The following is a 115,343-nucleotide window of genomic DNA, read 5'->3' on the forward strand; positions in this document are numbered from 1 at the left end:
TGATTATTGTGGTATCCGGCGATATTCAAATCAAAGCTCACGAGCGGGTTAAAGCCTTGGGTGCGTTAGATTTTATTCAAAAACCGGTGAGCGCCGATGCCATCAGCAACATTTTGCAAGATTACGGCATCTTAACGCTGACGCAGAAAGATCTCACCGACGAAGTCCCGATGATCAAAGTCGACATGCGCGACGCTTGCCAAGAAATAGCCAACGTTGCCATGGGACGCGCCGCCGATCTGTTAGCTAAATTACTCGATGTATTCGTGTTACTACCTATCCCTAATGTGAACGTGCTTGAAGTCAGTGAGTTAACCATGGCGCTCAAAGCCACGGAAGAAAGCTCAACGGTATCCGCGCTCTGCCAAGGTTTTATCGGTGCAGGTATTGCGGGAGAGGCCCTGCTTTTGTTCCATGATTCCAGCTTTAAAGACATGGCCAAGCTGATGGGATTAGCTAATCCAGAAGACAAAAATACTGAGATAGAAGTCCTAATTGATACTGGAAACGTACTGATAGGCGCTTTCCTTAACGGCATTTCTGAACAGCTCGACATGAAATTTAGTCAGGCTCACCCTGTCGTGCTGGGACGGCACTGCACGGTTAACGATCTGATCCATGATAATTCAGAGAAATGGCACCGAACTTTGGCAATGGAGATCAACTATCGGATTGAAGATCATAATATTCAATGCGATTTGCTACTGCTCTTCACCGAGGATTCTATCCCCACACTTAGCTATAAACTCGGCTATTTACTCGATTAACCAGTTGGATTTTATCCTATGTCAAATGACCAAAGCGCAATGAACGAACTACACTGGCTCATCGATATGGTACAAACCATAGAGGTGGGATTAGTGGTATTAGATCGCCATTACAATATCCAGCTGTGGAACGGTTTTATGGAGAATCACAGCGGTGTTTCCCCTAATTCGATCAAAGGTCAAAACCTGTTTACCCGCTTCCCCGATCTGCCTGCCACTTGGTTAAAGCAGAAAATGGAATCGGTTTTCATGCTTAAAAACCGTGCTTTTATCAGCTGGGAACAACGTCCGTACGTTTTCCAATTTAAAAACTATCGCCCGATTACAGGCCGTGCAGACTATATGTACCAGAACGTGACCCTGCTGCCGCTGGCATCGCTCACGGGACAAGTGACCCATATCAGTGTGATTATTTATGACGTGACAGATATCGCCATCAACAAATTGCAACTTAAAGCTGCCAACGAGCAACTCGAACGCCTTAGCCAAACCGATGGTCTAACTCAGCTGCATAACCGTCGCCATTGGCAAGAATGTTTAGACCACGAGTACGACTTGTATGCCCGCTACTCAGGTATGGCAAGTTTAGTCATGATAGATATCGATAACTTTAAACATATCAACGACAACTATGGTCATGTAGCGGGTGATAAAGTCATTCAGCATATCGCCCACTTACTCAGCCAATCCTTACGTGATACCGACTGTGCAGGGCGTTATGGCGGCGAAGAATTTGCGGTTGTATTGCCTAAAACCAGCGGCGCAGATGCGATGAACTTTACCGAGCGACTCAGGGAGAAAATTGCTGCATCCGTCATAGTGTATGAAAGCCTTAAGATTACTGTGACTGTGAGTTTAGGTGTGTGCGAAATTGGCTCCCATATCACCAGCAGCTCTAGCTGGATCTCCTGCTCCGATAAAGCCCTGTACGAAGCGAAACAAAAAGGCCGTAACTGCAGTGTTTTACATACGAGTAAAACAAGTAAATCCTAAGTATACCCAATAAAAATGCCCATCAATGATGGGCATTTTTATTTAAAACAAGTGAAGATTAAACTCGAGATCCGCCAACGAATTAATGAGGAAAACCATCATCTTCTTCGTCTTCATCTTCTTCGTCATCCATTTCATCGCCGACGAAATAGGTACCCCAACCGTCATATTCCACTTTTTGCTTTACCGCTAATTGCAGCAATTGCTCGGCCGCTTTGTCCAGTAATTCAACATCCAGTTTGTGGTGTGCGACAGCATCGAAACAGAAGATTATTGAACCATCCTCCAGTTCCATTTCTTCGGCATCATTCACCTCAAAACCTAATTTGAAGGCATCCACAGCCGCTTTTTCAAGACGATCGAAATTGGTCGATGAAAAGTGATGCTCAATAACATATTCCGCATCAGGCTCTGAGCCATCGTCAAGCAGGGCTTGCACTATGTCACGATTCTCTGCAAGTTGGGCTTTTAACTGACTTTCAATAGACATGGATTTGTCTCCGTTAAGGTAAATCTGGCTCAAATTGGCATTATACCCAAACAACCTGAAGATGCAGGATTCAGCGGGAATTTAACGCACTTTAGGCAAGGCGGTTATTTGCAGACCTAGCGGGCTAAGTTAAAAATAACCAACTCAGCATAAAGTGCTTTAAAACCCGCCGGGACGGAGCGCCTAGGGCACTCCATTTCCGTGTTGCATCAATTCAAAAGGTGACCGACATTCTTTCATTGATGCGCCTTGAATTGAAGCACCCTAGGCGCTCTGAAACTCGTATCTTCAGGTAGCTTGGGTATATTATACGTCATCACTCGCGAGAGTTTTACCCATAAGTGCTGCCGCTTCTTGATTTATCTCAGCAAATCTCGCCGACATGCTGGCATGAATTTGCGCAGAGAAGTTTTTCACATCGGCTTTATCTAAACCTGCGGTCGGCACAGGTGCCATCATATCGATGATGACGACACCATTATTCCAGCGATTTAACTTAATATGGCTCTGACACGAAGCAACCACTGGCACCACTGGCACTCCCGCCGCGATTGCAGTATGGAAAGCTCCCGCTTTAAAAGGTAACAGACCACGACCACGCGAACGTGTACCTTCAGGAAAAATCCATACGGATAGATTCTTCTGCTTAATTTTTTCAACCGTTTTAGCCATAGTATCAAAGGCACTGTGACGGTTTTTACGGTCGATAAGAATATTACCTGACAACCAATAGATTTGACCGAATAGCGGCATCCACGCCAAACTCTTCTTGCCTAAACTCACTGTACCTTTAGGAACTGCTGTCGTGTGAGTAAAGAGATCAAAGTTATTCTGATGATTTGCTAAGAAAATATACGGGCCGTCCTGCACATCTTCGTGCCGGCGAACAATCACTTTAATCCCAAGGATTGGCGCAACCGATGAGAAGATCTTGGCGAACATATGTACATTGTCGCGATGGCGAGGCCTTAATAAACACACTAAGCCACCAAAAATAAAGGCAAGCAACAAGGATACCGCCAACAACATTGATCTGACGATTAAAAGCACGATTTACTCCGACTGTAAAAGTGGCGACAGTATAGCCACCATGGCTTTGGGACTCAATATATTGTTTACATCTGTAAGCTGACTTGCTAACAAACAAGCAAAAAAAGCCCATTGATATACTGAACCTCCAGTGTATCGATGGGCTTTAAGATTAATATCGAACTAAGCGTGGTGCTTGGGTAGGTTTTCAGACTCAGTTGCCTGAGGTGAGACTTTACTTAACACAAAGCGGATCACTAAGGCACTCACGGCCAAAGTCGCGACAATTGCCGCACCACTAGGGAGGTCTAAGGTCGCCGACAGAACTAAGCCCAAAACATAGCCCAGTAAACCGACGAGGTAAGCGTAAAATAGCCGACCTTTACCACGGTACTTGTTCAACGCTAAAGCTGGCAATATCAAGGTACTGAACACCAGATAAACGCCTACTAATTCAACCGATAAGGTAATCACTAGCGCAAATAGCAGATAAAATCCTGCCCCGTCCAACATCTGGGGGCGCAGGAATATCGCTAATAACACCAGTGAATACACTACGGCCGGCAAAATCAGTTGTGACCAACTTACCCACAGGATCTGACCTGACATCAATTGCTTTAACAACTCGGCGCCATGTGGGTCGTTTGCCAGCAACAGCATTGCGGCCACCGCAGACAAGACGTAAAAGCAGCCAATCATAGCCTCCAACTCACCCGCCATACGCTTAGCTAACCAAGCGATAAACCCTGCACCCGCAAGGGCAAACAGCGCTGGCATCCACACATTAGCAAACGGCATATCTTCTAATCTGTGGTCCATGTGAGCGACAATCGCGCCTAAAGCGGCAACTTGCGCTATCGCTAAATCAATAAAAATGATGCCACGCTTAAGCACTTGTCTCCCAAGTACAATATGCGTCGACAACACTAAGATCCCCGCTGCCAATGCAGGTAACAGAATCGACATCAGCTCAAGATCAAACATAGGTTTATTTCACTCCATTTAAGAGGGAAATCACGCTGTCATACAGGCTAAATAAATCTTGGCTCTTATCATTACCACCCACAGACATAGGCAGCATTACCACGGGCAAGTTCGCTTTTTCACCCAGCCATTTTGCACCGCGTTCATCCTGATAAGATGCCACAACTACGGCCAGAATATCCCCCTGCTCGGCGCGCGTCAGCAGACTCGCTAAGTGGCCGCTAGTGGGAGCTAAACCCGGTTTTGGCTCTAAATCTGCCACTTGCTCGATACCAATCCAGTTGAATAAGTATCTGAAGCTTGAGTGGTAAGCGATCACTTTTTTACCTTGTAATCCCTTAGCTTGCGCTTCCCAACGCGGGACTGCGGCTTGCCAGCGAGTGGTAAAATCTGCCAGTGACTGTTGATAATCTGCCGCACCAGCAGGATCTAACTGAGTCAGCTTAGCACTCAATGCCGTGGCGACTTTTAACAGTCGCGTCGGGTCAAAATGAATATGTGGATTACCTTGAGCATGCACATCCCCCATGCTGCGATCGACACTGGCCAGTTTATCTAAGGTCTCGATTTGATCGGCAGCGAAAAATAAGCCTTGCTCGGTCGAGCGCACTTTTGCGTTTGCCGACTTCATCTGAAGCATAGGCAACCAACCCACTTCAAGATCGGCACCTGCGCACACCACAAGATCCGCCTGACGCATTTTAGCGATCAAACTCGGACGCGCCTGCACTTGGTGAGGGTCTTGTAATGCCGTCGTTGCCGAATAGATGCTAGCCGTTGGAGCAAGCTCCTTGGTCAATGCCGCGTATTCAGGTTCACAGGCAAACACATTCAGCTCGGCATGGGCCAAACCAGTATAAGTGACAGATAAGGCCACAGCGGCCAATTTAGCTAAATTAGAATTGATGCGCACCGTGAGCCCCCAGAGACATAATATATTGAATAGTGAAGATGTTATCGTCTTCTATTCCGTCGAAGTTAGTACCCTTTTGATTGGTATACTGGAAACGAACCGTCGAGAAGTGGCTAGAATGCCAAGCCAAACTCACCTCAGATTCCTTCAACTTTTGCCCATGAAAATGATCGCCATGGAGCTCTTGGGTATCAGCTTCACCATAACGCACCCCCGCTGACCAGCTCGGCGTGAATTGGTACACACTGCTCAGATACCAACCTTGGTGGTAATCTTGGCTCGGTGCATCCTCAGGATGTAAATCGATAGGTGTAAAATCGCTCACGCGATAGTACTCACCGCTCACAGTGAGATTTTGATATTTGTAGTTACCGTTAGGCGCCCACTTATAAACAAAATCAGCACCATAGGTATTTTTACCTGTGTAAGATGCGGCATGGCTATGACCTTCGTGCTCATCACCATGGGCATGCTCATCTTCATGTTCCCCTTCTTCATGGGCAATCACTTGGCCATTTTCGTTGCGCAAGTAACTCAACCCCGCTTGCCATGAGCTGTTATCGCCTATGTCGCCACCAATTTTTGAGTACAAGGTATAAACGCCGACCTTCTTAAACTCACGCTCACCATGCTCATCGGCAGCACGTAAACTATCGCCTTTAAAGGCTTCAACACCCATGGTCCAATACAAGTCCGTCGGCGCTACGTAGTTAAAACGTATACCGTCATCAAAATAATGTCCCCCTAAGAATGCACGGTAAACCACAGGACGGTCGGTGAAGGAATCAGTATGTAAATGTTGGTTATTGAGGTAACCAATGTCCGATAAGAAACGGCCACCACGGATAGAAAACCCCGCTGGCATCGCCATGGTTTGAATAAAGGCTTCTTCCAGATTCAGTTCAGTCTCACCGTCATGCATTTCAACTACTGCGGTGATTTTACCGTAAAACATATCATCGATATTGGCACTCATCGCCAGTTCAGTTTCACCTAAACCAAAGCCATCTGGACTCTCGGCTAATGGGCGCTCTCCCGTCTGATAATATCCATTTAGCACACCACTGATATTAGGGTTGGTCAAGCTCGAGTCTTCTGCAAATAAGCTAGGCGAAACGAGCGCACACGCCAAAGCCACCAAAGAAATTCGGGTATTTAAAACAGTCATGATATCTCCAAAATACAACTAGCACTCGACGACTGATATAAAGTCATCAAGAAATACAATAAGTTAAAATTTTAAGTTGATTTAGAGAGCGAAGGGAGGCGCACGACTGCGATAAACACTGACATGTTCAAAAATAGAGGAAGGTAAAATAAATTCGACCACATCGAAATGCTGTATAGCTAAATTCAGCGTCAGCGGATGGGTCAATAAAATCTTGTTGAGTTGGTGCTGATGGAAGCACAGAGTACAGTGAGTCTTAGCGCCATCATCAAGATGGGTCACACTATGGGCTGAGGCAGCAAGAGACAGCAATATCAGTACGGCAGCAAGCCATATCGAAATTGTGCGTCTAATGTGACTTTTAAGTCTCACTCAGTCGTCCCCATAGTTAAAAAGTTGCATAAGTCTATGTCAGTGCCATAGCAAGTTGCAATAAGGTAATCGCTTTGCAAAAGGTTACAAGATATTTGAGGTACCCAGTCTTACCAATAACTTCTTGTTTCAATAGCGGTAGGATCTTGCCAGGACACAGGTAAAAAAACGCATTTAAGATTAGCTTAAGTGAGTGTAACTATAGTGTATTTAGTTTTTATGTCTGCGAGCACAATGACGAAATCAAGCTCGATATGGCTCCGTTTTATCCACCTAAAGGCAACTATTATGCTAGCATTTTTTCGTGAAAACTTAGGGCTTATCTTAGGGATAGTCATCTTCAGCGCGGTGATATTTGGTGGTATTTATTACGTTGAGCACTCCTTAACGAGTCAAGAACAGGTCGTGCAGTAAACAAAGACTCATTAACCGCGGCTGCAGTTCGCCCCTTAAACCTTCTTAGTTGCATTTTGAGCGTCTACTAAAGGCGCTCAAATTATGTTCGTCTCTGGAAAATTGTACCGCTGATTTTCCGATCCATGACGAATCCACTTATTAGCCTAACGATACTTCTGTCTTTGATCGCTATCATCGACTTGCTCGGGCGCTTCAATGGTGATGACTTGATCCATAAAATGGCTCACAAACAACAACATCAACGAAAAAATCATTACAGGGATCGCAAAATACCGCACAGAGGCATCAAAGTAACTGTATCCCGCCGTAAACACACTCAAATAAAATCCTAATAACTTGAGTTTAGCCAATGTTGGACTGCGGCCTAACCAAGCCGCACAATGGGGGCAACGCACTTGAGCGTCGAAACCTTTGCCTCTTTGCTGGCTAATGTCACTGACCTTGATGTACTGATTACAATGGGAACACAACATGAAAACACGATTCCTAAATAACGATGCGCAAGTTTACCAGATACCGACTAGAGTTCGGCCTGTAAATACCCAAAATGTCGGAAAAAGCAGATAAAGCACCGCACTCAAGGTTAAGCTCAAATCAACCCTTCCCAAAAAGTTTAATTCCAAGGGCTATTTTACTCGCAGATATTTTACAGTAGATCCGGCAACATCTATCATACTCAGACATATTTCTACTTAAGATCACTCCTATGCACCGCTACCTCGCTCTCGTGTTTGCCCTGCTAATACCACTACTCAGCCTTTCATCCCAAGCGCAAACTGAACCTGTCGCTGCAACCGAAAGCCCATCCAGCACTCCTGTAACGCTCAAGACAGAACTGGTAATGCTGCAACAGGCTATCGATACGGATATACGTAAACTAAAAAATGCCAAAGGCGAATTGAAGACAATTGTTGAATATCGAATTCAAAACAAAACCTTACAGTTACGTAATAAGATTAAAGATCTGCTCGAAGCAACGCCAATCGACAAAACTTTTCTGCAGCCATTAATCCAAGGACAACTTAACTACATCCAACAAATTGATGCTTATATCGATGACAACATTAGTAAATTGGAACAGCAATTAGGTTCAAGCACAGATGATGCGACTCTGCTGGAAATATCAAAGCGCGAATTAGAAAAAGACACCTATTACAAGCAACAACTCGAGACGCTCACTTGGCTCGAACAAGTTGGCCAAGATATTAGCGAAGCACAAAAATCACTGATGCAAATTTTAGTAGCTCGTGCCGATACGCTAGAAAGTTTAGTGACTTATACCCAGCAGCAACTACAAGCAGCAATCGATACCGCAACCAATGCAGGTAAAGATGTCACTTCGGCGCAAACCAGCCACGTAATGATGCTAAAGGAACGCTTAGCACAAAATAGTCAGAGCTTAAATATCGACATCAGCCTACTCGACGCCTTAGGCCATGATACCTCCGCGCTGAAAAAGACACTCTTTAGTGTTTCAGGTGATATAACTCAAGATGTGTTGAACTTTGATGTGGCATCAAGTCTCGTTGAGCAGTGGCTAAATACGGCACAAGAACAAGCGATTAATCACGGCCCAACCGTCGTGTTTAAGTTATTTGTTTTCTGTTTGATCTTGTTTATTGCGGGTCTCGCCGGCAAGTTAGCCAAACAGATAGTGAAAAATACTGTTAGCAATTCTAAGTTGAATTTAAGTAAGTTATTACAAGACTTCTTCACCTCGCTATCAGGTAAAGTCGTCTTTACTATCGGGCTGTTAATCGCCCTTTCACAGCTTGGGATCGAACTTGGTCCCTTGCTCGCAGGCTTTGGTATCGCGGGTGTTATTATTGGTTTTGCCCTGCAAGATACCCTGTCGAATTTTGCCTCAGGCATGATGATCTTAATTTATCGTCCCTATGATGTGGGCGATTTGATCAACGCCGCTGGCGTCACCGGACGCGTCAGTCACATGAGCCTTGTCTCCACCACGATTAAAACCATGGATAACCAACGTCTTATTATTCCTAATAATAAGATTTGGGGTGACACAATTAACAACATCACAGCTGAGCATCAACGTCGAGTCGATATGACCTTTGGGATCAGTTATAGCGACAGCATCGAACAGGCTGAAGCGATTCTCAAGTCCATCGTCAAAGCGCATCCTAAGGTACAACCATTGCCAGAACCGACGATTAAACTACATCTATTGAGCGAATCTTCGGTCGACTTTATCGTTCGCCCTTGGGCAAAACCGGAAGATTACTGGGAAGTGTATTGGGACATTACCCGCGAAGTGAAAATGCGCTTTGACGCCGAAGGGATCAGTATTCCCTTCCCACAGCGTGATGTACATATCTATCAAACCACGAAATCACCGCTTTAAACCAGCGTTAAACGAGAGAATAAGGGCGTTGCAATGAGCTCGCCCTTATTTTTATCTCTTCCCTATCAATCTCTGCATCAAGTGTTAGCCTAAGCCGACTATCTCACCTTGCGCATCAATATCAATTTTTAAGTAACCCGGTTTCAGCCCAAGTCCTGGCATAGTCATCACATTCCCCACCAAGGCGGTGATAAACCCCGCACCAGCATGCAAGACTAAACCCCGCACTGGGATCTCAAAGTTCTGAGGAACGCCCTTTAAGCTAGGATCGTGACTAATTGATAACGGCGTTTTGGCCATACACAGGGGCAAATGTCCATAACCTAATACGGTCAGCTGCTGCGCCTGTTGTTTGGCCTCGATAGAAAGGCTAACACCAGCTGCGCCATACCCCACCTCGGCTAAGGTCGATAACTTAGCCTCCAATGAGGCTTCATCTGAATATAACAGCTTGAACTGACTCTCGGTTTCAGCGGCGCGAACCACAGTCTGCGCTAAGGCGATAGCGCCCGCCTCCCCTTGGCTAAAAGCATCGCTGACCTCACAGCCAAAGGCGCTGCTCGCGTTGACGGCTTCAGTTAGCCATTGCAACTCGGCATCAGTATCAGTGGCGAAACGGTTAATGGCAACCACCACAGGAATACCATAGCGAGCCACATTATTGATATGCCAGTTTAAATTTGCAAAGCCCGCTTCAAGTCGAGCCTGATCTGGTAGATTGATATCTGACTCAGACACTAAACCACTATTGGCCTTCAGTGCTTTTAAGGTAGTGACCAGCACAGCGGCAGCGGGCACCTGACCCGATTGACGTACCTTGATATTACAGAACTTTTCAAAGCCCATATCTGAGCCAAAACCAGCTTCAGTCACCACAAAATCCGCCAATCGGAGGGCGATATCATCAGCAATAATGGATGAATTACCGTGGGCAATATTGGCAAAGGGTCCCGCATGGATCAGGCAAGGTGAACCATTTAAGGTCTGCATTAACGTCGGCTTTATCGCATCCACCATGATGGCCGTCATCGCACCAGCGACACCTAAGTCTTCGGCTGTGATCACTTGCCCTTGGGTATTTAAGGCCAGCACTAAACGACCGATCCGCGCCCGCATATCCGCCAAATCATGGCTTAAGGCTAAAATCGCCATCAACTCAGAGGCGGCGGTAATATCAAAACTGGATTCGTACTCTGGGCCGTTATTATCACCTAAGCCCACATGAATTTGTCTAAGGCAGCGATCATTATGATCGACTACTCGGTGCCAACGGATCTCACTGGGATCGATATCCAAAAACGCTTGCCCAGATTGCGCCTCAAATTCCGCCTTACCTAAGCGCGCTTCATGAAATAGCCGCGCCGCAATCGCCGCAGCCCCTAAATTGTGGGCACTGCTGACGGCATGAATATCACCCGTGAGATGCAAATTCATCTCCTGCATGGGTACCACTTGCGCATAACCGCCACCCGCAGCGCCACCTTTCACCCCAAATACAGGCCCCATGCTAGGCTGGCGAATACAGGCACAGGCTTTTTTGCCTATGGCATTTAACGATTGCGTTAAGCCAATGCTAGTCACCGTTTTACCTTCACCGTGGGGCGTAGGCGTGACTGCGGTGACGATAATCAATTTGCCTTTGCGCTGCCCAGCCAAACGCTGCAATACACTGAGCTCGACCTTGGCTTTAGTGTGACCAAATTGCATCATCTCTTCGGGTAATAGACCTAAGTCGGCGCCCAGTTCATTAATGTCTTTTAGGCTAGCGCAATTCGAAATATCCATATCTGTCAGCATGCGTCGGTTTCTCCCTTTCAGATACGCTCTGGTTTAGTATGAGAGTTCAACTAACAACACTCATTGAATAGGGCGGATATTAGGCGATTGGCTTAAAGTTATATAGCCATCGAAAGGGTTAATGAGCAATTCCTTAATCTGCATCAAATAATCGGCCCTGCATCCGAGCGGATAAAGAGTGCCGTTGCCTCAAATGAGATCAAGCTCGACGCCAGCAATGGTTCAGTATCTGGTAGGCATCTATGGGTCACAGCGTACCTTGATTTTTGTTTCTCAAAAGCAACAGCCATAAACAACAACGGCGCCAGAAGGCGCCGTGGTTGTATGTATTATTGAGTGCGGCTTAAAACTGCACATCGCCACTTAAATGAGGTCGACGGCCTTTGCTGTCACGTAATTCAAATACCATATTATTAGCATTCTGCTCATAACCAAATCCAACATCGGCAGGCATCAAAAGTGGCAGTTTAAAGGTCACATCCACAGTGAATGGACGATCGCCAATACTTGGCATCAACTCTGCTAAACAACGGGCCTTAGACCACATGCCATGGGCGAGCACTCGATCAAAGCCAAAACGCTTTGAAAGCACTGGATGCAGATGGATCAAGTTATAGTCGCCAGATGCCTTAGCATAACGACGACCTAAATCTTCACTCAAACTCCAGCTTTGTGGTGTTTCCCATGCCATATCAATGGCTTTAGGTGGACGAACGCGACGTCCAGCAACATCGATACGATATAAATAGGTGGATAGTGATTCCCAGACGAGTTCTTCACCGACAAACGCCTTAGACACAAATTCAAACTCTAAGCCAGAATCCGTCTCGCGGCTCGTGGTCAAAGCGCACTCAAGGGAGAAAGTCTCGTCAACCGTCACAGGCCGATACACTTGAATACGATTCTTAAGGTGGATCATGCCAAGCAGTGGGAAAGTGATCCCATCGTGGGTAAAGATCACCGCATGCAGGCGAAATGCCATCACGTAGAGATAGGTTGGCGGTAGAACTTTACCGTCAAATTGAAAACCACACACCTGCGCATATTGGCTTACTTTAGCTTCAGACACAGTCACATGCGGCGCGGTCACCTTGATGTGGGGCAACGGCTGTTGATCCCAACCAGGCTTACGGCCAAAGAAGATCTTGCGATAAAGAGAAAACAGCGACGGCATCGCGTTCAATTCAACACAATATGCATTATTCAAGTCTGAGTACCTTTTAATTAACTATCCCTTGGCACAAAAATACATTGCCATAAATTACCCCGCACAGACGAGTAACGTCTGATCAATCAAGCTGATAACGAGTGTAAAACAGGCAGTGCTGCGTCTTAATAAGGGCTGATGCTGACTCTCCGAATGGACAACTATAGAGTCAGGTTTGGCGAAAACGGCGTGATTATAACCCAGAGCACAGAGTTCTGTGTATCCCTAAGTTTAGTAGGAATAATTACCACTAATAAAATCAATGCATTAAAAATTAACGATGCAAATTTATCCATCTCAACTCGGCAATAACATCTCCAGAGTGCGAAAAATTTACGACTGTGCCACACTATCGTTCCACTCTCTTTAACCTAGTTATCACGTGCAAGATAAGAATTTTGACAAGCTCGCGCAAAAATTTGCGAAAAACATCTATGGTACGCCCAAGGGCGAAATACGTGCTGCAGTGCTATGGCGCGACCTCGTCCCCGCGCTGGCAAAACTGGGGGATAAAAAACTCAGAGTATTAGATGCGGGCGGTGGTTTTGGTTATTTTAGCCAAAGATTAGCGCGCCTCGGCCACGAAGTTGTACTCTGCGATATCTCTGCTGAGATGCTGGCTCAAGCCAAAGAACAAATTGATGCCTCACCAGAACCATTAGCTATCCAGCTTATCCATGCGCCTATCCAAGCATTATCGGTCAATAACCATGGCTATTTCGATATCATACTGTGTCATGCGGTCGTTGAATGGTTAACGGATGCTAAGCCCACTGTAGCGGGTTTACTTACTATGCTAAAACCCGGCGGATTATTCTCTTTGATGTTTTACAACAAAGAAGCCATGCGCTTTCATGCTTTAGTGTCGGGCAATTTCGATTACGTCGCCGCTGATTTAAAAGTGAAGAAGAAAGTGCGACTAACTCCCACTCATCCGCTTTATATTCAAGAAGTTAAAGATTGGTTTAGCGAGTGGCGAATGTCGCTCATCAGCCAGTCTGGCGTGCGTGTAATCCACGACTATTTGAAAAAGAGTCAGCCCGCGGATTTCGACTATCACAAGCTGCTACAAATGGAGCTGGAGTACTCGCAACGCGAACCCTATATTTCCCTCGGCCGATATGTGCACTTTTTAGGGCAAAGCTCTGCAGTGTGAGCGCGCGTCGTTACAAACGCGCTGCCTAAACGATTACTGACAAGTCTGTTTCCAGCAGGCGCTAACTTTGGCGCCTGCTTGTTCTAGCAATTGCACCACGCTTTTATCCCCCACCACATGGCCAGCGCCAACCACCACAAACAAAGGTGAAGTCACGTCAGTCGAGCCCATTAATTTTATAATGCCATCGGCCATCACATGGTTTCGCTGCCAGAGGATTTTCTCTAGCATTTTAGTGTCGCCCTCGCCGCCCATTTGCTCCTGCATTATGGAATCAAGCTCAGTTTCATTACCTGAACGCCAAGCCGTTATTAACGATAAAAGCTCCGCATCCGATGCGCTAATCGCCTCACGCACCATAGACCACTGCTCTTGACTATTAAAAGACGCTAACAATTGAAATTGTGACTCGGCGGTTTCCAACGGATACACAGGCAAAGTCGCATATCGAGCCATCAACTGCATATCAACGCCATAATCCGTGCTGTAACCTAAGTCGTTATAACGCAATAAGTTAACTTGAGTAGCCTGCAGCCAAGGTGCGAAAGATTGAATCGACTGGCAAACATTTGCCGTGGCCGCGCAATAGGGCGTCATGCTCTCGACCGTTTGCTTATCTCGGCTCTGCCAATCTAAACCCTTAGTTTTATCGGCGCGGCCGTATTGTTGCAGTAAAGCGGTGCTATCGACTTTATTGATATCGACTTCTACGACTAAGCCCTTAGCTTTACCCAACGCGGTTTCAATTTGGGTGGGTAAAGGATAAAAGTCGGCACGTCCAATATGAATCGAACCCAGCAAATACGCGCTCTTGCCTTGCCATTGCACTTGATAAAATGGTGGTTTATCGGTTTCTGCACCCACCACTTTTGCGCTCAAACCCGCTAACGCCATAAAACAGATTGATGCAATTAGTCGCCATTGGCTTGTTGCCATATCCTTTGCCCCTTATAATTCCTGCAAATTTTGCAATGAGACGCTGTTATGCCACATACCAAGGTTATAGAGCAACTGAAAGAAAATCTTCAAATCGCCTATCGCCAAGCCATAGACGCCGACGCTAAGTTAGATGAGCTAAAGAAAGCTGGCCATGGAAACTTCACCAGCATATTCACGGCAGAACAAGGTTTTATCGCTTCGAGTAATCGCTTTCTGCCCTATGTGCAAGAGTTGGTCGATGACTTAACTCGCATGGAAGAACATCAAACGCTCGATCCTAAAGAACTCGAAACCTATGTGCGTCAGTTAGGCGCATTACTGCAAACGTTGCAGGCCTTTAAGAAGCAAAGCTAAACCGAGATTAGGAGCTGGAACTCACCTTAGATTTCAGCTCTTTCCATGGCATATCCAATCAAGCCCACCAACACAGATAGATAGCACTAAGCTTCCCCAAAACTGTCATCATTTTGTCATTTCTAAGTCATAGACTCCGCTCACATAGACGAAGGGGCTGACGTAATGACAAGTTTAGATCTGGCTAAAGAGCTCGATAAAATAATCTCTAAAGCTGCAATCAGTCCCTTATTTCAGCCAATTTTCAATATATTAGAACATAAAATTCATGGTTTTGAGGCGTTAAGCCGTGGCCCTGAACACAGCCCGTTATACTCCCCAGTCCCGCTATTTCAGACCGCCGAACATCAAGGTAAATTAAGCGAGCTAGAAACCCTTTGTCGCCGTATTTCACTCGAGCAATTTAAGTTGCGCCAGTTTCAAGGCAAGCTGTTTATCAATATCTCGCCCAAGGCATTATTAGATCCCGCCCACCCTAAGGGCATGACCTTACAACTGCTGCAACAACTCGGCATAGCGCCATCACAGGTTGTGATTGAACTGTCAGAGCAATATCCCGCCGATGATATCGATTTACTCAAATCCTGCTTGAATCACTATCGTAGCCAAGGTTTTTTAACGGCGATCGATGACTTAGGTGCAGGTTATTCGGGTCTGAGACTCTGGTCAGAATTGTCACCTGACTATGTCAAAATCGACCGTCACTTTATCCATCAGATTGATTCGACTCCCGTCAAACAGGAATTTGTCCGCTCGATTGTGGAGTTATGCCAAAGTTTAACCTGCAAAGTGATAGCCGAAGGAATTGAAACGCAAGAGGAATTAGCCGTACTCAAACAACTGGGTATCGTCTATTGCCAAGGCTACTTACTCGGTCGTCCAGAAGTGCTCCCCTGCCGCGCGATGAAAGCGACCTTAGTGCCAAGCAATACTCAAATTCAACCTAGATACAGCGAATCGGCCGAGAGCCTGTGCACGAGCGCCATAACCGTAGTGCCTACACTTAAACTCAAATTTTTAAGTGACACCTTTATCTCGCAACCTGCATTACAGGCGGTTGTAGTGGTCGATAACCAGTTGCCACTCGGTATTATCAGCCGCGCGACCTTACTTGAACTCTTCAGCACACCCTATGGTCGCGCCTTACATGAAAATCATGCTGTGAGTGAAGTGATGGACCCGCAAGTCATCCAGATTGAGGCCAACGAACCATTATCCATCGTAAGTCAATTACTGACCTCAGAGAGTGCTAATACGGTAGCGCAACAGTTCATTATCCTTCGCCGTGGTAAACTACTCGGCATAGGCCATACCAAGGATCTGCTACAAAGGATCACAGAGCACAGAATTAAGATGGCGCGCCATGCAAATCCTCTTACAGACTTGCCGGGTAATGTGCCCATTCAAGAGGAATTAAAACGCCTTAAGATCCAAAAGAAACATTTTTATCTAGCCTATTTTGATCTGTGTAACTTTAAGCCCTATAACGATATTTATGGATTTTGCCGTGGCGATGAAGTGATTTGTGAAGTGGCGAATCTGTTACTGAAGTATAAAAGCGACAATTGCTTTGTTGGCCATGTCGGCGGCGATGACTTTGTCATTATCAGCACCTGTGAGCATATGATCAGCCGTTGCCAGCGAATTCTAGCGGATTTTGAAACCCATAAGCATTTATTTTATAGCGCAGATCACTGGCTGGCCCAGGAAATGCTCGCCGACGATAGAAAAGGTGAAGCCTGTTACCATCAATTGATCAGTCTATGTGTAGGCATTTTACCACCCGCACTCACCTTTAACGCCCATGAACACAGTCTATCGACCTTAAGCGCTAGGGCAAAAAAACAGGCAAAATCCGCAAATAACGGATTTTACCTGTTAGAAAATCATCTGATTATCGACACTCAGGCACTAACGGCATAGCTAAACAGCTTAAATCCTCAGCATTACCGCCCGATATGAGTCATTAAAGTTGTGGTGCAATCGTCTTCTTTAACCACTCGGTTAACATTTTGGTTTCATACATAAAAGGTTTATCATTTAAAGATTGGATCCCACCCATAAACCCCATATCCGACAGTTTTTCATCGCCCGCGATAATCACTTTATCGTTTTCCATGACTTGATAAGAAAAAGTCATACGTGGCGGATAAATGTCTTTGATAATGCGTAAATCATTGGCGGTCGCACCAAATGTTGGACGCATATCACCCGCAAGATCAACATCGGTAATGGTCATTTCAAGCTTTTGATTTGGTTTTAAAATCTTCGCGGCTTCTTTATTGATGTTTTCAGTTAAGGTCTCAAATAAGCGCTTCTCATAACGGGATTGGAGCTCCCCTGATGATTTTATATCGCGATAATCTTTAGGACTTTGCCAAACAATTTTAACCACACCATCTTCGGTGACGGGATCCACAGGCGCTTCATCGGCCGCCCAAGCCGCACTGCAACTTAATACACCTGCGAGTAAAAGGGACTGAATTTTCATGTTTGCCTCCAAGGCCTAGATAACTTTCTTGAGAACTACAGTACAAAATCTAACCTGAACTAGAGCTTAACGCAAAACTGATATAAGTACAGCAAATGTGTCGTAAGCTTTTGTATAATTGAGTAAATATTATTTAACCATCACAACCGATACGTATCTTTTTGTATCGAAATTGCACCAAGTAAGTGCATGGTTATCAATTTGTGAACATTTCACGCGCATAACGACAAAAAAAGCGTTATCCTTCCGCTATTGTTTACATTGCCCACTTAATAAAAAATGAAATTCCCTGTTGTACCTGTGTTCATTCTTATCCTGTTTACCTGCGTCGTAAGTGCGATTTGGTTTATCTCCCCGAGTGACAAAAATACTGGCCCTAAAACTTGGTCAGCCTTTATCTACAACCATGGCTATGATTCAGGAAAGTATAAAAAAACCGATAACTTTGACAGCTATAATACTTGCCGCGATTTTGCACGCGAACAATCTGCCTTCTACGACAATGTGCCTTGGGAATGTGGATCTATGTGCCAGTTCGATACTCGTAAGCAAGGATTTCAATGCGAAGAAATGAAGAATGAGCACTAACTAACCATTCAGCATAGGTTCAATATTTATACAATAAACTCAGCTCCTCACAGTAAAACTCGTTTTCTTTACCGTCTAAGGATGCACGATTTAGAACTAACGTGTTAAACGTAATTTTTAACTTGGAGCTTACCTATGAACCTAAAAACGGCTTATCTATTCAACCCATATTCACGAAAACTCGCTTTATTGGCACTGCTGACAATCGGAACAAGTATCAGCCTTTCAAGCCATGCCGCACCATTGACCATCAGCCAGCAACAAGCTGTTACTGTTCATTTGAACAAATTGGCCCAGGCGCAAAATGCGGTTGAACATCAAATGACAGAGCAGCTTAAGCAAGATTTTAGTCAACAATTAACCGCGCAAGAACATGAGTTTATGAGCGACATCTGCCCTAAATACGGCATGACCTTCGATGTCACTACCAACGCTTGCTTACGCTCATAAGGTATTGCCAAGATTAAAATGGAAAACGGGCACTCAGTTCAGGATATTGCCGCTTTAAATCCTTGGGCTTAGTGCTAAATTTTTTCCCCACGGGCGTCGCCTTGCCCGATGGCATAAAGGGCAGTTCCTCACCAGTTCTATCTTCGTATAATTGCCCTGCGATAAGGTCGTATTCATCTACAAAAGGGTAAGCATAGGCATCTCGCTCTGGCCAAGCGACTAAACGTGCTAGGGTGTCAGGCTGATTAACCACACCTTCGAAAATTTCTTTACCAAGTGAAATCAAAAAACACCTAAACTCGGCAAAAGCATATTCAGAATCACAGCCCGTAATAATGTAAGCCGCCCCCCAAACAGACCACAAATAACTACGGCGCATCTGCTGACCAAAGATTTTATCGAAAGCTTTTAACTCTTCATTACTCAATTCGGCAAGTTTCTGCTTCAGTGCTTGAGTCAAAGACTCCTGTGATTGCGCCGCTTCCGTTCGCGTGACTAACCCCCAAAACTCAACTTCTGTCATAAACGTCACCTATTAGAGCCTCTAACAAAAAGGCATATTCTACACGATATTACGGTTATACTGGACTCGGATTAGGGCATTTCCTACACTTGCTCATCTTCTTTGCTACTGGTGTGCACTTCAATCTATGCCTAAACGTCTTATACTACTGATCACGTTATATTGCCTCTTCAGCATTGCTGCACTTTGGCGTACTGTGATGACTCAATCCCTTGATGTATTCACCCTAGGTGTCCTCCCCGTGCTCGTTGGCATACTCATACGAGCGCCGTGGTCTAGCTTAGTGTTGAAGATTTATATTGGCATGCAAACCTTAGGATTCTCGGCTCTGGGGATTACAGCAATTATTGCCTATCGCATTACCCCTGAAGATGTAAAAGTGATTGTTTCTGGTCACAATATTCCTATGTTGCCACTCACAGTGAGCATTATTGTTATTTTACTCGTGCAGTATTGGATCGCATTTTCTAAGGTCACGAGACACTATTTGACCCGCCAAACTCAGTAATGGACTTTGTTGCTAAGCTGTTATCAATAGCGTAGCTTAGCGACCCAGTAAAATACTTACGACTCTTAACTTGAAGTAAACTATGAGCCATTTATCGCCCAGCGAACTTTCCATTCTTTTGGTAGAACCTTCAGAGACACAGCGTCGAATTATTATTCAGCGCTTACAACAAGAAGGCATTCTCAGCATTCAAACCGCAGAAAACATAGAAGCGGCTAAAGATATTATTGCTCGCTATAAACCTGACCTTATTGCGAGCGCCATGCATTTCGATGATGGCACTGCCATCGATCTCTTGGGCTACTTAAGGGCCAACGCTGACTGCAAAGATATCCAATTTATGCTGGTCTCGAGTGAGTGCCGCCGTGAGCAACTTGAAATATTCCGCCAATCGGGTGTAGTAGCGATTCTACCTAAACCCTTCAGTGCCGACCATTTAGGTACAGCATTGAATGCCACGATTGATTTACTCAGCCACGATGAACTCGACCTCAGTAATTTCGATGTACAAGATGTGCGTGTATTAGTGGTCGATGATAGCCGTATGGCAAGAAACGTCATTAAACGTACGATTGGTAACTTAGGGATGAAGCTGATTACCGAGGCCGAGGATGGCGCGCAAGCCATAGCGTTAATGAAACACAATATGTTCGACTTAGTGATCACTGATTACAATATGCCGAGTGTAGATGGGCTAGCTTTGACACAATTTATCCGCAATGAAAGCCAACAATCGCACATTCCCATCTTGATGGTGTCTTCCGAAGCCAACGATACCCACCTCAGCAATGTGTCCCAAGCGGGTGTAAATGCCTTATGTGACAAACCCTTTGAACCCAAACTTGTTAAAAAATTACTCTATCAACTGTTAGAAGAATAAAACCAGAATAAAACTTAAGTCACGAACTGAGTAAATATTCTGCGCTTTACTGAACATCCTGCTGCACGCTAGACGCAAAAGGCTTTCCAAGTGCTAAACCTTATGGCATGTTAGGCACGCTTATTTCAAATAAATCTACGGAAAGAAGAGACAATAAAAATGAACAAAACTGAACTAATCGCCAAAATTGCAGAAAATGCCGATCTAACGAAAGTAGAAGCAGCACGCGCATTGAAGTCTTTTGAAGCAGCTATTACCGAATCAATGAAAAATGGTGACAAAATCTCCATCGTAGGTTTCGGTTCTTTTGAAACAGCGACTCGTGCCGCTCGCACTGGCCGTAACCCACAAACGGGTAAAGAAATTCAAATTGCTGAAGCGACAGTGCCTAAGTTTAAAGCGGGTAAAACCCTACGTGACAGCGTAAACTAAGTTATAAAATTCAATACAACGCCTCCATTGTGAGGCGTTTTTTTTGCCCAATTCCAGTGAAGCACTGAATATTTTTTGCACAACAAAAGTGCGCCTCTGCCCCACAAACTGGCAAATAAAAACATTTCATTAACATTGTGAATTCTAATACCTTGTTTTACATGGCATTGTAATAGTGGCATGTGATTAGCAAATCCTTCCTTAGAAAAAACCAAGATGCACTAATGAACACAGCTGACTTTGAGTGTGCCAATGGTGAATCGATAAATAAGTCAATCGAGGGGATGAGCATGAAGAAATCACTGTACAGCGTTTTGGCCTTATCGACGGGAATGTTACTGGCAGGCAACGCCTTTGCAGCCGTATCAGGCAACATTGGCGGTACCTCTAATTACCTATGGCGCGGTGCGACCCAAACTAAAGATGCGGTCGCAATCCAAGGTGGCCTTGACTACAGCCACGATTCTGGATTTTATGCGGGAACTTGGGCATCGAATGTGGATTTTGGTGATGATACTAGCTACGAGCTTGATCTATATGCGGGTTATGGCGGCAGTATTACCGAAGACATCAGCTACGACTTTGGCTATCTCTACTACGCCTATCCAGACGCACCGGGCAGTATTGATTTTGGTGAGCTCCATGCTGCTGTCACGTGGAAATGGCTCGAACTGGCTTACTCCCAAGTCATCAATGCCGGTGACGATCTGGCCGCCGATCCTTTAGATAATAAAGATCTCAGTTATCTTGCCGCGACGGTATCCGTTCCTCTCACTGAAAAGCTGAATTTATCAGTGCACTATGGTTACTCAAACGGTGATGTCGTCCAATCTTGGTTTGGCGAAGATAATTATGCCGACTATAACGTGACTCTCAGCGCAGATACCAGTATAGGCACAGTGTCATTTATGGTCTCTGATACCGATCTCACCGATGATGATGCCAAACTAGTACTCGGATATTCCTACAGTTTTGATCTATAAATTCTAAGCATAACAAAACGCCACCTTAAAAAGTGGCGTCGTTTTATCACCATCACCTATTAGGCAATAATTGACCGGTTTGTTTTACGGGCCGCAACCATTTTCTCGATATATTCAACAATGGGCTCAGTCACTGAAATCCCTGTTGTTTGCTCAATCCCTTCAATACCTGGCGCCGAATTAACCTCAAGGATCAGTGGACCACGGTTAGAACGTAAAATATCTACTCCCGCGACAACCAATCCCATCGCCTTCACTGCGGCAATAGCCATTTTACGCTCAACAGAGGTGATTTTTACCACCTCACCACAACCACCTAAATGCAGATTTGAGCGGAAATCTCCCTCGGGACCTTGACGCTTCATCGAAGCAACAATCTTGTCACCGACAACAAAACAACGAATATCACTACCATTGGATTCTTTAATGTATTCCTGTACTAAGATATTCGCTTTGAGCCCCAAAAATGCTTCAATCACGCTCTCAGCAGCAGTTTTAGTTTCAGCGAGTACGACGCCAATCCCTTGAGTGCCTTCGAGTAATTTAATGACTAACGGAGCGCCGCCCACCATATTGATGAGATCTGGGATATCATTTGGCTTATTGGCAAAACCCGTCACTGGCATGCCAATCCCTTTGCGGGAAAGTAGTTGCAGTGCCCGCAATTTGTCCCGCGAACGCGCAATGGAGATTGAATCATTCGCGGCATATACGCCCATCATTTCAAACTGACGTACAACGGCACAACCATAAAAAGTCACGCTAGCATGAATACGCGGAATGATGGCATCAAACCCAACTAATTCAGTACCTTCATAATGAATGCTAGGTTTAATAGAATTAATATTCATGTAGCAATTCAGCGTATTGATCACGACCGCTTCATGTCCACGACTTTGGCAAGCCGCGACTAAGCGTTGTGTTGAATACAACTGGGGGAATTGGGATAAAATACCTATTTTCATTGCTGAGTGACCAACTTAAGCATGAGTGAATAAACCGTTCTGCGGCACCAAAAGCACAGCGACAGAAAAAGGGGCTGATATTTGTCTATTGCTCAGTGTAAAGCAAGAAAATAATCCTCACCAGACGAAATCATTATGCTAATGAAATACTTCAAGACCTATCACACTCGGAACTCGGTTTAAGTTAACAGCGGCAGAATATACTTAGCCTCAAACTCCGTTGCATCTAAGGGACGAGAAAACAAATAACCTTGTAATACAGTACAATGGCGAGAAGTGCAAAACTCAGCCTGCTCAATTGTTTCAACGCCCTCAGCTACTGATATGACATTAAACCCATGGGCGAAGTTAAGTAATGCAGCGAGCAAACGAGTGTCTTTATCATCCTTATCATAGGAAGCGACAAAGCTTTTATCGATTTTCAGCACGCTAATGGGAAATAATTTGATATGTTCTAAGGACGAAAAACCCGTCCCAAAATCATCGAGGGCAAAACGCCCCCCTAACTCGGCGATTCTATCAAGCATTTTGGCATGTTCATGGGGATCTTCAATAAGGCAATTTTCAGTAATTTCAAGCTCTAATGCTACAGCAGGAAGTCCTGTCTTAGTCAGCGTACTCGCGATTTTATCAAACAGGTTCTCATTTCCAATTTGCGATGCAGACAGGTTAACGGCAATGGTGAATTCTCTCCCTGTCGGCTGTAATTGGGTTAGCCACACCTGTGCCTGAGTACAAGCTTGTTCAAGCACCCAATCATCAATGTCCTCCATTAATCCAATTTCTTCGGCTATGGGTAAAAATTGATCTGGGGCGATAATGCCATCTACAGGATGCTGCCATCGGATAAGGGCTTCCATCCCCACCAACTGATGGGTTTTCGCATTCACTTGCGCTTGATAATGAACCTTAAATTCATTTCTTTTTAAGGCAATACGCAAACTCGACTCGATATGATTACGGTAACGCACCTCTTTATCTAAAGCTTCTGAGTAAAACTGAATCTGGTTTCGGCCCATTTTTTTAGCGCGATACATAGCAATATCGGCACATTTCATCAGTTCAGAACTATTCGAAGCCGCTTCATTATAAAAAGCCACACCGATACTGGCACCAATAAGCACATCGTTATCACCGAGACAAAATACGTCCTCAAACACTTTGAGCAATCGATTAGCCACAATCATAGGGAAATATTTATAATCATTATCAGTGACTAGCACGACAAATTCGTCCCCACCTAAACGTGCAATAATGTCACCATCTCTTAGTACTTCACTTAATCGAGCGGCTACTTTAACTAAAAGAATATCCCCCGTCTGATGGCCTAGAGTGTCATTGATCGCTTTAAAATCATCTAAATCGAGTAAGATAACGGCTAAATAGTCGTGACAACGTTTGGCCCTTGCTATCGCTCGATTAAGACAAAGTTCAAAACCATAGCGATTAACCAGCTTAGTCAACGAATCGTGTTCAGCTAGCTCTTTTAGTTTTTGGTGACTATTACGTAACGCCAACGCCATTGAAGATCTTTGTTTCGCATAACGAATTGCACGGGTTAGTATCCGCGAGTTGACCTCATCTTTAAGCAAGAAGTCCTGTGCCCCTAGTTCAATACAGCGCTGAGCCAGTTTCTCATCTTCATAGCGACTCAGCATAACGACTACGGTCTGATCTTGCGTCATGGCATTGAGCTTGATCAACACTTCTAAACCATTAGCATCGGGTAATAAATAATCCAATAGAATACCGTCAAAATGACGTTCTAATGCGAGATTTAAACCATCAAATGCACAATTTGCTTCGACCACATTAAAAGTCAACTTTGACTGTCTGAGTGCTCGGATGATCGCAGTTCTATCCACTTCATCATCATCGATCAGTAGTAAATCCATATACTCACCTTATGCGGATGGGAGCTCCACTATTCGCCAGTAACCTTCAAGCATATTAAAAATATTGTTAAAACCGTCTTTCATATCAGTTTTAACCATGTAACCAGCCACATGATGGCTATAGGCTTTCATCCTATCTTCATCGGTACTCGACGTGGTGAGCATAAAAACGACAGACGAAGAAAGAGAAGGATCTGAACGTATTCGCTCAAGGAACTCAAACCCATTCATTCTTGGCATATTAAGATCGAGCAAAATAAGATACGGGCCTTTGATCGTGTCTAAACTCGTTAGAATAGTTAATGCTTCGATCCCATCCCGAGCACGCACTAAGGGATTGAGTAACCTCAATTGTCTCATCGCCCGCTGCACGGCCATGTAATCCACGTCATCATCATCAACCAATAAAATGGTGACCTGTTGATAGTGATTTGCTGCGCTCATAGAAGCTCCTTTTTCACTATTTTCTTAGGCCAACTAAAGCAAAAACAACAACCTCGGCCCTGCGATTTAAGCTGAATCTCTCCACCTAAACTTTCAACCGTTTTCCTCACAAGTGATAAGCCTAAACCACTGCCTTCAACTTCATCCCTTGGTTTAAGTGTTTGAAACATCTCGAAGACTTTTTCATGATATGAGCTTGATATCCCCGGACCATCATCTATCACACTGAATCGATACTGCTGATCAACCGCCTCACATGAAACCGTAATCACACCTGTACCTAAGTCATGATGCTTTATGGCGTTACTGATCAAATTTCGTATAACTAATTCCAACAATGGTCTTACGGTATAAAAATTCGGAAATTCACCTTTTAGTACTAATTCAAATCCCTGTGGCGGCGCGACGAGCGCAAACATGTCTTCAGCCAGTTGCCGACTGTTGACCTCTGTGGTTTCAGTATCGACACGGCCAATACGGGAAAACATCAATAGCCCATCGAGCAGTAACACCATGCGATGAATACGACTTTGGATAAGCCCGAGATATTTCTGCACGTTTTCATTGGCGTTATCGGATAAATCCTCTGCTAACCAAGAAGTTAACTGCTCGATACCCCGTAGTGGGGATTTCAAATCATGGGAGGCGATATAGGCAAAGCGGTCGAGTTCTTGATTAATCCGCTCAAGCTCTTGCATGTGTTCTGCACGCTGAACTTCAATGCGCTTACGTTCAGACACATTGTTAATCGTCGCGAGAATGAAAATGCCATTACTGAAATGAATAGGCGTCAGCCCCACCTCTATCGCGAGTCGACTGCCATCTTTACAACAGCCAAATAAGTCATCCCGCATCGACATATTTTTCGCGATCGGCTGCACTAAGTAATTATTCATGTGCTGCTGGTGCACATCCCTCAGCGCGTCTGGCAATAACATATTGATAGAGCGGCCGAGTAACTCGTCTCTGGCATAACCAAATAAACGTTCCGCATGGGTGTTCACTAACGTAATAATCCCAGCCTTATCGACCATAAACAGTGCGCTTGGTGAGGCTTCAATGACGAGTCTAAAGCGTTTTTCATTCGCGATTAGCTCAGAGGTAAGCAATGACTCTTTATATCGATTACGCGCCATGATTAGCACAGAATAAAACAGCGCCAAAATGAATGCACAACCGATAAATTGCAGCCAGATACCTTGGGTCTCTTCCGATCTTGAGATAAAACGCGATTGTGATGAAATGTCCAAGCGCCACTGCCTACCGCCAATCAAGTCGGTCTGTGACTGATAAAACACATCTTTTTGATTTGGCAGAACTTTACTACTAGTAAACATTAAACTGTCGGCATTTGCCTGCGGGCTTTCATAAATGGCGAGCTTCAAACCTGAGAATCGATCCCCCATAATTCCTTGCATGAGGTCGTCCATCCTAAACGCCGCATACACGAGTCCAATCGCCTGCTGTTTCCGCTCTGCCTCCGTTGCCACAATCCATTGATAAATTGGCAAATACATCAAAAAACCCGCTTTAGCATCTTCGGGCGTATCTTGCACTAAGGCGACCTTGCCAGAAATAGTTGGCTGACCAGTGCTAATGGCGTGCTCTATGGCTTTGCGCCGATTAGCCTCGGAGCACATGTCATAACCAAAAGCTCTTTGATTGCGCCAATCAAAAGGTTCTAAATACAAGATCACACAATACTGATCACGAACTCCTTCTGGGTACACTTTATAGTCTTTAAAGCCTTCGGCCTGAACTTGTTGGACGTGGGCATCTAATGTGTCAGGCTTAAGTAACTGAGCATAGCCAAAGCCTTGGAAACCCGGGTAATACTCGGATAAATGTGCATTGACAACATAGGTTTGCCATTCCTTGCGGGTTACACTATTGGAGGACAATAACAAGCCGACACCACCGCGTAAGACCTGCTCGTAGGCAAGCATTCTGCGATTCACCGCTTCGGTTAACTCTTGAACACTGTTCTCGAAACGCTCTTCACCACGATCTCTAAGATATTGCTCCAGCACATACCAAGAGATGCCCATAAAAAGTAAAGCAGCGACAATCATCAGCCAGCTAGAACTCAGCACGCTAAAGTAGATACTATTTGATGGGCTATGCGATTTAGAAAACTCATCCTTGTCCATATGAGCCAATTCCCTAGCAAAAGATTAGCAATAAACACAGCTACAAGTGTTGTTGCAATTATGCCTAAATTCAAGTTTATCCTACTATTTAACTCGGAATTAACCCGAATATATCGATGACACTGTTGTGCTCTCAATCACAAAATAAGCAAGAACTAAATTAATCCAATAGGCAATCCCAGTCTTGGCTTGACGCTAAACCGCAGCGGGCACAATTATCCGGCACACGGGAAGAATTTTTCACCCTGACTCACAAAATTATTTGCTTTTCTACCATACTCTTTTTAGTTAGAAAGTCGTTAGGAACAACAAGAGGAATTCGTTATGGCTCATATTACTGAAGTCGTGCCCAACGATACTGAACTTGAGGCAATGACCACACCAAGAAACAGCAAAGCCGCCGAGGCAATGCAGCATAGACGCGAAGTCAAAAAGCGTTTAGAAGACTACCTCGAGCGGGCGGAGTTAAAACGTGCATTAGGAGATGACGATTTTTTCTAGCCAATTCTATCTCGCTATCTAGTGGTCAAAATGATGGGATGATGATCTCAGTCGGTGATCATTTGTTTCGAACTCACTGAGTTTTGGCCCACTAAAATCGAATATCTCACCCTGCCAACAGTGCTGGGTGTGACTCTGCTCTAGCTCACTAACCTCCAGATTTAATATCGCGTCATCACGGTCATTTTTACCACTCTTGTCAGCTTGAGTTTTGATTAACAAGCATTCAGCCTTAACACACTCAAATAACTCATCGCTGTCATGTTTTGCTCCAATAAATCTATTTCTATATCAAGAACAAAGCAGCTTTAATGTCATATCAATAAAATATTATTAAACAGATGGTTACTTATTTATGTCCCATAGACATAGCGCTAGAATTGTAACAAGTGCACCAAAATGATTCACAAAATCGATAACAGCTAATTTATTTAATCGGTATATTTTCTCAGCTAGCCTGCGAATCAATATGAATAAATGAGGTTTAAGGCTATGATTAGCCACATCTCTCTCGCTGAAATTACCTGCAGGATATACGGGAATGTCTGAGTCGTTAGCCCAATATCAACAAGATCTACGCCGTTTTTCCGATGAATTAATTCGCATTCAAACGCCAATAAAAATCTTAGATGCCATTAAATGGCCGCGGGAAATGGAAGAGCGTTTTCTATCCAATAAGGGCACGGTACTTCCGGCTATCAAGCAAGAGTTCTATCAAAACATTGCTTTACCTTTTGATCCTGTTAAAACCCAAGCTGAGCTAGCCTCCCTAAAGCAGGACATCCATAGACGTTTGGGTAAACGAGACAAACTCGGCAAAATATTAGTGGCAAACGTCGATCAGTATCGCCTTGTCATCGATATGTTGGGGAACAGAGGCACGCCAACCTTTGGTAAGCTCAGCCAAGAATTGTACGGCAGTGCTAGCCATAAACTGCATGGCGATCGCCATACCTTGCGCCAGTTAGGTGATAAACTCAGCTACATTTTCTCGCTGCCCGCGGCGAGGCACATGAATAAACATCACCCTAAAATTATTAGCGCGCCAGAAGCAGTTAACGTGCTCAGCCAACGTTTAGAAAAGTACTTCCATAGCGATGATATGCGTGTACGCCTAAGTGACGGTATCGTCTCTGACGCTGCAGTCGGTGGCGACACTGTTAAGCTCAATAGCAAAGCAATGTTCAGCGAATCGGATCTTAATGTATATGAAGTTCACGAAGGTTGGGTGCATGTTGGCACGACGCTAAACGGCCGAGCACAACCCCACGCCACTTGGCTCAGTGTCGGTTCTCCGCGCGTAGCAGCAACCCAAGAAGGTCTAGCCGTTTTACTGGAAATGCTGACGCTAAGCTCAAATCCAGGACGGGCTCGGCGAATTAGTGACCGTGTTGCCGCGGTCGATATGGCTGAAAATGGTGCTGACTTTATAGAGGTATTCAATTATTTCAGAGGATTGAATCTAAGTGCGACAGACAGTTACCGTGTCACCCAAAGGGTTTTCCGTGGTGGTATGGTGGAAGGCGGCAGTTTCTTCACTAAGGATATTTCCTATGTGCGTGGCTATGTGGAAAACATTAACTTTATCCGCAGCGCCATCACCTCAGGCCTTCCTGAACTCATTCCTATGCTATTCCTCGGTAAATTGGCGATCGAAGATATCCCCGTGTTATACCAAGCTTGCCAAGAGGGCATTCTAACTACGCCTAAATATCTACCGCCCATGTTTGATAACTTTAGTGGCCTTTATGCTTGGTTTGGTTTTGCATCAGGTTTAGCAGGAATCGATTTGAAAGGTGTACAGCGCCATTTCACTCGCTTATTTAAAGACGTACCGAATGTCGTCCCGACCTTTGAGTTACTCGATGATACTGAATTTGACAACAACTCGGACTAATACAGTAACTAGTTTGATTTAAAATAAAAAAAGCTCACAACTATGTGAGCTTTTTTATAAAACTAAACGCTAATCTTCGATAGAAAAACCTTCACCATTACATTCAAAATACAACTCACAGGCAGGATAACTCACTTTGCCACACGTGTAGAAGATAATGGCATTTCCACCCAACTTTTGAACTTGTACTTTCAAATCTTTTAAGGCTTCCACACTAACTGCGGCAGTGCATTTAAATCCAATCGATCACCCTGGGTCGCAATTGCTATAGCCTTTGGTTTAGTCTGAGGATCTTGGTTAATCACATCGACTAATCCATGCTGCGCCTCGGGTTCTCCATGGACTAAAATTAACGGCGGCTGGCCTTCAAAATGGTGATACCAACGTAATAACTCTGCTTGATCCGCATGGGCTGAAAGTCCACCCACTGTGTGTAACTTAGCCGCGACTTTAATGCTGTTACCATGAATAGACAGTTCCTCAGCGCCATCGACGAGGGCACGCCCCGGTGTTCCAAGCGCTTGATAACCACAAATAATCACATCACATTCTGGGCGCCATAAATTATGCTCTAAGTGGCTACGAATACGTCCACCGTTACACATGCCGCTCCCTGCGATAATGATCAATCCCTTATGCACATCGTTCAGCGCTATCGACTCTTCGGTCGTTTGGATAAATTCGACATTCGACAACAGCGGATGCTGCCCAGGATGTTGGCGGGTAAAGCGTTTAAAGTCCTCATCCATCAGCGGATAATTATTAACGTAAACGCGGGTCGCCTCAATTGCCATCGGGCTGTCTAGGCAGATTTTCCAACGGCCGAGATCCCATTCTTTAGCATATAAATGAAATAGATATAATAACTCCTGTGCTCGTCCAACCGAAAAAGCGGGCAGCAATATATTGCCTTGGCTCTCGTTGACGGTCTTAGCAAAAATGGCTTTCAATTCGGCTAAGGTATCCGTCCAGCTACGGTGAAAACGATTGCCATAGGTGCTTTCCATTAAGACTAAATCTGCCGTATCCACTAAGGTAGGATTACGTAAAATCGGCATACCTGCACGGCCAAGATCGCCACTGAAGACGATTTTCTTCTGTGATTTACCCTCACCTAACCACAACTCGACTAAGGCGGAGCCTAAAATATGCCCTGCATCTGAGAGGCAAATATCCACATGGGGAATAACCCGAGTCACTTGACCATATTCCAATGGTACAAATTGGGTTATCGCGAGTTCAGCATCTTCAACGGTGAATAGCGGTTCTAGGGGTTCAAGATCATGTTTAGCACGCTTTTTATTGACTCTTTCGGTATCGCGGGTCTGCAGCATAGCCGCATCTTTGAGCATGATGGCGCACAGCTCTGCCGTGGCTTTATGGGTGTAGATAGGCCCATCAAAACCCGCTTTGACTAAGAGTGGTAAACGCCCAGAATGATCAATATGGGCATGGCTAAGCACGACAGCAGAAATAGACTCAGGATCAAATGCGAAGAGATCATGATTACGCAACTCATCAGATTTACCGCCTTGGATCAAACCACAGTCGAGCAATAAGTGTTCATGATCAACCGAGAGTAAATGACACGAACCCGTCACTTCCTCTGTCGCCCCTAAAAACTGCAATGTCATTCGCATGGTGTCCCTCCAAGGTGTTTATCTCATATAAAGATAGACTATGCCCTTATTCCTAAAACAAAAAGGATTAATTAGTCACGTGCGAGCAATGTCAACTTTAGCTGTAATGCTTAGTCATCAATAACCTAACAATGGGTACAACTGACCTTGACGTACCGTTTTGCCAGCGTTAGCAATAGTGCCATCGCGCAGCCATTGTTCGAGCAAGATCTGCAAAGGCTGCTTGACCTCTGCGGCCGTCATTCCAGCGCTAATACTTGGGCTATAGAGTAATTTAAGCAAAATGAAATCGAGTCCGGTAAGTAAGTCCTGCGGGGTTTTGTCGTTAAAGATGGAGGGAAATACTTTCTCTGAATCATTGGGTAAACCAAGCACTTGAGTAATCTCTTCCACTACGCAAGCCACTAACTTACCGTGCATTTTGGCTTGATCTACAGGAATAATAATCCAAGCACGTTCAATCTCTTGCCGTGAATTGAGAGCAAACTTTGCCATACACACAGAGCCATGGACATTTTTCGCCGAGCTCGGTCCCATTAAGCGCATCACCTCACTTGCCCATAGGGATTGACGGGTAAAAACTAAGTGCAGATTCGCCTCAGAGAGCGTATCTATCCGTTGAATATCGAGGCCGGTGATCTGGCCTAAGTGTGTTAAGTGCATCAACACTAATTGAGTGTGCAGCGCCTTATCACCCACTTGATGCTCAATAAACACTCGTACCGGTATGCGCCACTTACGCACGCTATGTTTAGCAAGGTCATACTCATTTTGTAGGGCGACTTCACTAAATGCTTGGGTGATATAAGCGGAGTTTTTCCAATCCGTAGCGGGCGTTAATACTTGGGTTAATCTGGGAGATGTTTGAGCAGCAAACAAAGGCAAAGCGAATAAACTTAGCGTTAGAAAAAGCCCTAAACGAAACAAACGTGCAGTAAAAAATAACCAACTGTAGAAACGTGTTAATACCCTAAGCCACTTTTGCATTGCACTCATCCCGCAACTTGACGAGGTCACTGAATCAAAATCATAGCAGTGATACTGATAAAAGAAGTCGAAATCTGCAAACAATCTCCTACGACATAGACTTAATAAACTCGCCCAGATAATGCAATGCCGACTAAACCGTAGCCAATAAAACCCCATAATAAAATGACTACACAAAGAATCAATACATTGTTTTTAAACACATTATATTTAATATCATTAATCGTATACTGATGATATTACACCACCATTGCCAAGGATTCAGGATGACAATGGTGTGCATTTTTAGCTTAAGCGCTTTCTAACGAGCATAATCCGTGCAACTATTCAGCGAGTCAGCGAGCTCTAGTCCCTTAACCACCCCTCAACTTCATCGCGCGTCGGTACTGAGCCGCTATGTATGAGCTCACCATCGATCACTACCGCTGGAGTTTTCATCACTTTAAATTTCAATAGGCTTTGAGGATCTGTGTCCTTTTTTACAATCACATCCACACCCATTTCTTCTGATATGTCCGCAATCATCTCAGCGGTTTTGCTACATTTAGCGCAACCACTGCCTAATACTTTGACTTGTTTCATGTTACTTCCTTAACGAACTGTGCTGCAAAATTAAAAATTTCAACCTACTGTCATACTCGCAGCCACATATAGCAAGGTAAATTTCCAGCCAAGCAAACTCATAGACAAGAGTATGGCAACATCTATAGCTCAATTCATGCCACAATAAAATAACTGCATTATTAGTTGCATTGCATTGATTGCTATTAATTTCCATCTCTAAAGATAAACAAATATTTATAAAAACTCTGTTACAAACACTACAAAAAAACTAAAAAAGTACAGCCTAGTTTTTCATAAAATCACAATACTCTAGTTAATTTCACGACTCACAAAAAATAATCTTGATAACACAATAAATATTAATACAACCTAAATTAGATGCTTGGTGAATATAGCTAAAACAGGCAATATTTTACTTGATTATTATTTAGGTATTTACCCGTCATCATTTATCCATACATCTAGTGACCCATATCACTTATTACAACATTTAAGATTGATCCTACATCACTAAACACTAGTATCTGCCATGTTGCGGATGCGACACGATTTATCAACATATTATAACAATTACGGAAACCTCCCTATGACCTGGACCCAAACATACACGCCACTCGGTAGCTTGTGGCTAACCGCAATGGTTGCTTTACTGCCTATTGTGTTTTTCTTCCTAGCCTTAACTGTGTTAAAACTTAAAGGCTATATCGCTGGGGCATTAACCTTATTAATTGCCTTAGCAGTCGCGATACTCGCCTACAAAATGCCTATTAGTATCGCGCTTGCTTCTGCTATATATGGTTTTAGTTATGGGCTATGGCCAATTGCTTGGATTATTATTACCGCAGTATTTTTATATAAAATCACCGTTAAAACAGGTCAATTTGAGGTTATTCGCTCGTCAGTCATCTCAGTCACGGAAGATCAACGATTACAAATGCTATTGGTTGGCTTTTCATTTGGAGCCTTCCTCGAAGGTGCTGCGGGTTTTGGGGCACCTGTTGCTATTACAGCTGCGTTACTTGTCGGGCTTGGATTCAATCCATTGTATGCAGCAGGACTTTGCTTAATCGCAAATACGGCACCCGTCGCCTTTGGAGCTATGGGTATCCCAATTATCGTAGCGGGCCAGGTTTCATCACTAGACCCATTCCATATTGGACAACTCGCTGGCCGTCAGTTGCCAATATTATCGATTATTGTCCCCTTCTGGCTCATCGCAATGATGGATGGCATCAGGGGAATACGTCAAACTTGGCCCGCAACATTAGTAGCAGGCGTTTCATTTGCGATCACCCAATTTTTGACCTCAAACTTTATCGGCCCCGAATTACCCGATATTACTTCGGCGTTAGTCAGTCTAATTTGTTTAACGTTATTTTTAAAAGTCTGGCAACCAAAAGAAATATTCACTTTCTCAGGCATGAAAAAAAGAATTACTACCCATAAATCTACTTTTTCTAATAGCCAGATATTTAAAGCATGGTCTCCCTTTATTATTCTCACGGCAATTGTAACCCTGTGGAGTCTTAAAGATGTACAACTGGCATTAAGTTTTGCCACTATCAGTATTGAAGTACCTTACTTGCATAATCTCGTTATCAAAAGTGCACCTATTGTCGCTAAGGAAACCCCTTATGCAGCAATATATAAACTTAATTTATTAGGCGCTGTTGGAACAGCCATTTTAATCGCAGCAATGATCTCAATTGTGGTCCTTAAAATGTCAGTAAGTAATGCACTGACATCCTTTAAAGACACTTTAATTGAATTAAAATTCCCGATATTGTCAATTGGATTAGTATTAGCATTTGCCTTTGTTGCAAACTATTCAGGTCTATCTTCAACCTTAGCACTCGTGCTCGCAGGCACTGGCGTGGCATTCCCCTTCTTCTCACCATTCTTAGGTTGGTTAGGTGTGTTTTTAACAGGTTCAGACACCTCGTCAAATGCCCTATTTGGCGCGCTGCAAGCCAATACAGCAAACCAAATCGGTGTAACACCGGAGTTATTAGTCGCCGCAAACACTACGGGAGGAGTAACGGGCAAAATGATTTCGCCACAATCTATTGCCGTTGCTTGCGCTGCAACGGGATTGGCGGGTAAAGAATCAGATCTTTTCCGCTTTACGCTAAAGCACAGTCTATTTTTCTGTACTTTCATTGGCGTGATCACAGTACTCCAAGCATACGTAGTCCCTTGGACATTAGTGTTTTTCACTAAATAAAGCGATATCTAAGATATATTAAAAGCCGAGTGATAAACCACTCGGCTTTTTAGATTGGAATGGATATAAAACTCACTCTGCGATGAAATTCGAATGGGTTCAATTAAGCAAAGTAGCAAGGCAGCTTTATTAATCCCAGTGAAGTTATACAATCAAAGTCTAGGTTGTCATTCTTGCCGTAGATAACTACTCGGTACATTGATGGCAAATGCAACTTAAGCCAGCAACTTCACCTTGTCCTTACTAATACACCCTTTAGCACTAAAGAGTTAAAGTGCAATAGTTCCAGCTGCGGCCATTAGTCACTTGCAGTATCAATGAGCTCCATTCGGATAGAGATCTAAATACTGGCTCGATAGCGTTAATCAACACTGCAAGCTCCTAATCGTTTATCTCATGGTTAAACAATGATTTGGTGATAGGTTTCCACATGGTATGACTCGACTAATTCGGGCATAACTTGGTGGAAATAGTGTTGAATCGCATCCTTAGCGCAGTGCTCATCAAAGGCGGCAATATCGACAAACTTCTCTACAAACGTCACGCGGCGTGGTTCATCACGGCTCACATTGAGTTCGTAACGAATACAACCCGCTTCGCGGCGCGTATCAGGAATAAGGCTCGCGAGCGCAGCTATTAGTGCTTCGGTTTTGCCCTCTTTAGCCAGAAAACTCGCCACGCAGGCAATTTGCTGTTGATTGATTCTATAGTCCGTTGAAGTCGACATCTCAGTTCCTTATTGGCTTAATGTTGAATACTTATGTGCCTAGCTTTTGTTGATCGCTTATGTTGATAATTGATGTAGATAACTCATATTGATAGCCGCTTATGCTGATTGGTAGCGCATATCTAAATGGGGAATACCATCTTCTAAGTACATCTCAGAGCAGGCGACAAAGCCGAGTTTTTGATAGAAAGCTTTGAGGTAATCTTGGGCGCCAATTTGGATCCCCGCTTCGGGCCATGTTGTCAGTGCAGATTCAATGGCGTGCTGCATTAAAGGCATGGCCAGTCCTTTGCCTCGTCCCGCTGGCGATACCACCACACGGCCGATACTCGCCTCTGGATAACTCAATCCCGGCGGCAAAATACGCGCGTAGGCAAGCAGTTCCCCGTCTGACGATAAGCCGAATAAATGCTGGGTTTCTGGGTGCCTATCCTTATCGTCAAGCTCTGGATACGCACAGGCCTGCTCTACCACAAACACATCGACTCTTAGCTTCAATATGTCGTATAGCCTATTGGCATTTAATTGATTAAATGTAAGATTTTGCCACTGCAAACGATATTCCTCTGCAAATCATCGAAAAAGAGCTTTGAGTCTACCACAGCATAAAGACCATAAAAAAGCGCCTTAATCCGTGAGGACTAAGGCGCAAACCAATAGATCTGGGGAAATCTATGGCAACAACAGGATAACGAAAAACGTTATGACTCAACCATGGCATCGTGGGCCACAGGCCCTGTCGGTTTACGGATCAGCAGCACAGCGAATACGGCGATGAGTAGCAGAGCGCCCATGATGTAAAACACATCGTTATAGGCCTGAATATAAGCTTGCTGACTCATGGTTTTGCCAAGTAAAACTTTCGCCTGCGCGGCCGCGGTATAGGGATCTGAACCTCCTGCCTGCAACAGACTTGTGCTTTGGGTTAAATAATCCTGTGCTTGCGTGCTCACTGCGGGTAAAGATTCCTTAATATGAGCCAAATGCCCGCGCGACAAAGTATCAGTCAGGGTCGCCACCAGCGCGATACCAAAAGCACCACCTAAATTACGCATCACGTTTAATACCGTCGATGCCGAGGCATTTTCATGAGGTTTTAAATGCATGGTCGCAAGCATTCCAATTGGCACCAGAATAAAAGGCTGACCTAATGCCCGCACCACTTGCGAGGCGATCATCTGCGGTCCGGCATAATCTGCGGTCATCTGGCTATTCATGTAATAGCTAATGGCGAACATTAAAAAGCCAAAAGCAGCGAGATAACGACTATCGAAGCGCTCCATCAATTTCGGCACTAAGGGCAAGACCAATAGCTGCGGAAATCCCATCCACATAATCACACCACCAATTTCTAACGGTGTGTAATCATGGACTTGTGATAGATAAAGTGGGATCAAATAAATAGCGCCGAATAATGCCATGCCCAGTAAAAAGTACGCCACAGTAGATAGCACAAAATCACGCTTACCGAGCAAGCGCAAATTCACTAACGGTTCTTTGCGCCTTAGCTGGATCCAAACAAACAACACCAGATTCACGACGGCAATAATGGCCAGATTACGAATGAGTTCTGAACCAAACCAGTCCTTGCGGTTACCTTCTTCGAGCACCACTTCAAGGCAACCCATCCCCAGCGCCATAGTGATTATGCCCGCCAGATCGACATTCTTCAGCTTATCCCAAACGACCGACTGCTTCTCTAAACCGTAGGCCAACATGGCCATGACTAACAAACCCGGTGGCACATTGATATAAAACAGATAATGCCAGCTAAATTGCTCGGTCAACCAACCGCCTAAGGTCGGGCCGATTGAAGGTGCAAAAGTCGCCGTCACGCCAAATAACGCCATGCCGACGGCACGTTTGTTATCGGGTAAAAACTCAAGAATAAGCCTAAAGGCTAACGGAATAAGCGCACCACCAAAAAAGCCCTGTAGCGCCCGAAAGGCGATCATGGCCTCTAAGTTCCACGCGATTGAGCAAAGCACAGAAGCAAAGATAAAAGCAGCCGTGGTCCATAACAGATAACGCCTTACCGACAATCCTGTGCTGAGCCAGCCAGAGAGCGGGATCGCGATCATCTCAGCCACCAGATACGCGGTTGAAATCCAGCTGCCTTCTTCGAGCGTTGCCCCAAGGCTGCCTTGAATCTCCTTCATCGATGCATTAGTGATTTGAATATCGAGAATCGCCATAAAGGCGCCAATCAAACCACCAAATACCGCAATCCATGAACGGCGACTGCCACGCTCATAATCGGTAGGCTTTTTAGGTACACTGATGCCCTGCGCCTCCATATCGGCAGACGCAGTGATAGAGCCAGTTGCGCTCATACTAACGACCTGTATTTGCAGCGATTGCCGATGTTGATGGCTCAGATGCCGTATCCACTTTCACGACCGCACTTAAGCCCGGTAGCATGTGTGCTTCTTCCTCAGATAAATCTAAGCGAATACGCACGGGAATACGTTGGACGATTTTAGTGAAGTTACCTGTGGCGTTTTCCGCCGGCAGTAGACTGAATTTGGCTCCGGACGCCGGTGACAGACTATCGATAACACCTATAAAGGTTTTGTCGGGAAACGCATCGAGACTGACCTGCACTGACTGTCCTGGTTGCATATGTTGGATCTGGGTCTCTTTAAAGTTCGCCGTGATCCACACTGCCCCATCCGGAACCAAACTGTAGAGTGCTTGGCCGGGTTGCACGTACTGCCCCACCATAGCACCACGTTTACCAATCACCCCAGAAAAAGGTGCGGTCACACGGGTATCATTTAATTGAATTTTCGCCAGTTCTAAAGTCGCATCGGCCTGCTCTACTACTGAGCCCGCCTGATCTAATTGGGCATTAAAAACTGCTAACTCCCGTTGCTTTGCCACTAACACGGCTTGAGCTTCATCGAGACGGGCGGCGGCAGAATCGAATCCCGCTTGTAGTTGGTCGACATCATCTTGGGAACTGTAATTACTGACTTTAAGCTTTTTCGAGCGGCTCAATTGTTGCTGTGCACGTATTTTATCGGCCTTTGCCGCCACCACGCCTGCGCTGGCTTGAGTGATTAACGCCCGTTGCAACTCCACCTTTGCGGCTAAAGTTTGCAAGTCCGCCTTCGAACTTGCCAATGAGGCTTCAGCTTGACTCACTTTGGCACTAAACTGGTTATCTTCCAGCTGAGCTAATAACTCACCCTTTTGCACATGCTGGTTATCGGTTACATCGCTTAACACAACGTAGCCAGGCACTTTAACGCTGATATGGGAAATATCGGCCTCAACATAAGCGTTATCCGTGGTTTCGATAAAACGTACCTGTGTCCACCAGTAATAACCGCCTCCCGCAACTGCAGCGAGTAACAGTGGAACGGCGATAATGAGTTTACTTTTGGACATGAATGACTCCTTGATTAGTGATATCTAGTGTACTACTGTCTCACTAAGTTTATTAGTCAGCAAAAAATCAACCCACTGTTTCACAGGTGTAACAATGATGGATCTCAATCGCGTGCAAATTTTCGCTCAAGTGGTCGAGCAAGGTAGCTTTACTGGCGCAGCTAAAGCCCTTGGGCTCACTAAGGCAACCGTCAGTCGCAAGATAGCCGAGCTCGAAGCCGATACCGGCACACAACTGCTGTTTCGCACCACAAGAGCCCTAAAACTCACCGAAGCAGGATCAAGTTATTACAACAGGATCAATAAGATCCTCAGCGATCTGCAGAGCGCCGAAAATCAGCTCAGCGCCCAACAACAATTGATTAAAGGCAATCTAAAAATTGTCTGCCCAATTGAATTAGGCCAATTGTTTTTAGGGCCGATTTTCGCGCAGTTTTTAACGCTTTATCCCGAAATCACCATAGAGGCTGAACTCACCAATCGAAAGGTTGATGTGATAGAAGAAGGCATAGATCTGTTATTTCAAATTGCCGATTCTGGCGACACTCGTCTGCAAAGCTATGCCTTAGTCAACGCCCATAAATCACTCATGGCAAGCCCAGCTTATTTAGCTGCCCATGGAACACCCAAGGTGCCACAGGACTTAGCCAAACATAAAGCGATTCGCTTGCAGTCGGCGCATATTGAAGGTGCTTGGAAATTATTCGATGGTAAAACTTGGATTGTCGCCGAGCCCAAGACTCAACTGACGGTAAACAATGTCACCCTCGCTCGCGAGGCCGCCATTGCGGGGCTTGGGATCACTGCGGTGCCGTCCATCATAGCCCAAGTCGCATTAGAAAAAGGCGATTTAATCCCGCTACTAGATGACTATCCAATGGTGCAAACTAAGGTAGTGCTTAGCTATCCACAGCGGGCGTATCTACCGCGAAAATACCGCGTCTTTATCGAATTCATCTATAGCTCCCTATTTAAACGTTGGGGATCGCAAGTCTTAGAAGTCCCTGATTTTATCGGCCATGCCGATCTAGATGAATAAATCGAATGCCCAAAAAAGTAACAATTGTTACTTTGTAAAGTGAAAATCATTGCCTTGAGGATAAATCCTCTATGTCAGAATTGCCTTAATCCATAAGCCCCTATAAGCTTGGCAAGGTAACAGGCTGCAAAAGACCTTAGGTTTTCCTGATACAGTTTGCACAATAAAATTTAACATTTAATCTCAATTTTGGAGGAAACCTAATGAGCTTAATTAAAGAGTTCAAGGCTTTTGCGTCCCGTGGCAATGTGATCGACATGGCCGTTGGTATCATCATAGGTGCCGCATTCGGCAAAATCGTCTCGTCCTTCGTGGCCGATGTCATCATGCCACCAATTGGCATCATCCTAGGTGGTGTGAATTTTAGTGATTTGAGCATAGTGCTACAGGCAGCTCAAGGCGATGCGCCTTCTGTGGTCATTGCCTATGGCAAATTCATTCAAACTATTATCGACTTTACGATTATCGCCTTCGCCATTTTTATGGGTTTAAAAGCCATTAACACCCTAAAACGCAAGGAAGAAGATGCGCCTAAAGCGCCACCAGCACCGACCAAAGAAGAAGAGTTGCTGTCTGAAATCCGCGATCTATTGAAAGCTCAACAAGAAAAATAATCTCAAACTTAAGTGTCACGCATAAAAAACCCATCTCTAGAGATGGGTTTTGTTTTTACATCAGCGAGATAAGTGATTACTCAGCTTCAACATGCACAGTTTCACTGTAATCTTGCACTACTTCTGCCACCCGAATGCGATAAGAGTTAAACAAACAGGGCACTATACCCGTTTGCTCGGCAATGCTGTGGGCCATCTGATTGCGCCATTGGGTAATAGAGGCTTGGTCCTCCCAGAACGACAGGCTCAGTACTTTGCCATCGTCGGTTAAGCTCTGAAAACGTTCGATCGAGATCAGCCCCGTACGACCTTCTAAATATTGGCGCATTTCAGCCGCCACGTGCAGATACTCTTCCTTTCCTTCCTTTGTCGGGATGACTTCAAAAATTACCGCAATCATAATGTTCTCCAGAAATGAATGTCCTTAATGTCGACTCTAAGACTAGCCCATCTATCACTCTTTAGCTCACTGATTTTTAGAGTTTTAGTCAATGTGATAACCCTGTCTACAACGAAGGCAATAACCCGAAACATAACAAGTTATTGCCCACGATGACGGCTTACTTGTGATTAACCGAGCTCATCAATGCGCTTATCGCCGCGATATAACCAGCGATACAAGGTCGGCAAGACGAGTAAGGTCAGCGCCGTCGAGCTAAACAAGCCACCGATAATCACCACTGCCAAGGGCTTTTGGATCTCACTGCCAACACCCGATGACAATAAAATCGGGATCAAACCTAAGGCCGAGGTCAGTGCCGTCATCAATACCGGGCGCAAACGCCCAACCGTGCCCTCATAAACACAATCATAGAGTGCTTCGCCGCTTTGCCTGCGCTGATTAATCGAATCCACCAGCACCACACCGTTGAGCACCGCTACCCCAAATAGAGTGATAAAGCCAATAGAGCTAGGCACAGATAAATAAGTACCACTGACATACAGGGCCACTATGCCGCCAATCAAAGCTAAGGGCACGTTCGCCATGATGAGCAACACTTGCTTGAATGAACCAAAGGAGAAGTACAACAACAAGGCAATCAAAGCGATAGAAATCGGTACCACTAGCATCAACCTTTGCTGCGCTCGCTGCTGATTTTCATACTGGCCGCCAATGATCACTGTATATCCCGCTGGCAAATCCGCCTTTGGCACTAGGGCATAAATATCTTTTACAACCGAGCCCATATCGCGTCCCGCCACGTTGGCCTGCACCACAACACGGCGCTGCACATCGTCACGGCGAATATTCGGCGGCGCCATTTCCACTTCGACGCTGGCGACTTCCCCTAAGCGCACTGTGGCGCCATTTGTACCGCTGAGTAACAAGTCTTTAATCGCATCCGGGCTTTGGCGAAACTCGGCCGCGAGTCGCACATTGATGTCGTATCTGGCATTGCCATCGATCACTTGTCCTGCACTCGCGCCGCCAATACCTTGGCTGACGAGGCTCATCACTTGATCGACACTGATGCCGTAACGCGCCAATAGCTCGCGTTTGGGGCGCACGACTAATTGCGCCTCGCCGCTCACTTGCTCAAGCGACACATCCACGGCGCCGGGGATTTTCGCGACGAGATCGGTAAGCGCTTGGCCTTTCTGTGATAATACCGCTAAATCAGGGCCGAAGATTTTAATCGCTAGCTGGGCTTTTACCCCCGAAAGTAATTCATCTACCCGAGTCGCAATCGGCTGCGAAAAGGTCAACAAGAGTCCAGGGAATACGCTGAGCTTTTCCTCCATCAAGCGTTGCAGTTCCAAGCGCGAGCTTGCCGACTGCCACTCTGCTATCGGTTTCAAGCCAATATAGACTTCAATATTACTCACTGGCTCGGGATCGCCGCCCAGTTCAGGCGCACCAATGCGGCTCAGGGCATATTCCACCTCGGGAAATGCTAGCAAAATAGCCTCAAGCTTAGGTGCGACTTGGAGCGAAGTGCCTAAACTCGCCGTTGGTGCCAGCGTCACCCTCAAGTTAATCGTGCCTTCCTCCAGTTCAGGCACAAATTCGGTACCCAGCCTTGGTAGCAATAATAGACTCAAGCCGAACATCACCAAGGCGCTGAGCATCACCACCTTTGGCCTAGCAAGCGTTGCCGTCAGTAACTTGCGATAAGCGGCATCCAGCGGCGCTAAAATCACACTTTGTTTAAGCAGTACACCGCGCTTAAACAGATACACGGCAAGGGCTGGCACGGCAATCAGCGCCACCAGCAGCGCCGACATCATAGCCAAAATGATACTGACCGCCATCGGCTGGAACAGCTTGCCTTCAACGCCTTCGAGGGCAAATAACGGTGCAAATACGACGATAATAATGGCGGTGGCGAAGAAGATTGGACTACACACCTCTTTTGCCGCGAGCATTATCCGAATAACCATATTCGATTCGCTGACATCACCACTGGCTTTAGCGCCATCCTCCTCGCTGTGATAGGGATCGTCCTCACCATCGGCACGCGCCCTCGCCTCGGGTAAATGGCGGCGATCCGGTTGGGTTAAGTGTTTGAAAATATTCTCCACCATCACCACAGAGCCATCGACTAACATACCAATCGCCACAGCTAAACCGCCGAGCGACATCAGGTTTGCCGACAAGCCATAATAGGACATCACCATAAGTGCGAGCCCGATAGACACAGGAATCGACAGCAGCACCAGCAAGGTCGCGCGGATATTGACGAGGAACAACGCCAAGATCACCACGATAAACACAAAGGCCATTAGCAGCGCATCGCGCACTGTGGTCACAGCCTTATCGACCAGATCCGCTTGGTCGTAAAACACCTCAAAGGACACGCCATCGGGCAAGGCCTGCTCGATAAGGCTCACCCGCGCACCAATATCGTCAATCGTCGCCTTAGTGTTTGCCCCCATGCGTTTGAGCACAACACCAGCCACCACTTCACCGAGATTTTGCACTTGGCCAGATTCATCGCGGCGCGTCATAGTCACAGCCCCGACACGGATCTCGCTGCCAAAATCCACCTGAGCGATATCGCCAATACGCACTGGCGTACCGCTGGCTTCGGTCAGAGGGATCTGCGCGATCGCCGCCAATCCAGCGTCTCCTGCGGGCAACATACCATAACCGCGCACCACAAGTTGCTCTTGGCCTTGGTCCATAAACCAACCGCCAGCGTTGCGGTTATTGCTCTCTAGCGCTTCGGTCACCTGCGCCATAGACAAGCCATAGGCACGCAGTTTATTCGGGTCGACCTGCACTTGGTATTGGCGCACATCGCCACCAAAAGACAAGACTTCAGTCACGCCGCCCACGGGCATCAATATCAACTTCACCAGATAATCATTTAAGCTACGCAGCTCGGCGGCATTAATGCCAGAGTTAGGTTCTGCGCGCAGAATATACTGATAAATCTGCCCTAATCCCGAGGTATTCGGGCCGATTTCAGGCACTCCGACGCCGCTTGGGATCATCTCCCGCGCCGCCTGCAACTGTTCAAACACTTGCTGACGGGCGAAGTAAATATCCGTCCCCTCGGCAAATACCACAGTCACAATCGACAAGCCAGTGCGCGATAACGAGCGCACCTCAGTCACGGCTGGCAAGGCGTACATGGCCGATTCCACCGGATAACTGATAAGTTTTTCCACCTCTTCTGCAGCTAAGCCTTCGGCCGCTGTATTGATGGTCACTTGCACGTTAGTCACATCAGGAAAGGCATCGAGATTCAACTTAGGTAACATGGCCACACAGCCCACAATCACGGCGAGCAGAGCCAATACCACTAACAGCCGATTTTTAATCGCGGCTTCGATTAACTTTTGCAACATAGAAAATCTCCAAAATAAGGGCGCTCATATTAGTGGGCGTGAATATCAAAGCCCGCTTTCGCCTGCTCGGATGCCAAGAAGAACGCGCCAGCCACCACAACCTTGAGCTGTGCCTGTTGGGCTTTTTCAAGCTCAGGTCCACGCACTAGACTCAGACCACGTTGACGCTGCACCACTTCTACCTCAATGGACTCGAAGCCATCCTCATCTTGAATAAAAATCTGCCAATCGCCATCGCCGCCACGGGTCAACGCCGTATCGGGCAGCACTATGCCACTGCCGTTTGGATCGGTAGTAGAGCCAGCAAAGTAGAGTTCAGCAAATTGCCCCGCATGCAACACATGATCAGGATTGGGCATACTCACCAGCACTTGCTCGGTGCGCGTTACGCTGTCGAGTTCATGGGAGCGACCGATGATCTTACCTGCCAACGTCTTATCCCCTACTTGCACTAAAGCTGAACTGCCAACCTGGATATACGTAGTTTGAGTTGGGGTTAACTGCGCCTCAACCCATAAATAGGATTCATCGGTCAGTTGCATTAAGGGTGTGCCCGCGCTAAAAACTTGACCTAGCATGGCGATATCCTGCTGCACTCTGCCGTCAATTGGTGCTAAGAGTTGATAACTGCCTATGGCTTCGGGCGTCGATTCCAGTGCACGAATTTGCGCGGGCGTCATCTTAATTGCCTCTAAAATCGCCCGTTTAAGTTCGGCATCCACCTGCGCCTGCATCCGCCGACTGACGCTAACCGCACCTTCACTCATGCGTTTGACTCGGCTCCATTCGGCAGCGGCATTAATGTAGTCCGCCTGTGCCTGCGCAACGGCTGCGCCACCCAAGGTAAGTAAAGGCTCACCTTTTTTCACTTCTTGTCCCGGCACCACATGGCGCGCCAACACACGCACATCGAGCTGCGGCGCAAGGGTCGCTGTTCGATCGCGATCCACCACTAAGGTCGCCGTCGCCCTAATATCGAGATTCAAATTGGCGAGGTTCAAGCTATCGCTCGACAAAGGTAACAAGCTAATCCCCGCCAAGGCTTGCTGCGCTTCGGTCAATTTCAACGCCTGTTCGCCGTGTTCATCCGTCGGCGCCGTTTGCGTTACCGAATCGCCGCTTGCCTTAGCGACGGGAGCGTGATCACCGCCAGCCAATACAGGCTGAGCGAGAAATGCCAGCGTGCTCAGCACGAATAATGCGAGCGCAATTTTTGATAGGTTAAACCGACGCTTTTTAGGCGTCATTACAGCATCCAGTTGAAGGACATTTTCGTGGTGAGTATTTGAATTCATTATTGTGACCTCATGGGTTTACTGTGCGTGCGGCGGCATTAGATGTTATCGAAGGGACTGCATTTAGCTTTTCGATAATGAGCTTTTCGATAATGAGCTTTTCGATAAAAGGCATAAGCTGGCCGCTTTCGCCCATCCAAGTTAACCAACTTTGATAGATAGCCGTTTCTAGGTTTAAGCCCACCAAATAACTGGCGGCTAACTGACGACGGCTCTGTAAGTACTCGCTAGTACTCACATCCCCCGCCTGCCATTGTTGGCTTAAGGATTTAGCGGCTTTAGCACCTGACACTTGCACTAACTCACGCCAGTCTTGGTAACGTTCGAGTAAACGCGGTAACGCATAGAGGAATTGTTTCTGCTTAGCGGTAAGCACTCGCTCACGGGCAAGATAGCCTTGCTCCGCGATAGCGATGCCCTTATCGGCTACGGCTTGCAACTCACTGTAGTTATTGCGAACTTGTAGAGGAATCGACACGCCGACACCGAGCTTATTGTCCGTGCCCTCCTTTTCAGCGCCTAGGCTAATAGTTGGGTCAGCTGAAGCTTCCGCTTTGACTTGCATAACATTAACTCTGGCGAGCAGCACTTGCTGATAAGCACTCGCCAGGGCTGGCAAGGCTGATGTAGAGGTGCCCAACTCGGCCGCTGGCGCTTGCTTAGCCTGAGTCACAAAGAAATGGATCTCTTTGATAAACTCACTAAAAGCAAAATTATTATCCCCAAGTAATTCAATTACTTTGCCATCGGCCACTAAGGCCACCTGCTCGGCTAAGGCGTAGTCGGCAGTATTAGAGGCGACTTCGAGTTGTATCAATTGCAGCTCGACGTTGGATAAATCCCCCGCCGCCAATCGCTGCTCAGCAATATTGAGCTGCGCCTTGGTGAACCTTAATTGCTGCTCAGCAAAGGTCAGCGCCTTACGGCTTTGCGCCTGTTCTGCCAACGCCAGTAAGCGTTCGGCCAACATTTGGCTACGCTCTAACCCTATATCTGCTAACAGGATTTGCGCTTCAAGCTCGGCACGCTTTGTCGCCACGCCGCGTTTGTCGCCCCAATCGAGGGTTTGGCTCAGCCCTAAGCTGTAGGCATCTGTATCGGCATTTTGATAATTAAGCCCAAGTTCTGGGTTATACACAGCGCGATCTGCCGCCTGAATGGCCAGTTTGGCCTGTTGCTGCCTTACAAGTTGCGCCTGAACCTCAGGTAACTGATTGAACTGTGTGAGTAACTCAGGCAACCATTGGCCAAAGTTGACATGTGCCGTGTCGGTTTCTTTGGCGGGTAAGCCCAGTGATTGCGCCTTAAATGCCTCAACTTCAGAGGCTTTGGTTTCAAGGACCTTGACTTCAAGGACATTGACTTCAAGAGAGTCATTTTCTGCCGCGAGGGCAAAGGCTAGCAATCCGGCGGCCAATACTAATCCGCAGCTAAACAAGCCCGATCTAAACAGACAAACTAAAGTACGGGCGAGAATCGTTTTTTTCATCGCAAATCCTAACAATATCGAATGTGGATCGGCTGACTTTTGCGCCCAAAGCGAAACGGCTAGATGTGAGCTTCATTTAAATAGCTCAATGCAAAGCAATCATATCGTTCTGGACATGGCAAATAAGCGCCGATCGAATCATCCCGCCAAGCAATACAGTAACGGCTAAAAAGCCAATGACGGCTCCAACAGTTAACGCTGCGAGCATCAGTTCAAGCGTATCTTTTGGGGGATGAACATAACGGGCTTATCACACGGCAAAATAGAATGAGATCCAATCAGATGAATCAATCGTCCTAGGCCGAGAAATAAGCCGAATATTGGAGAATTAAGCGATAGGAGGGCGGTATTTAGGTAAATTTTCAGGCGGGAAATAGGATACATCGGTAGGCAGATAGACACTTTCTAACGCCTGTACAGGCTGACTCACTGCCTGAGATAACAGTGCCACATGACCGCCATGGCATTGGCAGTCGAGGCATAGGTCAAAATCTTGTATTTCAGTGGTTTTAACTAAGTGGGAATGAAATCCGCTGCTTTGGTTTTCACCCGCGTGATTACTAGTGACACCCGTGGAGTCCGCAAAACCTAAGGCTTGCTCGCTTGGACAAACGCAATCGACACATTGGGCCAAAGTGGTCACTTGAGCACTAAATTGCAGATGGGGATGATTCTCAGCTTCTTCCGCGCCATTGCCCGCATGTAACTGATGCGCACCCAAATTCGCGCCGGCAAATTGCAGCACGATAATGGCTATCAGTAGGGTCACCATTCGAGTAAAAAATGGCTTAGCGGTAGAATTCAAATATCACCTATAGCAAACAACGGATAACAGATAACGGAACATCTGACCCGTATGATAAACATAAGTTCACAGCTCGCAAGCAAAGTCTTTCAAGCTGTGATCTCTAAAGGCTAACGCTGACTTAAACACTCAGTGCTTATTTAAATACACAGTGCTTAGCATAATCAGCGGCTTCGTTAGCAGTCCAATCGCCAGACGGCTTATTTTTCATCTGTTTACACCAAGCATCACTGCCCACTTCTGGCGCGCAGGCACTCAGTCCAGCGGTAAATGCCAACACTAACGCAATCGCACTGACCTTAGAAACTGTCAGCGAAGAAACAGAGCCCGATTTCAATAATGACATACTTAATTCCTTGTAAATATGGCCTAAATTAGACCATTAAATATTCGAACGCTTAGTGATCCAAGCAATCGCTTTGGCTTTCTGTTCGAGTGGAAACCAAGCCACTTCGCCCTGCATAAAAGGCCCGAGTAAGCGTACCGCATTTCCTACCCAATCAGGGCCGCCCACAAACACTAAGGCTTCAAAATTCGGTAACTGGACTTCACCACTACCGGTCAGCGACTCAAATTCCCAGCCTTCGAGTAACACATCTGCCTCAATATACAGGCAAACTTGGCCCCAATCCTTACGATAACTTTTAATCGCAGGCTGTAAACGGGTCCGATAATCGGTGGAGGATAGTCGGCCACTGGCAAAAAGACTGATAACACCCTTAGCAATATCGGGGATTTGGCATAACATAGAGGCACTCCGAATCGAGAACACTTTTGCAGGCAATGGCTTTAGCCAATGCAGCGGCAAAGAATGCGCCCGATGATAACAAATCTATTGGAAAGCCATAAGTCATTATTGATGGCTTCTCAATCCATGCTGAAAAATGCCTAAGTTTGCCATGATAAAAATCTCAAACCGTGTGGAACTTCAGGAAAATGAAATCGAGTGGCAATTTATCCGTTCGAGTGGTGCAGGCGGCCAGCACTTAAATAAAGTGTCCACCGCTGCGCAGCTGATTTTCGATATTAAAAGCTCATCATTACCCGAGTTTTACCAAGAACGCCTGCTCAACAAGGCGGATCACCGCATCACTAAAAGCGGCAAAATCATCATCAAATGTCAAGCGAGCCGCAGCCAAGATGCTAACCGCCAAACGGCGTTGGAGCAATTTATCGCCTTGGTTGCCAGTATCGGTGAAGTGCAGAAAAAACGCATCCCCACCCGCGCCACTAAAGGCAGCCAAACTCGGCGATTAGAAACCAAGAAACAAAAAGGTGCCACTAAGGCCATGCGTCAACAGAAGAGTGACTATTAACTTAGGTGACAGTTAACTTAGATGACAATTAACTCAACTGACAGCCAACTTAGGCAATTGCTAACTCGGTACCAGAGAAATAACCGCAATTGAACCCAGCCAACAATGGCACAAGATGTCAAAGGTATAATCGGCTCACACATGATCAGCTCGCACACAATTGACTAACCGATAATGCAAAATCGATTTGAACAGGTTAAGTTAGTGGCCTATGTAGAAAACTGAATTAAATTTATTCCAACTTTAATCCCTGCATTAATCCCAAGGCATGTCGTAAAGGAAAGCGCAATGAGTCACAAAATTTTGCTCGTCAATGGCCCCAATCTCAACCTCTTAGGCCGCCGCGAGCCCAGCGTTTACGGTCATCAAACCTTAGCCGACATAGTGGCGGAGTTAAACCAGCAGGCAAAGTTGGCGGGAGTTGAGCTCGAACATATTCAGTCCAACGCCGAATTTGAGCTAATCAATGCGATTCATGCGACTGATGCCCAGATGATTATTATCAATCCCGCCGCCTTTACTCACACCAGCGTCGCCCTGCGTGATGCCTTGCTTGGCGTGGCAATTCCTTTTTTTGAAGTACATTTATCCAATGTGCACGCCCGTGAAGCTTTTCGCCACCATTCCTATTTTTCCGATAAGGCGATAGGCGTGATTTGCGGTTTCGGTTCACAGGGTTATGAGTTTGCGCTGGCGGCGGCCATTAAGCGGCTCAACCAGCCACAGTAAATTCTATTCAATAGCGTGCTTTGCAAGGGCAGATAAATGGCAATGGATCTTCGTAAAATTAAAAAACTCATTGAGTTAGTACAAGAATCTGACATAGCAGAACTGGCGATCACAGAAGGTGAAGAATCAATTCGCATCACCCGCTACAGCCCTATGCCAGCCAATATGCAATCACAGCAAGCTATCCCCAGAGCACGAGTCGAGTCTTTGAGTGAACAGGCAAAGCAAACAGGCATTTCGCCGAGTACAGAAGGTTTTGTACAAGTCTCACCTATGGTCGGCACTTTTTACGCGGCGGCAGAACTCGATGAGGTGCCGCTGGTTAAAGTCGGTCAACGAGTGAGCCAAGGTGAAGTGATCTGCATTATCGAAGCGATGAGAATGATGAATCCCATCCAAGCCGAGCGCGATGGCGTGTTCAGCGCTATTTGGGCCAAAGACGGCGATGAAGTGGCATTCGATCAACCGCTATTTACCTTAATCTGACCGCTCGCCTTCCCATGAATTGAAGCGCACTTAAATTTAAAATGCGGTTTTCAAGCCAAGACAGCATTAACCGAGGTCACTATGATATTAATTACCGGCGCCAGCAGTGGTTTAGGCGCGGCACTCGCATCGCTCTACGCCAAAGAGAATGAAGCACTGACACTCACAGGCCGCCATGCCGAGCGCCTGCAAACCGTCGCCAATGCATTAACGCCCTTCTCCAACAAAACTATCACTGCTATCACCGCCGATCTCGCCAGTGAATCGAGTCTCGAAGCCCTGTTCGATGGCCTAACGCAAGCCCCTAAAACCGTGATCCACTGTGCGGGCAGCGGCTACTTTGGTGCGATTGAAACCCAAAGGGCGAGCGATATCCAAAGCCTGCTCAATAACAATGTCACCTCGACGATTTTGTTAGTGCGGGAATTAGTGAAACGCTATAAAGATCAAGCGGTCACTGCGGTTGTGGTCATGTCTACCGCAGCACTGGCCGCCAAGGCGGGCGAATCCACTTACTGCGCGGCAAAATGGGCGGTGCGGGGATTTATCGAGTCGGTGCGATTAGAGCTTAAACAAAGCCCAATGAAGTTGATTGCCGTGTATCCCGGCGGCATGGACACAGGCTTTTGGCCCAGTAGCGGTAAGGCTTTAGATACCTCAAGCTTTATGTCCGCCGATGAAGCGGCTGGCATGCTCAAACAAGCCTTAGTTGCCACAGAGCATGGTTATATCGCCGATATCACCATACAAAGGGGCTAAATGTGCGGATTCGAGACGCAGAATATGACCACTGCGTCTCTTCCTTAGCACTCGCTAGTCGGCGCAGTTCGCTGTGTTTAGGGTAACGACGCGACGGCTTTCTCTGTGGGTCAGCCACCACATCAGCAGTCCCCCCAATGACAACAAAGATGCCGCATAACCTGTCGCGGCAATGCCTTGTCCAGACAGTATCACTAAACTGCCCACCCAAGGCCCAATTGCATTGGCAAGATTAAAGGCGCATTGCACTAAAGCGCCTGTCATGGCTTGCCCATCGGGTGCCACATCCATCAATCTGGCTTGCACAATAGTGGCAAGCCCTAACCCACAACCGACAAAAAATACCACGGGCATCAGCGCCCAGTAATGTCCAGTCAAACTCGGGTAAATCGCCAACACCACAGTGCTTAACACTAACGACCAAAACGCCGCCGCTAAGGCCGACTTATCCGCCGCCCAGCCACACACTAAGGTCCCAAGTGTTGCGCCAATACCAAATACCGCCATCATGATTGGGATCTTAAACGGCTCGACTTGTGTCACTTGGATTAAGGTTTCGGCCAGATAGGTATACACGCAGAAGATACCGCCAAAGCCAATGGCCGCGATGCCGAGCGTCAGCCAGACTTCACGATTTTTAAGGGTTTGTAGCTCTTTTTTGGGACTCGCATCAGCGGGCACGGCTTGATTAGGTGCTAAAAAATACACCATTATCGCGGTAATGGTCGCCAGAATAGCCACTATGCCAATGCCCGAGCGCCAGCCCACAGTTTGCCCCATCCAAGTCGCAAACGGCACACCGATAATCGTCGCCAGCGTAAGGCCAATAATCACCCGCGATACGGCGCGGGCCTTCATTTCTGGCGGCACTAAAGAGGCGGCGAGCAACATAGCCACGCCGAAATAAGCGCCGTGGGGCAAGCCGCTGAGAAAACGAAAAAAGATTAACCAATTCAACGATGGCGCTAACGCACTTAAGCCATTGGCCACCGCCATTAACGCGGCTAAGGCAATCAAGAGTGTTCGCCGTCTGACCCTAACGGCTAGCACCATGATAATTGGCGAACCGACCACAACCCCCAGCGCATAGGCACTAATGGCATAACTCACATGGGCAACCTCTACCCCTAAATCACTCGCGATATAAGGCACTAAGGTCATGGAAGCAAATTCTGTGGTGCCTAAAGCGAATGTTCCGAGTGCTAAGGCAAGTAACACCCATAATGTACTGGCGCCCTTATGCTGATTTTGGACAGATGGATTTTGAACCTGATGTTGAACGGTTTTCAAACGTTTTCTCCGCTATGCTATAAAACGACAACTAGCTGATAACTAAATAATAAAAGATGATAAATAAATTGGAGCCCACTAAGGGGCTCCAATTTCTCAGCCATTTACCTAATGTAAATCTATCTGACTAACTGTTCTTGATAGGTTTGACTGTTCCAGTCGTAGGCGTAAAGCGTGCCTTGCCACTCGTAAAGTGTACGACCATCCTGCTGCACAACCCTAGCATTGCTCGGCAAGCTAGACACACTGTGCGGTGCGCGTGGACGCGGAGTCGCAGCTGTTTTGCCTGTGCCGTTACTAGTTTGCGACACCAGTTGCCCAGTCGTTTGTCCGGCCATATTTACAGGCATACTCGACACCATACGGCCTTCACTCGCAGAATACTGCATACTGGTTGTTACCCGTACAGGTGCAGAAATGGCCACAGGTTCATCGTCGTAGCGCATAGGAATCGACAAACCTATGCCCGAATAGGGCGAGTTCCAGTAATTTCGAGCGTAGGCGTCACGCGATGTATTCCAACCCCAATCATTGTTCCAATGGGTGTTCACACCATAACCGACATTCCAACCCGATCCCCACCCCGTAGCGAGCCCTAAACCCAGTCCTAAACCCCAAGGGTAATAAGGTCGATAATAGGGACGATAATGGCGGTTATCTTTGCGCACATGGCGGTTGTCATAATAATTGTCATGACGATTGTTGTAATGACTGTCGCCACGACTGTGGCTATCACGATGACCGTGGCGTTCGTCTTGATCCGAATAGCCTCTATTTCCGGCCACCGCCACAATCGGCACACTGAGCGCCCCCAAAAGTGAGATCCCCACGGCAAGCGATAAAACCAAGCACTTTAGCGACCGCTTATGCGCGCCATGTGATTGACTTTGAACACACTTTTCTTGAGCAAACCATACAGGAATATTCATATAAACCTCGAAATAAAGGGCGTAAGCGAGATCTATCGCGACTTACTGGTAACCATTTTACGCTTCCTAAGCTTGAAGATCACTGAATTGGTTAACCCTAAAACAGAAAAATGCTATAGTGCGCGCCACACGGATTTTCACCGCAGAGGCTATTTCCACATGAGTTTTAAGGATTTACGCAGCTTTATTGATCACTTAGAAGCCAATGGCGAACTCAAACGCATTAGCTACCCAGTTGATCCTCATTTAGAAATGACAGAGATCGCCGATCGCGTATTACGCGCTCAAGGCCCTGCGCTATTATTTGAAAATCCCAAAAATCATCACATGCCCGTGTTGGTAAACCTGTTCGGTACACCAAAACGTGTGGCCATGGCACTCGGCAAAGACGACCCATTAGCCCTGCGCGAAGTGGGTGAACTGTTAGCCTTTTTAAAAGAACCCGAACCACCTCGGGGTTTTAAAGACGCGATCGCTAAGATCCCTATGTTCAAGCAAGCCTTGAATATGCCGCCAAAGACAGTGCGTAATCCGCCTTGCCAACAAATCATCAAAACCGGCGATGAGGTCGATTTAACTCAATTGCCTATTCAGCATTGCTGGCCGGGCGATGTCGCGCCACTGGTGACCTGGGGCTTAACCATCACCAAAGGCCCGCGCAAGAGTCGTCAGAATTTAGGCATTTATCGCCAACAATTACTGGGTAAAAACAAGCTGATTATGCGCTGGTTATCCCACCGTGGTGGCGCGTTAGATTTTGCTGATTTTAAACAACAATTCCCCGGTGAGCGTTATCCGGTTGTGGTCGCACTCGGCGCCGATCCTGTGACCATTCTAGGTGCCGTCACCCCAGTCCCCGATTCCATGAGCGAATACGCTTTTGCCGGTTTACTGCGCGGTGAACGTACCGAAGTCTGTAAGGCATTAAGCTGCGACTTAGAAGTGCCCGCCACCAGTGAAATCATCCTCGAAGGTTATATCGATCCTGAGGAACTGGCGGAAGAAGGCCCCTACGGCGATCACACGGGTTACTACAACGAAACCGATAAGTTTCCAGTATTTACCGTTACTCACATCACTCACCGTAAAGATGCCATCTACCACAGCACTTACACTGGCCGTCCACCGGATGAACCCGCCATGCTGGGGGTTGCATTAAACGAAGTGTTTGTGCCGATTTTGCGTAAGCAATATCCTGAGATCGTTGATTTTTATCTGCCACCAGAGGGATGTTCGTACCGCATGGCAGTGATCTCAATTCGCAAACAATATCCGGGACATGCCAAACGAGTGATGATGGGCGCTTGGTCTTTCCTGCGCCAATTTATGTACACTAAGTTTATTGTCATAGTGGATGAAGATGTGAACTGCCGTGACTGGCAGGATGTGATCTGGGCGATCACCACCCGCATGGACCCTAAACGCGATACTGTGATGATCGAAAACACCCCGATCGACTACCTCGATTTTGCTTCACCCGTTGCGGGCTTAGGCTCAAAAATGGGACTCGATGCCACCAATAAGTGGGAAGGTGAAACCAACCGCGAATGGGGTACGCCAATCGTGATGGATCCAAAAGTAAAACAAAAGATCGACTCAATCTGGGATGAGTTAGGCATAGACGACAGCCCAACCCTATAATTCAGCTTAAGCCATTACTCAAGTATCGGCTTTAGCCAAGAGAATAGGCCAATAACAGGCCTCTAAAGCGACACCTAGACACATACTGTTGAAGAAAGGTGCAAAGGAAGTTTGATGAAAACCATACGTTGTAAGATAGAGAAAGTTAACCCATTTAACGATGCCGTATATCAAGTATTGTTAAGGCCTGAAACCGCCTTCGATTTCCAAGCGGGGCAATACTTATGTGTTGTCATGGGTGAAAAAGATAAACGCCCCTTCTCTATCGCATCAGCGCCAAACGCCGAGCTGATCGAATTACACATTGGCGCCGCTGTGAGTGAAAGCTACCCAATGCAAGTGGTCGAGCGCCTGAAAGCCTGCGCCCTTGATGGCAGCACTATCGACATCGAAGCCCCAGGCGGCGAAGCCCACCTGCGTCACGAAAGCATTCGCCCTCGCCTGTTAATCGCCGGCGGCACAGGTTTCTCTTACATTAAAAGTATCATTGAACACCAAATCGCCCTCGGCCAACAGGTTGAAACTATGCTGTATTGGGGTTGTCGCACCCAAGATGCCATGTATTTTGAAACCATCGCCCGCCAATGGCACGACGCTCACCCTTGGTTACACTTTGTGCCAGTCATCGAAGAAGCTCCCGCTAATTGGCAAGGCAAAACCGCTAATCTGTTAGCGCAAATCAAACAAGATTTTGTCAGCTTAAATGGCTACGACATCTATATCGCTGGCCGTTTCGACATGGTGGGTGCAGCACGGGAAATTTTCCGTGAGATTGGTGTAGAAGAAGCACATCTCTACGGTGATGCGTTCGCGTTTATCAAATAACGCGATAATTTGTATGCTTGGCTGGCTAACGTTTGCCAGCATAGGCTTAAATAATAAACCCCAGTTTTTACTGGGGTTTTGTTTTATACGTCATGCCGTATCTCACTTTTTGTGGATACACCCACTAAGTAAATTTGCTTATCCAAAGGTTATTTGTTGCTTAAGCAAAAGATTAAAGTCCCTTGCCACCCCTAGCGAAGTTACATGCATTAGTTAGTGGCTTCGTGCTTATTCGAAAATAGCTAACGCTTCCGATGGGGTGTCCCTTCCCCCCGAAAGCTACGCAGACGTCCTGTCTGCGTCACGCTATTTTCTTCAACGCCCTTCAGCAACTTCACAGGGAAGGTGAACTTCTGTGATCTCGGTGTCGACTGTTTATCCCAAAAGAGTTTTGCCTGTCCTATCTTTTTACTTTCGCAGGGAAATTGGCGTAACCTTTAACATAAAATGTATGCCTGTCCGCTCTTTCTTTTTCACAAAAAACCATAGTAATCAGTCACATTGTACCAACAAAAATATGGCTTATCAGTCTTTTCCCATGGGTATCTCATTTTCTTGATAGTCACTAACTTTCACTATTGTGGAATTATCCCATAATGAGTCAATAGCTGACGCAATATGGGATTCAAGTACAAATGAAACAGACTAAGACGCCACACAAACTCGTTAAATGCTTAGCCTTAACGGGATTATTCACCCTATCTGCCTGTGCAAACGACGAACTTGCAGATACTTTACTCACCAATACCCACGTCTATGGCCATGATCAAGCGACTAGTTTAGCCATTAAGGATGGCAAAATTGTCTACATTGGGAATAGCGTTAACGCCATGGATCACGTGAGCAATCAAACCAAAGTCATCGATTTAAAAGGTCATTACTTATTACCTGGTTTTATTGATAACCATAATCATGTGTTTGAAGCCGCGAGTGAAATAGGTAGCGACTGTTTACTGGATGATGAAACTAATCTCAAAGGCTATATCCGCACATTAACCGCCTGTAAAAATCAGTTGGAAACGGGAGAGTGGTTACTCGGATATGGCCATCAACTCAGTGTAGTAATGCAAGAGAGTGGCCCCACTCCTTTGGCAATATTAGACAAAATCTTCCCCGATAATCCTGTCGTTATTATGGAGCAAACATCCCATTCTATGTGGGTCAACTCCCTCGCATTAGCCAAAGCTAAGATAAGCGCTCATACAGCCGATCCGCAAGGCGGCAAGATCCTCAAAGATGAAGAGAGCGGTAAACTTCTCGGTATTTTATTCGATAATGCTGGCGATCTTGTGATGGAACAAGCATGGAAATCACAACCCAATCTACAACAAGCCAATTATCAAGGTTTATTAAATGGTCTGGCAGCTGCTGCCGAGCACGGGATAACGACTATCGGTGATGGACGACTCTATTGGAAACGTGACTGGTTAGAAACATGGCTAGCCGTCGAAAGTCATGATGAATTAACCGCCAGAGTCAGTCTACGCCCTTGGATTTATCCTGCCGATGAACCCCAAGCACAGCTTGATTTCTTTAAAAAAATTCATTCTGATGATAAACAACGTCTGCTGCTCATCAATCAGGTCAAAATCTACAGTGATGGCATCATCATAAACGGTACTGCCAGTACATTAGCCCCCTATGATTGGAGCTACACCCCCGAACTTCCTAGGGGACTCGAGTATGTTCCTGCCAGTAAAATGGCGTGGTGGCTTACTGAACTCAACAAAATTGGATACGGGGCACATATTCATGCCATAGGTGATGCAGGGGTACGCAACACCTTAGATGCTATTGAAACTTTACGATCTCAGGGAGCTACTCGCCCTTATGCCATGACGCATTTAGAAATGGTATCTCCCCAAGATATCAAACGCTTTGCCTCACTAAAAGTCGATGCCGATTTCCAATTGGGTAGCGATTACATTGCTGCGCAAGATCATGAGTGGGCGATCCCTTTTATCGGTAAGCAACGAGCTCATGCTTTATTACCTATTAACCCTATTTTCAAGACTGGCGCGAATGTAACTTTAAGTAGTGACTGGAATGTGAATGATATCAATCCACTCGTTGGTATTGCTAACGCAGTCTATCTGCAAAATGCAGGTATCGCTGATATTCACAGTGCTATTGCAGCCTATACAATAAATCCCGCTAACGCCTTGGGCATAAGTGACATTACTGGTTCTATCGCGCTAGGGAAATCTGCCGATTTTGTTGTATTAGAGCGAGACATTACCCAAGCCACAGCAAAACAAATTGCTGACACTCAAATTTTAATGACGTGGTTAGAGGGGGAGCTAGTGTTCGATCTCAATGATCAATAGCAATCCCGTATCAATCTAATTATTTGCTGAGTTGCTCTTTTATTAACGTCAGCAAAGAAGACCCTAAGGTGCTGGCCTCAAATCCATGATGCCAGCGCATTTCGAGCCGCCGCTTCATAGGCGCAAATTCACTACTCAATTGGACAACTTTTAATCTTCCACTGTCGATTTCTGTCTGCGCTAAAGATAACGGCAAAAAACTATATCCATCCCCTTCGGCAAGTAAGGACTTTAACAAAGCAAGATCGGGGATTTGGCAATAATGGCCACTAAAGCCGACTTCGAGATCATCACTTTCAGTCTGCCCTCCTGCCCAAATATATTCACGATAGGGCGCTAATTGTGCGGGGTCGATTACCTGCTGTGAAGCTAATGTATGCTGTCCAGATATCAACATTACCTCTTGATATTCGCCAAGGCGGCAGTAACCCGATTGAGATTGATGTAATTCAACCGTCTCATGTAACAGTAAAAGGTCGATATCATCAGATAGAAATGCACTGTGTAATGCATCGAAAGTATCCACTTTTAAGACAAAATCCAGCGTTGGAAACTGCATTAAATAGCGCTGAATTGTCGAACGTAAGACTTCTAAAGGAATATAATTTTCAACCCCTAACACTAACCGACCTTTACCAAGCTCGGCATAATGGGTCGCCGATTGAGTAAATTGTTCCCATTGGGCCAAGGCTAAAATAGCCTTAGGTAGTAAATGCTCGCCTCCCGCAGTGAGTGCCACTTGATTTGCACTACGCTCAAATAAATCCACACCTATGTCGACTTCTAGCTCGGCAATCCACTGACTCACTTGCGGCTGACGTTTGCCCAGTGCGCGAGCGGCGGCTGAGACAGAGCCTAGTTGAGTCGTCAATACAAATGCTTTAACTCGTTGAATATTCAAATGTGCTCTACTATTTTATAAACGCGTTGTGCGCTTGACTTTAATACCCGTCAGACGGAATCACAATGTTAACTTACCTATGCAAGACACTTTGTTAAAAATCAGATGTGAAACCCCACGACTTAGATTTAGATTTGGATTTAAATAAAAGATAGGACAGGCAGAATTCTTTTGAGATAAGCAGCTTACTCCGAAATAGCAGGAGTTCACCGTCCCCTGCGAAGTTGTCGAAATACGTAGATAGCTCTTAGTTGTTTGAGTGGGGCCGTGGCGACATCATGGATGATGGCGCAGGCTCGGGGGCACATGGATGTGCCATCTGAGCCGTTAGGCAATTTTTATTGGAGTATGAGACCAGTAACCAATGCATGTAACTTCGCTAGGGGCGTCATGGAGAATCCAAGGGCGAAGGCCTACGGCCGCTTTGAGCGCGAGATAGGGATATCGAGCTGGCTATTTAACATGGACGTTTTTGATAGGACGAGCAATCCTCCTTGGTCGGGTGTGGGGTGAAGCCCCACGACTTTGACTTAGATTTTGATTTAAAAAGTTAAAAGTTAAACTAATTCCTAAAACTCAAACGAAGTTTGAACACCCACAGCCCTGCGGCGAATGAGCAGCCCCTTACACTAGTGGTCTATGTAGATCAAAACGCAGATCTTCACAGATCCCATAATAGGTCGATGGGCCGCCGGCACGTAATACGGGCTCGGCAAGTGCGGTTTGATAAATCCCCTCGGCATTGAGTAAATGCTTGGCGATATGCACGGCCACCACTTCTCCTAACACTAACCAAGTATCGATCTTGTCGCCATTGGCGGCGGTTAACTGGATACATTGGGACAATTTGCATTCGAAGTTTACTGGACTTTCAGCCACTAAATCGGCCTTAACAATGGTGCCTGCTTTAGCCGTGAGTCCGGCAAAGCTAAACTCATCTTGACCGCGTGGCAGCATGGCGGAGGTTTGATTCATCTGCTCAGCTAAGCCACGGGTGGTGAGGTTCCACACAAACTCCCCAGTCTCGACAATATTGGCGACACTGTCTTTCCAGCCTGTGCTGGCAAAGCCGATGATGGGCGGTTTGTAGTTGAAACAATTGAAAAAGCTGTAAGGTGCGAGATTACGTTGCCCCTGAGTATTTCGCGATGAAATCCAGCCGATCGGTCGAGGCCCCACAATCGCATTTAAAGGATCGTGTGCAAGGCCATGGCCTTTGCTCGGTTCGTAAAAATAGCGGTTATCAGCAGTCATACTTCATCCTTTTGTTATTGCCACAACAATACTGGTGCAATTAATACAGCCATCACAGGCACGCTTTTATAGCCACTATCTTACCCAAGTTTCGAGCAGCGACCAAAAGTCTGTAGGGCTACTTAAGTCAGCTCCTTCAACAACATCTGGCTGCAAATTTTAAATCCAACACACTCTTCTGCTAAAGTGATACTTATCAGTGGGCTAAAAAGCCTAATTCTGCTAAATAGCATGTGGCAAATGAAGGAGCGGTGAATGGACGCGATAAAAGGGGGATGGAAGAGGTTGTTGTTGGTCGCAGTGCTGTTAGCGACAGGTTGTGCCAGCGTAGCGCAAATCGATTTCAATGCTCTGTTTGGCACTAGCTCACCGCAAAAACGCGTCGAAAATGCACAGCTTAACGACCAATTTATTCAACAGGCCGAGTTTGTGCACACACAAGTTGAGCCTATTCTCAATAGCCGCTGCGTGGTATGTCATGCCTGTTACGATGCCCCCTGTCAGTTAAAAATGACCTCGAGCGAAGGTATAGAACGCGGGGCGAGTAAGGAAAAGGTCTACCAAGGCACACGCTTAGTCGCTGCCACACCTAATCGCTTATTTGTCGATGCCTTTACCCCAGAAGCTTGGCGTCAACGCGGGTTTTACCCCATGCTAAACGAGCGCGATCAAACCCCAGAAGCTAATACCCAAGCCTCGGTATTAGCCAGAATGCTCACGCTTAAGCAAATGCATCCCCTGCCTGAAGACAAGATTTTAGATAAGCGTTTTGATTTCAGCCTAGACAGAGTTCAGCAATGCGCCAGCCTAGAGGAAATGGACAAATACGAGCAAAGCCAGCCCCTTGCAGGTATGCCTTATGGCTTGCCAGCACTGAATGCGAATGAACATCAAGTGTTGATGCACTGGCTCGAGCAAGGTGCGCCACTGCCGTTTGCACAAGCGCTTACACCTGAATTTATTGCAGAAATAACCCTCTGGGAGAAGTTTTTAAACGGCGACAGTTTAAAAAGCCAATTAAGTGCACGCTACATCTACGAGCATTTGTTTGCCTTCCATTTATATTTTGAGTCTTTGAATCAGCCGAACACCCAGCCTTTATTCTTCGAGTTAGTGCGTTCTCGGACGCCGCCGGGGCAAGCGCTGGATATTATCGCCTCCCGTCGTCCCTTCGACGATCCTAAGGTGGAGCGAGTCTATTACCGCTTTCGGCCTTATCGGGCAACCATAGTCGATAAAACCCACATCCCCTACGCTTTGAATACCGGCTTGCTCAATAACTGGCAACAATGGTTTATCGATGCGGATTACTCAGTCACTCAACTGCCGAGCTACCAGCCGAGCGTTGCGGCTAATCCCTTTGAAGCTTTTATTCAAATTCCTGCCAGTGCGCGCTATCGATTTATGCTGACCCGCGCCCAAGATACCATTATGGGCTTTATCAAAGGCCCAGTGTGCCGTGGTCAGGTGGCGCTCAATGTCATTAACGACAGATTCTGGGTGTACTTTGTGACTCCAGATTATATGGACGACACTGACTTTAGCGCCTTTTACCATTCCCAACTTGAAAATCTACGTATGCCTGCAGAGGAAGAAAGCACTGCATTAGCAGTAACTTGGGTGAAATATGCCGCCAAGCAAGGCAAATATATGCGGGCGCGTAATCAGTTCTTGAACGAGAAATTCAAAAACGGCCAGCACCTCACCATAGACGGGCTCTGGGATGGCGACGACACCAATGATAATGCCAGCCTGACAGTGCTGCGCCACTTCGACAATGCCACTGTGGTCAAAGGCTTAGTCGGCGAACCGCCCAAAACGGCTTGGATTATCGATTATGCCTTACTGGAGCGTATCCACTATTTATTGGTCGCGGGTTTCGATGTTTATGGTAACTACGGCCATCAGCTATTAACTCGCTTATACATGGATTTTTTACGCATGGAGGGGGAATCGAACTTCCTGACCCTGTTGCCACAGGAGGAAAGGCGCAAACAGTTGAGTGATTGGTATCAAGGGGCTGGTACTCAGCTCACGGCCTTTATCGCAGGGGATATCAACACCTTTCATCAGCCTACGGGCGTACTCTACTTTAGTGACGATCTAAAGGGCGAGCTGTATCAAAAACTCGGACAGAAGGTTGCTAAGGTTCAACCCAATCGATATCACATAGAAAACAGTAGCTTGCAAATACATAGCAAAGCACTTTTACACACATTAGATCGATTAAAAGGCACACAAGCGACCCTGTTACCTGAACTAACCATGATCATGGTGGAACCTGAAAAAGCGGGTAAAACTGAGATATTTACCTTAGTTCGCAATAGCGCTCATCGGAATATTTCGAGCCTGTTTAATGAGGCGAGTAACCGCGAACCCGCTAAAGATGACGTCACTTTAGTGCATGGCTTATTGGGCAGTTATCCTGAGGCATTTTGGCGAGTGAAAGAACAGGACTTGCCTAACGTCGTAGCGACAATAGAGAAAATGCAAACTGAAAAAGACTATGAAGCACTGTTAGATATGGTGGGTGTACGCCGTACTGATCCGAAGTTTTGGGCCTTTAGTGACGAACTCAATCAGATCTTTTTCGACAATCACCCGATAGAAAGTGGGTGGCTGGATTACAACCGACTGCAAAATCGTTAATAAAAAGGGGAACGCTAGTGTCCCCCTTCCTTTCAAATCAACGCAGTAAACTTACCAGATCTTAACGCGATCTTCTGGAGCCAAATACAGCTTGTCGCCAGGCTTAACATCGAATGCAGTATACCAAGCATCTAAGTTACGCACGGTCAGCGCGCGGTACATGCCGGGGGCATGTCCATCGGTTGCCACCCGAGCACGCAGGGCTTCGTCACGCATCTTAGTGGCCCAGGTTTGCGCAAAGCCGATAAAGAAGCGTTGATCACCCGTAAAGCCTCCAATCACAGGCGCATCTTTGCCTTTAAGCGAGGCATGGTAAGCATCATAAGCGGCGGCTAAACCTGCTACGTCGGCAATGTTTTCACCTAAGGTCAACTTGCCATTGACGTGTAAATCAGGGAAAGGCGCATAAGCATCAAACTGCTGCGCTAACGCATCGCCTTGCTTATCAAATTGAGCAAAGTCAGCGGGCGTCCACCAGTTACGCATAGCGCCAGTCGAGTCAAAAGCCGCACCATTGTTATCAAAACTATGGCTGATTTCATGACCAATCACAGCGCCAATCGCGCCATAGTTGTAAGCGGCATCGGCCTTAGCATCGAAGAATGGCGGTTGCAAAATACCCGCAGGGAAGTTAAGCGCATTCTGCACCGGCAAGTTCACCGCATTCACCACTTGCGGCGTCATCCACCACTCGCCTTTATCCATTGGTTTGCCAATCTTGGCTAACTGGTGGCTGTACTCTACTTTTTCGCCATTGATGGCATTAGCGTAGGCATTGGTCGCAGTCACTGCATAGCTGTCGTAATTGCGCCATTTATCGGGATAACCCACGCCCACCGCCATAGTAGCCACTTTTGCTAGGGCTTCTTTCTTGGTTGAAGGGTCCATCCAATCGAGTTTTTCCACTCGCTGACCGAAGGCGGTCACTATGTTATCCACCATAGCGCTGACTTCTGCTTTGGCTGAAGCGGGGAAATATTGCTCGGCATAGGCATGGCCTACGGCATCACCTAAATATTGGTCGAGTGCCGCTAAGGCACGTTTATCGCGACTGCGCTGCTCTGGCGTGCCAGAAAGCTTAGTGCCATTAAAGGCAAACGAAGCGTTGTCGATTGCCGATGGCAACACATCAGCATGGCTGTTGATATGGTGGAACACGAGCCAATCTTTCCATGCTTCTAAAGGCTCAGAGGCCACAAGCGCAGAAAGTCCCGTAATCGCCGTTGCATGGTAGGCCGCAAATTTAGGCTGATTGCCCAGTTGCGCCGCCGCTAGAAAGGCAGTCCAATCGATGCCCGATGCTTTGGCATCAAAGTCAGCACGGCTCCATACACCCGAAGACTGAGTAAAATCTTCGCTTGCTTCACGGCTGGCGTGGGCTGCGGCAATCTTGTTTTCAAGGGCAAAAATACGATCGGCACGGACAGCGGCATCGCTCACACCCGCATCTTTGAGCAAGGTTTCAATGTAAGCGCGGTAAGCGGTGCGAATGTCGACCATTTTAGGATCGGCAGACAGGTAATATTCACGCTCAGGTAAGCCTAAACCGCCCTGTAAAAAGTAAGGTAAGACTTCGCCCGGCGTTGCTAAACCTTGGGTGACGAAGATCCCAAATAGGTTTTCGGTATAAAAGTCAGTCGCGTTGAGAGGGTCAACATCAGCGCGCAGGTTTTCACCTAATGCTGCGGATAAATCTTGCTTGCTCGCAATGGCCTCATAACGGGCGATATCCTCCTCGGCAGGTTTCATTCCTGCGGCATCAATGGCGGCAGTATCTGTGTAAGCCTTGTAGAAATCGGCGATACGCGCTTCGTCGCTTCCCGCCGTATGCTGCGCTTTTACCAGTTCGGCAATCAAACTGGTTTTATGCTTTTCGGTTGCTTCAAAGGCAACAAGGAAAGCGCCAGTGCTGGAGCGATCGGCGGGGATCATCGTCGTTTTCATCCATTCGCCATTGGCGTAGGTATAAAAATCATCCCCTGGTTTTACCGTTGGCGTCATAGCCGCGACATTAATGCCAATCGGCATTTGAGCCGCAATGTCTTGACTTTTTGGTGCGTTTTCGCTGGTTTTTACGGTGTTTTCTGTGGTGTTATCACTGCAAGCAGTGAGCCCAGCCAGTACTGAAGTTGACAGTAACAGCACGGGAATTAGACGGTCCGACATGAATGACTCCTCTCTTTTTTATTATTGTATTTATAGTGTGATTGCTAAGTTTGGCAGTGTAACTGGCACTGAATGAAGAAGTAAAACAAAGCCAATTTTTATGATAGAAAGTTAATGCAAACAATTTGAGCCAGACGCTTAAACACGCAGCTTAGCATCATCACGACCGCGCTCAACTGCAGGCACAAAAAAGCCGACGCTATGTCGGCTTAATCAAGTTTGGCTAACGACTACTTTATAATTTGATCTGAGTGTACTGAGTCCACGCAAGTACTTGTCCCATCTGAGGAATGATCCATACTGCCGTGTGCTCATTTTGATAAACACGATAATAAAATAAATCTTCATCACGGATATCATGCTTACGAATTTCACGGTAGAACTGCATAGCAGAATGGCTGACTTCATCCGGTTTTGTCAGTTCTTTTTGTAACACTTTAACGTGAAAAACATCGACTTTAAGGTCATCAATTGTGGTCTGGTACTGCTCAAACTCACCGCGGATAGTGTATTTAATCGGTGTCGTTAAACAATCTTGATCTGTAATACAGGAGGTCGAATAAAACTTACCCTTATTTTGCCCTTCATAGACCAGAGACATACTGAGATCGTTACGAACTAAGAGTTCGCCCGCGACGGGAAAATAAATATCCGCATGGTAATTATGCTCAAGTAACTCACCCATTCCTTTATCATCCGCAGGGAGGACAATACGGTTATAGCGAATGCGCTGCTCCATTATTTGGCTCAGCGGAATGAACTCCGCCATATTTAATCCTGCGGGTTTTGCATCTATCGCCGTGATATTGATGATGCCGTGACCACTGCAGGCATCGGCGTCCAGCTCAGGGCAAATCGCCATCGAATAATTTTTGCCATCAGTTGAGGTAAATGCACTGAAGTAATTAAGGTTATTGATGTGATTTCCCTCTGGCGCTAAATGTTTTTGCCACCATGAAGGATGTAAACGATCCTCATCACCAATATAGAAGGTTCGCGCCGTCCCCAGCGTGCCACCAATATTGAGGCTGATATATTTATCGGCATGCCATTTAGCCACCTGTTTAACCACCGCATGATGGTCGCTCACATACCAAACGATTGACAAGATAGCGCACAAGAGGGCAATACCTGCAACTTTAGTCCAAACCGACACCCCCACTAAGGCATCACGAATTGCATTCGCATCATTGATCGCCAACATCTTTACATGGGATTGTTCAGAGATATGCAATTGATAACCGCGGCGTGCCACGGTTTTAAGCTGCACTTCGGTATAGGGTTCGAGCTTTTTACGTAAGGTACTGATGCATTGCGTTAAAGAGGTAGGAGCAACCACCCTTTCAGGCCAGCCGACCTGCAGCAATTCTTCCTTAGTAAAAATGGCATTCGTGGATGATAACAGCAGCACTAATAAGGCCGTTTCGGAAAACGTCAGGCTGATGGTTGTCCCATTCACATGATCGACTAATTCCTTAGCCTGTTCATCTAACATTAAATAAGATGTGATTTTATGCATGTTAAACGCCTGAAAGATCAGCCAATACTGATAAAGTTTGATTACACTAACAACATGCAATCATCATGTGACATTGTTTCTTTCCAAGAAAACGATGATATGCAATCACCAAGTCAAGATGGTTAATTTTACCTTTTAACAACATATAAGAGTGTGACTCTATACTCAGTTTAGTCATTGTTTAATAAGTACAAAGTTAGACTAATACAGAGGTCGCTAAACTAGATTTCTTGGTATTTAAAGATCCAAGAACAACACAAAAGTAATACACCAATCCAGCCACCCAGCAAACCATACATTAAGGGTAAGCCAAGCCCAGTTTGAGCAAGCAGAGTGAGACTACTTTTAGCCGCGAGTGTATCCGAGGGAGTCGCGAGTAAATTTAAAGCACGGAACAGATCAGTGGGGTTCAACAAAATCAGTAGATTGAATACAGTACGATTAAACATCTCACTCATTCCAACCACAGCACTGAGTAAAATCAGATCATAAACCAGCACAAGCACAAACCATAAAATGAGTAATATCCCCAGTGCCTTAGCTTTTTCTCGCACACACAAGCTAACCCAATAACCCAAGAGCACGAACACTAATGACAGTAAAATACTGCTCATAATCAAATGGGTAAACCCGATCGCTATGGATAACTGGGCCTGAGTATCGCCCAGTGATATCAGTATTAATCCTGTTAAACCAAAGCCCAAAATGCAGGCAATGGTCATCACGCAGGCATGGCCTAAAAACTTGCCGCACACCAGATGCCAACGTGCTAATGGATAGGTCAGCAGTAACAACAGAGTGCCGGATTCTTTTTCACCAACAAAGCTGTCATAACTCAATAAAATCGCACCTAAAGGGAGCATAAATACCGATAAAGTGACTAACCCAGAAAGGATCTGGGCAGGCTCAAATACCACTAAGTTGCCGGACACCGCGCTGCCCATAAAACTCACACACAGAGATAGCAGCAACAAGATTCCCGCCATCATCCATAACCAACGATTACGCAAATTATCCTTAAACTCTTTGGCGGCTATGGTGCTCACTATGCTCAGAGCACTTAAACGATGGTGCAAAACCTCGGAACGGTTCATAGGACTGATTCCAAATTAATCGCCTGATTTATATCTGTTATGTTAATAGTCTTTGTGGGCATTGTTGGCGACTGAAGGGGGCAAAGACTTTCCATGTAATGATGAAACACACTCTGCAAACTAGGAGGTTCAATAGAAAAATCCCCAGCGAGCACTTTTTGTAATAAGTGATTTAACACGGCTGACTTTTGCTCCTGTGGCACGGCTAGTGTGAGTCCCTGCCCCGCATTTGCCTTAACACATGCCGCTAAAATAGGATCCGCTAACAATGCTTGCCTTTGAGTATTAGATAGAAAATGCAACAAGATATGATTTGGCAACTGAGTCGCCGCCCTCAGGGAGGTTAAGCTTCCCGAAGCCAACATTCGCCCTCGACCTAAGATCAAAGCGCGATCCATCTGATCTTGTACTAATCCCAACTCATGGGTACTGATAATAATGGCGCAGCCCTGCGACCTGAGCTGAGCGATTTTTTGATACAGGAAAGCCGATGCCAAGGGATCTAAGCCAACTGTCGGTTCATCGAGTAACAGTACCTTAGGCTCAGCCAATATCGCCTGCGCGAGCCCAAGACGTTGCCGCATCCCCTTAGAAAAAGTACTCAAACGCTTATCTTTAGCGGCCTCTAAACCAAATTCAGCAAGTAATACATGTACTTTAGGCAAGGAAACGCCCTTAAGCTTAGCGAAATATCGCAACAGCTCATTGGCGGTCATATTGTCATAAAAACTCACATTTTCAGGTAAATAGCCTAAGGACAAACTCTGTCTGGCATTCATAGTTCCGACACTATGACCTTGAACTTGGAGCAGGCCACTTGTGGGGGTAAGTAATCCCAAAATAAGCTTGAGTAACGTAGATTTACCCGCACCATTATGCCCAAGGAGTGCGATCACTTGACCCGCTAACACCTCAAAACTCACATCATCCAGTGCCTTAAACTTGCCATAGCATTTACTGATATTTGTCGCTTTAACAACCACATCAGCATTCACTACAGGCTTATTCGCTGAGCAGGTCATAGTTTGATGATTCATCGCGAACCTCCATCAATCAGTACGTGCGCGCCACTTTGCATTAGTGGAAAACTATCACTTATACCGCTCGTCACTTGGGGCTTAAATTGGCGTTCCACCCAGCGCAGTAACAACACAACGGGGCTTTCCATCAACAGTTTGGCTTCAGGATAAAGCCAAAACAGTTTATCTAAACTGTCATTCGGCCTATGGACAATATCCCCTAATCCATCGCCATTCAGATCCCAACCTTGATATTCCGACCAGTAATTCCCCTGCCCCTGATAACTCCATTCAAGTTGAGTTTCTCCGACATATTTAACTTGGGTTTGATTGGCCATAATACGATTATGCCAAAGGCGATTTTCCTCTCCGCCCATGGCCATACTGATCCCGGTATCGCTGTGGCTAAACTCGTTATCTTGAATACGGTTATGTTGAGCGGCGTAAATAAAAATACCTTTCCCTTCATTGCCAAGCTCCACAGTGCCCTTAGGGTTATGAATTTGACTCGCAACATTGGCTTGCACATGGGATGCCTCAGTAATGTTGAGCAAAATGCCAAAGTCCCGCGCCTGAGTCACACGGTTGTGGTGCAGGTAAATATGGGTTGAATTCATTAGGGCATAACCGCCATCGACGGCAATCGCTTGGTTTTGCCACGCTTCGTCGGCTTGGGTATACATGTAGTGAATACCATATTGCAGCTTAGTGAATTGATTTTCATAAATGCGACTGTGGGTAACGGACTCTAAATACACACCATCACGGACAAAAATCAGCTGATTTCGGTCAATTTGTGGCGAATTAACATGCTTAAGATAAATGCCATCACCCCGATCAAGCACATGAATGGCACCGTTGCCACTAATACTATTGTCCGTGATGATGGGCGAGTTTAGCTGTTCACCATAAACACCAAAACCATCACCCACCAAGCGGTTTCCCTTAATCAGCACATGATCCGCCCCTTTTTTGAGTAAAATGGCGGCATCACGGTAATACAGATCCCGTCCCCAGTGGCGGATATTGAGCCCCTCAATACTCACCTGAGGCGCCTCAATGACCAACGCACTGCCTTGGCGCAGTGCATCTAATGTCGCGCCTATTTCCCCCTTTAGCGAAATGGATTGCGTCACCTTAAAGGAGCCTTCATACACCCCAGTGGCTAGCACTAAGGTGTCACCTGCTTGGGCTTTGTTAAGGGCAAGGGTGAGTGAATCTGTATCTGTTACCCGAATGAGTGCAGCCCAAGTACCGAAAGAGGCAAAGCACAGCAGCCAGATAAGGACGAGACGCAGCTTCATCATCACAACCTTATTTATCACCCGCGAGCAGTTCTAGGGTGATGTCATCAAATCTCAGCACTCGGCCACCGTATTCCTTAGCAAAGGCTTCGGCGGCAGCTTTGGTACTAAAAGGGGCAACGGCAGGTCCCATCACAGCTTTCTTAGTCGTACCGTAAACATAGAAGGCACTTTGAGCATCAATAAAGGCGCCATCGTCAGGCTGATCCCAATCGGTCGTGCCCGCGTCATGCACCATCATGTAATCAATTTGTCTTTTGTTTTCAGGCTGCAATGCAAAGTTGAACATATCGCGGCTAGAACAAAACTTAGGTACCGATTTCTCAGCCTTGAGGTGCACTTGCCCTTTAGGTCCGGGATATTTAGTGATCACCATGCCGCATAAATGACAACGGTCATGCTCGTGGATCATCTCGGCTTTATGAACATGGTCTGTGGCCTCGCTTTTATTACAGCCAAATAGCAAGGGCACTAACAGCAACAATGCATAGTATTTCTTCATCCTATTTATCCTTTTATTAAAATATCAACGCCTCGCCAGATTCCTTGCAGGGACAGATCTTTACGGCGAGGGTTGATAGAACGGGTTTCATCTTTCATTCATTTTGCTTTGTGCTTTTGCAATCGCATTATTGATTGCTTCACGGTTGATACTGTCCCCATTGTGTTTGAGCAAAAGCTGCCAATGGTCAATGGCCTCTTGGTTACGAGCATGCAAGTAAGCATCTGCCGCGAGTAACATATGGGTTTGAGGCTCAAAGGGAGAAAGTGCTAATGCTTTGGCAATCACCCCTTGGGTTTCAAGTGTCATTTGCCGAAGCTCACGGTAATAAAGCGCGTTAGCTTTTGCCCCTAACACTTCGGCATCATCTCCCCCTATTTCGAGTAATTTATCTAAGGTCAGCACCGCATCTGAGTACAAACCTCCCGCATTGTAAGCCTGAGCTAATGACATAAGTGCCAAGGTGTTTTGCGGCTCACTCTGAGCCCAACGACTGGCTTTGGTGATCTCGGCCGCGACTAAATAATCAATATTTTCATCAAGCCGACCTTGATCCCAATCCCTAAAACGGCCTGTTTGACTGTAGATAGCAAGGGTCAGCAGCACTAGAACGATTCCCATCGCAAAGGGCACTTTGCTCGACATGTTTGGCAACTGTGCGATTCCCATGACTAGGTTTAGACGCATGTGCTGCCAATAAATGTAAGCAACAAACAACAGTAAACTGATGCCAATGCCTAGTCCTAAGCTCACCATTCCAGTCTCCATTTCACTCTCCAAACAACTCGTTTTAGGAGCCAGATTAACCGTGTGCAGGCATCATCTTTTTATTTTTCATCTCTTTCATTTCGCTGGGTTTCTCAATATTTTTCAGTTCAATTTCAAAGATAAGTGCTGACTCTGGAGGGATAATACCTACGGCTTCAGTGCCATAGGCAAGGCTTGCAGGTACCACAAAACGGTATTTAGACCCCACAGGCATCAACTTTAATCCCTCTTCCCAAGCGGGGATCACCGACATTAATGCAAACCGAGTGGGCTCTTTACGTCCAACCGTATTTTCAAACTCAGTCCCATCGATAAGAGTGCCAACATATTCCACTGTGACCACATCTTCTGGATTGGGTTTATGACCTTTACCTTGGGTTAAGACTTCGTATTGAAGACCAGAGGCGGTAACTTTAACGCCAGACTTTTTTTGATTTTCAGCAAGATATGCCGCACTTGCCTTTTTAGTTTCTGCCATTTGTTTTTCAGCAACGACAGTTCTTGCGGCATTGAGTTGTTCTGCTCTTTGGTTCAGGTAGGTCAGCACTTCTTCGTCGGTTAATTGCTGTTTATCTTTAAGCGCATCCACAAAACCTTGCACGACTAAGTCGACATTCACCTCTGAACCCAATTCAACTTGGTTGTAGACTTGACCAGAAATGTAATTACCAATAGAAGCACCAATGCTGTAAGAGGTTTTATCTGCATCGGTTTTCAGACTTGTGCCGGCAAAACTGGCTACCGAAACAAATAATGCGGCGCAGGTCGCCACTGTGATGCTTTTGGGGATAAAAGAAGTTGGCATACGTGTTTTCATTTTATGTTCTCTACAATGTTAACCCTGTGGGTTTCGCCTTTTGGCCCTGCAAACCAAACCGATAAAACATCGGTCCTGTGTGTTACTAAGGTTTTTCTGTTACTCGACCCGACATACGCCAGCCATAAATACCATCGGCCATATGACGCACACCTGTGTAACCTAGCTTCATGGTTTCTCTCGCCGCCATATTGCTGCTGGTGCAAAGGCGGTTAGCGCAGTAAAACACCATGACTGCATCTTTATTCTTTGGAAGTAACTCTCTCCAATTCTGAACATTGAAAAAAACTGCTCCGGGGATAAAACCTTCTGCCCATATCTCCAGTGTATTTACGTCGAAAAAATAAACGCCTTGCTTGCCGACTAAGGTTTCCGCTTCCATCATCGAAATGGGATTTAATTGGATTTCGTTATAGGGCACTTCAGACATTTCTGAGCCACCACCGGCGATGACTGGCATAGCAGTCACGCCTAAGGCCAACACCATCAATATTCGGCTTACACTTTGACGAAGCATGTTATGCATAATTAGGCTCTCATATTCCCCGACACCCAAAGGTGTCGGGGATAACTAGGACTCAAGTTAAATTATATTTTCTTCGCACTCAGCGCATTACCATCAATAATGGCTTGGGCTTGGGTCACATAGGTCAAGGCGGCATCTAAGCGTTTTTGTGAGTAACGCGCACCATGAACACCCCATGAACCATCGGCTTTAATAAGCTTGAGGACATCTTGAGCTTTATCGGTCAACAACAGCACTTGCGTCTTATCTTCTACCGATAACTTCGCCATATTGGGCGACTTATCGATGCTAATAAGGGCTTTTTCTACTTTGGCGTAGGTTTCTTTCACTGGTTTTTGCCACTTCTGAACTTTGCCGTAGATTTGCTGTTGATCTTTAAAGTGCAGACCCTCACCCAACTTAGATTGGAATTGGCTATGGCAGCCTTTGTTATCAACTACATCGTGATCAGAAGCGGAAGTACGAGCACAGGTCCACATGAGATCGAGGTAGTTATGGCCATTTTCGTCCTTCGCCACAGTCCAGCCCTTAGTGGATGAGTCGCGAGACTTACCTTCAGGTGGGTTAAGCGTCTTACGCAATGGATCGACATCGATTTTCCACATGTGCGACTTACGAACGTTGTCGAAACCGGCCATATCAGGGAACTGGATCGCGGTGAAGTTTTCACAACTACCCATGTTTGGCATATGACAGCTTTGACAAGTTTGTTTACTGTGGGTCTTGGTATTACTCGCAATTTCAGCCTGTGCCGTATGGCAATCGGTACATTCTTTGATGAGTTTTGGTTTAGTAATACCCGATTTCCAATCACCATCAGTCACTTCGTGTGGATCATGACAGGTAGAACAACGCATACCCTTATCGTAGTGAGACGAGGCAAACATTTGCGAACCTTCTGTACCACAAGATGGGCACGAAGATTTCATCTTCACGTTAAAGGCATATTCCAGTTTTTCTTTACCCTGTGGGGTTTGCGCAAGTTCTTCTACGAAGTTAAAACGCTGGTGACAACGCTCACAGTTAGAAGGCATACCACCACCGATACCGCCGTCTAAATGACCACCTGCGCCATGACACTCTTCACAGGTAATACCGAGTGACACTGTATGTTTTTGGAGCTCTTTAGGATTACCAAGGGCTGCAAAAAACTCATCTTTAGTTTTAAAATCAAACTTAAAGGTGTGGCACATTTCACAATAGGAACTCGCAGGTTGGAATAAGAATTCCTTCTCGTATTTAGCACCATAGGAGCTCATACCCCATTGGTGTGAACCACTCGCGCCAAAATCTTCCATTTTAGTTGGAAATTCAGGAATAACTTTCTGAATTTTCTTTGCCATTTCAGGGGTTAACCATTCAGCCCAACCACGGGAGAATTGGTTACCACCGGCGACCATAGTGCCAGTACCATCTTTGAGTAAACCGTCTTTCACATGGAAAGTACCGCGTACTAAGTAGCTGTCGATAAAGCCGTATTTGGTTCTTGGTGTTCCCACAGTCGCATAAATTGCATCAGGGGTAATGCCGTCTGGCAGGATAGAAGTATCCTTAGTGCCATACATGGTTTTGTTTAAATCGTTATCGACTTCGGGATGACTCCCCGGAAAGCGTAAGGTTTTTGAATGGCGTGAACGTTTCCACTTTTCATATTGTGGACCGTGGCACTCACCACATTTTTCAGGACCAACAAACTTATTTGGGAAATCCAAAATCGACTTGGCACCGAGGCGATATTGCAATGCCATAGGGCGATTGCCCTCTTGATGTTGGCTATATTTTTGGCTATCACCACCGTGTAAGTATTCTTCACCACGGTCACTGACCTTATAGGTTCCTTTTAAACGACCTTGCTCGGCATATTTAAATACCGGATGATTTTCAAAAAGAAAATCAAACAACTCTTTTTCCTGAACAATATAATCCTGCAGTGTTCTTACACCACGGGATTCTAGTGTTAGATCGGGATTAGCCATAATTCCCTGAGCTTCCGCACTCTGTTGTTTATTACCATAGCCAGGCTTTACCTCGCCCGGTTTAGCATCGGATGCTATTCCGGCCACACTGACGATAGTACCTAAACAAAACAGCACGCTGAGTGCTATTTTGGATTTCCATCGTTTCATCATTCACTCCTAATTATCATTAGTTTTATATTTTCCACTGAACCTAATTGCTCACTGAACGACACAAACAATTGACCAGTTACAGCATGGTGGAGGCAAAAAACCATTAAAAATCAGAGCTAGAGCACACTAAATTCCCGCTGATAAATCAAGATGAATAAAATCAACTAAAACAAATAAAATACAATAACTTACAAAATTAATGTCATTTGTTTTTTAGAAGTTAAAAAGCACATTTCAGTTATAAAGAAAACTAAAAATTCATTTTACTTTTCAAAAAACATCAAGCGTAAAAAGGAATGATTTAATAACGGATAAGATCACATTATTAAATACAAAACTCGACTAATCTTAAAATCAACAGTGATTAAAGCTTGTGATTAAACTGACTTTTCCCAATAATGTCTTATATGTAAATTTAAAATCACAAGAAAATAACTCAAAGTTCTGAGCGAACTTAATAAAAATCAGCATGTAAAAATCACACGGGTAAAATAGCCAACTGTAAACACTATATTACCGCGACCACATTATTCTAAGGCATAATAAATGACAACTATGCTTCCAGAAATTGGACATATATTACTGATCATCAGTAGCGTATTGGCATTATTTTCTGCAGCACTACCTTTAATCGGTATTAAGCAGAATAATGCCTATCTGGTAGGATTAAGCCCGACACTCTTTAGAGCTATATTTACCTCGGTATTTGTTTCACTTCTTTGCTTAATTTATGGCTTTGTCACTGATGATTTTTCTGTTGCTTATGTCGCAAACCACTCGAATAGCCAATTAGCATTGGGTTACAAAGTGGCCGCCGTTTGGGGCAGCCACGAAGGGTCAATGCTGTTTTGGATATTTGCGATTGCCCTTTGGGGCGCGATCATTAGTTATCGCATAAAGATGGCGGATTGCACTCAGGATAAGGCCAGCGATAAATACCAAGACGCCCTGTATTTTGCGAGGCTGTTGGCCATTTTGGCGTTAGTGATCCTAGGTTTTAACCTATTTTTACTCTTTACCTCTAATCCCTTTGCCCGTTTATTACCTAACATTCCGATTGAAGGGCGAGATCTTAACCCTATTTTGCAAGACATAGGACTCATACTGCATCCACCCATGCTCTTTCTTGGTTATGTTGGCCTCACTGTTTGCTTTGCCGCAGCGTTAGCATCACTGCTCGGTGGTGGCTTTAATACCCGTCAAATTAACTATTTACGACCTTGGGTATTATTAGCCTGGGTGTTTCTAACGGGCGGCAATGCCTTTGGATCTTGGTGGGCCTATAACGAACTGGGTTGGGGTGGCTGGTGGTTTTGGGATCCGGTAGAAAACGCCTCCTTTATTCCTTGGCTTGTGGCAACAGCATTAGTGCATTCCCTCATTCTCACTCAACATACTCATGGCTTTAAACTCACGACTTTACTGCTGTGCTTATTGGCATTTTCACTCAGTTTACTCGGCAGCTTTTTGGTGCGCTCCGGCATAGTGCAATCGGTACATGCCTTTGCCGCCGATCCGACCCGTGGCATGTCAATCCTCTGCTTATTAGTGATTTTTGTTGGGGCTGCGTTACTCATTTTTGCACTCAAAGCCCACCATTTAAAACAGGATGTGACTTTCGCGCTTTTCAGTAAGGAAACGCTGTTACTGCTCGGGATCGTTATCTTAGTCGTAGCAGGGTTTTCCGTATTACTCGGTACATTTTACCCTTTGATCTATGAGCTACTCGATTTAGGTACACTTTCAGTGGGGGCCCCTTATTTCAACGCTATATTTGTCCCCCTCACTTTCTTGCTTGTCCTGTTAATGGGCATTGCGCCCTTAGTGCAATGGCAAATAGCGCAATGGCAAAATGCCTCAAAGACTCGTATCGCTTCCTTGCTCATTCCTAGCCTAGTGATATTAGCCGTCGCTGGCTGGGTAAGCTTACAGGCCGCCTCGGGCAATAGCTTATTTTTACTCCTTGGCACTGCCGCAGCACTTTGGTTGCTGGTGTGTTTATTGCTCACGATATTGGTAGCCTCGGGATTGGGTAGACGAGTATATGCCCGTCAATTAACTCAAAACCGCAATGAGCACGGCTTAAATCCTCCCGTTAAATCATCAAAACAAGGGTTTATAGCCATGCTATTCGCCCACTTTGGGGTGGCTATCACTATTATTGGTGCAACATCCGTCTCTTTTTTTGAACAGGAAGCCCTACTGCGAATGGGGCCTGGTCAAGGTAAGCCTTTGGCGAGTTATATCTTAGTGTATGAAAGCACTGAGAATGTTGAAACCAACAGCTTTACCGCCATTCAGGCCAATATCTGTATCCGCGATGCCGCGAATGATGAAGTGATCCTCGGTTACGTTAGGCCGCAACGCCAAACCTTTAAAAGCAATGGGATGGAAATGTCCCACGCGGGTATCGATCATGGATTATGGCGGGATATTTATGTGTCTATGGGGCTGCAATTAAGTGACAGCGAATACCTTATCCGCATCAGCTATAAACCCCTTGCGAGTTGGATCTGGCTTGGTGCGCTATTAATGATGCTAGGTGGGGCGATTGCCGCTTGGCCTACTCGCCATTTTAGCTACCAAGCTGATTTAACAACCTTAGTTAACCTATCCCATCACAAACCACAGGAGACACTTGCCTAATGAATCCAATATTGCGCTTTTTAGTCTTACTGCTCCCTATCACCTTATGTGGGATAGGGATCCCATGCTTATCCGTCGCGCAAGCTCAGCCCATATCAAGCCTTTCCTACCAGCAACAGGCAATAGATATCAGTAAAGTGCTGCGTTGCCCTATGGCGACGAATCAGAGCCTATTTGAATCACAGGCGCCAATCGCCCACGAGCTCAAAGCACAAATATTCTCGATGCTGGAACAGGGGCAAAGCCAAGATGAGATTATCGATTTTATGGTGCAACGCTATGGTCAAAAAATCCGTTATCAACCTGAATTTAAAGCCTCCACCTTCGCACTTTGGTTTGGGCCACTGCAGTTATTAGTGCTTGGTGTTGGGTTGTGTCTCGCATTGGTAACCCGTAGAAAAACACAAACGACTATTTAAAAGTAAAGGATAACCAGATGAAATTACACTATTTTCCCTTTGTTCTACTCGTGTGTTTGGGTCTGTTTTCTAATAGCAGCTCAGCCCACTCACTAGACAATAAACTCTACAGTACGGGAGAGCCCCTCCCTAAGCCCCTTGTGATGACTGGTTTTATAGAAATGCAGCACGCACGCGGCGTACCAGAAGTTCCCTTTATTGATGAATCAGGACAAACCCAAACCCTAAAACAGCACCAAGGAAAATTGGTTTTAGTTAATCTTTGGGCAACCTGGTGCGCCCCCTGTTTAAGGGAAATTCCAGAACTCCAAAAACTTAAGCAGCAGTATCAAGGGAAGAATATCGCCATCATTCCAATCTCTATCGATGAAGAATCTAAAGATGTACGCCCTTTTCTTAACCAACATGGCTTTAGCGGCTACGCCACTTGGCTTGACCCAGAGCAAAACATAGAACAAATTATTCCCGCGAATGTCGTACCCGCCAGTTATATTTTTGATGCTAAAGGTAATCTTGTCGGTTTTGTGCGGGGATATCTCGATTGGGCTGATAAAGACGTTGGCCCTTATCTTGATCAACTGATTGCAAAATACGGCCAATAATCACCAAGTAACACAGACTCACAATATATTTCTCCATTCGGTCATCCGCCAAAATTTACCGAAACCCGCTGCCGCCTATTTGGCTGCGGGTATTTTTATCTCTACCCCATCTTTGTATTCTGCGACGCATTTCTTTAAAATTGCCGCCAAACTCTTTATTTCAAGGCAAATCAGATGAAACTCACCCGCTTAACTCAACCTATTTATGACCACTTATATCGTGATATCAGTGAGTTTCGTAGCACCTTCGACTTGCCCGTTAATGATGTTGATTCTTTAGATGACAAGGCCGACACCTTACATACTTCACTGATTATTGAGGAGTTAACTGAACTTGCTGAAGCCGATAGCCGTATCGAACAGGCCGATGCCATAGTCGATTCTGTATACGTGTTAATGGGCCGTCTAGTGCACTTAGGCGCGCAAGCAATGACGGACAGACTCGAAATCAGTTACCTGATTGACTTGTTGCTTTGCGTGGCTCAAAACCGTGAAATCGACTTTATTCGCTGCTGGGATGAAGTCCACTCGAGCAATATGAGTAAAGTGTGCCGTAACGAGCAAGAACTGGCCGAGACCATTGCCTTCTATGCCAAGCAAGGTGTTGAAATTGTCGGTAGTCAGCAAGGTGATTTCATCATAGCCAAATGTGCTAAAGATGTGGAAATGGCAGGTAAAGTGGTTCGCCAAGGCAAGGTACTAAAATCGGTTTACTACCGCCCAGCGGATCTGACTACACTGGTTAAAGCCTAGATTTTATAGCTTTTTTTAAGAGCCTGTTATTTGCAGGCTCTTATTTCGCCAAGGCAATTATCTCGCCTAAGCGATTATCCAGCAGTAATGACTTTTCAGCGTGTGTTTTAACGAGGCAATCCGTATGAATCCAGCAAAAGTCATGCGTGCCGAGGTTAAGCAATTGACTGATTTACCCAATATTGGCAAAGCCTGTGCGGCGGATTTACGTTTGCTTGGCATAGATAAGCCTGAGCAGCTGTTAGATAGAAACCCCTACGAGCTGTATCAAACGCTGTGCGACAAAACGGGCCAGAGACACGACCCCTGTATGCTCGATGTGTTTATCTCCATCACCCGTTTTATGGCAGGTGAAGATGCTAAACCTTGGTGGTTTTACACCGATGAGCGCAAAAATACCTTAGAGAAATGATGCTTTAGCGACTATCTATCCGCCTGTTTATCCAATGGTATCGTTTCGGGCTCTTCCCTTAACCACTCACGCCAAATGGCCACCAGTAGGGCCATCAATACTGGACCAACAAACAAACCGACAAAACCCATGGTTTTTACGCCGCCGATCAAACCGAAAAAAGTCGGTAAGAAAGGCAATTTAATCGGCCCACCGACAAGATTGGGCCGCAGGGTTTTATCAACAATAAACAACTCTATGCTGCCCCAAAGAAACAAACCGACACCCGCCGTCATATCGCCTGTGCCGACAAGATAGAGTGAAATCAAGGTAAACATGGTTGGCGCCCCCCCGGGAACCAAGGCCATAAAGGCGGTTAACACCCCAAAAGCCACGGCCGAAGGTACTCCCGCAATCCAATAGGCAATCCCCAGCACTATACCCTCACCAATTGCGATAAGCGTCATACCTATCACGGTAGAACTGACTGTTGCAGGCACCACACGGGAAAAACTATGCCAGCGAGCAGGCAGCACTCGCTCACCCACGATATCCAACTGTTTAGCCACTTGCGGACCATCTTTATAGAGGAAAAACAAAGTGATCAGCATAAAAAGTAAGGTCAATAACAACCCTAAAGTATTCCAACCCAATTGCAGCACCCAACGGGAAATGCCACTCAAATTCTGGCCACTAATGGCACTGATAATTTGGCCTAATTCATGGGGTTCACCAATAAACTGCTGCCATTGCAGGGTTAACCATTCGCCCATCCAAGGCAAGTCTTTGATCCACAAGGGCACGGGCGAACCATGTTGGTTAGTAAACACCAACCAATCAACCCAAGTTCTAATCTCTTGTAACGCATAGGAAAATACAAACACCAGCGGGATAATCAGCCCGAGCACAATACAACATAGGGCAATGGTTGCCGCCAACGCCGAGCGACCACCGCATTTTGCCAATAGTTTTTGATAGAGAGGCCAACTTGAAAAACACACAATCAATGCAGCTAAGGCGGGCACTAAAAAATCGATAAAAAAGAATACGCCAGCACACAAGAGCAAAACCAACAAACTACGACCAATAGCGGCATTACTGAAAATCGGCGTCATAGTGCTAAAACCCCCCACAATAAAATTCAACGATAAAATGGAAAACACTCTGCATTACACCAAACAAGGTTAACGCTTAACCAACTCGTTCTACGAATCAGTTTATTGCGCAGTGCTTCCCATGGGCAATGACTTTAACACCGAATATTGAGCTGTGTATCTATTCAATCTTTGAAGACAAAAAGCCTTTGGATATCTATCAAAGGCCTAACATTTGGAATGAGCTTATTGAGCCGAAAGCTGCTCAACTACTTTCTCTGGCTGGCTAAAATCGGTAATACGCTGAATAACTTTACCATCCTTAACCCACAGTAAAGTAGGAATATTGCGGATTTTAAAATGATTAAATAACACACCTAATTCATCGATACTAAAATCGACTTGAGTTTGATAAAGCTGCTTAAAATCTTCGAGCGCTTTATTGTCTGTCCACAAGTGATTGACCACACCGTGCCACGATTTATTAGGCACTTTTTGCGCGAGATTATTTAAACCTTTTTGAACGGCAATACACTCTTTAGACATTTCTGGGCGGCTATCAGCCAAATACCAATCACACCATGTTGCGGTGAAAAAAAGTAAATGCTCACCTTGTTCCCAAGGTTTCAGTAACTTAGCTGTTTGTTCAGCACTGGGTGCCTCCGTTATCTGTGCAGTCAACTCTTGGCCATTCGCCAACATATCGATAAATTTATCTAAATTGGCATCAGACTCATGGCTAGTGTAAACCACATCACCAGCACGATTGATTAATACACTATAGGGTGTACCGACCAAACCTAAAGCCACACCCAGCTCGCCTTCATTATCCAACCACACGGGCATAGTGAGCCCGAAACGCGCGATAACGTCAGCAATCTTAGGTTGCTCTTCATTAATATTGATGTTCACCGCGACGATATTAATCTTGTCCTGATATTTCTTCTGCAGGGCTTCAAAATGCGGCATTTGCTCCATACAAGGTTGGCACCAGGTTGCCCAAAACTTTAGGTATATCGGCTTGTCACCCGCAACACTGGCTAAAGTCACTTGCTGCTGATCTGGATAGGTTTTAAGTGCGATATCTTGATAGGCTTTATTGCCCGCAAACGTAGCAAAACTCATAACGGCAAGGCACATAACAATGATTTTACGTAACAACATATTGCTTTCCTTAAATCTATAGAACACTCGCACCCACGACTATGGGGCGAGTGATTTGCAGCCATTTGTACAGAAAAACATAATTTAAAAGAAGCGGCAGTCTCACCAACAACCAACCTTTAAACGACGAGTATAAACTAACAAGCCGCTAATTTAGCCATATTAAATGTAAGCCTTGATGAGCATAACAATGCCAAAAATATCGCGACTTTTACCCATACATTATTTGATATCCAAAGTGTTCAATTCAGATATTTAAGTGAATAACATCATCTAATATCAATATAAATCAAAATTTTGAAATACAATACCATCATGATGAATCCAGTCTAAGATGCTTTCTGCAAGTTATGGATATAGCCAAGTGCGTCGGCGAATACTTGGGGATCATCCACAACGATGTTAACCACGCTTAACGGCTCAGGCAATTGTCCCATGCCGCCATAATAAGTTTGGGGCCGCTTAAAAATCAGCTGCACATTCGCGGTATCACCGCGGCCTATCGTCAAGATTTCTGGGGCATTGATTGCAGTTGAATCACCTACCGATTTACCCCACATTTGCTGTGGCTGTACATGAGCCCAAAATGTTCCCAATTTCAGTTCACTTATCTGGGTTAAATCGATCGACATAAAACCCCAGAGACCATTATTGATAATGAGCTTACCTTCCCTTTGATACAGGGAGTAATAACGACTGATACGGTAATTGGCAGCAATTAATACCACTGAATACAAGATCAAACCAGAAACGAATACGGCAGCAATATGACTCACATTATCGACTAGTGTGTAACTCACTATCGAAGCCGCTATTAAACATATTATGATGACTAATACATGCCAAGGCTGGGCACTGAGCAACTTAAGCTGAGTGATGGATAAAGGGTGGCGACGAGAAAAATAAGGAATAGCGTAATACCAGCTCGCGGGTTCAGTGGCGAGTATTAAACCTAAGGTCAGCTTTTTATCGTCAAGCATTTGATTCTTTGGAAAATCAGTGTTTGCTGCACCCTTAATGTTAAGTGTTCTAAGTTCATTCGCCTCATCCCCCTTCTCTTGCTCCACTGTTTCAGCATACTGAGCAATGATCGCTAATCTTGGATCGCCTGAAGCCTTCCTCGCCTGCCACAATCCCTTAATAATACTCACCATCAAGTACAATTCGATGAGCAACAATATCGCAATAATAGGGAAACGCAGCCAAGCGACAAACTCGAAATACTCTGCTATTTGAGGAGGGTAGCTAAGGCGAGCCATGAGGCTGCTCAAACTTAGAATAACCAATATTCTCCAGTTTTTTTGCGCACCAATTTTGATAATCCAATACCAATAGAGCAGAGGTAACAACACAAAATATAGCGCACTGACGAGTGCCAAGGACAACTGCTCACTTGTTTGCGTTAACTGTTCTGGCAGTAAATTAAACCCAAGCCAATACACAATAATCATCAAAATGAGAAAATAAATTCGATATTTAGCTGGGCGTCTTAGTCGAATTTTTAGCATTTAACATCCTTGTCAGTTGATCTAGCCAAGCCTATGCGATAGTGAAAAACCAAAAAAGTAGCTTGGCTTATCAATAACATAATGGATAAAACCATGAATACAATGCTGGCTTAAAAACGCTCAAACTGAGCATTAGACCATCAAACCTAACGCCAATTGCCTCGTCAGCTCTGCGGCGGGAATAACCTGACAACCTGTTGCATTTTGGCCGCACCAAAGTGGGCTAAAATCACCAAATCCTTGTTGTTCAGCGGCGCTTCGCAATACTACGACGGCACTTGAGGCGAGCGGAAAATCCGGTGCTGCATTATTGATGGGGCCAAGCTCTGCCATAAAACGATTCATAATTCCACGGGCGGGTCGACCAGTGAATAAGTTAGTCAGTGCCGTGTGTTGCGCCGCCTCACTTTGCAGGGCGGCGCGGTGAATATCACTGGTGGTGCATTCGGGGCAGAGTAAGTATGCCGTCCCCACTTGCACCGCCGAAGCGCCCATCGCCATAGCGGCGCGCACTGTCTTTGCATCGACTATGCCACCCGCTGCAATCACAGGAATATCAACGGCGGCAATGATTTGCGGCAATAGACTAAAAGTGCCTAATTGCTCGGTTAAATCATCGGATAAAAAATGCCCCCTGTGACCTCCGGCCTCTAAACCCTGCGCAATAATGGCATCCGCACCACGCGCTTCAAGCCATAGGGCTTCTTCTACAGTTGTCGCTGTCGAAATGATTTTTGAACCCCAAGACTTTATCTCCAGCAACAAATCTTCATTCGGTAAGCCAAAATGAAAACTCACCACCTCAGGTTTAAATTTAGCTAACACTGCAGCCTGGGTGCTGGTATATGGCGCGCGTTGCGCCCCCACGGTTTGGCTATCAGGATTGACACCCAACTCAGAAAAATAAGGCGCGAGTTGATTAAGCCATGCGGCTTGTTTCGCTGCTTGCGGTTCAGGTTCGTGATGACAAAAGAAGTTTACATTGATGGGCTTAGTCGTCTGGGTGCGAATATGTGTCAAAGCGGTATCTAAGGCTTCGAGGGATAACATGGCGCAGGGCAAAGATCCCAACGCCCCCGCTTGCGACACGGCTATCGCTAAGGCACAGCCCTGAACACCCGCCATCGGCGCTTGAATAATCGGTAATTCGATTCCAAATAATCGGGTTAACTGGCACGGCATACATCACCTCCTTTGACTTGTTATCACTTGATGCTCAATCCTGATATGGCCCCGCGGCTAAACGCTGGGAGATCCACCACAGATTGCCCACGGGATCCCGCACTCCACCTTGGCGATCGCCATAGGGCATATTCGCCACTTCCATCACTAATTCACCCGCAGAGGCGAGTGCCTGAGCCACCATTTTATCGGCATTTTCCACATATAAATAATAGGATGCGGGCATAGGCGGAAAAGCTTCACTCGCCTCACTCAACATAAATAAACAGTCGCCGATTTGCATCTGTGCATTAGCTATTTTGCCATCAGCCCGACGGGAAATATGTAGCGCTTTAGCATCAAAGGCTTGCTGTAAAAAAACCACTAAACTATCGGCATCAGCGATCATCATATACGGGCTAACCCGTGCAAATCCTGACGGAATAAACATAACGATTCCTTGTTACCTAAGCATGAAATTGATCCTAAAAAACCACTATAAGCCAATGACTATAGACTAAGCACTATGGCAAAAACCAGCTGTGGCAATTAAGCCTTAAGCGTGAAATGTAAACTTAAGCATTCAGTGAACAAGTCAAAGCGTAAAGCCTGCTAATGTAAGACGACCCTACAATTTCAACCACTCTGCAGCCCATCATAAAAGTGCCATAACACTTCATGGCACTGGTTACTAAGAATAAATCAGCTTTATTTAGCATCGACTTAGCAACTATGGATCATTCATCTATGCTTAATCTATTGTTAACTTAACATGATGATCCTATGCACTTTACTGCATTCTTCGCTCACTCCCTCAGGATTTGCCTCACCTTAATCCTCTATAGTTTCGCCTTTGCAGTGCAGGCAACTTGGTATCCCGCCGATGTGATTGCTGATGGCAAAAAAACGGCATACACACCACTTACTCAAGCCAATAAAGCATGGCGGATCTGCGCCTTACTTCCCCATGGTAAAGACCAATATTGGTGGGGCGTCGCCTTTGGGTTATCGCAGGAAGCCGAGCGCCAAGGTGTAACTCTCGGCATTTATGATGCTGGAGGATATGACAATATTGAGCAACAAAAACAACAACTCTATGATTGCCAAGCCCTCAAAGCTCAAGCCTATATTATTGCTGCAAATACGGCTGACGGACTGATTGCGGATATCGAACAACTCTCTGCTGTGGGCATTCCTGTTATTGATTTAGTGAATGGTATCGCGACCGACAAACTCACGAGTCGCTCCTTAGTCAGCTTTGAAGATATGTCTGCGGCGGCGATTGAGTATATTGCATCGCAGCAACGAGACCCTGTCGATAAAGCGCCTACGAAACTTAAAGTTGCTTGGTTTCCAGGGCCTAAGGACGCCTCTTGGGTTATGGCAGCAGAACAAGGATTTAGGCGGGCGGCAGCCAAACAAGAGTTCGACACAATTGAAGGAGGGTTTGGCACTACGGAGTTATTTATTCAAGCTGATTTAGTGCGAAAAGTGCTTACTAAACAAAGTGTAGATTATGTGATCGCCAATGCAGTTGCCGCCACTTTCGCGGCGCGCTATTTAGACGGGCGTAGGAATAAAACGGGAAAAGTCATCGCATTCTACTCAAATGCACAGACCATAGAATTAGTGCAGAAAAAACAGTTACTCGCGACTGTCAGCGACTCACCAGTATTGCAGGCTCGGATTGCCATCGATCTGGCGGTGCGCGCACTCGAAGGTGCGCCTTATCCCCACAGAGTGAGCCCAGTTATCAAGGTCATCTCCCAAGACAACATCCACCAGATTGATTTAGAACAAATATTAGCGCCACAGAATCAGTGGATGATCCATCAGGATCTTCCACAACAAAAATGATGCTCACTAAACTAAATAATCGGCGCCCAGCCCAACAAATAATGCGAGTCCTGCCCAATTGTTATTGAGGAAGGCTTTAAAACAAGGGGCTCGTTCGCGGTCAAAGATCAACATTTGCTGGTAAGTACTAAAACCGACAAAAGTCAGTAAACCTAGGCCATAGAGTAAACCACGATCGGCGCTCCAACCGGCGGCGATAAAACAAGCCAGCGCAGCAAGCTGAAATAAACCTATGATTTGGCGGTCATATTTACCGAACAAAATTGCAGTGGATTTAATGCCCACCTTTAAATCATCATCCCTATCGACCATGGCATACATGGTATCGTAGGCGACAGTCCAAAACCAATTGGCCGCAAATAACCACCAAGCCTCGATAGGTACTTCACCCGTCTGCGCGGCGTAAGCCATAGGGATAGACCAACTCCACACCACGCCTAGAAACATCTGCGGCATATTGGTGATGCGTTTAGTGAAGGGATAAATGATCGTGAGGATAATACCAACAACGGATAATTTAACCACTAATCCATTGAGTAATAAGACTAAACCAAAAGCAGATAAACCTAAAACGACGAACAGTATCAAGGCTTCTTTCGTGCTGATTTCGCCACTGGCCAGCGGCCGAGATTTAGTGCGTTCCACAAAAGAGTCGAGGTCACGATCGGCATAGTCGTTAATAATGCAGCCACAGGCACGCATGATTACCACGCCAATAATAAAGATGATCAATACCTTAAGATCGGGCATACCACCCGCCGCTAACATCAGCGCCATCAAGCATGGCCACATCAACAATAGCGTACCTATGGGACGGTCGATTCGAGTAAGACGGGAATACACATCCCACTTCTGCTTTAAATTCATTAACTAGGTACTCCCAATACCCTCAAGTTTCCACTCGGTTTCAGGATTAGCATCATATACCCATGCTTCTCCCGATGCGAATTTACGCCCTGAAAGCGTGTCATAAAAAGCTGACATTCATCGCGTTCAGGGCTGGTATTAAAGCGCCTCTAACCGAGCGTAAGCCACCACTAACCACTTGCTGCCAAAGTCAGTAAAGCTCACTTGAACTCGCCCTTGGGCACCGCTGCCCTCAAAGTTGGTCACTTTACCTTCACCAAATTTAGGGTGATTGACTCGTTGGCCGACGTTAAAACCCGTATCGTTTGTGGCAGCCGATTTTGGGGCACTGAAACGATTATTCGCCATCGGCGTTGAAACCTGCGCCTTAAGACGGATTTCATCCACATATTGCGGCGGGATCTCTTTGATAAAACGCGACGGCCGAGCGTAATCTTCGCGGCCATAAATGCGCCGCGATTCGGCATAGGTTATGTAGAGTTTTTCCATGGCGCGGGTCATGCCCACATAGCAGAGACGGCGTTCTTCATCGAGCCTATCGCCCTCTTCGAGCGCCATTTTACTCGGGAAAATCCCTTCTTCGACACCCGCCATAAACACCATAGTGAACTCTAACCCTTTGGCAGAATGCAGCGTCATTAGCTGCACCGCATCGGTAAAGGCATCGGCTTGGCCCTCGCCCGCTTCGAGCGCCGCGTGGGATAGGAAACCGTTAAGTTCGCCCATGTCCTCCAGCTCTTCTGGTATTTCGAAAGTACGCGCCGCAGTGACGAGTTCTTCTAAGTTTTCGATTCTAGCGTGGGCTTTTTCGCCCTTTTCGGCTTCATACATGGCCTTAAGGCCCGAAGCTTGGATCACTGTATCGGCCATGCGATACAGCACCATATCTTGGGTGTCTTCACGCAGTGTCATGATTAAGTCCATGAAACCACGCACAGAATTTGCTGCGCGGCCCGCGAGCACTTTCTCGTCGAGTAAACGCACACTCGCCTGCCACAGGGTTAACTCATGCTGGCGCGCGGTGGAGCGCAAAATATCTAAAGTACGATCGCCAATGCCACGGGGCGGCGTGTTAACTACACGCTCAAACGCCGCATCGTCGTCTTTGTTATTAATCAGCCGCAGGTAACCCATGGCATCTTTAATTTCTTGGCGTTCGAAGAAGCGTAAACCGCCGTAGATGCGATAGGCTAAGCCTTTGTGTAATAAGGCTTCTTCCAATACCCGCGATTGAGCGTTAGAACGATATAAAATCGCACAATCACTGAGGTTGCCGCCCTTTTCGTGCCAATCATTAATTCGACCGACAATAAAACGCGCCTCGTCCATTTCATTAAAGGCGCAATAGAGCGAAATAGGCTCACCATCGGCTTCATCCGTCCACAACTCTTTGCCCATACGCTCTGGGTTGTTGGCGATCAAGGCGTTGGACGCTTTAAGAATATTGCCCTTCGAGCGATAGTTTTGCTCGAGGCGAATCGTGGTCGCCGTCGGAAAATCTTTTAAGAATCTATGTAGGTTCTCAACCTGAGCGCCGCGCCAGCCGTAAATCGATTGGTCGTCATCACCGACTATCATCACATTGGCAGTTTGACCGGCAAGCACGCGGATCCACGCATATTGGATCGCGTTGGTATCTTGGAACTCGTCCACCAAAATATGCTTAAATCTGTCTTGATAATGGGCCAACAAGTGCGGCTTATTGAGCCATAACTCATGGGCACGTAATAGGATTTCGGCAAAATCGACTAAACCCGCGCGGTCACAGGACTCTTGGTAAACCTGATAGATTTTTAACAGATTTTGCTCAAGCGGAAAACCGCCCGCATCGATATGTTTAGGGCGTAATCCTTGGTCTTTTTTACCATTGATATAACCCTGAGCTTGGCGTGGAGGATATTGTTTCTCATCCAAATTCAGGCTTTTTAGAATACGTTTGATCAAGCGTACTTGATCGTCTGAATCGAGGATTTGGAAGCTTTGCGGTAAACCCGCATCTTGGAAGTGAGTGCGTAACAAACGATGCGCCAAGCCGTGGAACGTGCCAATCCACATGCGGCCCATATTGGTGCCAGCGACTTTTTCAACTCGCTCGCGCATCTCAGCCGCAGCTTTATTGGTAAACGTCACCGCAAGAATCGAGTAAGGACTCTGCTGTTCAACCTGCATCAGCCACGCAATGCGGTGGGTCAACACCCGAGTTTTACCACTGCCCGCGCCCGCCAACACTAACATGCTAGATTGCGGTGCCGCGACAGCCTCGCGCTGCTTATCATTCAGGCCGTCTAGTAAAGAAGATACGTCCATTCTCGCCTCCAAAAAATCGAGGGGGCATTATAACAGAAGAAAACCCGCCTGCGCGTTTGATCCACAAGACGAATGATATGTTGCTGTATCTTGCATTGCACTGGCTTGCAAGAGTGCCGCAATGCCTAATCTCGCTTACGCAGATATGAGTAGCTTGGCTGCCTGACACTTTGCTAGATAATGGAAATTTAGGAATAGATGGCTTATTAAACCTTTTAGATGCAAAGCAAGGTTCTTCATCACCTTCAATAAGGATTAAACACTGTCATTCCAGTGACTCGCCGTGAATATATCCCTATAGGCTCGACGACGGCATCCATGCCGTCAACGGTCACTTCCATGACAATGCTTAATCCTATTAACCTTTGCGTATCTCTGCCAACCAGCAAAGGATGATAAAGCTAAAACGATATCAAGTGATTACCCATCAAACTGTATAAAAAACCGCTACCGCAAAAAAGCAAATTCCTATAGCATCATTTACACCAATTGACACGGATGTGGCAGCGACCAAGTCCAACAAGCGATTTATGCCCTATAAACAGCGCAGCGCATAAATACTAAGAAGTTAAGTTCTCCATCAGATATGAGTACATTGATAAAGGATTAAAATGAGTAAAGTAGAAGTAAATGCCAAAGGAATTAAAAATAGGCTAAAAAGCATTAAATCTTATAAATTGATTGCGGAGTATATCTGGAATGGTTTTGATGCTGGCGCAAATACAATAGAGATTGATTATCTTGCAACTGAAGTTGGTGATATTTATGAGCTATCTATTTCTGATAATGGTAAAGGAATGCCGCTAAGTCAGGTTCATAATAAATTTAAACCCGTTCTCTCTTCAGAGAAACGTGATAGTGAAATTCAGCATACATTAGTTCATGGAAAAAATGGTTTAGGCAGGCTTACATTTTATCACTTTGCACAAACGGCTCTTTGGAGAACTTGCTATAAAAAAGGTAATGGTTTTTTTAAGTATACTATTACTGCAGACGAATCACATATCGATCAATATGACCCATCAGAAGAAGAAAGATGCGAAAATAATAAAACTGGTACAACTGTAAGTTTTAATAACATTTTTGATATTTCAGATTTTTATTTTAAAAATACTATTATTGAATTTTTAAAAAAAGAATTTGCTTGGTTTTTAGAATTAAAAAGAGATCTAGGATTTTCGATAATTATAAATGGGGAACCGCTCAATGTAGGTTCTTTGATTAAAGATGAAGATAGAATGACCATTGATATTGATGGCCATTCATTTGAAGTAAAGTATATTCAATGGAAGAGTAAGCTTAATCACCATTTTTCTAGGTATTACTGCGTCAGCAATCAATCAGAATTTAAATATTCAAAACCTACTACGCTAAATAATAAAGGTGATGATTTTTATCATAGTGTTCTCATTTTAAGTTCTTATTTTGATCAATTTAAGTGTGAGAGTAATGAGGGGCAAGCAGATCTTTTAAATTGGAACAATGACAAATCTCCTGAATTTAAAGATCTCATTCATAAAGTAAATGCTTTTTTAAGAGAAAAAAGGAAACCTTTCATAATAGATTATGCGAAGTCTCTAGTGGAAGAATATGAAGCCAAAGGTATCTTCCCAAAATATAACGCTAAAAATCGTTGGGAGATGATGCGAGCTAACGATATTAAAATGATGGTGAGCCAGTTATATCAAGTTGAACCGCGCATATTTTCAAATCTCAATACGACCCAGAAAAAAACGTTAGTTAGCTTTATGTCTTTTATCGTAGATGGTGGTGAAATAGATGACCTATTTAAGATACTAGAAAATATTGTTGAATTAACTTCGCCTGAAAGAGAAAAGTTCGCAAAACAGTTACAGACAACCAAGCTTTCATCAATTGTAAATACTATTGAATTAATTAGCGATCGTTATAAGTCTGTCGCGGAATTCAAAAAACTTGTTTTTGATCCTCAAATGTATGCAGGTGAAGTGCCTCATTTACAAAGGATGATGGAAAAAAACTATTGGTTAATAGGTGAAGAGTATCAACTACTTACTGCGGCAGAACCGAAGTTTGAAGAAGCCTTAAGAAGATTTACTGACATTTTGAATAATGATGGTGATAAGAAATCTATAGATCATAAAGATAAAAATAGAGAAATGGATTTATTCCTTGTAAGGCAAGGAAAAGACAAAATAAAATTGAGAACGTAGTTTTAGAACTAAAGCACCCCACGAATATTAGACTTGGTAAGAAAGAGTTCGATCAAATTTATAACTATTACCAAATAATCAAATCCGAACCTCAATTTAATGCTTCAAATATGGAGTGGAAATTTTATTTAATTGGAAATAAATTTGATTCAACAGATTACATTGCTGATCAACTTAAGAGCCATAAAAGTCACGGAGAACCAGGGTTAGCTTTTACCGGTAAATACAAAATATATGTATTTACATGGAGCGAAGTGTTTACTGAGTTTGAATTGAAACATGACTTTTTAAATGAGAAGTTAAAACTTGAATTAGATCGATTGTCTGAAGGGCAGCATGACTCTGCCGATGATATTGTGTCTAAAACTAGAACTTCAGATGCGCCTGAAGAATTTGTAATTAAAGAGTTTAACGAGACACCCACTGTTAAATTTTGCGGGTGAAACAGAACATCCACAACTCTTTAATGCTTTAAGTGGCCAAAAGACAACTCAACAATCAAAGGACTACGCCATCCCCTCGGAGTTGCCGCAGGGCATTTGCGTTCTTTGCGTGATCGAGGCATGGATGCCGAGATAGCGTCAGTCGAATCAGGGACGAGCGTCTGACGCGATAGCATAAGAACGCTTAATGCCCAAGGGGCTTTCAACTCCGTTAGGGGCGTCTTGGAGCATCCAAGGAGGATAGGACGAGCAGTCCTCCTTGGTCGGGTGTGGGGTGAAGCCCCACGACTTTGACTTTGATTAAAAAACTCAAACAAAGTCTAGGTAAAATTCCATTAGCAAACAACCAACGCAGAATGGCGAATTTCAACTTATGGATCAGACAAAATGAATCAGATTCCCCCACTACCAAGCTACATCTTCAATTGAGCATGTCACTGGAATGACTATGCTTAATCACTACAACCTGAATAGATAGATCAGCAGCGGAGCTCTGCCCCAAATCCCTTCTCGATGAGAATAACTTTAGGTAGCGGCGGATCGCGGTTAGAATACTCACCCTGTTTTTCTTGGTTACTTTTTCGGAAACAATAATGTCCCATTCAGCGCTTAATTCTTTTGATGATTTTTACCAGCTTTTGGCTGACAGCTTGGCGAAGAATAGTCTGATCAAACTATTGTTGAGTAAGTACCGAGGGGCAGATAAAAGCCTGCAGCGCATTACGATCCGGCCGATCAGTTTGCAGAATGAACCTGTGCTGTCGTTTGTGTATCAGCACCAGACGAATCACATCACTAAAAACCTGAGTTATGACGAAGGCTTAGCTAGCATAAAACTGTTACTCGGTAACGATTTTAAGAGTGCCCACTTAGCCACGGCGCAGGCAGAAGTTCAGCTTGAGATCAGCAAAAAAGGCAAAGTCCAAATCAGTACACATAATGTTAAACAAGCCGTCGCGGCGCCGTTAGAACATGACCGTGAGAAAAAGCGTTTTGTGGATATCGAACGGCCTTTCCTGACCAAGCTAGGTGTGACGGACAGCCAACATAATCTTATCCCTGCGATGTCGCGTAAATGGAAACAAATCAATAAATTTATTGAAGTTTTCAGCCAAGCACTCGAAGCCTCACCCCACAAGAATGACCAACCGATCAATGTGGTCGATTTTGGTTCAGGTAAAGGTTATCTCACCTTTGCAATCCATGACTACCTGCGCCACAGCCTACATAATGATGCGCAGGTGACTGGGGTGGAATTACGCCAAGCCTTGGCCGATTTATGTAATGAAACAGCGGCTACGCTGGATCATCAAGGCTTGTCGTTTGTCTGCGGCGATGTGAGAACCCATGCGCCTAAACAAACCGATGTGATGATCGCGCTGCACGCCTGCGATATCGCCACTGACTATGCGATTCATTATGGTATTCGCGCCAATGCCGACATCATCATGTGTTCGCCTTGCTGCCATAAACAAATTCGCCCGCAGATGCACAGCCCAGAGTTGTTCAAACCTATGCTGCAATATGGAGTGCACATGGGCCAACAGGCTGAAATGGTGACAGATTCATTACGTGCGCTATTTTTGGAAGCCAATGGTTATGCGACTAAGGTGTTTGAATTTATCAGCCTAGAACATACCAATAAGAATAAGATGATTTTGGCCGTTAAAAAGCCACAACATAATCAGAAAGACAGCGCCGCAATCCTCGCGCAAATTGCTGACATTAAAGCCTATTACGGTATCAAGGAACACTGCTTAGAAACCTTACTCGCGCAAACCCAAGCCGATTAACGGCCGGCGGTTTACTGGCAAAGCATTAAAACTTTGCACTCATCACAACTCCGTTGAAATTGAGGCAATCTTTAATTCTTTGCTGCTGAACTGCGCTAAGGGTGTCGATATCGTGGAAGGCAAACTCTGAATGTTCGTGGCTTAAGTGGATTGGCAGAGACTCGTCTTCTGCCACATTTTTTGCCACATCAGGCCCATCAGGCAATAGCAGTTCACAACGAAAAATAAAGGCTTGGGATTGATAGGCGCTGTGATAATACACGCCGCTCAAATAGTTAACCTGCACACTTAAGCCTAATTCCTCTTGGCATTCGCGCACCAAGGCCTCGTGAATCGTTTCACCGGGCTCAAGTGCGCCACCGGGCAAACCCCAAGCAAAATTACCATAATTGGCCTTAAGCAACAGCACTTGTCCCTGCGCATTAGTGATAACCGCGTGGCTGCTCAATCTAAAGGTATCGTTAAAGGCCACTCAGTTATCCTTACATTTCTGTTTGGTACGTATTTGAGATATCAGACTAAATCACTTCGCCGCAAAGGTATTACAACTGGCGAGATTACCCGAGTCAAACCCCGTCTTAAACCATTTCACCCGCTGCGCCGAACTGCCGTGGGTAAAAGCATCGGGCTGTACGGCGCGACCCGCCATCTGTTGCAAGCGATCGTCACCCACAGCACTGGCGGCGGCAATACCTTCCGCTAAATCACCCGCTTCAAGTAAGTTAAGTTGTTGATTGACATAATGCCCCCAAATCCCTGCGTAGCAATCAGCCTGCAATTCAAGCGCGACACTCAATTGATTCGCCTGCACTTTACTGCCAGATTGCTGGGCTTGGCGCACCTTAGTGCTAGTGCCCAGCAGGTTTTGCACATGGTGGCCTACCTCGTGGGCAATCACATAGGCAAAGGCAAAATCACCGGGTGCGCCTAAGGTTTTAAGCTCATCAAGAAAGCTAAGATCGATATACACCTTACTATCGGCAGGGCAATAGAAAGGCCCAGACTGCGCCTGTCCCATACCGCAGCCAGTGGAGGTCATATTGCGATAAAGCACTAACTTAGGCTCTCGATATTGCCCTTTGAGCAACTGACCCCAAACGGTTTCTGTGGTGCCTAAAATGGCCGCCACAAACTGGGCATTTTCATCCTGTACCGCTGTTGTTGAACTAGATTGAGATTGGCTAAGATGAGATTGAGCGCTCGGGTCGAGTGACAGACCACCGGTAAAATACTGAAAAGCAATATAAATGCCGCCGATGAGCAACACCACGCGGCCAAGTTTAGTTCTCAGCAAAAAAGGCAAGAACCTAAGTAACAAGGCACTCGGCACACCCGCAGATGCCATTTGCTGGCCGCGTCGGTCTTCGATATTGGAGCTTCTGTCAGTGTCACGCCAGCGCATCGCATTCCTTCACTCTGTAGTTAAAACTTTCATTAAACCGCTATTAAAGTCGCTTAGATGCACAACTCTGATTTCGTATTTGCACTCTAGCGCCTAGCGGTTAAGAGTCTAGTGATTAAGTGTCTAGTGATTATTTCGCCTGTGTATCGCTTGTGGGCGCGTCTTTTAGTGAGCGTAAAAACAACCCTAAACCACCAAAGGCCAAAACGAGGATCACGATAAGTTCAAAGGCCGACATGGATTTAAAGTGGAATTGAATCGAGCTGATCACGCCCACAACCAAGGCCGTAAGCGAACCTAAACTCAACAGCCAAGCTAACTTACTCTTAGCGTCAAAAAACACCATCACAATGCCGATAATAAACGGTAGCATCACCATGCCTGTGGTAATCGACATGCCTTGCCCAAAGGCATTCACTCGATATAAGCCATAGCCCAGTCCAAAACTAGAGCTCACCTGTATTGCATTGAACAATAAATAAAATCCGCCACACATCATGGCAAGACCCATAAAAAATTGTCCCGTCCCGCCCTGTGTTCCGCCCGCACCTTTCATAGATATCCTTTCTACATTAACGATTTTTGAGTGGCTTGTTCTTTGGCCATTTTCAGCCGTTGATTTTCTTCTACTGCTTTTACTTTTGCATACTGATAACGGCTTTTATCCGCCTCAGCAACACAGCGCTGTTTATCTCGCATAGGCTCATAAGATTGACTCATTCGGTGCAAGCAGATGTCAGCACAGTAAAGAACAAGAGCTGCATAATCAAAGGGAATTTCACCATCAAGCACACCTCAGTGAATGACCCAAATAACACACCTCATTCATAGGTAACGCCCATATTGCCAATCACACATTTTTGCTAAGTGATATCAAGCTTATTCAGACCCCATGTTGACATAAATTACGCTAAGGCCAACACTCAATGATGAATTTTTATACGCATGAACGACGACACTAAAGTGGATTAGATACACAGTGGCTTAAATAAGGATGCTGCAACGATTCCAATATAAGCCCTACCGTTAACATAAGGAATGCCTTTGAATACGCTATTAATAGGAAAAGGTGAACAACAGGTTCACTTAAATCTTAAGTATGCCAATCGCCATGGGTTAATTGCCGGTGCCACAGGGACAGGCAAAACCGTGTCGCTGATGAGTATTGCCGAAGGTTTTTCACGCCAAGGCGTGCCGGTTTTTATCACAGACGTTAAAGGCGATATCTCGGGTCTAGCGATGGCGGGTACCCCAAGTGAAAAGCTGTTACAAAGGGCAACTCAAATTGGCATTGAGGATTATCACAACGAAGCCAATCCTGTAGTGTTATGGGATTTAGCGGGCGTTCAAGGCCACCCGCTGCGTACCACCATCAGCGAAATGGGCCCGACCTTACTCGGCCGAATTTTAGAATTGAATGACACCCAGAACGGTATTTTAGACATAGTCTTTCAACTGGCGGACGACCAAGGGTTATTACTGCTCGACTTAGATGATCTGCGGGCCATGCTGGCCTTAGTTGCCGAGGAACGCAAAGAAATCTCCGCCAAATATGGTTTAATCAGCGCCCAATCCCTCGCAGCGATTCAACGCTCGGTACTAGGATTAGAGCGCGATGGCGGCAAAGACTTTTTTGGTGAACCCGCGTTACAGCTTGAAGATTTAATGCGCACTAATTTGCAAGGACGCGGCATTATCAATTTATTAGCAGCAAACAAACTGATTTTAACTCCCCGTTTATATTCAAGTTTTTTGCTATGGCTACTCTCAGAATTATTTGAGAATCTGCCCGAAGTCGGCGATCCCGAAAAACCTAAGCTAGTGTTTTTTATCGATGAGGCGCATTTACTCTTTGAGGGTTGCCCACCGAGTCTATTAAAACGCGTCGAACAGATCATGCGCCTAATTCGCTCAAAAGGCGTAGGCGTTTATTTTTGCTCGCAATTTCCTGATGATGTCCCAAACGAAATTCTCGGACAATTAGGTAATCGTATTCAACATGCCCTGCGAGCTTACACGCCAAGGGATCAAAAGGCCGTTAAAACCGCCGCCGAAACCTTTGTGCCTAACCCCAAACTGGTTGTTAGCGACGTCATATCCCAGCTCGCTGTAGGTGAAGCCTTAGTGTCTATGTTAGCCGACAAAGGCGTGCCAACTATGGTCGAGCGCGCACTCATCGCACCGCCACGTTGCCGCATGGGACCCGCCACAAGTGAGGAGTTACAACAAGTCCGTGCCCAAAGCCCGATTGGAGGTAAATACGATCAGTTAATCAACCGCGAATCGGCCTACGAACGCCTTAACCAAAGACGAGTTGGTAACGCCACCAGCGACACCACAACCACAGCAAGTGATGCTCAAACGGGCCAAAAAGCCGAAGAACAAGGTTGGTTCAGTGAACTCATTTTTGGCAATAAGCGCCGCCAAGGGTTAGCTGAAACCTTGTCAAAACAAGCGGCACGCACGGTTGGAAGCCAATTAGGTAAACAAATTTTGCGCGGTATATTAGGTGGCATGTTAGGTAAATCGAGCCGACGTTAGGCATATGGTACTTAGTTAAGCCTCCAATTAGGGCCCACTAAAACCACAAACACTGACGAAAATAGAGGTACTGTGTCCTTGTTCGCATATTTCTTATACAGGTTAACGCTAGCATTAGCATGAATTATTCTAAGTGATAGATGGATCATGGTACGGAATTCGGTGATAAGATTATTTTGCTGTAATCGCTCATTGAGGCAAATAAATTCACAGATAATTATCAATGATTTTAGATATTTGTAATTTAAAATGTTGTAATTCGAGATAAAAATTTCGCTTCAATCAGGACGTCATGGAATAGGTTCAATTAAGTACGGCTTACATGATTAGCCTGATGAATAACCAAAGAGTACATGGAGTTTTATATGAGTAAAGAGCAAAAAAACCGTAAAGAATCGAAGAAACAACCGCTGATGTCTCCTAAAGAGAAAAGAGCAGCAAAACATGCGAAAAACGCAACTAAAGGTTTCTTAGATAACACTAAATAGTGTCTTGTTATTAGGAGGTTTGTCCTCTAATAACACAAATAGGGTTAACTTAGGTTAGCCCTTTTTATTGCCCGCTGCATTGAACCAACCAAGTTTTACCTCACAATACAACCTTGCTCAAAACAGTCTCAGATCTCAGTTTTGTGATACAAAAGTAGCAGCTATCGACTATAGCCTAATTGACCTTTTTCAGGTTTTATGTAGTTATATTGAGCTGATTACGGTATTTACCGCTCGAAAGACCCTACATAACACTATAAAAAATAAGGATATTTCATAATGAAAATCAAAAAACGTTTTGTCGCCGTCGGCGCAGCAGTGACCCTCACACTCAGTGCTGCCGCTATGGCTGCTGCCCCCGCCTTTATCAACATTCTCACAGGCGGCACCAGTGGTGTGTATTACCCTATTGGCGTTGCGCTGTCGCAACTCTACGGCACAGGAATCGAAGGTTCTAAAACCTCAGTTCAAGCAACTAAAGCCTCAGTAGAAAACCTCAATTTATTGCAAGCGGGTCGTGGTGAATTAGCGTTCGCTTTAGGTGATTCAGTCGCAGCAGCATATCAAGGTGATATTGATGCAGGCTTTAAAACGCCGCTGGATAAAATCCGAGTACTTGCCTCGGCTTATCCTAACTACATTCAAATCGTCGCCAATAAAGAGTCTGGTATTAAAACCTTGGCCGATTTAAAGGGAAAACGTATCTCAGTGGGTGCCCCTAAATCAGGGACAGAACTCAATGCCAGATCGATTTTCAAGGCTGCGGGACTAAGTTACGAAGACATGGGGAAAGTCGAGTTTTTACCCTATGCCGAATCCGTTGAGCTAATCAAAAATCGTCAATTAGACGCCACTTTACAATCTTCCGGTCTCGGCATGGCTGCTATCCGTGACTTAGCTGCGACTATGGCAATCAACTTTGTTGAAATTCCAGAAGATGTGATCGCTAAGATTAACAATCCCGCCTATCAACATGGCGTGATCCCAGCATCCACCTATGAAGGCCAAACCACCGACGTTTCTACCGTCGCCATTCAAAATTTACTGGTGACTCAAAGCGGTGTATCGGATGATTTAGCCTATCAGATGACAAAACTCATGTTCGAGCACTTAGACCGACTCGGTAACGCGCACTCCGCCGCGAAGACCATCAGCGTAGATAAAGCGACGAAAAATCTGCCAATACCACTGCACCCAGGTGCAGAACGTTATTACAAAGAAGTTGGTGCACTCTAAGTTTTACTGATATCTGTGCATCCTATTCCAAACTAAGCAATTGAGATGCCGTTAAATAACGGCATCTCGTTTATATCATCTCTGTAGTCTAATGCTGTGAGGCATAATATGAGTGATCCCCAACAAGGTCTCAGCGCAAATACTGGCGATTGGCCCAAGGCTCTATTTTATACAGCCTTAATTTTTTCTATTTTTCAAATCATCACTGCCGCTTTTCATCCCGTCTCGACTCAAGTACTGCGTGCCACCCATGTGGGCTTTTTACTGTTAGTGGTTTTTTTAAGTTATCCCGCTAGAGGAAAATCTCAGCCTTGGCAGCCACTCGCTTGGCTACTCGGTCTAGCTGGCATGGCCACAGCAGCTTATCAGTGGTATTTCGAAGCCGACTTAATTCAACGTTCAGGCGATCTGACCGATGCGGATATAGTGATAGGTATCACTTTGATCGTATTAGTGTTTGAAGCAGCGCGCCGAGTCATGGGCTGGGCGCTACCTATCATCTGTAGCATCTTTTTGATGTATGGCTTATTTGGCCAATATTTACCCGGTGACTTAATGCACCGCGGCTATGGATTCGATCAGATCATCAATCAATTAGCCTTCGGTACCGAAGGGCTATACGGCACACCAACCTATGTGTCGGCGACATATATATTCCTGTTTATTCTCTTCGGTTCCTTTTTAGAACAAGCCGGAATGATCCGTTTATTTACCGACTTTGCCATGGGATTATTTGGCCACAAGCTCGGCGGTCCTGCAAAAGTTGCGGTAGTGTCATCGGCATTGATGGGGACGATTACAGGATCAGGTGTTGCCAACGTGGTCACAACGGGCCAATTTACCATTCCACTCATGAAACGATTCGGTTATCGCCCAGCCTTCGCCGGCGGGGTAGAGGCAACATCGAGTATGGGCAGCCAAATCATGCCGCCGATCATGGGCGCAGTGGCCTTTATCATGGCCGAAACCATTAACGTCCCCTTTATCGAGATAGCCAAAGCGGCATTGATCCCTGCGCTACTTTATTTCTGCTCCGTATTTTGGATGGTGCATTTAGAAGCCAAACGCGCCAATCTCTGTGGCCTGCCTAAAGATCAGTGCCCGAATCCATGGGCGGCAATTAAAGAGCGTTGGTATCTCCTTATCCCTTTGTTTATTTTAGTCTACTTGCTGTTTTCGGGTAGAACGCCGCTGTTCTCAGGCATGGTAGGACTCGCCCTCACATCGATAGTAATTTTAGGCTCAGCCATAGTACTGCGGCTTTCCTCAATGGCAATGCGCATTGCCTTTTGGATTGCCCTTGGCATCCTTTGCGCTGGCTTCTTCCAACTCGGGATCGGGGTCGTATTTGGGGTTATCGCCTTATTAGTCGCCATTTGTTGGTTTATTAAAGGCGGCAGAGATACTCTCACCATCTGCTTGCATGCACTGGTAGAAGGCGCCCGTCATGCCGTGCCTGTGGGTATCGCCTGTGCTTTAGTCGGTGTAATTATCGGCATAGTGTCACTGACAGGAATTGCCTCGACCTTCGCGAGCTATATTCTTGCCGTTGGCCAAGATAACTTGTTCTTATCACTCGTGTTAACTATGGTCACTTGCCTAGTGCTCGGCATGGGGATCCCCACAATCCCTAACTACATTATTACTAGCTCGATTGCCGCTCCCGCATTACTCGACCTCGGTGTGCCACTGATTGTGTCGCATATGTTTGTATTTTATTTCGGCATCATGGCCGATCTCACGCCTCCCGTTGCCTTAGCCTGTTTTGCCGCAGCACCAATCGCGAAGGAATCAGGCCTTAAGATCAGCCTTTGGGCAATCCGTATCGCCATTGCAGGTTTTGTGATCCCCTTTATGGCGGTTTACGATCCCGCTTTGATGCTTCAAGGTGATAGCTGGTTAGCCACTGGGTTTGTCTTGCTAAAAGCGACTGTGGGTATTGGTATTTGGGGCGTCATCTTTACCGGATATCTATTACAAAAACTCTACTGGTGGGAACGCGTTATCGGCTTCCTTGCGGGTGCGAGCTTAATTCTTGCTACGCCGTTGAGTGATGAAATTGGCTTTGGGCTCGCGCTGCTATTTATCGTGCAACACAGCTGGCGAGCACGCAAACTCAAACGTCTTGCAGAGCAAGGATAAGCCATTGATATTATTGGTTATTAATCAGCCATTGAAGGTAAACAGATGCTAGGCCTGTGCTTAGGCCTAGCGGGCACACTGTGGGCACAAGTGCCCACAGACAACTTCACCTTGGCATGGAACCACAGCATAGAAAAAATTCGCTGGGAGGAAGACTATAACGTCACGCCACAAGGATTAGTGTTGGTCGAAGCAAGAGTGAAAGGTACGGGTGCTGGAATGGAAATCCCAGATGATGCCTATCTTAAAAATGGCAGCTGGCATTATCAGCCCAAGCTGCCCATTTTGCCTGTGTTGCGCTTAGGTCGCACGCCCGAAGCAGGGGATTTTGAACTTTGCTTCACTCAAATCTCAGGAAAAGTGCAATGCCAAGCCATGAGTCATTGGATTGGCGTACCCAACAAACAAACAGCCGCGGTTGAACTTTGGGGTTGCAACTCTTTGCCTTAAGCGCGTTTATCCATATATTTACGCTCAATTTCTATTAGGCGCCGATTAAAATCCTCAAGGTGTGCAAACATTTCGGCCTCAGCTTTCGCCCCATCTTTTGCGATAACCGCTTCGACAATGACATCATGCAAACCTAAAGGATGAATTTCATCAGTCGGTGGCTGAAACTTAGTCGTTTGATTACTTAATAAAACCAACAAGGATTTTACGATCGCTTCTAAAAAGCGATTTCCAGACATTTCAGCGAGCAAATAATGTACTTGAGATCGCAATATGACAGTTTCGGGATAAGCCAATGAGTCACTTTCATGACTATTCGCCTCTTGCAAAGCTTTAGCTTGCTCTGGAGTGCAATTTTTAGCAGCCATTCTAGCCACTTGCGGCTCAATCAGCATGCGTGCTTGACACAGTTCAGGAAGGGAAAGTTTCCCCATTAGAAATAAATCTTGGCAAGCATCACTTAAACGTTCAAAGGTTAAGTGCTTAACAAATGCGCCGCCTGTTGCACCTTGGCGAATCTCCACTAATCCACCCGCTTCGAGGCTTTTGATCGCCTCTCTCACCACAGTGCGACTAACTTGAAATAATTCTATTAATTCGCGCTCAGAGGGTAATTTATCGCCAGCCTTATATTCGCCGTCTAAAATAGCATTTTTCAGTTGCTGCCCGACTTCACTCGATGCTCTTATCTGCTTAATTGGCTTGAAGATATGCACTTGATTATCCCAAATATGCTTAGTGTCGCCATACTAGCATAAAACCGCATTAACGCAGAAAAAGTACTCTCATCTTTCCTACATTAGTGATTAAAAAACATTCATCTTTGTTGATCCAAGTAACATCTGTGCGAATTTCGTAACTAGTTTCTCATATTCATCTTAACTTCGTTGTCGGCATTAGTCATACGTCATACATTTAACCTAAGAATGTTAAACATAATTTCTTTAACTAGCTCAGACAATTCTGATCAGGGCTTACTAATAATAGGGAAGATGATGATGAAAAAATCTTATTTATCTTTGCTTGTGCTATCTACGCTAGCGATTCCAGCTACAGCAGATACCAGCATTGATCAAATGTTTAGCCAAGGTACGTTAAAAGGGGAATTACGCTTATTCGATTTTACCCGTGACTTTGATAATACGACGAACACTAAACACGATACGTCATTTGGCGGACTGTTTTATTACAATACCGCAAAAGTGAATGGCCTCAGTTTTGGGACCAGCTTCGCATCTGCAAATCCCATTTGGACCAATGATTCAGATGATGTCTACGGCCTAGTTGCTCGCGATGCCGCTGGCGATCATGACAACGTCAACCGTTTACAGGAGTATTTTGTCCAAGGTAATTGGTGGGATACTCAATTCAAATTAGGTGCACAAGAACTGCGCACACCAATGATGAATCCCCATGACATTCGTGCGATCCCACGAACTTTTCGCGGCTTTTCAGCAGAAAATAAGAGTGTTGACAATCTAACGTTATCAGCACTCTATATTACAGATTCCATGGGCTGGTCTGATAATAGCTTCGTATCCGTAAAAGAGGCGGTACAAAGCGAATTAGCAAGAGCGGGTATTGTGGCAGATGTTGCCGATAACCCAGTTTATGCCCTAGGTGCTAAATATCAATTGCCCTTTAAGACAGTCCAAACTGAAGCCCATCTTTGGCACTACAGCATGGAAGATGTTTTCAATCAAACCTATGCCAAAGTGAAATTATCCACTCAGTTAGGTGCGACTAATCTGTACTTAACCCCCTCTTATTTAACACAACAAGCCACTGGTGAAGAAACCGGCGGCCCACTCGATACCTATCAATATGGCTTCCATCTAGGCGCCAAATTGGCGGGGGCAGATCTCACTTATATGTACGCCAAAACCGGGGATGACACAGTGCTGACCCCATGGGGCGATGAAAAAGTGGTCATTCAACAGGTATATCAATCTGCACGGGCGAATGAAGAGGTCAACGCGTTAAAGCTGGCCTATGACTTTGAAAAATTAGGGGCGAGTGGATTAGAAGCCTATGCCTTTTATGGGCAGTACGATGTGCCAGAGGGGACTGCGTCAGATTTTAATGAAACAAACTTTTCAATCGCCTATAAATTTTCAGGCATATTATCGGGCCTAGGCCTTAAGGCGCGTTATGCCATGGTCGATTTTGATCAAGCTGAAGATCTTGATGATCTGCGTTTATATGTCACTTATAAATTTGCCTTAGGTAAATAGTTCATCAGTTTTAACTCCCCTGCACCAAAACTTATATGGGTGTATCAGCCTTGTTCGATACACCCAATTTTTGTACCGCAAAATTACCCATACCCAAGTAAAAGTTGCGGTAAACACTTTGACTTAAGGATTGAGATTAAATGGAAACAAAGAATTTCTTACTTATTCCAGCCGTTGCTATGTCATGTTTTTTATTTAGCGGATGTGGAAATAACGATAACGCCGAAACCCCATTACCACAGTTAGCCTCGGCCACACCCGCCACACTGAATCTATGTAGTGAAATTGCTTCACAATATAATTTCAAAAATACTGTGATAACGAACTCACAAATTATTGCGGCTGGCAATGTTGAATATAGTGCTACTGAACGTTACCGAGCACCAGAACATTGTTTAGTGACGGGTTATATGAATGAAAGGATGGGAACTGGCATTGCGGGAGAAACCCGCTATGCGATCGGCTTTGAAATGCGTTTACCCACTAACTGGAATGGTCGATTCTATTATCAAGCCAATGGCGGCCTCGACGGTTCGATCGCTAAGGCGGTTGGCCGCTTAGTGTTTTCCGCAGGCCCAGATTCTGCCGCCCTCAATGAAGGGTTCGCTGTGATAAGTTCTGATATGGGGCATCCAGCACCAACCCCTTTCTTTGGTTTAGATCCTCAAGCAAGGCTTGACTATGGTTACAATGCTGTGGCCGAGTTAACGCCAATGGCGAAAGCTTTAATAAAAAAAGCATATGGTAAACAACCTGATAGATCATATTTTGCCGGTTGTTCTAACGGTGGTAGACACACTATGGTCGCGGCCAGTCGTTTTGCCGATATGTACGATGGCTTTCTGGTAGGCAACCCTGGATTTAACTTACCTAAAGCTGCAGTAGCGCAAATGTATGGTGTTCAAGAGTATTCAAAGCTGGTTGAATTTGATGGTCCTGATATTTTAGCCACACTACAAACCGCCATTACCCCTGAAGAATTCTCCCTCGTGTCCCAAAAAGTCCTCGAGCAGTGTGATGCCCTTGACGGCGTGAGCGATGGCATTATTACCGACACCTATTCCTGTCAAAAGACCTTTGACCTTGAACGTGATGTTCCAACCTGTTCAAGTGACAGAGATAATACCTGCTTAACAGCAGAGCAAAAGCAGGTACTCGGCAATATCATGGCAGGGCCCCATAACAGCAAGACAGGTGAAGCCATTTATACTGACTTCCCATATGATGCGGGTATCGGCGCATCAGGTTGGGCTTCCTGGGAATATAACATGGCGCTCAATCGAGACCCTGGTGCCGTTGGTTTTATTTTTAGCTCGCCACCAACTCCCTTTAATGGTGCAACTGAACAATCCAGTTTGGAATTTGTGCAATCATTTAGCATGGATGAGGATACCCAACGGATCTATGCCACGGATTCGATTTACTCCGAATCGGGTATAGACTTTATGACACCGCCCCAGCCAACGGATCTTTCGGTCATAAAAAATCGCGGCGCTAAGATGATGTTGTTCCATGGAACATCTGACCCCGTATTTTCAGCCAATGATACAGTGAACTGGTATAACGAATTAGCCGAGGCCAATGCTGGGCACGCAGAAACCTTCGCCCGTTTATTCCTTATCCCTGGGATGAATCATTGCGGCAGCGGTCCTACCACAGATAAATTTAACATGATCCGCGCATTGGTTGACTGGGTTGAAAAAGGAGTCGAACCCCAAAACATCACGGCTTCAGTCCGCCCTGAAAATGCCGAACTACCCAGTGATTGGTCAAAAAGCAGAACTCGGGTCCTCTGCCCATACCCCCAATTCGCAAAATACAATGGTATAGGTAATGTTGAAGATGCCGCCAATTTTACCTGTGTAACACCTAAATAATACCCAAGGCATTAAAGCCCAAAGGCCACCTCAACAATATTGAAGTGGCCTACCTCAAATCATGTTTATTTATAAATAGTCCCTATTTGTTAACTACTTAAACATGCATAAAATCAGACGCTCATATTTCCCACGTCGCCAAACTTATTCATTCAATAAAGTCCTATATTAGATTGTTTTAAAAAGAATAATCACATTCATCGCTCAAAATGCCAGCATTTTGTGAAGCACTGCAAAGATGTAATTAATACCTCTTTTGGTTTATTGTCATATGTCATACATTTAAACGTATGTTGTTAATGAATGAGAATTTAATCACTTTCACACAACTGCACTTCTAGTTTTTAAAGCAAACAAATCACATGCGGTTATGGCCAGATCCATTGTCGTTGCTAACGATGTCATATCGACCTTAGCAATGAGGACCCAAGGAGTATCAAAATGAGTAAAGAGCATTCACAGAAACCGAAAGAAATCGATCAATACACTGCTAGCGTGCTTCAGAATGGTATATCTCGAAGAAGTTTCCTAACTCGAGCTGCAGTGGGAAGTGGTGGCTTAGCCTTTGCAAGTCTTGGTATTGCTTCAGCGAGTGCAGCACCACTTCAAGTTGGCACTGAATATGGCGAAATTGGTGGCGCAACGCTCAATTTTCTACCTAAGCCAAAACCTATTGCTGATAAAGATATTGCAACAACCCAAACCTTTGATGTTGTTGTCGTCGGTGCTGGAGCTTCTGGTGTGCCTGCGGCTCTATCAGCCAGAGAAAGTGGTGCAACCGTTGCGTGTTTACAAAAGCAAGCCATCCCAGTCTCTCAAGGAAACACTGGTTCAGGGATTGACCTGAAAAACAGTGATAAATCAGCAATTGAAGCTTTAGTTAGCCGTTTAATGGCGGATAACGCGCACCGTTCACATCCCGGTCTTCTTAAGCAATGGGCTTACAATTCAGGTGAAGCTGTCACTTGGGTTATCGATAGAGTGAAACAAGGTGGCGGCCAGATTGTTGACCAAGGTACCAAAGTGCAGCACGGTATTCGCGGAATTGCTGATACTGATGACCGTTTAAATTTTATCACTTCTTTCTGCGGCCCTAAACCCTACACCACGGGTGATGCTATGCGCGCATTAGCTAAAACAGCAGAAAAAGCAGGCGTTAAGTTTTTCTTTAATACTCCTGCACAACAATTAATTCAGGATGAGTCAGGAAAAGTCATCGGCGTCATTGCTCAAACTCGTGATGGTAAGTACCACAAATACATAGCGAAGAAAGGTGTCATTCTGTCCTCTGGTGACTATCAAAATAACAAAGCCATGTGTGACTTCTTCATCCCCGAACTGAAAAACTTTGAACGTAAACAAATGGATCGTACTGGTGACGGTTTTGCTATGGCCTATTGGGCTGGCGGCGTTATTGAACCTGTTGGACATACCAAAATGTTGCACGACTTCGATGCCGGCCCGGCTTCCATGTGTGACATGCCATTCTTAGCGGTAAACCGTAAAGGTGAGCGCTTTGTGAATGAGAAGGTTGAGATGTCTCTAATGAATAACTACTTGAAAGATGAGCAGAATGCGGGGCATTACTCACAAGTATTTGATTCTGACTATATGACGCAAGCGAAGGATTGGCCTGGCCACCTCTATTCTCCTGAAGAGCTTAAAGTTTACATGCCTGAAGTTCCTGGTGAGAAAACAGGAGTATTTCCCTCTTTGATCAACACCCATTCAGCTAACACATTAGAAGAATTGGCTATGAAGTTAGAGTGCGATCCAAAAACCTTTGTTGCCAGCGTTAACCGTTATAACGAGCTGTGCAAAAAAGGTAAAGATGAGGACTTCGGTAAACCTAAAAGTAAAATGGTACCAGTGCTCAAACCACCGTTTTACGGTATTCACCGTCGTATGCGTATTTCTACTTTATGTTCAGGAATTCTCGTTAACGACAACCACCAAGTACTTGATGCCGATGGTAAGGAAATTCCAGGTTTATTCATTGTTGGTAACCTAGGCGCAGGTTTCTACGGTGGCGTTGACTACCCATTAACGGTATTTGGCTTGTCTTTAGGTCGCTGCTACACCTTCGGCTATTTAGCTGGCAAATATGTAGCAAAACTATAGAACACATAGTCATCAATAATGGATGCCTCACATTTTGGCATCCTGTGAAATGAATAATGGGATCAAACAATGAAAAACTTAACAATTATATTGGCTATTATTTTGGGTATTTTCGCTGGCAGCGCGTTCGCTAAAGAGAGTACTTTACTCGATCAAACTCATATGGCGAAAGGGCTTAAATGTGCAAGCTGCCATGGTGCAGAAGAACGACAAGCCGTCCCTATGCTCAAGTGTGTACAATGCCACAACACTAAGAAATTAGCGGAAAAAACGGCGGATGTAAAACCAACCAATCCCCATAAAAATCGCCACTTCGACACCGAAACTGATTGCAGTAAGTGCCACCATGTACACAAAAAATCTGAAAACTATTGTGTCAGTTGCCATCAACCATTTAATTTTGTAACTCCATAAGCTGATGACACTAAGCTTAAAAAGCTAAAAACAAAAAACCACCATTAAAGGTGGTTTTTTGTTCGAATAAGGCACTGTAATCAAATATAAATTAAGTATTACTAAGATCTGCAGGCTTGGATCATTATTCCGACGACTGATAAAAACAATATCCATGCTTTCCTTGGTGTTTCACGCGATACATGGCGGCATCCGCGCGATCACAACTCTCGGCAAAACTATCACCATAGCCAAATATATCAATACCGATACTCAGGCCTACCTCTACTTCACAACCTTCTAGTAGGAATTTATCTCGATAAACATCGAGCAATGATTGTGCGAGCGCCCCTAAAGATTCACGATCAAATGACGGCAGTAATATCACAAACTCGTCACCCCCTAACCGTGCGATCTGCGCAAATTCACCTGCATGAGATACCAAAGTATGCGCAACGTGCATCAACAGGCTGTCACCAAACTTATGGCCGTGACGGTCATTTAACGCTTTAAAACCATCAAGGTCGATAAAAAATAACGCACCGCGAATATCTGGTTGCGAGGATTCATCGAATACTTTGGCAATAGCTTGGCGATTCATTAAGTTGGTGAGTGGATCACTGTGGGCTAAACGGGCTAAATCTATTTCGTAGCGCTTTTCTTGAGTAATATCGATATGGCTGCCCATCATTCGCAGTGGTGTTCCATCAGCTAAGCGCTCGACAATACGCCCACGATCGGACACCCAGGTTATGCTGCCATCTTTGTGTAGCATTCTGTGAACTGCTTGATAGTAATCGGCTTGACCATTCACATGATCTTCAAAGGCTTTTATCACCCATTCTTTATCTTCGGGGTGTAATTTACTTTTCCAGATATCAACATGGGCAGCAAACTCTTCAGGACTAAACCCGAGCATTTCACCCCAGCGCATGTTAAATATGGTTAAATTTCCGCTTGGAATATGCTGTTCCCATAGACATAAACCATTACCATCGAGGGCCGCAAAGAGTTTTTCTTCGGCACGATAATTCAACGCCGCTAAATGAGCGTTTTCACTTTTTAGCTGAGCGATCTCAGCCTGAAGTTGCGCAATTAACTCTGCTGCAGTATCCGAAGCCACGACAAATCTCTTTCCTTTAAGTGGGAAAATTGAGTCCAGTGTAAATCACCCAATGCCGAAGCAACATAGCGAAGAGTGCAAAATGAGCCAGAATCATATTGGCTCAATTGAGCTTACACAGACTCTCGCAGTCCTGTCACGCTTAGTCGCGAGTCAGCACTTCGAGCAATTCGATCTCAAAGGTGAGATCAGAATTTGGTTTGATATGTGCCCCCACTTGACGCTCGCCATAGGCTAAGTGAGCTGGGACTAACAACTTACGTTTGCCACCGACTTTCATCCCCATAATACCTTGATCCCAGCCTTTAATTACACGGCCAGTACCAATTACACATTGAAACGCCTGACCACGATCATAGGATGAATCGAATTGGGTACCATCCTGCAAAAATCCACGATATTGGGTAGTGATCAGTGCGCCTTTTACCGCTTCTTTTCCTTCGCCCACTTGCAGATCGATTACTTCTAATTCAGTCATATCTTCATTCTCTTTTCTTGTTCGCACTTAGGGCGTGATATTCAACTTTGCGCAGGATTTTATCACCGACGAGCGGGCTTGTCGGCGCAATCTAAACATTTCTGCAGCTCGGTTCACTGCTTAATCCTTAATAATAAGGTCATCATGGGCGATAACATAATCACTCGCCCTTTAAATTACTGTCGGTTAGCCCAATATATAAGTCGTATAAACGTTTTATTTTGGAGCTTTGCCATGATTATTGCCTGCCCCCATTGCGATACGTTAAACCGCGTTCCCGATGAGCGTTTAAACCAACAACCCACTTGCGGTAAATGTAAGCTCAGTGTCTTTACGGCTGCGCCGATTGAACTCAATAGCGCAAACTTTGCCAACCATGCTAATAAATCAGAGCTTCCCCTTGTCGTTGACTTTTGGGCCAGCTGGTGTGGGCCCTGTAAAAGTTTTGCGCCCATATTTTCTGCAGCAGCTAAGACATGGGAGCCTCAATTTCGCTTCGGTAAAATCAATACTGAAGAACAGCAAGCCCTCGCGGCTCAATTTAATATTCGATCTATTCCAACCTTAATGATTTTTAAACAAGGCCACATACTCGCCCAGCAAGCCGGAGCTTTGCCCTCCTCTGCGTTAAACCAATGGTTAAATGCCTATAAATAAGAGGATTGAGCTAAGATACAAACGCTCAGCCGAGCTAATTTGTAAAGGTAACGAAAATTGAAAAAAGCAATGTTCTTACTGGGCGCAGTACTCTTGCTAGTGGTGACAGGATGGGGTTTACAACAACATCTCACAATTGATACTTGTCTCGACAAGGGAGGGACTTGGAACGATGAAACTCAGCAATGCATTCGCCCATTCGAGCAAGGGATAGCCTTTACTCGCAGTGATCATAATTCTGCCGAGCCGCAGACAGCTTATGTTTATCTTTCAGAGAATTTACAGCAAGCAGAAGTGTTTTTTGCCATGACAGATAAGCCTATTATTTTACAAGCCGTTACTGTCACTAAAGGCGATACCGCTCCCGTATTATATAAAAATGACATTGAACAGATTGATATCATCAACGTAAAAGAAATCTTTTATCTACGTTATCAACATCAAGCAATTTATAGCGCAAATACTTTTAGTCGCAACTTAACCTCAAATTAAGTGCAAAACATAAGCATAGAGTAAACTTCGAAACACTAAGCCTGACACTAAGCCCAAAAACTCGGAACGACTCAGCTAAAAACAAAATCAGTATCCGCCATATGCTCTTCATAAGGCGAATACTATTCTAGTGGCAACGTTGAAACACAAAGTTGCCATGAACTATATCAGTGTTAAATATCCCAGAAGGTATGAGCGATAATACCCAAGACAATCATACTGATAAAGTTGATGATCATACCGACTCGCACCATTTCCGATTGCTTGATATGGCCAGACCCATAAACGATAGCATTGGGCGGTGTCGCCACCGGCAGCATAAAAGCGCAAGAAGCTGCAATACCAATCAGTACAGATAACATTACAGGTGATATGCCTAATGCCTCAGCAATCGCAGCAAATACAGGCACTAACAGTGCAGCGCTGGCGGTGTTACTGGCAAATTCAGTCAACATCACCACAAAAGCAATCACAGCAAAGACGAACAACGACATGTGAGTGCTACCGAAAATATCTGTCATCCAGTGAGCTAAAAATACGCTGGTGCCAGTCGTTTTTAGTACTGCGCTCAGTGTTAAACCGCCACCAAACAATATGAGTACGCCCCAATCTGTGGTCGATTCAATTTTCTTCCAGCCGACCAAGCCTAAACCCGAGAGTAAAACGACAGCACCTAAGGCGACTATGGTATCAAACTGAGTGATGCCACCTAATGCCTTGGCTAACGGCACACTGAAAATCCAGCAACATACGGTAGTAAGGAAGATAAGCAGAGTAAATTTCCCCTGAAATGTCAGCTTCTGAGCTTCAACATTCACATCGAATTTGGCAGAAAGATCAGGCTTAAAATACCAATACAAGGCAATCAACATCATAGGTAGCATGAGGATAACGGTTGGAATACCAAACTTCAGCCAATCACTAAAACTTAAGCCCACTTGAGCCGCAGCAATCGCATTCGGTGGGCTACCCACTAAAGTACCGATACCGCCTATGTTGGCCGAATAGGCAATACCGAGCAGTAAGAATACATAGGTGCTGTGGTATTTTTCGCGGTCGAGCTGCTGCAAAATCCCGAGTGCCAATGGCAACATCATCGCCGTGGTCGCGGTATTGCTGATCCACATAGATAGCAGTGCAGTTACTCCAAACAGCATCAAACAGGCGATACTGAGTTTGCCCTTAGAGGCTAGCAGCAGCTTTTGCGCTATGAGGGTATCAATCTTTTGATGATGCAAGGCCGCAGCCAATACGAAACCACCAAAGAATAAGTAAATGATGGGATTGGCAAAGTTACTCATTGCCTCCTTGGTTTCAAACACCCCAAAGAATACGGCGAGTATAGGAACGAGAATCGCAGTGATACTGATGTGAATCGCTTCGGTCAGCCAAAGAATCGCTGCAAAGAACAAAATGGCCAGCCCAGTATTCACCCCTTGTTCGAAAGGTAAACCGTAATAAAGTGCAAATAACAGCACAATATCAGCCACTAGGATCAGCATTTTTTTCTTATCGAGCCCCTCACTGACAGGAGCTTTATTAGGTGGAGCAGTACTTGAATCTGTTAAAGACATGGTTACAACCTTAATACCATTTTATTTTGACGCAAATTTAGGGCATAGATCACACTTGGCAAAGCGGTTTATTTTGTAATTTTATCACTTGGCAACAACATTTATTGCTGAGCTAGCACGCACAAACAGCCGATTAGCGACAATAATCACCAAATTCTGATCGACACCTTTGTTTTAAAATTTCAAACGGACAAAGATCGAACAAAACCTTGCCCACGTTGTAATTTAATTAATGTTTAAAACTGAGATATAGATCACGCCACACTTTCTACCAAGGTGATAATCAACTAATTAATCATACCTTCTGATCATTGGTAGGATTAGGTATTATTCCCCAAATTTGGCACTAAATTGAATGTGTAGCGCTAAATCGAATCTAGATATCGTTGAATGTGCACTAAAACTGCGACGCAGTGAACAGCAAGCGAACAACACAAACGTATTGCAACAAAGCAACATAGAAAACCCAATATCTACATGAATAGTAAACACAAATATTATTCACCACCACAGTCAATCTAACTCACTTTACCCTGTTAGCGATCCAGCCTAAAGTCGCGCTCGCAACCTCGCCGCCTGTTTATTTTTTATCTGTTTGGTACCGCTTGTGGAAAATATGCTGTTAGCTCAACCCAATCAAAAGCCAGGGCTGTTTGTGCCTGTGGCAGGACTCAGTCTATTTGCTTTAGCGTCAGGCTACTTGATGAGTTTGATCCCACTCTCGCTCACTTACTTTGATCTAAGCCTTGATCTTGCACCTTGGCTAGCGAGTATTTTCTACCTTGGCTTATTACTAGGTGCACCTTGTATTGCACCGATTGTCAGCCGCATAGGTCACAGTAAGGCCTTTATTTTGTTCTTAAATATCTTACTGTGTAGCGTTGTGGTAATGGTATTACTGCCACAGAGTAGCATCTGGCTAGTATCACGCCTGATTGCAGGCTTGGCTGTTGCAGGGATTTTTGTGGTGGTCGAGTCTTGGTTACTTATGGCCGACACCCAAAAACAACGGGCAAAACGTTTAGGCTTATATATGACCGCCCTCTACGGTGGCACTGCCATTGGGCAACTTGCCGTAGATTATTTAGGCACCACGGGTAATTTACCCTACTTGGTAGTAATAGGTTTGTTGGCAGCGGCCAGCTTACCCGCACTGTTAGTTAAACGCGGCCAACCGCAGTCCAGTGAACAACACGCTATTGCTCTTTTCGACCTTAAAACCTTAAGTAAACCTGCCATTGCTGGCTGTTTAGTCTCAGGATTATTACTCGGTCCCATCTACGGTTTATTGCCTGTGTATGTGTCGCAAGACATGGGTTTTGCACAACAGACGGGGCAATTTATGGCGCTGATCATTATGGGCGGCATGATAGTTCAACCCTTAGTGAGCTATTTATCCCCGCGTGTTGAAAAGAGTGTGTTGATGACCGCCTTTTGCTTAGTGGGTGCGGCGGCGCTGTTGTTACTGATACAAACATCGCTTGTGGGATTATGGTTAGGTTTTGTGTTACTCGGTGCCTGCGCCTTTGCTCTCTATCCCATCGCCATCAGTCTGGCGTGCGATCATTTACCCAGCAGCCAAATCGTCTCCGCCACTCAGATTATGTTGCTCAGTTATTCTGTGGGTTCGGTTATTGGTCCGGTTGCCGCCAGTCGTTTTGATGATGTAGAACATGGCTTACCGCTCTACTTAGCAGCAAGCTTTTTAGTCACGGTTTGCTATCTAAGTGCGCACTTACTGGCCCGAAGCAAAGCCCG

Annotated in this window: 106 protein-coding genes and 1 pseudogene (2 of these 107 cut by a window edge); 47 read left to right on the plus strand and 60 right to left on the minus strand. The window is 45.5% G+C overall.

Features of this window, described 5'->3' with window-relative positions; genetic code table 11:
- Together L5M71_RS05125 and L5M71_RS05130 are read left to right on the plus strand one after the other, a co-directional pair.
- A protein-coding gene (locus L5M71_RS05125; protein ID WP_028759518.1) for a response regulator crosses the window boundary here: on the plus strand, positions 1–767 show its 3' portion. Its footprint begins 229 nt before the window's first position; 767 of the gene's 996 nt are visible here — the last part of the coding sequence; the start codon falls outside the window, past its left edge; the stop codon is at positions 765–767.
- An 18-nt stretch (positions 768–785) separates the two neighbouring features.
- Positions 786–1,760 carry a sensor domain-containing diguanylate cyclase gene (locus tag L5M71_RS05130; RefSeq protein WP_263206461.1) on the plus strand — a complete coding sequence of 325 codons (975 nt, stop codon included), beginning with the start codon at positions 786–788 and terminating at the stop codon, positions 1,758–1,760.
- A gap of 82 nt (positions 1,761–1,842) precedes the next feature.
- Here the strand turns inward: L5M71_RS05130 and rraB are convergent, their stop codons facing one another.
- The 6 genes from rraB to L5M71_RS05160 all read right to left on the minus strand — a co-directional run bounded on the left by rraB (position 1,843) and on the right by L5M71_RS05160 (position 6,716).
- Positions 1,843–2,250, minus strand: coding sequence for a ribonuclease E inhibitor RraB (gene rraB / locus L5M71_RS05135; RefSeq protein ID WP_113939164.1), 408 nt, complete (start codon positions 2,248–2,250; stop codon positions 1,843–1,845).
- Between the two features lie 306 nt (positions 2,251–2,556).
- Positions 2,557–3,300, minus strand: coding sequence for a 1-acylglycerol-3-phosphate O-acyltransferase (locus L5M71_RS05140; protein WP_105250295.1), 744 nt, complete (start codon positions 3,298–3,300; stop codon positions 2,557–2,559).
- Between the two features lie 162 nt (positions 3,301–3,462).
- On the minus strand, positions 3,463–4,263 hold the full coding sequence (locus tag L5M71_RS05145; RefSeq protein ID WP_263206464.1) for a metal ABC transporter permease: 801 nt from the start codon (positions 4,261–4,263) through the stop codon (positions 3,463–3,465).
- Between the two features lie 4 nt (positions 4,264–4,267).
- Complete coding sequence (locus tag L5M71_RS05150) at positions 4,268–5,176, minus strand: metal ABC transporter solute-binding protein, Zn/Mn family (protein ID WP_173913152.1); 909 nt, start codon at positions 5,174–5,176, stop codon at positions 4,268–4,270.
- Positions 5,160–6,344, minus strand: coding sequence for a hypothetical protein (locus L5M71_RS05155; RefSeq protein ID WP_263206466.1), 1,185 nt, complete (start codon positions 6,342–6,344; stop codon positions 5,160–5,162). The genes L5M71_RS05150 and L5M71_RS05155 overlap by 17 nt, the downstream gene beginning before the upstream one ends.
- Positions 6,345–6,425: 81 nt before the next feature.
- A complete protein-coding gene (locus tag L5M71_RS05160; protein WP_168827349.1) occupies positions 6,426–6,716 on the minus strand; it encodes an ABC-type zinc uptake system zinc chaperone in 291 nt (96 codons plus the stop codon).
- 288 nt (positions 6,717–7,004) lie between these two features.
- Between L5M71_RS05160 and L5M71_RS05165 the strand changes: the two genes are divergently transcribed.
- On the plus strand, positions 7,005–7,130 hold the full coding sequence (locus tag L5M71_RS05165) for a hypothetical protein (RefSeq protein WP_105250299.1): 126 nt from the start codon (positions 7,005–7,007) through the stop codon (positions 7,128–7,130).
- Positions 7,131–7,276: 146 nt separating this feature from the next.
- Here the strand turns inward: L5M71_RS05165 and L5M71_RS05170 are convergent, their stop codons facing one another.
- Entirely contained in the window at positions 7,277–7,606 is a 330-nt protein-coding gene (locus L5M71_RS05170) for a hypothetical protein (RefSeq protein ID WP_113939169.1), read from the minus strand.
- Positions 7,607–7,839: 233 nt separating this feature from the next.
- Here L5M71_RS05170 and L5M71_RS05175 point away from each other — a divergent pair, with 233 nt between their 5' ends.
- Positions 7,840–9,498 (plus strand): mechanosensitive ion channel family protein, encoded by a 1,659-nt coding sequence (locus L5M71_RS05175; RefSeq protein WP_263206468.1) that lies wholly within the window; start codon positions 7,840–7,842, stop codon positions 9,496–9,498.
- Positions 9,499–9,582: 84 nt separating this feature from the next.
- Here L5M71_RS05175 and L5M71_RS05180 read toward each other — a convergent pair whose 3' ends face one another.
- Both L5M71_RS05180 and L5M71_RS05185 read right to left on the minus strand, forming a co-directional pair.
- A complete protein-coding gene (locus tag L5M71_RS05180) occupies positions 9,583–11,295 on the minus strand; it encodes a formate--tetrahydrofolate ligase (protein WP_263206469.1) in 1,713 nt (570 codons plus the stop codon).
- Between the two features lie 343 nt (positions 11,296–11,638).
- On the minus strand, positions 11,639–12,469 hold the full coding sequence (locus tag L5M71_RS05185) for a MaoC/PaaZ C-terminal domain-containing protein (RefSeq protein ID WP_263206575.1): 831 nt from the start codon (positions 12,467–12,469) through the stop codon (positions 11,639–11,641).
- Between the two features lie 415 nt (positions 12,470–12,884).
- Between L5M71_RS05185 and L5M71_RS05190 the strand changes: the two genes are divergently transcribed.
- Positions 12,885–13,658 carry a methyltransferase domain-containing protein gene (locus L5M71_RS05190; protein ID WP_263206470.1) on the plus strand — a complete coding sequence of 258 codons (774 nt, stop codon included), beginning with the start codon at positions 12,885–12,887 and terminating at the stop codon, positions 13,656–13,658.
- Positions 13,659–13,691: 33 nt separating this feature from the next.
- Here L5M71_RS05190 and L5M71_RS05195 read toward each other — a convergent pair whose 3' ends face one another.
- Positions 13,692–14,594 carry a TraB/GumN family protein gene (locus tag L5M71_RS05195; protein ID WP_263163662.1) on the minus strand — a complete coding sequence of 301 codons (903 nt, stop codon included), beginning with the start codon at positions 14,592–14,594 and terminating at the stop codon, positions 13,692–13,694.
- A 48-nt stretch (positions 14,595–14,642) separates the two neighbouring features.
- Between L5M71_RS05195 and L5M71_RS05200 the strand changes: the two genes are divergently transcribed.
- Both L5M71_RS05200 and L5M71_RS05205 read left to right on the plus strand, forming a co-directional pair.
- Positions 14,643–14,951 carry a prephenate dehydrogenase gene (locus tag L5M71_RS05200; protein ID WP_105250305.1) on the plus strand — a complete coding sequence of 103 codons (309 nt, stop codon included), beginning with the start codon at positions 14,643–14,645 and terminating at the stop codon, positions 14,949–14,951.
- A 165-nt stretch (positions 14,952–15,116) separates the two neighbouring features.
- Positions 15,117–16,874, plus strand: coding sequence for a GGDEF domain-containing protein (locus L5M71_RS05205; protein ID WP_263182568.1), 1,758 nt, complete (start codon positions 15,117–15,119; stop codon positions 16,872–16,874).
- 43 nt (positions 16,875–16,917) lie between these two features.
- Here L5M71_RS05205 and L5M71_RS05210 read toward each other — a convergent pair whose 3' ends face one another.
- Positions 16,918–17,442 (minus strand): DUF3016 domain-containing protein, encoded by a 525-nt coding sequence (locus L5M71_RS05210; RefSeq protein WP_113939176.1) that lies wholly within the window; start codon positions 17,440–17,442, stop codon positions 16,918–16,920.
- 279 nt (positions 17,443–17,721) lie between these two features.
- Here L5M71_RS05210 and L5M71_RS05215 point away from each other — a divergent pair, with 279 nt between their 5' ends.
- Positions 17,722–18,030 (plus strand): hypothetical protein, encoded by a 309-nt coding sequence (locus tag L5M71_RS05215; protein ID WP_105250308.1) that lies wholly within the window; start codon positions 17,722–17,724, stop codon positions 18,028–18,030.
- A 135-nt stretch (positions 18,031–18,165) separates the two neighbouring features.
- Positions 18,166–18,480: a hypothetical protein gene (locus L5M71_RS05220; RefSeq protein WP_263206471.1), complete on the plus strand. Its 315-nt coding sequence runs from the start codon at positions 18,166–18,168 to the stop codon at positions 18,478–18,480.
- Positions 18,481–18,493: 13 nt separating this feature from the next.
- Here L5M71_RS05220 and L5M71_RS05225 read toward each other — a convergent pair whose 3' ends face one another.
- Positions 18,494–19,003, minus strand: coding sequence for a DUF4240 domain-containing protein (locus L5M71_RS05225; RefSeq protein ID WP_173247618.1), 510 nt, complete (start codon positions 19,001–19,003; stop codon positions 18,494–18,496).
- 127 nt (positions 19,004–19,130) lie between these two features.
- On the opposite strand from L5M71_RS05225, the gene L5M71_RS05230 reads away from it, so the two are divergent.
- From L5M71_RS05230 to L5M71_RS05245, 4 genes are all read left to right on the plus strand, one after another.
- Positions 19,131–19,511, plus strand: a complete 381-nt coding sequence (locus L5M71_RS05230) for a hypothetical protein (protein ID WP_263206472.1) — start codon at positions 19,131–19,133, stop codon at positions 19,509–19,511.
- An 82-nt stretch (positions 19,512–19,593) separates the two neighbouring features.
- Complete coding sequence (locus L5M71_RS05235; RefSeq protein WP_263206473.1) at positions 19,594–20,391, plus strand: response regulator; 798 nt, start codon at positions 19,594–19,596, stop codon at positions 20,389–20,391.
- A gap of 159 nt (positions 20,392–20,550) precedes the next feature.
- Positions 20,551–20,823, plus strand: a complete 273-nt coding sequence (locus tag L5M71_RS05240; RefSeq protein ID WP_006079990.1) for an HU family DNA-binding protein — start codon at positions 20,551–20,553, stop codon at positions 20,821–20,823.
- Between the two features lie 290 nt (positions 20,824–21,113).
- Positions 21,114–21,806 carry a TorF family putative porin gene (locus L5M71_RS05245; protein WP_263171819.1) on the plus strand — a complete coding sequence of 231 codons (693 nt, stop codon included), beginning with the start codon at positions 21,114–21,116 and terminating at the stop codon, positions 21,804–21,806.
- Between the two features lie 59 nt (positions 21,807–21,865).
- Here L5M71_RS05245 and rimK read toward each other — a convergent pair whose 3' ends face one another.
- The 4 genes from rimK to L5M71_RS05265 all read right to left on the minus strand — a co-directional run bounded on the left by rimK (position 21,866) and on the right by L5M71_RS05265 (position 27,260).
- Positions 21,866–22,771, minus strand: a complete 906-nt coding sequence (gene rimK, locus L5M71_RS05250) for a 30S ribosomal protein S6--L-glutamate ligase (RefSeq protein WP_263206474.1) — start codon at positions 22,769–22,771, stop codon at positions 21,866–21,868.
- A 179-nt stretch (positions 22,772–22,950) separates the two neighbouring features.
- The gene (locus L5M71_RS05255; protein ID WP_263206475.1) at positions 22,951–24,666 is read right to left on the minus strand and encodes a putative bifunctional diguanylate cyclase/phosphodiesterase; all 1,716 of its coding nucleotides are present in this window, start codon (positions 24,664–24,666) and stop codon (positions 22,951–22,953) included.
- A gap of 9 nt (positions 24,667–24,675) precedes the next feature.
- Entirely contained in the window at positions 24,676–25,110 is a 435-nt protein-coding gene (locus L5M71_RS05260) for a response regulator (RefSeq protein ID WP_105250317.1), read from the minus strand.
- Positions 25,107–27,260: a CHASE domain-containing protein gene (locus L5M71_RS05265; RefSeq protein WP_263206476.1), complete on the minus strand. Its 2,154-nt coding sequence runs from the start codon at positions 27,258–27,260 to the stop codon at positions 25,107–25,109. Before L5M71_RS05265 ends, L5M71_RS05260 begins: the two co-directional genes overlap by 4 nt.
- Positions 27,261–27,584: 324 nt before the next feature.
- Here L5M71_RS05265 and L5M71_RS05270 point away from each other — a divergent pair, with 324 nt between their 5' ends.
- Together L5M71_RS05270 and L5M71_RS05275 are read left to right on the plus strand one after the other, a co-directional pair.
- Complete coding sequence (locus L5M71_RS05270) at positions 27,585–27,761, plus strand: PA3496 family putative envelope integrity protein (RefSeq protein WP_006079984.1); 177 nt, start codon at positions 27,585–27,587, stop codon at positions 27,759–27,761.
- A 541-nt stretch (positions 27,762–28,302) separates the two neighbouring features.
- On the plus strand, positions 28,303–29,658 hold the full coding sequence (locus L5M71_RS05275; protein ID WP_105250320.1) for a flavohemoglobin expression-modulating QEGLA motif protein: 1,356 nt from the start codon (positions 28,303–28,305) through the stop codon (positions 29,656–29,658).
- Between the two features lie 200 nt (positions 29,659–29,858).
- Here L5M71_RS05275 and L5M71_RS05280 read toward each other — a convergent pair whose 3' ends face one another.
- The 3 genes from L5M71_RS05280 to L5M71_RS05290 all read right to left on the minus strand — a co-directional run bounded on the left by L5M71_RS05280 (position 29,859) and on the right by L5M71_RS05290 (position 32,867).
- Positions 29,859–31,298, minus strand: coding sequence for an MBL fold metallo-hydrolase RNA specificity domain-containing protein (locus tag L5M71_RS05280; protein ID WP_263206477.1), 1,440 nt, complete (start codon positions 31,296–31,298; stop codon positions 29,859–29,861).
- Between the two features lie 117 nt (positions 31,299–31,415).
- A complete protein-coding gene (locus L5M71_RS05285; protein ID WP_263206478.1) occupies positions 31,416–32,285 on the minus strand; it encodes a DUF2927 domain-containing protein in 870 nt (289 codons plus the stop codon).
- 345 nt (positions 32,286–32,630) lie between these two features.
- Positions 32,631–32,867: a thioredoxin family protein gene (locus L5M71_RS05290; RefSeq protein WP_028761824.1), complete on the minus strand. Its 237-nt coding sequence runs from the start codon at positions 32,865–32,867 to the stop codon at positions 32,631–32,633.
- 568 nt (positions 32,868–33,435) lie between these two features.
- On the opposite strand from L5M71_RS05290, the gene L5M71_RS05295 reads away from it, so the two are divergent.
- Entirely contained in the window at positions 33,436–35,073 is a 1,638-nt protein-coding gene (locus L5M71_RS05295; protein WP_263206479.1) for a lactate permease LctP family transporter, read from the plus strand.
- 273 nt (positions 35,074–35,346) lie between these two features.
- Here the strand turns inward: L5M71_RS05295 and L5M71_RS05300 are convergent.
- The 5 genes and pseudogenes from L5M71_RS05300 to L5M71_RS05320 all read right to left on the minus strand — a co-directional run.
- Positions 35,347–35,445: pseudogene (locus tag L5M71_RS05300) on the minus strand (radical SAM protein); the annotation flags it as partial.
- Positions 35,446–35,473: 28 nt separating this feature from the next.
- Complete coding sequence (locus L5M71_RS05305; RefSeq protein ID WP_263206480.1) at positions 35,474–35,800, minus strand: putative quinol monooxygenase; 327 nt, start codon at positions 35,798–35,800, stop codon at positions 35,474–35,476.
- Positions 35,801–35,899: 99 nt separating this feature from the next.
- Complete coding sequence (locus L5M71_RS05310) at positions 35,900–36,355, minus strand: GNAT family N-acetyltransferase (protein ID WP_263206481.1); 456 nt, start codon at positions 36,353–36,355, stop codon at positions 35,900–35,902.
- Positions 36,356–36,501: 146 nt separating this feature from the next.
- Entirely contained in the window at positions 36,502–38,133 is a 1,632-nt protein-coding gene (locus L5M71_RS05315; protein WP_263206482.1) for a DHA2 family efflux MFS transporter permease subunit, read from the minus strand.
- A gap of 1 nt (position 38,134) precedes the next feature.
- A complete protein-coding gene (locus L5M71_RS05320) occupies positions 38,135–39,193 on the minus strand; it encodes an HlyD family secretion protein (protein ID WP_263206483.1) in 1,059 nt (352 codons plus the stop codon).
- A gap of 94 nt (positions 39,194–39,287) precedes the next feature.
- On the opposite strand from L5M71_RS05320, the gene L5M71_RS05325 reads away from it, so the two are divergent.
- Positions 39,288–40,232 (plus strand): LysR family transcriptional regulator, encoded by a 945-nt coding sequence (locus tag L5M71_RS05325; protein ID WP_168827308.1) that lies wholly within the window; start codon positions 39,288–39,290, stop codon positions 40,230–40,232.
- Between the two features lie 203 nt (positions 40,233–40,435).
- A complete protein-coding gene (gene mscL / locus L5M71_RS05330) occupies positions 40,436–40,846 on the plus strand; it encodes a large-conductance mechanosensitive channel protein MscL (RefSeq protein WP_105250328.1) in 411 nt (136 codons plus the stop codon).
- A gap of 76 nt (positions 40,847–40,922) precedes the next feature.
- On the opposite strand, the gene L5M71_RS05335 is transcribed toward mscL, so the two are convergent.
- The 7 genes from L5M71_RS05335 to L5M71_RS05365 all read right to left on the minus strand — a co-directional run bounded on the left by L5M71_RS05335 (position 40,923) and on the right by L5M71_RS05365 (position 48,978).
- Positions 40,923–41,246: an antibiotic biosynthesis monooxygenase family protein gene (locus L5M71_RS05335; protein WP_113939195.1), complete on the minus strand. Its 324-nt coding sequence runs from the start codon at positions 41,244–41,246 to the stop codon at positions 40,923–40,925.
- A 170-nt stretch (positions 41,247–41,416) separates the two neighbouring features.
- Entirely contained in the window at positions 41,417–44,641 is a 3,225-nt protein-coding gene (locus tag L5M71_RS05340) for an efflux RND transporter permease subunit (RefSeq protein ID WP_263206484.1), read from the minus strand.
- A gap of 29 nt (positions 44,642–44,670) precedes the next feature.
- The gene (locus tag L5M71_RS05345; RefSeq protein ID WP_263143111.1) at positions 44,671–45,936 is read right to left on the minus strand and encodes an efflux RND transporter periplasmic adaptor subunit; all 1,266 of its coding nucleotides are present in this window, start codon (positions 45,934–45,936) and stop codon (positions 44,671–44,673) included.
- 10 nt (positions 45,937–45,946) lie between these two features.
- Positions 45,947–47,425 (minus strand): TolC family protein, encoded by a 1,479-nt coding sequence (locus tag L5M71_RS05350; RefSeq protein ID WP_263206487.1) that lies wholly within the window; start codon positions 47,423–47,425, stop codon positions 45,947–45,949.
- Between the two features lie 328 nt (positions 47,426–47,753).
- Entirely contained in the window at positions 47,754–48,197 is a 444-nt protein-coding gene (locus L5M71_RS05355) for a hypothetical protein (RefSeq protein ID WP_168827374.1), read from the minus strand.
- Positions 48,198–48,366: 169 nt separating this feature from the next.
- A complete protein-coding gene (locus L5M71_RS05360) occupies positions 48,367–48,576 on the minus strand; it encodes a DUF3012 domain-containing protein (protein ID WP_076498649.1) in 210 nt (69 codons plus the stop codon).
- Positions 48,577–48,612: 36 nt separating this feature from the next.
- Positions 48,613–48,978 (minus strand): STAS/SEC14 domain-containing protein, encoded by a 366-nt coding sequence (locus tag L5M71_RS05365; protein ID WP_105250333.1) that lies wholly within the window; start codon positions 48,976–48,978, stop codon positions 48,613–48,615.
- Between the two features lie 136 nt (positions 48,979–49,114).
- Between L5M71_RS05365 and arfB the strand changes: the two genes are divergently transcribed.
- The 4 genes from arfB to L5M71_RS05385 all read left to right on the plus strand — a co-directional run bounded on the left by arfB (position 49,115) and on the right by L5M71_RS05385 (position 51,520).
- Positions 49,115–49,546 (plus strand): alternative ribosome rescue aminoacyl-tRNA hydrolase ArfB, encoded by a 432-nt coding sequence (gene arfB, locus L5M71_RS05370; protein ID WP_212599610.1) that lies wholly within the window; start codon positions 49,115–49,117, stop codon positions 49,544–49,546.
- 288 nt (positions 49,547–49,834) lie between these two features.
- Positions 49,835–50,275, plus strand: a complete 441-nt coding sequence (aroQ, locus tag L5M71_RS05375) for a type II 3-dehydroquinate dehydratase (protein ID WP_028759381.1) — start codon at positions 49,835–49,837, stop codon at positions 50,273–50,275.
- A gap of 36 nt (positions 50,276–50,311) precedes the next feature.
- The gene (accB, locus tag L5M71_RS05380) at positions 50,312–50,761 is read left to right on the plus strand and encodes an acetyl-CoA carboxylase biotin carboxyl carrier protein (protein ID WP_263206490.1); all 450 of its coding nucleotides are present in this window, start codon (positions 50,312–50,314) and stop codon (positions 50,759–50,761) included.
- Positions 50,762–50,842: 81 nt separating this feature from the next.
- Positions 50,843–51,520, plus strand: a complete 678-nt coding sequence (locus tag L5M71_RS05385) for an SDR family NAD(P)-dependent oxidoreductase (protein WP_263206492.1) — start codon at positions 50,843–50,845, stop codon at positions 51,518–51,520.
- A gap of 54 nt (positions 51,521–51,574) precedes the next feature.
- Here the strand turns inward: L5M71_RS05385 and L5M71_RS05390 are convergent, their stop codons facing one another.
- Both L5M71_RS05390 and L5M71_RS05395 read right to left on the minus strand, forming a co-directional pair.
- Entirely contained in the window at positions 51,575–52,810 is a 1,236-nt protein-coding gene (locus L5M71_RS05390; RefSeq protein ID WP_113939204.1) for an MFS transporter, read from the minus strand.
- A gap of 119 nt (positions 52,811–52,929) precedes the next feature.
- Positions 52,930–53,739, minus strand: coding sequence for a hypothetical protein (locus L5M71_RS05395; RefSeq protein ID WP_263206495.1), 810 nt, complete (start codon positions 53,737–53,739; stop codon positions 52,930–52,932).
- 159 nt (positions 53,740–53,898) lie between these two features.
- On the opposite strand from L5M71_RS05395, the gene ubiD reads away from it, so the two are divergent.
- The 3 genes from ubiD (at position 53,899) to L5M71_RS05410 (ending at position 58,532) form a co-directional block, all read left to right on the plus strand.
- Positions 53,899–55,380 carry a 4-hydroxy-3-polyprenylbenzoate decarboxylase gene (gene ubiD, locus L5M71_RS05400; RefSeq protein ID WP_263184543.1) on the plus strand — a complete coding sequence of 494 codons (1,482 nt, stop codon included), beginning with the start codon at positions 53,899–53,901 and terminating at the stop codon, positions 55,378–55,380.
- Between the two features lie 114 nt (positions 55,381–55,494).
- The gene (gene fre / locus L5M71_RS05405; protein ID WP_263206497.1) at positions 55,495–56,205 is read left to right on the plus strand and encodes an NAD(P)H-flavin reductase; all 711 of its coding nucleotides are present in this window, start codon (positions 55,495–55,497) and stop codon (positions 56,203–56,205) included.
- Positions 56,206–56,840: 635 nt separating this feature from the next.
- Positions 56,841–58,532, plus strand: a complete 1,692-nt coding sequence (locus L5M71_RS05410; protein ID WP_263206499.1) for an amidohydrolase — start codon at positions 56,841–56,843, stop codon at positions 58,530–58,532.
- Between the two features lie 19 nt (positions 58,533–58,551).
- On the opposite strand, the gene L5M71_RS05415 is transcribed toward L5M71_RS05410, so the two are convergent.
- Both L5M71_RS05415 and L5M71_RS05420 read right to left on the minus strand, forming a co-directional pair.
- The gene (locus L5M71_RS05415; protein ID WP_107949408.1) at positions 58,552–59,433 is read right to left on the minus strand and encodes a LysR family transcriptional regulator; all 882 of its coding nucleotides are present in this window, start codon (positions 59,431–59,433) and stop codon (positions 58,552–58,554) included.
- A 624-nt stretch (positions 59,434–60,057) separates the two neighbouring features.
- Complete coding sequence (locus tag L5M71_RS05420; RefSeq protein WP_263206502.1) at positions 60,058–60,687, minus strand: flavin reductase family protein; 630 nt, start codon at positions 60,685–60,687, stop codon at positions 60,058–60,060.
- 255 nt (positions 60,688–60,942) lie between these two features.
- Between L5M71_RS05420 and L5M71_RS05425 the strand changes: the two genes are divergently transcribed.
- The gene (locus L5M71_RS05425; RefSeq protein WP_263206521.1) at positions 60,943–63,336 is read left to right on the plus strand and encodes a fatty acid cis/trans isomerase; all 2,394 of its coding nucleotides are present in this window, start codon (positions 60,943–60,945) and stop codon (positions 63,334–63,336) included.
- Positions 63,337–63,387: 51 nt separating this feature from the next.
- Here L5M71_RS05425 and L5M71_RS05430 read toward each other — a convergent pair whose 3' ends face one another.
- The 10 genes from L5M71_RS05430 to sirA all read right to left on the minus strand — a co-directional run bounded on the left by L5M71_RS05430 (position 63,388) and on the right by sirA (position 75,177).
- Positions 63,388–65,502: a M13 family metallopeptidase gene (locus L5M71_RS05430; protein ID WP_263206523.1), complete on the minus strand. Its 2,115-nt coding sequence runs from the start codon at positions 65,500–65,502 to the stop codon at positions 63,388–63,390.
- 235 nt (positions 65,503–65,737) lie between these two features.
- Positions 65,738–67,021 (minus strand): transcriptional regulator, encoded by a 1,284-nt coding sequence (locus L5M71_RS05435; RefSeq protein ID WP_263206525.1) that lies wholly within the window; start codon positions 67,019–67,021, stop codon positions 65,738–65,740.
- 221 nt (positions 67,022–67,242) lie between these two features.
- Positions 67,243–68,115 (minus strand): ABC transporter permease, encoded by an 873-nt coding sequence (locus L5M71_RS05440; RefSeq protein ID WP_263206527.1) that lies wholly within the window; start codon positions 68,113–68,115, stop codon positions 67,243–67,245.
- Positions 68,112–69,152, minus strand: coding sequence for an ABC transporter ATP-binding protein (locus L5M71_RS05445; RefSeq protein ID WP_263206529.1), 1,041 nt, complete (start codon positions 69,150–69,152; stop codon positions 68,112–68,114). The genes L5M71_RS05440 and L5M71_RS05445 overlap by 4 nt, the downstream gene beginning before the upstream one ends.
- Positions 69,149–70,438, minus strand: a complete 1,290-nt coding sequence (gene nosD / locus L5M71_RS05450) for a nitrous oxide reductase family maturation protein NosD (RefSeq protein WP_263206531.1) — start codon at positions 70,436–70,438, stop codon at positions 69,149–69,151. The genes L5M71_RS05445 and nosD overlap by 4 nt, the downstream gene beginning before the upstream one ends.
- Positions 70,439–70,448: 10 nt before the next feature.
- A complete protein-coding gene (locus L5M71_RS05455; RefSeq protein WP_263206533.1) occupies positions 70,449–70,940 on the minus strand; it encodes a nitrous oxide reductase accessory protein NosL in 492 nt (163 codons plus the stop codon).
- A gap of 87 nt (positions 70,941–71,027) precedes the next feature.
- Positions 71,028–71,708, minus strand: coding sequence for a tetratricopeptide repeat protein (locus tag L5M71_RS05460; RefSeq protein ID WP_263206535.1), 681 nt, complete (start codon positions 71,706–71,708; stop codon positions 71,028–71,030).
- Between the two features lie 34 nt (positions 71,709–71,742).
- Positions 71,743–72,525, minus strand: a complete 783-nt coding sequence (locus tag L5M71_RS05465; protein ID WP_105250349.1) for an FKBP-type peptidyl-prolyl cis-trans isomerase — start codon at positions 72,523–72,525, stop codon at positions 71,743–71,745.
- Positions 72,526–72,610: 85 nt separating this feature from the next.
- Entirely contained in the window at positions 72,611–73,051 is a 441-nt protein-coding gene (locus tag L5M71_RS05470; RefSeq protein WP_028761786.1) for a rhodanese-like domain-containing protein, read from the minus strand.
- Positions 73,052–73,113: 62 nt separating this feature from the next.
- A complete protein-coding gene (gene sirA / locus L5M71_RS05475; protein WP_105250351.1) occupies positions 73,114–75,177 on the minus strand; it encodes a dissimilatory sulfite reductase SirA in 2,064 nt (687 codons plus the stop codon).
- 549 nt (positions 75,178–75,726) lie between these two features.
- Here sirA and L5M71_RS05480 point away from each other — a divergent pair.
- The 5 genes from L5M71_RS05480 to L5M71_RS05500 all read left to right on the plus strand — a co-directional run bounded on the left by L5M71_RS05480 (position 75,727) and on the right by L5M71_RS05500 (position 80,012).
- Positions 75,727–77,826, plus strand: coding sequence for a heme lyase CcmF/NrfE family subunit (locus L5M71_RS05480; RefSeq protein WP_263206537.1), 2,100 nt, complete (start codon positions 75,727–75,729; stop codon positions 77,824–77,826).
- Positions 77,826–78,245: a cytochrome c-type biogenesis protein CcmH gene (locus L5M71_RS05485; protein WP_263206539.1), complete on the plus strand. Its 420-nt coding sequence runs from the start codon at positions 77,826–77,828 to the stop codon at positions 78,243–78,245. Before L5M71_RS05480 ends, L5M71_RS05485 begins: the two co-directional genes overlap by 1 nt.
- Before the next feature lie 17 nt (positions 78,246–78,262).
- The gene (locus L5M71_RS05490; RefSeq protein WP_105250354.1) at positions 78,263–78,847 is read left to right on the plus strand and encodes a TlpA family protein disulfide reductase; all 585 of its coding nucleotides are present in this window, start codon (positions 78,263–78,265) and stop codon (positions 78,845–78,847) included.
- A 174-nt stretch (positions 78,848–79,021) separates the two neighbouring features.
- Positions 79,022–79,600: a nucleoside triphosphate pyrophosphohydrolase family protein gene (locus L5M71_RS05495; RefSeq protein WP_212599593.1), complete on the plus strand. Its 579-nt coding sequence runs from the start codon at positions 79,022–79,024 to the stop codon at positions 79,598–79,600.
- Between the two features lie 124 nt (positions 79,601–79,724).
- Positions 79,725–80,012, plus strand: coding sequence for a helix-hairpin-helix domain-containing protein (locus L5M71_RS05500; protein ID WP_263206542.1), 288 nt, complete (start codon positions 79,725–79,727; stop codon positions 80,010–80,012).
- 11 nt (positions 80,013–80,023) lie between these two features.
- Here L5M71_RS05500 and L5M71_RS05505 read toward each other — a convergent pair whose 3' ends face one another.
- The 5 genes from L5M71_RS05505 to L5M71_RS05525 form a co-directional block, all read right to left on the minus strand.
- On the minus strand, positions 80,024–81,106 hold the full coding sequence (locus L5M71_RS05505; RefSeq protein WP_113939224.1) for an AI-2E family transporter: 1,083 nt from the start codon (positions 81,104–81,106) through the stop codon (positions 80,024–80,026).
- Between the two features lie 225 nt (positions 81,107–81,331).
- Positions 81,332–82,249, minus strand: coding sequence for a TlpA family protein disulfide reductase (locus L5M71_RS05510; RefSeq protein ID WP_263195895.1), 918 nt, complete (start codon positions 82,247–82,249; stop codon positions 81,332–81,334).
- 329 nt (positions 82,250–82,578) lie between these two features.
- On the minus strand, positions 82,579–83,757 hold the full coding sequence (locus L5M71_RS05515; protein ID WP_263206544.1) for a hypothetical protein: 1,179 nt from the start codon (positions 83,755–83,757) through the stop codon (positions 82,579–82,581).
- Positions 83,758–83,889: 132 nt separating this feature from the next.
- A complete protein-coding gene (locus tag L5M71_RS05520) occupies positions 83,890–84,939 on the minus strand; it encodes an NAD(P)H-dependent flavin oxidoreductase (protein WP_263206546.1) in 1,050 nt (349 codons plus the stop codon).
- 34 nt (positions 84,940–84,973) lie between these two features.
- Positions 84,974–85,369 carry a VOC family protein gene (locus L5M71_RS05525; protein ID WP_263206548.1) on the minus strand — a complete coding sequence of 132 codons (396 nt, stop codon included), beginning with the start codon at positions 85,367–85,369 and terminating at the stop codon, positions 84,974–84,976.
- Positions 85,370–85,701: 332 nt separating this feature from the next.
- Here L5M71_RS05525 and torT point away from each other — a divergent pair, with 332 nt between their 5' ends.
- Positions 85,702–86,775 carry a TMAO reductase system periplasmic protein TorT gene (torT, locus tag L5M71_RS05530; protein WP_263206550.1) on the plus strand — a complete coding sequence of 358 codons (1,074 nt, stop codon included), beginning with the start codon at positions 85,702–85,704 and terminating at the stop codon, positions 86,773–86,775.
- Positions 86,776–86,781: 6 nt separating this feature from the next.
- On the opposite strand, the gene ubiA is transcribed toward torT, so the two are convergent.
- Positions 86,782–87,642, minus strand: coding sequence for a 4-hydroxybenzoate octaprenyltransferase (gene ubiA / locus L5M71_RS05535; protein WP_168827752.1), 861 nt, complete (start codon positions 87,640–87,642; stop codon positions 86,782–86,784).
- Positions 87,643–87,780: 138 nt separating this feature from the next.
- Complete coding sequence (uvrD, locus tag L5M71_RS05540) at positions 87,781–89,949, minus strand: DNA helicase II (RefSeq protein ID WP_263206552.1); 2,169 nt, start codon at positions 89,947–89,949, stop codon at positions 87,781–87,783.
- 611 nt (positions 89,950–90,560) lie between these two features.
- Here uvrD and L5M71_RS05545 point away from each other — a divergent pair.
- The 3 genes from L5M71_RS05545 to L5M71_RS05555 all read left to right on the plus strand — a co-directional run bounded on the left by L5M71_RS05545 (position 90,561) and on the right by L5M71_RS05555 (position 94,377).
- Positions 90,561–92,141, plus strand: a complete 1,581-nt coding sequence (locus L5M71_RS05545; RefSeq protein WP_263206555.1) for an ATP-binding protein — start codon at positions 90,561–90,563, stop codon at positions 92,139–92,141.
- Between the two features lie 110 nt (positions 92,142–92,251).
- Positions 92,252–92,584 carry a hypothetical protein gene (locus L5M71_RS05550; protein ID WP_263206557.1) on the plus strand — a complete coding sequence of 111 codons (333 nt, stop codon included), beginning with the start codon at positions 92,252–92,254 and terminating at the stop codon, positions 92,582–92,584.
- A 593-nt stretch (positions 92,585–93,177) separates the two neighbouring features.
- Entirely contained in the window at positions 93,178–94,377 is a 1,200-nt protein-coding gene (locus L5M71_RS05555) for a class I SAM-dependent methyltransferase (RefSeq protein WP_198572004.1), read from the plus strand.
- A 25-nt stretch (positions 94,378–94,402) separates the two neighbouring features.
- On the opposite strand, the gene L5M71_RS05560 is transcribed toward L5M71_RS05555, so the two are convergent.
- The 4 genes from L5M71_RS05560 to L5M71_RS05575 all read right to left on the minus strand — a co-directional run bounded on the left by L5M71_RS05560 (position 94,403) and on the right by L5M71_RS05575 (position 96,571).
- Complete coding sequence (locus L5M71_RS05560; RefSeq protein ID WP_263171875.1) at positions 94,403–94,849, minus strand: NUDIX hydrolase; 447 nt, start codon at positions 94,847–94,849, stop codon at positions 94,403–94,405.
- A 51-nt stretch (positions 94,850–94,900) separates the two neighbouring features.
- Positions 94,901–95,779, minus strand: coding sequence for a neutral zinc metallopeptidase (locus L5M71_RS05565; protein ID WP_263206559.1), 879 nt, complete (start codon positions 95,777–95,779; stop codon positions 94,901–94,903).
- Between the two features lie 130 nt (positions 95,780–95,909).
- A complete protein-coding gene (locus L5M71_RS05570) occupies positions 95,910–96,335 on the minus strand; it encodes a hypothetical protein (protein WP_107949438.1) in 426 nt (141 codons plus the stop codon).
- An 11-nt stretch (positions 96,336–96,346) separates the two neighbouring features.
- Positions 96,347–96,571, minus strand: a complete 225-nt coding sequence (locus L5M71_RS05575; RefSeq protein ID WP_247651605.1) for a hypothetical protein — start codon at positions 96,569–96,571, stop codon at positions 96,347–96,349.
- Between the two features lie 252 nt (positions 96,572–96,823).
- Here L5M71_RS05575 and L5M71_RS05580 point away from each other — a divergent pair, with 252 nt between their 5' ends.
- The 5 genes from L5M71_RS05580 (at position 96,824) to L5M71_RS05600 (ending at position 102,636) form a co-directional block, all read left to right on the plus strand.
- The gene (locus L5M71_RS05580; protein WP_263206562.1) at positions 96,824–98,320 is read left to right on the plus strand and encodes a DUF853 domain-containing protein; all 1,497 of its coding nucleotides are present in this window, start codon (positions 96,824–96,826) and stop codon (positions 98,318–98,320) included.
- Positions 98,321–98,685: 365 nt separating this feature from the next.
- Positions 98,686–98,808 carry a hypothetical protein gene (locus L5M71_RS05585; RefSeq protein ID WP_105250371.1) on the plus strand — a complete coding sequence of 41 codons (123 nt, stop codon included), beginning with the start codon at positions 98,686–98,688 and terminating at the stop codon, positions 98,806–98,808.
- A 279-nt stretch (positions 98,809–99,087) separates the two neighbouring features.
- Positions 99,088–100,044: a TAXI family TRAP transporter solute-binding subunit gene (locus tag L5M71_RS05590; RefSeq protein ID WP_105250372.1), complete on the plus strand. Its 957-nt coding sequence runs from the start codon at positions 99,088–99,090 to the stop codon at positions 100,042–100,044.
- A 108-nt stretch (positions 100,045–100,152) separates the two neighbouring features.
- The gene (locus L5M71_RS05595; protein WP_131524216.1) at positions 100,153–102,186 is read left to right on the plus strand and encodes a TRAP transporter permease; all 2,034 of its coding nucleotides are present in this window, start codon (positions 100,153–100,155) and stop codon (positions 102,184–102,186) included.
- Positions 102,187–102,231: 45 nt separating this feature from the next.
- Positions 102,232–102,636, plus strand: coding sequence for a DUF1850 domain-containing protein (locus L5M71_RS05600; protein ID WP_105250374.1), 405 nt, complete (start codon positions 102,232–102,234; stop codon positions 102,634–102,636).
- Here L5M71_RS05600 and L5M71_RS05605 read toward each other — a convergent pair.
- Entirely contained in the window at positions 102,633–103,352 is a 720-nt protein-coding gene (locus tag L5M71_RS05605; protein WP_113939236.1) for a FadR/GntR family transcriptional regulator, read from the minus strand. The two genes, L5M71_RS05600 and L5M71_RS05605, sit on opposite strands and share 4 nt — an antisense overlap.
- Positions 103,353–103,631: 279 nt before the next feature.
- Here L5M71_RS05605 and L5M71_RS05610 point away from each other — a divergent pair, with 279 nt between their 5' ends.
- From L5M71_RS05610 to L5M71_RS05625, 4 genes are all read left to right on the plus strand, one after another.
- Positions 103,632–104,870 carry an OprD family porin gene (locus L5M71_RS05610; RefSeq protein WP_263163738.1) on the plus strand — a complete coding sequence of 413 codons (1,239 nt, stop codon included), beginning with the start codon at positions 103,632–103,634 and terminating at the stop codon, positions 104,868–104,870.
- A gap of 140 nt (positions 104,871–105,010) precedes the next feature.
- Positions 105,011–106,747, plus strand: coding sequence for a tannase/feruloyl esterase family alpha/beta hydrolase (locus L5M71_RS05615; protein ID WP_263186538.1), 1,737 nt, complete (start codon positions 105,011–105,013; stop codon positions 106,745–106,747).
- Positions 106,748–107,188: 441 nt separating this feature from the next.
- Complete coding sequence (locus L5M71_RS05620) at positions 107,189–108,868, plus strand: FAD-binding protein (RefSeq protein ID WP_263206565.1); 1,680 nt, start codon at positions 107,189–107,191, stop codon at positions 108,866–108,868.
- A gap of 69 nt (positions 108,869–108,937) precedes the next feature.
- Complete coding sequence (locus L5M71_RS05625) at positions 108,938–109,282, plus strand: cytochrome c3 family protein (protein ID WP_105250378.1); 345 nt, start codon at positions 108,938–108,940, stop codon at positions 109,280–109,282.
- A 124-nt stretch (positions 109,283–109,406) separates the two neighbouring features.
- On the opposite strand, the gene L5M71_RS05630 is transcribed toward L5M71_RS05625, so the two are convergent.
- Complete coding sequence (locus L5M71_RS05630; RefSeq protein WP_219253132.1) at positions 109,407–110,384, minus strand: sensor domain-containing diguanylate cyclase; 978 nt, start codon at positions 110,382–110,384, stop codon at positions 109,407–109,409.
- A gap of 142 nt (positions 110,385–110,526) precedes the next feature.
- Entirely contained in the window at positions 110,527–110,862 is a 336-nt protein-coding gene (locus tag L5M71_RS05635) for an FKBP-type peptidyl-prolyl cis-trans isomerase (RefSeq protein ID WP_011845636.1), read from the minus strand.
- Positions 110,863–111,096: 234 nt separating this feature from the next.
- Between L5M71_RS05635 and trxC the strand changes: the two genes are divergently transcribed.
- Positions 111,097–111,519: a thioredoxin TrxC gene (trxC, locus tag L5M71_RS05640; RefSeq protein WP_113939239.1), complete on the plus strand. Its 423-nt coding sequence runs from the start codon at positions 111,097–111,099 to the stop codon at positions 111,517–111,519.
- A gap of 57 nt (positions 111,520–111,576) precedes the next feature.
- Positions 111,577–112,011 carry a hypothetical protein gene (locus tag L5M71_RS05645; RefSeq protein ID WP_147250499.1) on the plus strand — a complete coding sequence of 145 codons (435 nt, stop codon included), beginning with the start codon at positions 111,577–111,579 and terminating at the stop codon, positions 112,009–112,011.
- A gap of 173 nt (positions 112,012–112,184) precedes the next feature.
- On the opposite strand, the gene L5M71_RS05650 is transcribed toward L5M71_RS05645, so the two are convergent.
- Positions 112,185–113,585, minus strand: coding sequence for a DASS family sodium-coupled anion symporter (locus L5M71_RS05650; protein WP_168827785.1), 1,401 nt, complete (start codon positions 113,583–113,585; stop codon positions 112,185–112,187).
- A 607-nt stretch (positions 113,586–114,192) separates the two neighbouring features.
- Here L5M71_RS05650 and L5M71_RS05655 point away from each other — a divergent pair.
- Positions 114,193–115,343, plus strand: partial view of an MFS transporter gene (locus L5M71_RS05655; RefSeq protein WP_263206566.1) — the 5' portion only. 22 nt of this gene lie beyond the right edge of the window; only the first 1,151 of its 1,173 coding nucleotides appear in the window; the start codon lies at positions 114,193–114,195; its stop codon lies beyond the right edge, outside the window.

Origin of the sequence: Shewanella sp. SW1, from assembly GCF_025653545.1 — a bacterium.
Classification (GTDB): Bacteria; Pseudomonadota; Gammaproteobacteria; order Enterobacterales; family Shewanellaceae; genus Shewanella; species Shewanella oncorhynchi.

Excerpts from the sequence above, each read along its gene's own strand:
- L5M71_RS05130 (WP_263206461.1), top strand. The coding sequence starts at position 786 with ATGTCAAATGACCAAAGCGCAATGAACGAACTACACTGGCTCATCGAT.
- rraB (WP_113939164.1), bottom strand. The coding sequence starts at position 2,250 with ATGTCTATTGAAAGTCAGTTAAAAGCCCAACTTGCAGAGAATCGTGAC.
- L5M71_RS05145 (WP_263206464.1), bottom strand. The coding sequence starts at position 4,263 with ATGTTTGATCTTGAGCTGATGTCGATTCTGTTACCTGCATTGGCAGCG.
- L5M71_RS05155 (WP_263206466.1), bottom strand. The coding sequence starts at position 6,344 with ATGACTGTTTTAAATACCCGAATTTCTTTGGTGGCTTTGGCGTGTGCG.
- L5M71_RS05165 (WP_105250299.1), top strand. The coding sequence starts at position 7,005 with ATGCTAGCATTTTTTCGTGAAAACTTAGGGCTTATCTTAGGGATAGTC.
- L5M71_RS05170 (WP_113939169.1), bottom strand. The coding sequence starts at position 7,606 with ATGTTGTGTTCCCATTGTAATCAGTACATCAAGGTCAGTGACATTAGC.
- L5M71_RS05175 (WP_263206468.1), top strand. The coding sequence starts at position 7,840 with ATGCACCGCTACCTCGCTCTCGTGTTTGCCCTGCTAATACCACTACTC.
- L5M71_RS05180 (WP_263206469.1), bottom strand. The coding sequence starts at position 11,295 with ATGCTGACAGATATGGATATTTCGAATTGCGCTAGCCTAAAAGACATT.
- L5M71_RS05185 (WP_263206575.1), bottom strand. The coding sequence starts at position 12,469 with ATGCCGTCGCTGTTTTCTCTTTATCGCAAGATCTTCTTTGGCCGTAAG.
- L5M71_RS05195 (WP_263163662.1), bottom strand. The coding sequence starts at position 14,594 with ATGGCAACAAGCCAATGGCGACTAATTGCATCAATCTGTTTTATGGCG.
- L5M71_RS05200 (WP_105250305.1), top strand. The coding sequence starts at position 14,643 with ATGCCACATACCAAGGTTATAGAGCAACTGAAAGAAAATCTTCAAATC.
- L5M71_RS05205 (WP_263182568.1), top strand. The coding sequence starts at position 15,117 with ATGACAAGTTTAGATCTGGCTAAAGAGCTCGATAAAATAATCTCTAAA.
- L5M71_RS05210 (WP_113939176.1), bottom strand. The coding sequence starts at position 17,442 with ATGAAAATTCAGTCCCTTTTACTCGCAGGTGTATTAAGTTGCAGTGCG.
- L5M71_RS05215 (WP_105250308.1), top strand. The coding sequence starts at position 17,722 with ATGAAATTCCCTGTTGTACCTGTGTTCATTCTTATCCTGTTTACCTGC.
- L5M71_RS05220 (WP_263206471.1), top strand. The coding sequence starts at position 18,166 with ATGAACCTAAAAACGGCTTATCTATTCAACCCATATTCACGAAAACTC.
- L5M71_RS05225 (WP_173247618.1), bottom strand. The coding sequence starts at position 19,003 with ATGACAGAAGTTGAGTTTTGGGGGTTAGTCACGCGAACGGAAGCGGCG.
- L5M71_RS05230 (WP_263206472.1), top strand. The coding sequence starts at position 19,131 with ATGCCTAAACGTCTTATACTACTGATCACGTTATATTGCCTCTTCAGC.
- L5M71_RS05235 (WP_263206473.1), top strand. The coding sequence starts at position 19,594 with ATGAGCCATTTATCGCCCAGCGAACTTTCCATTCTTTTGGTAGAACCT.
- L5M71_RS05240 (WP_006079990.1), top strand. The coding sequence starts at position 20,551 with ATGAACAAAACTGAACTAATCGCCAAAATTGCAGAAAATGCCGATCTA.
- L5M71_RS05245 (WP_263171819.1), top strand. The coding sequence starts at position 21,114 with ATGAAGAAATCACTGTACAGCGTTTTGGCCTTATCGACGGGAATGTTA.
- rimK (WP_263206474.1), bottom strand. The coding sequence starts at position 22,771 with ATGAAAATAGGTATTTTATCCCAATTCCCCCAGTTGTATTCAACACAA.
- L5M71_RS05255 (WP_263206475.1), bottom strand. The coding sequence starts at position 24,666 with ATGGATTTACTACTGATCGATGATGATGAAGTGGATAGAACTGCGATC.
- L5M71_RS05260 (WP_105250317.1), bottom strand. The coding sequence starts at position 25,110 with ATGAGCGCAGCAAATCACTATCAACAGGTCACCATTTTATTGGTTGAT.
- L5M71_RS05265 (WP_263206476.1), bottom strand. The coding sequence starts at position 27,260 with ATGGACAAGGATGAGTTTTCTAAATCGCATAGCCCATCAAATAGTATC.
- L5M71_RS05270 (WP_006079984.1), top strand. The coding sequence starts at position 27,585 with ATGGCTCATATTACTGAAGTCGTGCCCAACGATACTGAACTTGAGGCA.
- L5M71_RS05275 (WP_105250320.1), top strand. The coding sequence starts at position 28,303 with ATGTCTGAGTCGTTAGCCCAATATCAACAAGATCTACGCCGTTTTTCC.
- L5M71_RS05280 (WP_263206477.1), bottom strand. The coding sequence starts at position 31,298 with ATGCGAATGACATTGCAGTTTTTAGGGGCGACAGAGGAAGTGACGGGT.
- L5M71_RS05285 (WP_263206478.1), bottom strand. The coding sequence starts at position 32,285 with ATGCAAAAGTGGCTTAGGGTATTAACACGTTTCTACAGTTGGTTATTT.
- L5M71_RS05290 (WP_028761824.1), bottom strand. The coding sequence starts at position 32,867 with ATGAAACAAGTCAAAGTATTAGGCAGTGGTTGCGCTAAATGTAGCAAA.
- L5M71_RS05295 (WP_263206479.1), top strand. The coding sequence starts at position 33,436 with ATGACCTGGACCCAAACATACACGCCACTCGGTAGCTTGTGGCTAACC.
- L5M71_RS05305 (WP_263206480.1), bottom strand. The coding sequence starts at position 35,800 with ATGTCGACTTCAACGGACTATAGAATCAATCAACAGCAAATTGCCTGC.
- L5M71_RS05315 (WP_263206482.1), bottom strand. The coding sequence starts at position 38,133 with ATGAGCGCAACTGGCTCTATCACTGCGTCTGCCGATATGGAGGCGCAG.
- L5M71_RS05320 (WP_263206483.1), bottom strand. The coding sequence starts at position 39,193 with ATGTCCAAAAGTAAACTCATTATCGCCGTTCCACTGTTACTCGCTGCA.
- L5M71_RS05325 (WP_168827308.1), top strand. The coding sequence starts at position 39,288 with ATGATGGATCTCAATCGCGTGCAAATTTTCGCTCAAGTGGTCGAGCAA.
- mscL (WP_105250328.1), top strand. The coding sequence starts at position 40,436 with ATGAGCTTAATTAAAGAGTTCAAGGCTTTTGCGTCCCGTGGCAATGTG.
- L5M71_RS05335 (WP_113939195.1), bottom strand. The coding sequence starts at position 41,246 with ATGATTGCGGTAATTTTTGAAGTCATCCCGACAAAGGAAGGAAAGGAA.
- L5M71_RS05340 (WP_263206484.1), bottom strand. The coding sequence starts at position 44,641 with ATGTTGCAAAAGTTAATCGAAGCCGCGATTAAAAATCGGCTGTTAGTG.
- L5M71_RS05345 (WP_263143111.1), bottom strand. The coding sequence starts at position 45,936 with ATGAATTCAAATACTCACCACGAAAATGTCCTTCAACTGGATGCTGTA.
- L5M71_RS05350 (WP_263206487.1), bottom strand. The coding sequence starts at position 47,425 with ATGAAAAAAACGATTCTCGCCCGTACTTTAGTTTGTCTGTTTAGATCG.
- L5M71_RS05355 (WP_168827374.1), bottom strand. The coding sequence starts at position 48,197 with ATGGTGACCCTACTGATAGCCATTATCGTGCTGCAATTTGCCGGCGCG.
- L5M71_RS05360 (WP_076498649.1), bottom strand. The coding sequence starts at position 48,576 with ATGTCATTATTGAAATCGGGCTCTGTTTCTTCGCTGACAGTTTCTAAG.
- L5M71_RS05365 (WP_105250333.1), bottom strand. The coding sequence starts at position 48,978 with ATGTTATGCCAAATCCCCGATATTGCTAAGGGTGTTATCAGTCTTTTT.
- arfB (WP_212599610.1), top strand. The coding sequence starts at position 49,115 with ATGCCTAAGTTTGCCATGATAAAAATCTCAAACCGTGTGGAACTTCAG.
- aroQ (WP_028759381.1), top strand. The coding sequence starts at position 49,835 with ATGAGTCACAAAATTTTGCTCGTCAATGGCCCCAATCTCAACCTCTTA.
- accB (WP_263206490.1), top strand. The coding sequence starts at position 50,312 with ATGGCAATGGATCTTCGTAAAATTAAAAAACTCATTGAGTTAGTACAA.
- L5M71_RS05385 (WP_263206492.1), top strand. The coding sequence starts at position 50,843 with ATGATATTAATTACCGGCGCCAGCAGTGGTTTAGGCGCGGCACTCGCA.
- L5M71_RS05395 (WP_263206495.1), bottom strand. The coding sequence starts at position 53,739 with ATGAATATTCCTGTATGGTTTGCTCAAGAAAAGTGTGTTCAAAGTCAA.
- ubiD (WP_263184543.1), top strand. The coding sequence starts at position 53,899 with ATGAGTTTTAAGGATTTACGCAGCTTTATTGATCACTTAGAAGCCAAT.
- fre (WP_263206497.1), top strand. The coding sequence starts at position 55,495 with ATGAAAACCATACGTTGTAAGATAGAGAAAGTTAACCCATTTAACGAT.
- L5M71_RS05410 (WP_263206499.1), top strand. The coding sequence starts at position 56,841 with ATGAAACAGACTAAGACGCCACACAAACTCGTTAAATGCTTAGCCTTA.
- L5M71_RS05420 (WP_263206502.1), bottom strand. The coding sequence starts at position 60,687 with ATGACTGCTGATAACCGCTATTTTTACGAACCGAGCAAAGGCCATGGC.
- L5M71_RS05425 (WP_263206521.1), top strand. The coding sequence starts at position 60,943 with ATGGACGCGATAAAAGGGGGATGGAAGAGGTTGTTGTTGGTCGCAGTG.
- L5M71_RS05430 (WP_263206523.1), bottom strand. The coding sequence starts at position 65,502 with ATGTCGGACCGTCTAATTCCCGTGCTGTTACTGTCAACTTCAGTACTG.
- L5M71_RS05435 (WP_263206525.1), bottom strand. The coding sequence starts at position 67,021 with ATGCATAAAATCACATCTTATTTAATGTTAGATGAACAGGCTAAGGAA.
- L5M71_RS05440 (WP_263206527.1), bottom strand. The coding sequence starts at position 68,115 with ATGAACCGTTCCGAGGTTTTGCACCATCGTTTAAGTGCTCTGAGCATA.
- L5M71_RS05445 (WP_263206529.1), bottom strand. The coding sequence starts at position 69,152 with ATGAATCATCAAACTATGACCTGCTCAGCGAATAAGCCTGTAGTGAAT.
- nosD (WP_263206531.1), bottom strand. The coding sequence starts at position 70,438 with ATGAAGCTGCGTCTCGTCCTTATCTGGCTGCTGTGCTTTGCCTCTTTC.
- L5M71_RS05455 (WP_263206533.1), bottom strand. The coding sequence starts at position 70,940 with ATGAAGAAATACTATGCATTGTTGCTGTTAGTGCCCTTGCTATTTGGC.
- L5M71_RS05460 (WP_263206535.1), bottom strand. The coding sequence starts at position 71,708 with ATGGAGACTGGAATGGTGAGCTTAGGACTAGGCATTGGCATCAGTTTA.
- L5M71_RS05465 (WP_105250349.1), bottom strand. The coding sequence starts at position 72,525 with ATGAAAACACGTATGCCAACTTCTTTTATCCCCAAAAGCATCACAGTG.
- L5M71_RS05470 (WP_028761786.1), bottom strand. The coding sequence starts at position 73,051 with ATGCATAACATGCTTCGTCAAAGTGTAAGCCGAATATTGATGGTGTTG.
- sirA (WP_105250351.1), bottom strand. The coding sequence starts at position 75,177 with ATGAAACGATGGAAATCCAAAATAGCACTCAGCGTGCTGTTTTGTTTA.
- L5M71_RS05480 (WP_263206537.1), top strand. The coding sequence starts at position 75,727 with ATGACAACTATGCTTCCAGAAATTGGACATATATTACTGATCATCAGT.
- L5M71_RS05485 (WP_263206539.1), top strand. The coding sequence starts at position 77,826 with ATGAATCCAATATTGCGCTTTTTAGTCTTACTGCTCCCTATCACCTTA.
- L5M71_RS05490 (WP_105250354.1), top strand. The coding sequence starts at position 78,263 with ATGAAATTACACTATTTTCCCTTTGTTCTACTCGTGTGTTTGGGTCTG.
- L5M71_RS05495 (WP_212599593.1), top strand. The coding sequence starts at position 79,022 with ATGAAACTCACCCGCTTAACTCAACCTATTTATGACCACTTATATCGT.
- L5M71_RS05500 (WP_263206542.1), top strand. The coding sequence starts at position 79,725 with ATGAATCCAGCAAAAGTCATGCGTGCCGAGGTTAAGCAATTGACTGAT.
- L5M71_RS05505 (WP_113939224.1), bottom strand. The coding sequence starts at position 81,106 with ATGACGCCGATTTTCAGTAATGCCGCTATTGGTCGTAGTTTGTTGGTT.
- L5M71_RS05510 (WP_263195895.1), bottom strand. The coding sequence starts at position 82,249 with ATGTTGTTACGTAAAATCATTGTTATGTGCCTTGCCGTTATGAGTTTT.
- L5M71_RS05515 (WP_263206544.1), bottom strand. The coding sequence starts at position 83,757 with ATGCTAAAAATTCGACTAAGACGCCCAGCTAAATATCGAATTTATTTT.
- L5M71_RS05520 (WP_263206546.1), bottom strand. The coding sequence starts at position 84,939 with ATGCCGTGCCAGTTAACCCGATTATTTGGAATCGAATTACCGATTATT.
- L5M71_RS05525 (WP_263206548.1), bottom strand. The coding sequence starts at position 85,369 with ATGTTTATTCCGTCAGGATTTGCACGGGTTAGCCCGTATATGATGATC.
- torT (WP_263206550.1), top strand. The coding sequence starts at position 85,702 with ATGCACTTTACTGCATTCTTCGCTCACTCCCTCAGGATTTGCCTCACC.
- ubiA (WP_168827752.1), bottom strand. The coding sequence starts at position 87,642 with ATGAATTTAAAGCAGAAGTGGGATGTGTATTCCCGTCTTACTCGAATC.
- uvrD (WP_263206552.1), bottom strand. The coding sequence starts at position 89,949 with ATGGACGTATCTTCTTTACTAGACGGCCTGAATGATAAGCAGCGCGAG.
- L5M71_RS05545 (WP_263206555.1), top strand. The coding sequence starts at position 90,561 with ATGAGTAAAGTAGAAGTAAATGCCAAAGGAATTAAAAATAGGCTAAAA.
- L5M71_RS05550 (WP_263206557.1), top strand. The coding sequence starts at position 92,252 with ATGGAGTGGAAATTTTATTTAATTGGAAATAAATTTGATTCAACAGAT.
- L5M71_RS05555 (WP_198572004.1), top strand. The coding sequence starts at position 93,178 with ATGTCCCATTCAGCGCTTAATTCTTTTGATGATTTTTACCAGCTTTTG.
- L5M71_RS05565 (WP_263206559.1), bottom strand. The coding sequence starts at position 95,779 with ATGCGCTGGCGTGACACTGACAGAAGCTCCAATATCGAAGACCGACGC.
- L5M71_RS05570 (WP_107949438.1), bottom strand. The coding sequence starts at position 96,335 with ATGAAAGGTGCGGGCGGAACACAGGGCGGGACGGGACAATTTTTTATG.
- L5M71_RS05585 (WP_105250371.1), top strand. The coding sequence starts at position 98,686 with ATGAGTAAAGAGCAAAAAAACCGTAAAGAATCGAAGAAACAACCGCTG.
- L5M71_RS05590 (WP_105250372.1), top strand. The coding sequence starts at position 99,088 with ATGAAAATCAAAAAACGTTTTGTCGCCGTCGGCGCAGCAGTGACCCTC.
- L5M71_RS05595 (WP_131524216.1), top strand. The coding sequence starts at position 100,153 with ATGAGTGATCCCCAACAAGGTCTCAGCGCAAATACTGGCGATTGGCCC.
- L5M71_RS05600 (WP_105250374.1), top strand. The coding sequence starts at position 102,232 with ATGCTAGGCCTGTGCTTAGGCCTAGCGGGCACACTGTGGGCACAAGTG.
- L5M71_RS05610 (WP_263163738.1), top strand. The coding sequence starts at position 103,632 with ATGATGAAAAAATCTTATTTATCTTTGCTTGTGCTATCTACGCTAGCG.
- L5M71_RS05615 (WP_263186538.1), top strand. The coding sequence starts at position 105,011 with ATGGAAACAAAGAATTTCTTACTTATTCCAGCCGTTGCTATGTCATGT.
- L5M71_RS05620 (WP_263206565.1), top strand. The coding sequence starts at position 107,189 with ATGAGTAAAGAGCATTCACAGAAACCGAAAGAAATCGATCAATACACT.
- L5M71_RS05625 (WP_105250378.1), top strand. The coding sequence starts at position 108,938 with ATGAAAAACTTAACAATTATATTGGCTATTATTTTGGGTATTTTCGCT.
- L5M71_RS05635 (WP_011845636.1), bottom strand. The coding sequence starts at position 110,862 with ATGACTGAATTAGAAGTAATCGATCTGCAAGTGGGCGAAGGAAAAGAA.
- trxC (WP_113939239.1), top strand. The coding sequence starts at position 111,097 with ATGATTATTGCCTGCCCCCATTGCGATACGTTAAACCGCGTTCCCGAT.
- L5M71_RS05650 (WP_168827785.1), bottom strand. The coding sequence starts at position 113,585 with ATGTCTTTAACAGATTCAAGTACTGCTCCACCTAATAAAGCTCCTGTC.